We start from the raw sequence: 113297 nt of genomic DNA, 5'->3' as shown, positions 1-113297 counted from the left end.
CCGATTCGCGCATCGACGCGGTGCGCGGCACGGTCGCCGTCGAACGCGGTCCACTGGTGCTGTGTCTTGAGTCGCCGGACCTGCCGGCCGGTATGGAGATCTACGGCTTCGTGCTCGACGCGTCCGCCCCGCCGCAGCCCGCGAACGACGGGGCCTCGGTGCGACTGCTGCCGCGACCCGGGCGCGACGCGTCCGGCGGGCGCCTGCCGTTCGGTCCGTGCGAAGACCCGGCGGACGGCACGCCAGCGCAGCGACCGGACGCCCCGGGCGGGCAACCTGCGGAGGGCGGCCTCGAGGTGCGCCTGATCCCCTACTACCGGTGGGCCGAGCGTGGCCCGTCGACGATGCGGGTGTTCCTGCCCGCGTCCACCTAATTCCCCCGCGAGGGGGAGTCGAACGCGGCGGCCGCGGATTCAGCGCGGCCGCCACGCGCCGCCGTCGTACCCGACGGCGGTTCATCACGAGTGAGACAGAGAGGTACACGAGATGATGCAGCACACGCACCATCGTCGCCGGTTCCGGCGAGCGGCCGCGGCGGCAACCGCGGTGGCGCTCGGCGCCGGGGCGATCTCCGCATCCGCGACGGCGGCTTCCGCCGCACCACCGGAACCGGTCATCCACTACACCATGGACGACGTCGGCGACGGGGTCGTCCCGGACAGCTCGGGCAACGGGCTGGACGGGACGATTTCCGGAGCGACGGAAAGCGTCGACGCGCCGGACGGGCCGGCCCTCGGGCTCACCGGCGGCCACGTTACCATCCCCGCCGGCGCGCTCGAGGACGCCGCCGACCTCACCGTCTCGACGCGGGTGAAGTGGGACGGGACGGGCGGGGCCTGGCAGTGGCTCTTCGCACTCGGCGAGGACACCGACCGGTACCTCTTCGCGACCCCGTCCAACGGGGACGGCAACCTGCGCGCGGCCGTCACGCAGGCCGCCGCAGGCGGCGAGGCGACGGTCACGGGCGCGGGCCCGCTGCACACCGACGAGTGGGCCACGCTCACCGTGACGCTCGACGACGACGCCGACACCGTGACGACGTACCTCAACGGGGTGCCCGTCGGCTCGGCCGCAAGCGACGTCGCGGCCGCCGACCTCTGGGGCGACGGAGCCGAGAGCACCGGATTCATCGGCAAGTCGTTCTATCCCGACCCGGCCTTCGCCGGCGCGGTCGACGACTTCCGGCTCTACGACGCCGCGCTGACGCCGGAGCAGGTCGCCGACCTGGTGCCCGGCGACGTGCCGACCCGGGAGTCCGTCACGGACCGGATCGAGGTCGACACCGTCACCGGCGCGGCCCCCGAGCTGCCCGCGACCGTCCTCGCCGACTACTCCGACGGCTACCAGCGCGGCGTGCCCGTGGCCTGGGAAGACGTGGCGCCCGAGCAGTACGCCTCCTCCGGCGAGTTCACCGTGACCGGCGACGCCGACGGGACGGAGGTCGCCGCCGTCGTCACCGTGCGCGGCAACGACGTGAGCATCGACCTCGGCGCGACGACCGGGCCCGTGCACGGCGGGGCCTCGGGCGTGCTCTACGGCCTCTACGGCGAGGGCATGCCCACGGACAACCTGATCGAGGGCATGGACGTGCGCTCGGTCGCGACCAAGGCCCAGGACGGGTCCCAGCACCCCGGATCGGACGCGCTGGAGGTCCTGCCCACGCTGAGCGAGACCACCGGCGGCGACGTGTACCTGCGCGTGACCGACTGGTACCGCGGCTTCCCATACCAGTGGCCGGGGGACACCCCGCAGGAGAAGCTCGCCGACTACCGCGAGGTCCTCGACGCGCAGCTGGAGATGATCGAGCAGATCCCAGCAGAGCAGCGCGAGAATCTCGTCATCGAGCCCTTCAACGAGCCCGAGGGCAACATGTTCGGCACCGGGCAGTGGAGCCTGGACGGCACCAGCTGGCTCGATGACCCGGCGGACTACTTCGCCGCCTGGGACTCGACGTACCGGCGCATCAAGGAGGCCTTCCCCGCCATGCGCGTCGCCGGCCCCGGCACGAGCATCCTCTTCGATCAGAACGAGGGCTTCATGGAGCACGCCGTCGCGGAGGGCACCGTCCCCGACATCGTCACGTGGCACGAGCTGACCCACCCGCAGGCCATTCGCGACTCGGTAGCGAAGTACCGGGGCTGGGAGGCCGCGACCTTCGCCGGCACCGAGTACGAGGGTACCGAGCTGCCCCTGAACATCAACGAGTACGCGTTCAACTACCACACCTCTGTTCCCGGCCAGATGATCCAGTGGATCTCCGCGATCGAGGACACCAAGGTCGACGCGATGATCGCGTTCTGGAACATCAACGGAAACCTCTCCGACTCGGCCGTGCAGGTCAACCGCGGCAACGGGCAGTGGTGGCTCTACAACGCCTACTCGAAGCTCAGCGGCGAGACCGTCGAGGTCGCTCCGCCGTTCCCGGGGCAGAACTACTCGCTGCAGGGCGTCGCTTCGCTCGACGAGACCAAGCAGACCGCCCGGGCGATCCTCGGCGGCACGGATGGTAAGGCGCCCGTGACGTTCGAGAACATCCCGGCGGACACCTTCGGGGACACCGTGCGCGTCTGGCTGCACGAGATCGGCTGGACGGGCCAGCTCGGCGACTCGGCGCAGCCGGCCGAGCTCGCGGAGCTGGTTCTACCCGTCGAGGACGGCCGCGTCACGGTCGACTTCGACGGCGAGACGCTGCCGCAGCTCTCCGAGGCCTCCGCCTACGAGCTGGTCATGACCCCGGCGGGCGCCGGCGTGGAGAGCACGGTCGACTCCACCTGGAGCGCCTCCTACGAGGCGGAGGACGCTGACTACACCGGAGACGGCTACAGCCGCAACGGCCCCGAGGGCTCGCCGGCCGACGTCGGAAAGTTCTACACCTCCGGCGGCTTCAACGTCGGGGGCCTGCGCACCGGATCCGACGGCGCCCTCGACTTCACGGTCGATGTGCCCCAGGACGGAGAGTACGATCTCTCGGTCTTCGCGAATAGCCTCAACACCTACCCGTTGATTGAGGAGCAGGGCCCCACCAACGTGTTCCTGCGGGTCGATGGGGAGGCCGAGCAGGAGCTCTTCCTGCCGCTGGGCTACAAGTGGGTGGTCTGGGACCACGCGGACACCACCGTCGAACTCACGGCCGGCACCCACACCATCACGCTGGCGGCGCAGAGTCTCGACGGATCCGGCGCCACGGTCGGTGACGCGCTGATCGACCGGATCACGCTGAGCCAGCCACGTGACTCGGGGGACGTCTACGAGGCCGAGATCGCCGTGCACGACGGCGGGTTCGCCGAGCACGACAAGCCCGACGACGGTTCCGGTTCCGGCGGTGCCAAGCTCGCCGACGGGCAGTCCGCAACCTTCTGGGTCTACGGGGAGCACGACGGCGAGGCGCAACTTGCGCTGGAGGCCTTCGGTTCCGGGGCCGGCACGCTGAGCGTGAACGACCGCGAGGTCGCGCAGGTCGGCCGCGGGGTCGAGCTCTCCGCCCACCTGCAGGGCGGGGTCAACAAGATCGTCGTCACCGCAGAGGGCCGGAAGGGGCTGAAGGTCGACCGTCTGGTCGTCGACGCTTCCGCGGGCCAGCTGGCGGCGGTCGAGTACCAGGCGGAGGACGCGGAGGCGGCGGGCGACGCCCGCACCACCGCGCTCTCGCTCGCCGAGGGCGGCACCGCCGTCGAGGGCATCGGCGGCGAGCCCGGCAACGCCAACACCCTCACGTTCGAGGTGGAGGCCCAGACCGCGGGCGAGCACGCCGTCGTCGTCCGCTACTCCAACCCCGAGCAGGTGCCGGCGACGCACTACAACCCCAACCCGATGGCTCGCCACGCGGACTTCTCGGTCAACGGGGGTGACGCCCAACGGGTCCTGTTCGCGCCGTCGTTCCACGCGAACAACTTCTTCGAGCGGACCATCTACCTCGAGCTCGAAGAGGGTGCGAACACGGTGACGGTCTCGGCGGAGGAGGAGCCGAACTTCGACGGTGAAACCTACGCGGAGCAGAACTGGCCGGGCATCCCGCTGCGGGCGGCGGAGGCGCCGATCATCGACCGGATCACGGTCTCGCCGCTGCGCGGCTGACAGTCGGCTCTCCGGCGGTCACGCGCCGCCGGAGAGCTGCTCGACCAGCTCGCCGGTGAATGCCTCGAGATCGCCGGGGTTCCGGGACGTGATGAGCGGGAATCCGGCCGAAGTATCCAGCACGACCTGCTGGTCGACCCACGTCGCCCCGGCGTTCTCCAGGTCGATGCCGAGGCTCGAGTAGGAGGTGAGCTTCTTCCCGGAGGCCAGCCCGGCGTCGATGAGCAGCCACGGGCCGTGGCAGATCGCGGCGACGGGCTTCCCGGCCTGCGCGAAATCCGCGATGATCTTGCGCGCGTTGCCGTCGGCGCGCAACTGGTCGGCGTTGAGCGTCCCGCCGGGGACCACCAGGGCGTCGTAGTCCGCGGCCTCGGCCACGGCGAGGGTGGTGTCGACGGGGACCTCGGGCCCGGGGTCCTTGTCGGCCACGAGCGTGCGCACCGGCCGGTTCTCGACGGCGGCCACGGTGACCTGGGCTCCCGCGGAGCGCAGGGTCTCGATCGGCTGGGTGAGCTCGTCGCTTTCGGTGCCGTAGTTGGTGCTGATGACGAGAACCTCGCGTCCGTCCAGCGTGGTCCCGGTGGTGTTCGATGCGGATGCCATGGGTGTGCTTCCTTTCGACGGGTGGGCGCCTTCACGAGTGCTGGCGGGGCGGGTGCCCCGCGGGCGCCTCTCATCCATGGCTATCACAGCGGCGGCCGCCCTTCGAAGGCCTGCGGGCTTGGAGGTTGCTGGGAAGATCAGAAGCGCTCGAGAACACCGGCTATCCGGGCAGAGTGCACTGGAGTGCGAGCTCCGCGTAGGCCCTCACCCCTGCGCGCCGTTCGGCACCCGTCAGGGACAGTCCGAGCTGGGGGTAGAGGTCGTAGGCGTCCTCGAGGGCCACGAGGTTCCGGGCGATGAGGCCGACGTCGTGCTGCGGAGCGAAGTCCTCGGATTCGGTTCCGACCTCGAGCAGGGAGCGGTAGAGCGTCACCTGTCGTTCGACCACCTGGCAGTGCATGCGCCGGGTTTCCGGGCGGGTGCGCGCGGTGCCAATGCTCTCGTAGACGCTGCGCAGCTCGTCGCCGACATCGTCGGGGACGCCGAGGTGAATCATCTCCGCCAGTTTCTCGACCGGGCGGCGCCCCCCGGCGACGACTTTGAGCCGCCGGTCGTGGAAGCGGTCCATAACGGCTTCGAGGGCGCGGTCGACGAGATCGTCGACGCCGTCGTAGTAGTAGAGGACGCTGCCGGGGCTAACTGAGGCCTCCTCCGCGATCGCGCGTACGCTGGCCCCGCTGGCCCCTTCGCGGATCACGACGCGGACGGCCGCCTGCAGCAGCGCGTCGCGTCGGGCGTCCCCGGCCCCGCCGGGTCGCGGAGAGTGCGCGGCGCGTCTGGCCCTAGTCCGCTTGTCGCTCAACGGGCTTCTCCGTCCGCCCCAGTGCCGCCCACAGTGCCGGACGCCGCGTTTTGAGGATTCGCTCGTAGATCATCCCGGCAATGAACAGGAGAGGCGTGGGGAGAATGAGAACCCAATTGATCGCTCCGTTCATACCGGTGGTGAGATCAAAGTGTATGACGATCAGGGTCACCGCGGCGATGAGGCCCGCGGCACCGAGAACGGGCGCCACGACCACCCGCCACGGTGAATGACCGCGTCGATCGCGCGCGAAGAAGGCCACAACGGCGACGGCGGCGAGAGCCTGACCGAAGACGAGGCCGAGCACTCCGGTGGCGTAGGTCCAGACGGCGAGCCCGAGGTATGCGTCCGTGACGAACACGGCGGCGATCCCGATGCCGGCGATCCCGATGCCGGCGATGCAGGCCGCCGACAGGGCCAGGCTCGCCGTGGCGGGGGCCTTGTGGACGCGGTGCGTTCGGCCCAGGGTGGAGGGCAGGATGCCTTCGCGGCCGAGGGAGAACAGGTAGCGGGTGCAGGCGTTGTGGAAGGCCAGGATGCAGGCGAAGAAGCTCGTGACGATCAGAACCTGGACGACTCCGGCGGCCAGCGGGCCCACGAACTGTGTGGTTGCGGCGAAGACCATAGATTCGAAGTTGTCTCCGGCGGCGAAGGCGAGCACGCCTTCGACTCCGAAGGCCAGGGTCAGGATCCAGAACGTGAACGCGTAGAACGCGGCGAGCAGCGCGACCACGAGGTACGTGGCCCGGGGGATGGTGCGTCCCGGTCGCTTGGCCTCCTCCGCGTAGATCGCCGTGCCCTCGAATCCGAGGAAGGCGCCGAAACCGATGACCAGCAGCATGCCGATGCCGCCGCCGGCGAGGATGTTGCGCGGGTCGAAACCCGCCGCCGACGGGGCCTCGGGGCCGCCGATGATGAGCACGGCGACAGCGATGACCAGCAGGATGGCCACTTCCGCGGTGACGAGGACGGCGAGCACTTTGGCACCGACGTCGACTTGGCGCATCCCGAGCAGCGCGACGGCGGCCGCTGAGGCCAGCGCGATGACCCACCACGACGGTGCCGATCCGAACCACTCGGTGAGGACAAGCTCGCCGAAAAACCCGATGAAGGCGTAGAAGCAGAAGCACAGGAAGGCGTAGGCGTACGCAGTGACGAACGCCAGCCCCACGCCGGCCGATTTTCCGAGCCCGTGCAGCGCGTATGCGTAGAACGCTCCGGCATTGGGCACGTGGGTGCTCATGGCAGTGAAGCCGGCTGCGAACAGCGCCAAGATGGCCCCGCAGAGCAGCATGGCGCCAGGTGCCCCGATTCCGCCGAGCCGGAAGGCCATCGGCGCCGCCGAAACGACCACGGTCAGTGGGGCGGCGGCGGAGGCTACGAGGAAGACGATTCCCCAGATGCCGAGGCGGCCGGTGGAGAGGGAGTTGCGTTCGGCGGTTGGTGCGGTTCTGGTTCCCGACATGGTGGTCCTTGCGTTGAAGGGGATGTGTCATGGATCATGTTTGAACACTGATTCAAATATGTGGGCGTGCTGCAGTCAAGGGTTTTGCCTGTTAAATCTGGAAGAACGGGATAAATGTGAACACCCAATCAAATTCAAGAGTTCGTGCTCGGGACCTGGGCATCAGGCTCGACGGCACTCCCGGCGCTGCGAACGCGATCACTGACGTGCCCGGCATCGAGGTCGGATACGTCACGCTGCGGCCGGAGGATCGCACTGCCTGCACGGGCGTCACGGCGATCCTGCCGCGTGGTCGCGCCGGTGTGGGAGACCCATGCGCGGCCGGGACGTTTAGTCTCAACGGCAACGGAGAGATGACGGGGCGGACGTGGATTGAGGAGTCGGGCCAGTTCGCGACGCCGATCCTGCTCACCAACAGCCATGCCGTGGGTGCGGCGCACGCCGGCGTGGACGCGTGGATGGCCGACGTCGCCCCCGACGTCGCCCGCCGGTGGATGCTCCCCGTGGTCGCCGAGACGTGGGACGGCTACCTCAACAACATCAACGAACCGCACGTCACGCCCGAGACCGCCCGGCGGGCCCTCGACGCCGCCACCGGCGGCCCCTTGGCCGAGGGATCCGTCGGAGGTGGCACCGGCATGAACTGCTACGGGTTCAAAGGCGGTACCGGCACGGCATCGCGGCGGGTGGCGTTCGGCGCGGGCGAGTACACCGTCGGCGTGCTGACGCAGGCAAACTTCGGCTCTCGGCACGAGCTGCGCATCGACGGGCGGCCCGTGGGACGCGCTTCCGCCGCGCCATGCCCGCTCGAGGAGACGAACTGGCTGCAGGAGGAAGTCGACGCCGCGCGGGTCCCCGGAGGGGCCGGGTCGGTCATCGTCATCGTGGCCACCGATGCGCCGCTTCTACCCGGACAGCTGAAAGCGCTGGCCCGCCGCGTCCCGTTGGGCTTGGCGCGCACCGGGACCACGGGCGGGCACTTCTCAGGAGACATCTTTCTCGCGTTCTCCACCGGGAACGACGGCGGCCTACGCTCGGACTTCCCGGTTCCCGGGCGTCAGCAGGAGTTGGAGAGCATCGAGCACGTTCCGTGGGGCGGCATCGACCCGTTCTTCGAAGCCACCGTGCAGGCCGTCGAGGAATCGGTCCTCAACGCGCTCGTGAACAACGAGGATGTCGAGGGGCGCGACGGCCATGTCAGCCCCGCGCTGCCGCACCACGAGGTACTGGGAGCCGCCTGACCGGGGCGGTTCCTCAGCCCGCGCTGCGCAGGATGAGCTGCGCGCGCAGGCGCTGCAGCTGCGGGACGATCCCGTAGATCACGATCGGCACCGCGACCGTCGCGAGGACGAAGGTGCGCAGCACGGGGTGCAGCAGCTCGAGCCACGAACCCAAGGCCAGGTTGATGACGGTCAGCGTGGGAAAGACGGCGAGCCAGATCATGAGCGCGAGCTGGCGCTTGCTCGGCGGGGGCACGGCCGGGCCCGGAGCGGGAGTCGTGGACATTGCTCCATGATCTCACCGCGGCGCGGGTGCGCAGGTAGGATCCGGACCATGAGCGCAGCAACGGAAAACGCCAAGTCCCACACCGTCGTCGACGAGTCCGCCCGCGCCGTCTTCCTCGACGTGGACGGCACCTACGCCGACCACGGCGTCGTGCCCGACGGACACGTCCGGGCAGTGCGCGCGGCACGGGCCGCCGGCCACAAGGTGCTGCTGTGCACGGGTCGGCCCCTCTCGATGCTCGACGACGAAATACTCGGCGCCGGGTTCGACGGCGTCGTCGCCAGCGCCGGTGCCCACGTGAAGATCGGCGGCGAGGTCCTGCTTGACCGCCGTTTCCCGGCCGGGCTCGCCGCCCGCACGGTCGAGGTCCTCGACGTGCACGACGCCGTCTACATCCTCGAGGCGCAGGAGGCCCTGCACGCGCCGCCGGCCGCCATGGAGCGCCTGCGGGAGATCATCGAGGAGCACTTCCGTCATTCGCCGACGGGGGCCGCGGCGATCCTGGGCGCCCTGCGGCCCGCCGCCGACCTCGCCGCCGTGCCGTTCGCGAAGGTCTCGGTCTTCGCGTCCCCGGTGCCGATGTCCCGGCTCCTCGCCGAGATCGGCGAGGGCGTCGCCGTCGTCGAGAACTCGATCGCCGCCGAGGGCCGCCACTCCGGCGAGCTCTACCTGCACGGGATCAGCAAGGCCGACGGCCTCGCGGCGGCGATCGAGCACCTGAACATCCCGCGGGAGCACTCGATTGCCGTGGGCGACGGGGAGAACGACCTCGAGATGGTGGCGTACGCCGGAATCGGCGTGGCGATCGAGGGCTCCTCCCCGCAGCTGACGGCGCTCGCCGACCGCACGGCCGCGCCACCGCGCGAGGAGGGCCTCGTGGCGGCCTTCGCGGAGCTCGGGCTCAGCTGACGACGTGCGCGTCGGCCAGTGCCAGCGCCTCGTCGATGATCGCCAGGCCGCGACGCGCGTCCTCCTCGCTGATGTTCAGCGGCGGAACCACGTGGATGCGGTTGTAGTTGGCGAACGGCAGCATCCCGGCGGCCTTCAGCGCGCCGACGAGCTCGTTCATCTCGGGTGAGGAGCCGCCGTAGGCGGCCATCGGCTCGCGCGTCTCCCGGTTCTTCACGAGCTCGATCGCCCAGAAGCAGCCGGCGCCGCGGACCTCGCCGATCGACGGGTGGCGCTCGGCCATCGCCCGCAGCTCGGGGCCGAACACGTTCTCGCCGAGGGCGGCCGCGTGCTCGATCATGCCCTCCTCGCGCATCGCAGTGATGGCCGCGACCGCCGCCGCGCAGGCCAGCGGGTGGCCCGAGTACGTCAGCCCGCCCGGGTAGGGGCGCTGCGCGAAGGTCTGGTAGATCGCCTCGCTCATCGCGACGCCGCCGAGCGGCACGTACCCGGAGTTCACGCCCTTTGCGAAGGTGATGATGTCCGGGGTGACGTTCCAGTGCTCGACCGCGAACCACTTGCCTGAACGGCCGAAGCCGGCCATGACCTCGTCCGCGATGTAGACGATCCCGTACTTGGCGGTCAGCTCCCGCACGCCCTCGATGTACCCGGGCGGCGGCACGTAGATGCCCGCGGTGCCCGGAATCGATTCGAGGATCAGGGCCGCGATGTTGGCCGGCCCCTCCAGGACGATCACGTCCTCCAGGTGCTTCAGGGCCCGCTCGGTCTCCTCCTCGGGGGTGGCCGAGTCGAAGTAGGAACGGTAGGGGTAGGCGGGGAAGAAGTGCACGGCACCGGAGTCGCCGTCGTCGTTCGGAACGCGCCGCGCATCCCCGGTGACGTTGATGGCCAGGTGCGTGCCGCCGTGGTAGCTGCGGTACGCGGAGAGGACCTTGCGCCGGCCCGTATGCAGGCGCGCCATGCGGATCGCATGTTCGACGGCGTCCGCGCCGCCGTTCGTGAAGAAGATCCGGTTCAGATCACCCGGGGTGAGCTCAGCGATGAGGCGTGCCGCCTCGGAGCGCGCCGCGTTGGCGTGCTGCGGGGCGACCGTGCACAGCTCGGCGGCCTGGGCGGCGATCGCCGCGACGACCTTCGGGTGCTGGTGCCCGATGTTGGTGTTCACCAGCTGCGAGGAGAAGTCCAGGTACCGCTTGCCGTCGGCGTCCCAGACGTGCACGCCCTCGGCCTTGACGATGCTCATCGGGTCGAGCGTCTCCTGCGCCGACCAGGAGTGGAAGACGTGCGCCCGGTCCAGCTCGTAGGCGCGGCGCCCGGCCGCCAGCTGCGCGTCGGTGGGGCCGCCGGCCGTCGTCGTGGTGGTGTCCGTCATGCTCAAACTCCTTAAGAGTGGGTCGGGAAACCGAGGTTCAGGCCACCGTGGCTGGGGTCCAGCCAGCGCTTGGTGACGACCTTGCCGCGGGTGAAGAAGTGTACGCCTTCGGCGCCGTGGGCGTGAGTGTCGCCGAACAGCGAGGCCTTCCAGCCGCCGAACGAGTAGTAGGCCATCGGGACCGGGATGGGGACGTTGACGCCGACCATGCCGACCTCGACCTCGTTCTCGAAGCGGCGGGCGGCGCCGCCGTCGTTCGTGAAGATCGCCGTGCCGTTGCCGTACGGGCTGTCGTTGATGAGCTCGAGGCCGTCGTCGTAGCTGTCGACGCGGACCGTGGAGAGGACCGGGCCGAAGATCTCGTCCGTGTAGATGGACATGTCCGTGGTGACGCGGTCGAACAGCGTCGGGTTCAGGAAGAAGCCCTCGCCGTCGGCGTCCGGGGAGACCTGCCGGCCGTCGAGCACGAGCTCGGCCCCGGCGGCCTCACCGGCGTCGATGTAGGAGGCGACCTTGTCGCGGTGGGCGGCCGTGACGAGCGGGCCCATGTCGCAGCCGCGCGTGCCGTCGCCGATGCGCAGGGTGCGCGTGCGCTCGGCGATCTTCGCGACGAGCTCGTCGGCGATGGACTCGACGGCGACGACGACGGAGATCGCCATGCAGCGCTCGCCCGCCGCGCCGAAACCGGCGTTGACCGCGGCGTCGGCAGCGAGGTCGAGGTCGGCGTCGGGCAGCACGAGCATGTGGTTCTTGGCGCCGCCGAGGGCCTGCACGCGCTTGCCGGCGGCCGTGCCGCGCTCGTAGACGTACTGGGCGATCGGGGTGGAACCGACGAAGGAGACGGAGGAGACGTCGCGGTGGTCCAGCAGCGCGTCGACCGACTCCTTGTCGCCGTGCACGACGTTGAAGACGCCGTCCGGCAGGCCGGCTTCCTTCCACAGCTCGGCCATCCAGTTCGCGGCCGTCGGGGTCTTCTCGCTGGGCTTGACGATCACGGTGTTGCCGGCGGCGATGGCGACCGGGAAGAACCACATCGGCACCATGGCCGGGAAGTTGAAGGGGGCGATGATCGCGGCCACGCCCAGCGGTTGGCGGACGGAGTGCACGTCGACCTTGGTCGAGGCGTTCTCGGTGTGGCCGCCCTTGATCAGGTGGGCGATGCCGCACGCGACCTCGACGACTTCCTGGCCGCGGGAGATCTCGCCGAGGGCGTCGTCGAGGACCTTGCCGTGCTCGGCCGTGATGATCTCGGCGAGCTCGCCCTTGCGGGCGTTGAGCAGCTCGCGGAAGGCGAAGAGGACCGTGGTGCGCTTGGCCAGCGAGGTGTCGCGCCAGAGCGGGAATGCGGCCTTCGCGGCGGCGACGGCCCGGTCGACGGTCGCGGTGGAGGCCAGCGCGACGCTGCCGGTGACCTGGCCCGTCGCCGGGTTGGTGATGTCGGCGGTGCGGGTGCCGGGCTCGGCGACGGTGGCGCCGTCGATCCAGTGGGCGGTGGTGCGGAGGGAGACGGTCTGCATGTGGTGCCCTTCAAACGGTGGAATCGGTGTGCTGCATCCAGCATGCGCGCCGTTCGCGGCCGATGTAAGTGACAAGGTGTATCGAGGGTCGGCCGTGGACGATACGATCTGTCAATGGATGTGAACCCCGACGTTGCTCCCGCCCCCGGCCGCCTGACCGTGGCGGCCGTCCTGGAGCAGGAGGAGATCCGCACCGGGTCGCCCGAGGTGCTGGCCGGCGGCAACCGGCTCTCGGAGGAGGTGCGCTGGGTGCACGTCGCCGACTCCGCGGCGGTCGGCGGGCTGCTCGAGGGCGGTGAGCTCGTGCTGACCACGGGGCAGGCGTTCCGCCATTCCGCGGAGGCGACCGGACGCTTCCTGGACGACGTGACCGCAGCCGGAGCGGCCGGCGTCGTCATCGAGCTCGTGGACGAGCGGTCGGAGCCGGCGACGGGGGCGATCGCTCACCTGCGCGCCGCCGTCGTCGGCCGGGACTTGCCGGTGGTGCTGCTGACGCGGAAGGTGCGGTTCGTCCGGGTCACGCAGGTCGCGCACCGGGTGCTCGTCGGCGAGCAGCTCGCCCGCGTCGAGCGCGCCCGCCACGTGCACGAGGTCTTCACCCAGCTCTCCCTCGAGTCCGCGAGCGAGCAGCGGATCGTGGACCGGACGGCGATCCTGCTCGACTCGCCCGTGGTGCTCGAGGACGTGGCGCACCGGGTGCTCGCGTTCCACGGGGAGGACTCCGTCGGCCTGCTGCGCGACTGGGTCCAGCGGGCGCGCGGGGTCGGATACCTCGAGGCCACGGGCCGTCGCGGCGGGCCGGAGGACTGGCTGCAGACGCCCGTCGGCGTGCGCGGGCGCCGGTGGGGACGGCTCGTAGTGCCGGGCCCGCTGGTGGACGACGACGAAGCCAGCCAGGTGCTCGAACGCGCCGGGCAGGCCCTGACTCTTGCCCGGATGGCCGGCCGCGACGAACGCGAGCTGCTCTACCAGGCGCAGTCCGGCCTGATCCACGAGCTGCGGCACTCGCACACCCTCGGCGAGGGCGAGGCGCGCACGCGGGCTGCGGCGCTGGGGCTCGCGGAGGCCCCCTACTACCTGCCCGTCGTGTTCCGACTGGACCGGCACCCGGACGAGGACCCGACCGGGCTGCAGCTGCGAGAGCGCGCCCTGCTCGAGGAGCTGACGCGGGTCGTGGGGCGGGCGCGGCGCTCCGCGCTGGTGGCCGGAATGAATTCCGGGTCGCTCGGCGTGCTGCTGCCCGTGCCGGCGCGGCAGCTCGAGGACGGCCTGGTGGAGGACCTGTGCGCGCGGCTCACCGCGGCGAGGCGCGGCGAGCAGGAGCCGGACTGGTCGGTGGGTGTCGCGCCCAGCCGGCCGGGGCTTGTGGAGGCGGCGGCCGGGCTCGACGAGGCCGTGCAGGTCGCCGAGATCGCTGGCACGCTCGAGACCCGCCGGCAGCCGTTCTTCCGCTTCGGCGACCTGCGGCTGCGCGGGCTGCTGTCGAACCTGCGCGCTGATCCGCGTGTGGCCACATTCGCCGCGGCGGAGCTAGCGCCCCTGCTCGAGTACGACGACGACGCGGGGCTCGACCTGCTCGAGCGCTTCCTCGCGCACGGCGGCAACAAGTCGGCGCTCGCGCGCACCGGCTACCTTAGCCGGCCGGCGCTCTACGCGCGGCTGGCGAAGCTGCAGGACAAGCTGGGGGTCTCGCTCGACGACGCGGAATCGCGCACGGCGCTGCACGTGGCCGTGCTCTGCCACCGGCTGCAGGAGTAATGGCGGGCGCTCGCGTTCACGTTGGAGATGATGATTCGTGTTGCGTGAAGTCGGTAGCACGGGCCTCGTCCGCCCGGCGCTCCGGGATCTCAACGCCAGAATCGCCGAGTTCGAGGAATCGCTGCCGAGGCGCGGCAGTCGAATTCAGGCCTCGAAGCAGGGCAGTGCTCGCATCAGTTCAGGAACGGCTGCGCGGATCGTGCACGTCGAGGCCGAGCTCTTCCGCGACGGCCAACATCTGCTGATCATGGCTGGCCAGGGTCACGGTGGAACCGAGTAGCGAGCAGGTCGCCAGGTGGATGGCGTCCAGGGATTTGATGTGGGGCTCGATGGCGGCAGCGAACCGGAGGACGCCGCCGTCGATGCCGAAGAACGAGGCGTTGTTCAGCACGTGATCCGCGGAGTGAAGGGCCAGGTTCTCCCGGCGCAGGACACGGGTAGCTTCGAGTTTCAACAGCGACGAGGAAGCGAACTCGTCACCCCCTGTCAGATTGGACTTCATCCACGAGGCCGAGCGGCCAAGCGGGCGCAGCACCACGTCAAGCGCCACGGAGGAATCGAGGTACCAGCGCATCAGTGCTCGCCCTTCGCCCAGTCGAGAAGAACGTCAACTTCTGCCTGCGTGTAGTCGCCCGGATTTTCGGTCGGCCATGGTGTTTCGACTGTCTTTGGGCTCGAAAGGCGGCCCTCGGCGCGCAGCTTGTCCCACAGGTCGGTGTGGCCGTCAACGGGTTCGATCCGCCACCGCGGCTTCCCTCGTTCCGTGACGAGAACGGGCTCGTCCTCCGCGGAGATCCGGTCGAGCACCTCTGCGGTCTTCTGGTTCAAGTCTCTCTTGCTGATCGACTTCATCACTCCATTGTAGTACCTATGTCTGACATTGAGCCAGGCCCTCAAGGGATCGCGCGGGATGAGCGTCATGCGGACAGGCTATGCCCGGTCGCCTCAAGGCAGCTGTGAGGAAGGCACGGCTGTGGACTGACGTCGCGGTGGACCGCAATGTAGATGACGAGTCGGGAGTGGGAGAACCATCTATTGGAACAGCGCGCCCGCCATCGCGATCATGCCCTCCTGCGGGCTCGACGCGTGCGCCAGCGAGCGCTTCGGGATCCGGCCCGCCCCGCGCGCCAGGCGGCCCGCCTCGACGGCGAGCTTCATCGCCCGGCCCATCGCGACGGCGTCGTGCGCGCGCGTCACGGCGCTCGCGAGCAGCACCGCCTCGCAGCCGAGCTCCATCGCAAGCGTCGCGTCCGAGGCCGTGCCGACGCCCGCGTCGAGGATGATCGGCACGTTCGCGCGGGAGACGATCGTCTCGATGTTGAACGGGTTCAGCACGCCGAGGCCGGTTCCGATCGGTGCGCCGGCCGGCATCACGGCACTCACGCCGACGTCCTCGAGCCGCTTGGCGGTTACCGGGTCGTCGTTCGTGTAGGCGAAGACCTTGAACCCGTCCGCGACCAGGGTCTCGGCGGCGTCGACGGTCTCGGTCGGCTCGGGCAGCAGCGTGTCTTCGTCGGCGATGACCTCCAGCTTGACCCAGTCCGTCTCGAGCGCCTCGCGCGCCATCTTCGCCGTCAGCACGGCGTCGCGCGCCGTGTAGCAGCCGGCCGTGTTCGGCAGCGGGCGCACGCCGAGGCGCTCGAGCATTGCGAACACGCTCGAGCCCGTCTCCGCCGAGTAGCGGCGCATGGCCACGGTGGTGACCTCGGTGCCGGAGGAGATCAGCGCCTCTTCTAGGGTGGCCAGGCTCGTCGCGCCGCCCGTGCCCATGATGAGCCGGCTGGTCAGCTCGACCCCGTCGATGATCAGCTTGTCCTGCTCCATGTCAGCCTCCCTGTGTTGCGGTCACGAGTTCGACGACGGCGCCCGCCGCGATCGGCGTCGCCGCCCACGCGGAGCGCGGGACGACCTCGCCGTCCAGCGCCGCAGCGACCCCGGTGCCCCGGCCGTCGGCCAGGCGCCCGTCGTCGCCGATGGACTTGCCGGTCTCCTGCACGACGACGTCGCGCAGGCTGGTCTCGCCGCGCACGATGCGCTCAGCGCCGTTGAGGGTGAAGGCGACGTCGGTCGCCTGGGCTGGGTGGGTCATGCGTCGCTCCTGGGGTGTGCGGGGCCGGCGGTGCCGACCGGGTCGTTCGGGGCGGGGGAGGCGAACCGGTCCGGGTGGACCGAGGCGAACAGCGCCGCCGTGTCGTTGGGGTCGTTCGGGTCGGGCTGCGGGGCCGGCTCCGCGACGATCTTGGCGGTGAGGCGGGCGCCGAAAGGTGTGAGCAGGACGCCGTGGCGCGAGTATCCGGTGGAGACCACCAGGCCGGGGTCCAGGCGGCCGATGAGCGGGATGTCGTCCGGGGTGCCGGGGCGTGCGCGGGCGGTGGTCTCGAGCAGGGTCGAGTCGAGCACCCCGGGCAGGATGCGGCGGGCGGATTCGAGCAGCGCGTGCACGCCCTCGGTGCTGACGCCGGGCTCGGAGTCCTCGCGGCTCGTCGCACCGAGCACCACCGTCCCGTCGTCGCGCGGGACCGCGTAGACCGGCCGCCCGTTGACGATCGCCCGCACGATTCGGGTGATGAGCGGGCGGTTGCGCTCGGGCAGCCGCAGGCGGAGGATGTCGCCGTGGATCGGGCGCAGCGGCAGGTCGAGCAGTTCCGTCGCGGCCAGGCCCGTGGCGACGACGGTCTGGTCGGCGCCGAGGCGGCGGCCGTCGTCGAGCACGACGCCGGTGGTGCTCCCGGCGGATCCGGTCAGCCCGGTCACGCGGGAGCGGACGAACTCGACGCGCGGATCGAGGACGAGGCGCTCCATCATCGCGGTGGTGAGCCGGCGCGGATCGATCTGGTGGTCCGCGGGCAGGTGCACGCCGCCGGCGATCGAGGGGGCCAGCGCGGGTTCCAGCGCGCGCAGCTGCCGGCTCGTGACCTTCTCGACGGGCACGCCGGCGGCGCGCTGCAGCCCGACGAGTTCCTCGAGTGCCGTGCGGTCCGCGGCGTCGGCGCCGACGACGACGGTCCCGGTCCGGAGGTAGCCGACGCACATGTCGTGGACGCCGCCGACGGGCAGGCGGTCCTCGAGGAGCCGCTCGAGGAACCTGCGGTACATCCGGCCGGAGACGGTCATCATGCTGAGCAGCGGGACCTGGCCCCAGGCCATCTCCGCGCCCGGCGCGAGCATGCCGGCGGCCGCGTAGCTGGCGCCGGAGGCGGGTGCGGGGTCGCAGATGGTCACGTCCCAGCCGCGGGTGGTCAGCTCGAAGGCGGTGGCCAGGCCGATGATTCCGGCCCCGGCGACGATCGCGCGTGGCATGTTCTCTCCCTACGGCGGCATGATCCGCATCAGGTCTGGTGGTCGGCGCCTACCTGCCTCGGCGCCCTCTCAGCCCTGTGCGGGCTCCCACGGATTGGCCCCTATTGTAGACACATGACCCACTCCGAAGACGCACCCGTGACAGCAGATGCGGCCCTCTGGGCCACCGGTACGACGACGCCGCTGACGCGCGCCGAGCGCCTCGAGCTGCTGGATGCCACGCGGCTGTACGTCTGCACGAACGCCCGGGAGGAGCGTGGTGACTTGCGTGAATTCCTGGCAGCCGCGTACGCCGGGGGCGTCGGGATCGTGCAGCTGCGGGACAAGGGGATGGAGGCCGGTGCGGAGATCGAGCGCGTCATGGTCCTGGCGGACGTGGCCCGCGAGCAGGGGATGATGTTTTCTGTTAACGACCGCGCCGATGTCGCCGCGCTCACCGGCGCCGACGTGCTGCACCTGGGGCAGGGGGACTTGTCCACCAGTCAGGCGCGCGCCCTGCTCGGACCGGAGGTGCTCATCGGGCGCAGCACGCGCTCGCTGTCGCAGATCAACGAGGCGAACCAGGATCCCGGCATCGACTACTTCTGCGTCGGGCCCGTGTGGGAGACGCCGACCAAACCGGGGCGGGCCGCCGTCGGGCTGGACCTGCTCGGGTACGCGGCCGCGGTCGCGAAGAAGCCGTGGTTCGCGATCGGCGGCATCGACGCGCAGCGCCTGCCCCAGGTGGTCGAGGCCGGCGCCGAGCGCGTCGTCGTCGTGCGGGCCGTGACCGAGGCCGAGGATCCGGCCGCGGCGGCGCGGGAACTGCTCGCCGGCTTCTAACGCCGGGTCAGCTCGGCGGCGTAGGTGTCGAGGATGCCCAGGATCCCGCCGTGCTGCCAGACGCGATTGCGTTTCAATCCGCTGCGCTCGCTGAGCACGCCGGCCTCGGTCAGCTGGGCGAGCGCGCGCTGCGCCGTCGTTCCGGAGGTACCGAGCAGGCGGGAGACGAGGTGCGCGTTGATCACCGGGTGGGCTACGAGATGCGGGAGTACCCTCCACGCGGCAGCTTGCGGGCGCAGCGACGACATGCTGCGCCGGGCGGCGTCGAGCTGGTCTTCCAGCGAATCGACGAGGTCTTCACCCGTCCGCGCCGCGAAGCGGGCGGCCCCCGCGAACTCGGCGACGATGGGGGCCGCGTCTCCCGATCTGTAGGCGGTCAGAGCCTCGAAGTAGGACTCGGTGCGGCGGAGCAGCCCGGCGGAGACCGGGGCGGTGGTCTGCGTCAGGATGTTCTTGGCGCGCAGCAGCGCGTGGACAAGGGCGCGGCCGGTCCGGCCGTTGCCGTCGACAAAGGGATGGATGGTCTCGAACTGCGCGTGCGCGATGGCTGTCTGCACGAGAACGGGGAGGTCGTCCCGGCGCATGAACTCCGTCAGGTCGGCGAGAGCGGCGGGAACGAGTTCGGGTTGCGGGGCGATGAACGAGGCGCCGCGAGGGCTGACAGCCGAACGCCCCACCCAGACAAGCCGCTCTCGCAGACGTCCGGCATGTACTTCCCAACCCCGTTGGCCGGCCATCAGCTCGGCGTGCATCGTGAGGATCGCGTTGAGATCGAGGGCGTCCGCGAGGCGTAGGGCCGCCTCCATGGCACGCACGTTGGCGACCACGACCCGAGCGTTGTCGCTGGTGGACTGGTCGAGCTCCGCCAGTGCCAGTTGGCGTGCGCCGACCGTGAGATTCTCGATCTGGGATGAGGAGGTGGATTCGGTGCGCAGGAGAACCGCTGACATGGGGCCCAGGGTCGTCGACTGGCTTCCGAGTCGCGAGGACGCGTAGCGGTCGAACGATGCCAACGCCGCGACGGCTTCTTCCGAATCGGCGCTCATGCTCCCGTCCAGATGGACGGACAGCTGTGAGATCGGCGGGACGACCGCCGAGCGGTAGGGTCCGGAACCAGCGGCGAGGGCGGCGCGTGACGACATCCCGTCCGACTCGGCGATCCACGTGTGGTCTTCGTAGCCGAGAGGCGTGACGGGCAGCGAAAGTGTTCCTCCCGGGTTCCCCATAGTTACAGTTTAGGCGAAACTGTAACTATGGGGAACCGCTTGGGTACGGTTTCGCCGGTTACGGGACGACGTACCCGGCCGCGCGGACCAGCTCGTACCACTCGGCGCGGGTGAGCGGGATGTCGGAGCCCTGCGCGGCCGCGGTGATGCGCTCCGGCGTCGTCGTCCCGAGGACCACCTGCATCTGCGCCGGGTGTCGGGTGATCCACGCGGTCGCGATCGCCGTGGGTGGCACGTCGTACTTCTCCGCCAGGCGGTCGATCACGGCGTTGAGCTCCGGGTACTTGTCCGAGCCGAGGAACGGCCCATCGAAGAATCCTGCCTGGTAGGGCGACCACGCCTGGATCGTGATGTCGTTCAGGCGGCAGTAGTCGACGATTCCACTATCGCGGGAGACGGACTGGTCCAGCCCGCTCATGTTCGCGGCGATGCCCTGGGCGATCATCGGTGCGTGCGTGATGGAGAGCTGCAGCTGGTTGGCGACGATCGGCTGCTTGACGAACTTCTTCAGCAGCTCGATCTGGCCCGGCGTGTGGTTGGAGACGCCGAACGCCCGCACCTTTCCGGAGGCGTGCAGCTCGTCGAACGCGCGGGCGACCTCCTCGGGCTCCACGAGGGCGTCGGGGCGGTGCAGCAGCAGGATGTCGATGTAGTCGGTCTCAAGCGCCTTCAGCGACCCCTCGACCGAACTCGTCAGGTGCTCGTAGGAGAAGTCGAAGAACGGCCCCGGGGTCCTGATGCCGGCCTTGGTCTGGATCGTGTACTGCTCGCGCTCGGAGGCGCTCAACTGCATTGCCTCGGCGAACCGGCGCTCGCACCCGTGCTTCGGGGTGCCGTAGACGTCGGCGTGGTCGAAGAATGTGATGCCGGCGTCGCGGGCGGTGCGCACGATGGTGCGGACCTCGTCGTCGGACTTGTCCTGGATGCGCATGAGCCCCTGCACCACGTTGGGTGCGGGCAGTGCGACGTCGGGCATGGGGAAGGTTTTCATGTGGTCCTCGAGTTTCAGGCCGCGCTGAGGCGGGTGATCTGGCGGTCGGTCAGGGTGAGGTTTGCGGCCAGGACCGAGTCTTGGACGCTGGCGGCTCGCGAAGCGCCGGGAATCGGGACGACGACGGGCGCGAGCGCAAGCTCCCACGCGAGCGTGACCTGATAGACGCTGACGCCGAGTTCGGCAGCGACCTCCCCGAACGCGGCGTGGTTCGCGGCGAGCTCGCCGGCGTTGGCAATGCCGCCGAGCGGGCTCCACGGCAGGAACGCGATGCCCTGCTCGGCGCAGTGGCGCAGCTCCGCCTCGGAAGAGCGGAAACGCGGGCTGAACTGGTTCTGCACCGAGGCCAAGCGGCCGCCGAGGATCTCGTTGGCGGTCTCGATCTGCTCGATGTTCGCGTTGGAGATGCCGGCCAGGGCGATCACGCCCTCGTCCAGCAGGTCGCGGATCGCGCCGAGGGAGTCCTCGTAAGGTACGTCCGGGTCGGGGCGGTGGAACTGGTAGAGGCCGATCGCCTCGACGCCGAGTCGCTGCGCCGAGGCCTTGGCGGCCTCCTTGAGGTATTCGGGACGGCCGTCCTTGGTCCACGACCCGTCGCCCGGGCGCAGGTGGCCGCCTTTGGTGGCGACCAGGACATCATCGGCCCCGGGGCCGTACTCGCGCAGGGCGCGGGCGATGAGCTCCTCGTTGTGGCCGACCTCGTCGGCGTCGCGGTGGTACGCGTCGGCGGTGTCGATGAGGGTGACGCCGGCGTCGAGGGCCGCGTGGATCGTCGCGATGGACTGCTCGGCGCTGGGGCGGCCCTCGATCGACATGGGCATGGCGCCCAGGCCGATCGCGGAGACGGAGCGGCCGCCGATCGTGCGGGTCGGGAGTGTGGTGCTGGTCTGCATTGAGGCTCCTTGGTGGTGGATGACCGTGCCGTGTGTCACTCTAGGAACGGTTAATTCAGAAGTCCAACAGTTCTCAGAACTGACAACAAGAAGCTGGAGCGATCAATGGATCTGCGGCAGATGGAATACCTCGTCGCGTTGGCCGAGGAGCGCCATTTCACCCGCGCCGCGGAGCTGACGCGCATCTCCCAGTCGGGCTTCTCCGCGGCCATCCGGAGCCTGGAGGAGGAGCTCGGCACGCAGCTCTTCTTGCGGACGACCCGCCGCGTCGAGCCGACCGACGCCGGCCTGGCGCTGCTGCCGTACGCGCGCGCCATGCTGGAGCAGGCGGCGGGCGCGCGCGACGCCGTCGTGCAGGCCAGCCGGGCCGTGTCCGGCACGCTGCGGATCGGATCCGAGCAGTGCCTCGGCATCGTGGACATCAACCCGCTGCTCGAGCGGTTCCACCGGCGGCATCCTGCCGTCGAAACCCACTTCGCGCAGGCGGGCACCCAGGACCTGCTCGCGATGCTGCGGGCCGGGGACCTCGACGTCGCGTTCGTCGCGACGAACCGCCAGTTCGGCTCCCTGGCCCACCGCGAGCTGGGCCGCGAGCCGCTGGTCTTCCTGGCGGCTCCCGGGCACCCGCTCGTGGCCGGCGCCAAGTCGCTGCCGGCCGGGCCGGGCCAGGGCGCGCTGCCGCGTGATGGGCGTGGCGTGCGATGGGCCGACCTGGGCGAGCAGGACTTCGTGGACTTCGGCGAATCGTGGGCGATCCGCGAGCTGAACGACGCGGCGTTCGGGTTCAACGGGGTGCACCGGCGGGTGCGCTGCACGGTGAACGACGTGCACACGTTGCTGGATCTGGTGGCGCGGCGGCTCGGTGTGGCGGTGGTGCCGCGGCACGTGGCGGCGAAGCCGCAGGCGCAGGGTCTGCTGATGCTGCCGCTGCCGGCCGCGGGCACGCCGGAGTGGACGGTCTCGGTGGTCTGGAGCGGGCGGGAGCGCGCCGAGGCTCCCGCGACCCATCTGCTCGAGCTGCTGGACGATGCGCCGGCGTGCGGCGTGGACGCCGCCTGACATCGGCCCGCTGACATCAGTTGCGGGGAATGGAAATGACGACAGCCGAGGATATTCTCGGAGGCAATAGTCGGGGGAATGTTTCCTTATCGTTGCGAAATGCGCGGTGTCAACAATGGCCTGCTTGCCCAGCGTCTGTTGCTCGCGAAATTCGTTGACACCCCACTGCGCGGGGTCTAACATCACTGATATGTCAGGCGTCAGATTCTCAGTCCCAGCGCGATCTGCGCGTGCACTTGGAGAGCTGACCCCTGCCCGTGCCATGCACCGCCAGTCGCCCCCGACCGGTACCGCCCCGTTGGCGACCGTCGGCTATGCGAACGATTCCTGGGACGGCGTGGCCATCGGCTGGTCTGGCCGGGAGCCTTAACTCCCGCTCTTCTTCTCCTTGTATAGAGGTCCGCGCTGCGTGAGGCGGGGCTTCTCTTCGTCGCATCTTCACGCTGTGTGACTTGCCTCGTGAGCAGTTTTCAGACTGCTTAAAACAATCACTCTTCCCTCATGGGCGAAAGGTAATTCGTCATGCCCGAAAATGGTAGTAAACGCGATTCTGTTCGACGAAAGATAGAAGCTGAGGCGAGGCGCGCTGGTCGTCGTGCCGGAAAGTCTCTCGGACGATTGGATTACCGGCTTCCGAAGTATCCGCACGATACGCATCCTGTGCTGGTCCCGGGAATTTCCATCGACGAACAACGTCGTCGATACCGGTTCAGTCTGCCCATCTTCGTGACCGCCGGAAGCCTCACCGTCGCCTTCGTTATCTGGGGTGTCGTGGATTCCGCGAGCGTCGCCTCAGTCGCCCAAGGCGCTTTCGACTGGACGACGTCGAACCTCGGTTGGCTCTTCAATGTCGTTGCGATCGTCCTGCTCGTCGCGCTCATCGGGATGGCGCTGTCACCCTACGGCAAGATCCCTCTCGGCAAGGATGGTGAGACGCCGGAGTTCAGCACATTTTCGTGGGTCGCCATGCTCTTCGCCGCCGGCATCGGCATCGGTGTCCTCTTCTTCGGACCGTCGGAACCACTGTCCCACTACCTGTCGCCACCACCGCTGACCAGCGAGCCGGAGAGCATCGAAGCGATGCACGGTGCGATGGCCCAGACCTATTTCCACTGGGGTTTCCACGCTTGGGCGATGTACGCGCTGGTGGGCGGTGCCATCGCCTACGCCGCGTATCGGCGCGGCCGGTCGCTCCTGATGTCCTCCATCTTCCGCACGCTCTTCGGCAAGCGGCAGACCGAAGGCTTCGCCGGGCAGATCGTCGACATCTTCGCGATCATCGCCACGCTGTTCGGTACGGCCGCTGCGCTGGGCATCGCCGCCATGCAGATCGGAACGGGTGTCAGCATAGTCACCGATGCGGGCCCGCTGACGAATAACATGCTCGTCGTCGTCATCCTCGTCCTCACCTTGGGGTTCGTGGTGTCCGCAGTCTCCGGAGTGGCCCGGGGCATCCGCTACCTCTCCAGCATCAACATCGTTCTGACGCTGGGCATTGTCGGGCTGGTCCTGTTCCTCGGTCCGACGCTCTTCCTCCTGAACCTGCTCCCGTCGTCGCTGATGTCCTACCTGGGTTCCCTGTTCGACATGATGGGGCGCTCGTTGTCCTGGGGGGCGGAGACCGAGACCTTCCAATCCGGTTGGACGGTCTACTACTGGGCGTGGTGGATCTCCTGGTCGCCTTTCGTCGGCACGTTCATCGCCCGCATTTCCCGTGGCCGGACCATCCGCCAGTTCGTGCTGGGCACGATCCTCATCCCGTCCTCCTTCCTGTTCCTCGCCTATGGCGTCATGGGCGGAACGGCCATTTGGATGTACCGGGAGGGGCGCGAGGGATTCTCGGCGGACATGGCGCCGCCCCAGGTCTTCTTCACCATCGTGGACAACCTCCCGTACGCGGAATGGGTACCCGCCGTCGCCATCGTGGTGCTCGCGATCTTCTTCATCACCTCGGCCGACTCCGCCTCGGTTGTGATGGGCATGCTCACCACGCAGGGGAACCCGACGCCACGCCGCTGGGTCGTGGTCTTCTGGGGCCTGGTGATGTCAGGCATCGCGATCGTGATGCTGCTCCTGGGGGAGTCGTCGGCGCTGGCTGGCCTGCAGCAGCTGGTCATCGTCACGGCCGCTCCGTTCGCCCTCGTCATGATCATGATCGTCGTGGCCTGGTTCCGTGAACTGCGGACCGACCCCTACGCGCTGCGGCACCAGTACGCCGAGACGGCGGTCAACAACGCGGTCATGAGCGGCGTCGACCAGTACGGAGACGATTTCGCCCTGCAGGTCGTTGAGAGCGAGCCGGGGGCGGGCGCGGGAGCGGACGTCGATTCGGCCCACGACGACTACACCGATTGGTACCAGCGCACCAATGAGGACGGTGAGCCCGTCGGCTACCGCTACGACACCGGCGAATGGGCAGACGGCTGGGACCCCGTGACCGGCGAGATCCCCGCGGCGTTCCGAGAGCAGCAGCCGAAGGACGAGGCCGGTGGCTAGGGCGCCTGCGGCCGGGTCGCCGTCACGCGGTCGCGGAGCTCAGTGCGATCCGGAAACCCGTGTGGCCCAGCGAGGTCTCCGTCGTGGCACCGATCCGGGCGGACGTGCGGTAGCGCCTACAGTACGAGGCGTGGCACATGTAGGAACCGCCGCGCAGCGTCTTCTCCGTGCTTTCGGGGTCGAACAAGCTCGCGGTCCACTCCCACACGTTACCGGTCATGTTGTGCAGTCCGTAGTCGTTGGACGGAAAGGAGCCGGCGGGCATGGTTCCAACCGGTTCAGTGGGCGCGTCGGGGAATTCACCCGTGAACGTGTTCATCCGCCGTTTGCCGCCCGGCGCAAAGTCCGATCCCCAGGGGTACGGCTGCTGATCCAGGCCGCCGCGGGCGGCGTACTCCCACTCGGTTTCGGTCGGGAGTCGTCCGCCCACCCACTTTGCGTAGGCCTCGGCGTCGGTCCAGGAAACGTGTGTGACCGGGTGGTCGGACCGCCCTGCTGCTGTGGATCCGGGACCCTCGGGACGGTGCCAGCAGGCACCGTCGACTTGGATCCACCACGGGGTCGCTTCGACGGCCGGCGAGACGGCGCGCAGTTCGGGGGTGAGGCGGCCCGCGAAGACCAGGGAGTCGCCGTGCGCCTCGGCTTCCGTCCGGTATCCGGTGCTCAGGACGAACGCCGCGAACTCCGCCACCGTGACGGTGGTGGCGGCGAGTGCGAAAGGAGCGACGGAGACGGTCCGGACCGGGCCCTCGCCATCGCCCGGATACGACTCGGGCGCCTCGCTGCCCATCCGGAAAGTCCCGCCGGGGAGGCCGACCAGCTTTAGCTCGGAGGGAGCGCCTCCAGCGAGCAGCTGCAGCAGCTCATGACCGGCGGACGAGGAGGCCCCTGGCTCCCCAGATCCCCTCCCCGTCGGGCCCGCAGTGGCGTCTCGATCGGGACCACAGCATGAACTCATCTCAGAACCTCTCCACGGAATCAACGAAAGGTAGCGCAGTACACATGCAAGCACCAAACATCGTCGTCATCCAGGCGGATCAGATGGCGGCGCAGGCCCTGGGGGCCTACGGCGACACCGCGGCGAAGACGCCCAACATCGACAGCCTCGCCGAGAACGGCGCCGTCTTCGACCGCGCCTACTGCAACACTCCGCTCTGCGCCCCGTCCCGGGCGTCGATGATGACCGGTCGGATGCCGTCCGACGTCGGCTGCTACGACAACGGAGACGACTTCGCAGCGTCCGTGCCGACGTTCGCCCACCGTCTGCGGCGCCTCGGCTATCACACCGCGTTGATCGGCCGGATGCACTTCATCGGTCCCGACCAGCAGCATGGGTTCGAAGAACGACTGACCACGGATGTGTATCCGGCGGACCTGGACATGGTCCCGGACTGGAAGCGGCCCATGGACGAGCGGCTGCAGTGGTACCACGACGCGGACGCCGTCTTCACGGCCGGTGCCGCGACTGCCAACGTGCAGCAGGACTTCGACGACGAGGTCTCGTTCCGGACACTGCGCCACCTCAACGACCGTGTCCGGGCCAACCAGGCGGCCGGCGTGGAGCGCCCATTCCTCATGGTGACGTCCTTCATCCACCCCCACGACCCCTACGAGCCGCCGCGCGAGCACTGGGACCGGTTCGCGGATGTCGAGATCCCCGATCCCGCGCACCCGGACGTGCCAGAACTCGCCCAGGATCCGCACTCGCACCGCCTCCGGACCATGAGCGGTTTCGACCAGCGCGACCCCAGCCTCGAGGAGGTCCGGCGCGCCCGGCGCTCCTACTATGCGGCGGTGAGCTACATCGACGACCAGATCGGGATGATCCGCGAGCGTCTCGAGCGTCTGGGGCTGGCGGACAACACCGTTATCGTCGTCACCAGCGACCATGGAGACATGCTGGGGGAGAAGGGCCTCTGGTACAAGATGTCGCCCTACGAGCAGTCCTCGCGGGTCCCGCTGATCATGGACGGCCCCGAGTCCCTGGTACCCCGCGGTCGGTTCGCAAACCCGGTCTGCCTGCTCGACCTCATGCCGACGTTGCTGGACCTCGCCGGCGCCCCGGATCCGGAGGCGGACGGCGTGTCCCTGCTGGAGACCGCCCGCAAGGAGCGGCAGGGCGAGGCGGGTCCGCAGGACCGCGACATCGTCATCGAGTACCTGGCCGAGGGCACCCTCCGCCCGCAGCTGACGATCGTGCGGGGCCAGTACAAGTACGTCATCTGCCCGGGAGACCCCGACCAGCTCTTCGACCTCGTCGAGGACCCGGACGAGCTGGCCAACCGCGCCGCGGATCGCGCGTATACCGAGATCGTCGCGCAGCTTCGAGCCGAGCTGGAGTCCCGCTACGATCTCGCTGATCTGGAGGTGCGGATCCTGGGGAGCCAGGCGACGCGCCGGCTCGTGGCCGAGTCGCTGCAGCAGGGCAAGGTCCGGCACTGGGACTTCAATCCGGAGCCGGAGCAGCGCTACGTCCGGGGCGATTTCTGGGGCGCGCTCGAGTACGGGAAGATCCCGGACCCGTCCCGTTGATCCGGAGCCGCCGTTCCGACCGGAAGCCGCAAGGCGGCCGGTCGGAACGGCGGCCCGAGCTCGTCGCCGGGCGCGACGACGGCGAATCCAGCGCAGGGACTGCTCATGGTGCCGCTGCTGGACGATGCGCCGGCGTGCGGCGTGGACGCCGTCTGAACAAGGAGTGGTCACAGCGAGTCTCAATATCGAGACACTGCCACTTGCGGTCACTTAAAAGGGGTTGACTTATAGCGATCCGCCTCGAGCGAGCCCCCGGGTCAACGCGTGATACGTTGGGTTGGTAATTGGTACATCGTACGAAAGCTTGGGGGTCACGTATGAAGTGGGGTCCACCTGTCGGCGGGCGAAAGCCGATTAAGAAGGCCGTGTTGGCTGGTTCGTTGGCGTCGGCCGTCGCCATTTCTTCCCTTGCGCTAACTGCCGCGCCGGCGACTGCTGCTATGCCAGTCGACATTCAGATATCGTCAGAGGACTACGGCAGCAGCGAGCAAGTCAAGGATTTTGAAGCGGGTCTGGAGTACATCATGTCCATTCCCGACGACGTGCTTCTGCGAGGCGATGTGGCTACTGCGGAGTGGGCCAAGGGGCACCTGCGCACCAACGTCGAAGGAGTTCCGTCTGCTGCGACAGGCGGCGAAGCGGCTCCCGTTGGGATCATGTATGCGAGCGTCTTGGGGTGTTCGGCTGCTATCGGAACCGTGATCGCGACAACCGCAATTCCGGTGGCGAAGCTTCTGAAGATTAAGCGCCTCGTGAAGGCCGTCGGCGGTGTAAAAGAGACGGTGAAGCTCATGTGGGGAGCATCATTTTCTTACGAGAAGATCTCAGCCCTCGGTGGATCGATTGGGGTCCTGGCGGCCGAGTTTATTGGGGTCACCTCGATTAGGGAGAAGTGTTTCAACTAATGCGCAATGGGATAATCAAGGCCACTATTATCGTACTCTTGGTCATTGCTAGCGTGTTTCTCTTCCTGAGCGAGGAGAAGTTTCTGGCGATGGCGCCAGCTGTCCTTGCGGTTGTGATTGCATTTACTGGCCCTTCTGTTCTTGGAAACGCCGGTCGAGCAGCGAAGCTCCCAGAAGGAATCACGCCAGCGGATGTCAAAGAGTATCGCCGGTCACACCCGGGCGTAAGCATAACCGACGCAGTCCAAGCTCTGAGTCGTCCGTAGTCTCTGAGCACTACCGGCTTGTGCGGGAGCTTCACTACGAGGTCGCCGCGACGTGCAACTTGTCCAGTTCGGTGTTGCTTGGCCACGGGCGAAAGTGCCGGGCGGGGCGTGCACCATTTCCGACCCCGCACCACTACCGGGCCCTGCGCCAACACCGGCGACTAAGCTGTGGGGATGAGCGCGACGCCGACCATCGAGCCCGAACCCGTGCAGCAGACGGCGTCCGGTGCACCCGGCAGCCGGGCGGCGGTGATCGCGACATTGCTCTCGCACGTCTTCTCTCCGGCACTGATCGGCACTCTGGTGCTGCTGAGCATCCCCTTGCGCCACCCGGTGGCGACGTGGTCTTCCGCGCTGCTGGCGACCGCCTTCACGATCGCCATCCCGTGGGTGGCGCTCGTCGCGATGCGCTGGTCCGGCCATGTCAGCGACATCCACGTCACCCGGCGCGAGCAGCGCTGGCCGCTGCTGCTGATCACGCTCGTTTCGATCCTGACCGGGCTCGGGATCCTCGCCGTGACGGGGGCTCCGGCCGTCGTCGTCGGTGAGGTCGGCCTCTTCCTGCTCGGCCTGCTCATCGTCGGTGCCGTCAATCTCTTCTGGAAGCTCTCGATCCATGCGGCCGTCGCCGCGTTCGCCGCACTGTACTGCCTGCTCGCGCTGCCGCTCGGGCCGCACCTCGCGGTGCTCGTGGTCGCGCTCGTCGGCTGGAGCCGGGTGCGCATCGCCCACCACACGCCCAGCCAGGTGTTGGCCGGAACGGTGGTGGGCGTGCTCGTCAGCCTCGGCGGGCTGCTGCCGGTCTTCGGCGTTTAGCCCTCGAGCATGCTGCGCATCTTGGCGATCTCGGAGTTCTGCGCGTCGATGATCTCCTGAGCCAGCCCGCGCGCTTCGGCGTCCTGCCCCTCGGCGATCACGGTCTGCGCCATGGCGACGGCGCCCTCGTGATGGACGATCATCTGCTCGAGGAACATCCGGGCCGCTTCATCGCCGCTGGCCTCGCGGAGGGCCTCGAGGTCGTCCTCGCTCATCATGCCCATGTCCCCGTGGTCCATGCCCTGGTGGGCGTCATGCGCGCCCCACTGCCCGAGCATCTTCTCCATCTGCCCGATCTCCGGGCCCTGGGCCGCCTTGATCTCCTCGGCCAGCTCGGCGGTCTCGCGGCCCAGCGCGGTCTCGCGCAGCCCCTCGGCGCCCAGGACCATCCCAGACATCTCGATCGCCTGCTGGTGGTGGACGATCATCCCGGTGGCGAACTCGACGTCCGCCTCGTTGGCGGCGCCGGTCTGCTCGCCGTCGCCCTGCTCGGCACCCGCTGAGGTGGGGGCCTGGCTGGCGGGCGCGGTGTCGGCGTCGTCGTTCGGGGTTGAGCATCCGGCGAGGCCGAGCGCGGCGATCGCGAGCACGGCGGCGGAACGGGTCAGGTTTGTCTTCTTCATGTCTACTCCTAGTGGTCGGTGAGGTGTGCGGTCGAAGCCGCGATTCACGTCCGACTGATGCAGAGCATGGTTAGGTCCGGAGGCCGGGGCGTCGCGGACCGAAACACGGAGAAGGAGGTCGACAGCCGCCGGCGAGAGGGCGCGGCCAGCCGGAAGACTCGCGGCGGCGCCAGCCACAGCGCGGCCGCGAGCAGGGCGAGCAGGCAGGCCGCCGCCGTCGTCGCGTGGGTCTGCGCGCAGTCGGCGCAGCCCTCGGCGCCTGGCGCCGGATGGGAGGACGACGACGCCGCGCCCGGTTCCGCGTGCGCGGCACCGGTGAGGAGGTGGGCCGAGGGATCTGAGGGGTGGCTGAGCGTGGAGTGCGAGACCGCGGCCGGGGCCTGCTGCGCGGCGTGGGTCCCGTGCTGGGCGAGGGCGTGCATGCCCAGCAGGCCCAGGACGAGGCAGCATGCGCCGATCCACGCGGCGATTCTCGCACGCACTCGTTCGTCCTCCCGCAACTGATCTGGTCTGCGCGGGCGCTCGGGCACCCGCCTCCAGCAGTTTACGAGCCGAAGCTGAGAGGCCGGTGGGCGGGGCCGGACGCAGAGGTGCCCCGGACCGAGGGGTCCGGGGCACCGGTGTCTGGTGGTGCGTGCCGCGCCGCGGGGGACGGGGCGGCAGGCGCGGGTGTCAGGCCAGCTTGGCGAGCACGCCCTGACGCTTGCCGAAGAGGGCGGCGTCGAGCGAGATGCGGCCGGGGCCGACCAGGAACAGGGCGAGCGTCGCCGCGCCGAGGGCGAGGACCAGCTCGTAGCCGCCGTCGGCGACGAACACGCCAGCCGGGGCGTGCACCAGGACGAGGGCGACGGCCATGTTGATCGTCAGCAGGATCGCGACCGGGCGGGTCAGCAGGCCGACGATGAGCAAGGCACCGCCGACAAGCTCGAGCGTCGCGACGATGGGGGCGACGACTTCGGCGGCCGGGACGCCCATTCCGGCGAAGGCGCCGACGGTGCCCGGGATCGTGAACTCGTTGAACTTCTGCCAGCCGTGGGCCAGGAAGAGGAAGCCGAAGACGACCCGGACGATCAGTCGGGCGGCGGTCGATGCGGGGGAAACTGTGGTGTCCATATATCCAGTGCACCACGCATTGGTTTAAGCTTCAATGGATCGTGACGATTCTTGTCATGTCATCTCCGCCACATCGACCCGCCATCTGACTAGGACGTGCGCACGACCATCTTGCCCGTGTTGGCGCCGCGCATCAGCCCGAGGAACGCGTCGACGGCGTTCTCGATCCCGTCGACCACGGTCTCGTCGTACTGAATCTCGCCGTCGGCGAACCACTCGCTCATCTTCTCGTTGTACTCGCCCGCCTTGTCCAGGTGGTTCCCGAGTGTGAAGCCGCGCATCGACAGGCTGCCCTTGATGAACTTGACCATGTTGTCCGGGCCCTCAGCCGTATCGGTGGTGTTGTACTGCGAGATCGCCCCGCACAGCGCCAGGCGCCCGTGGTCGTTCATGACGTCGATCGCGGCCTCGAGGTGGTCGCCGCCGACGTTGTCGAAGAACACGTCCACTCCGCCCGGGGCCAGCTCGGCCAGCTGCTCGCGAACCGGTGCAGTCTTGTAGTTCAGGGCGGCGTCGAACCCGTACTTCTCCTTCAGGAGCGCGACCTTCTCGTCCGAGCCGGCCGAACCGATGACCCGGCCCGCACCTAGCAGGCGGGCGATCTGCCCGACGGCGGTGCCCACGGCGCCCGCCGCGCCGGAAACAAACACGGTCTCGCCCGGCGCCAGGTGGGCGATCTCGGTCAGGCCCACGTACGCGGTCAGTCCGGTCATGCCCAGGATGCCCAGGTAGAGCGAGGGCGAAGCGCCCGGCAGGTCCGCCACGGCACGGAACGCGCCGGCGTCGGCCTGGGCGACGTCGCGCCAGCCGAGCTGGTGCAGCACCAGCGTCCCGACCGGCAGATCCGCGGACCGGGAGGCGACGACGCGGCCGACCGCGCCGCCGTCCATGGTCTCGCCGAGGACGAACGGCGGGATGTAGCTCTTTGCGTCGGACATGCGCCCGCGCATGTAGGGGTCCACGGACATGAACTCGTTGGCGACGCGCACCTGGTTCTCGCCGAGGTCGTCGAGCTGGACGGTGACGGTGCGGAAGTCCTCCGCCGTCGGCCAGCCGTCGGGGCGGGAGACGAGCTGGACCTGGGTGCTGGTTGCGTGGGTGTTCTCAGTCAAGGTGATGCTGCTTTCTGCTGTGGTTTTTAGAGGAAGGAGAGGGCCAGTACGACGACGGCCGCGGCCGGGACGAGCCCCTGCTTGGCGGCCGCGGAGCGCTTCTCCGGCGAGCTGATCGCCAGCACGGCGGCTGCGGCGGCCATCGACCCGAGGCCCGCGAAGAGCAGGGTCATTCCGACCGTGGCGGCACCGGTGGCGGTGGCGATGATGCCAACGACGGCCAGGATCGCGAGGAAGAGGTTGTAGAAGCCCTGGTTGAAGGCGAGCTCCCGCGTGGCGATCGCGGACTCCTCGTCGGAGCCGAAGACGGCCCGGGCGCGCGGCGACGTCCAGGCCACGGACTCGAGGTAGAAGATGAAGACGTGGACTGCGGCGGCGAGGGCGGCGAGGATGAGGCCGGCGATGATCATGGGGATCCTTGGCTCGAAGGGGAAATTTCTGTACTGACCGTTCTAATATATACTGGAACGACCATTACGCAAATATCAAGTTCGGGAGGCCCGTATGGGGCGAGTGCAGACGTTCGAGACCGAGGTGGCCGTCCGGGCCGCCCGCGAGGTCTTCTGGCGCCGCGGCTACGAGGAGGCCTCCATCCCGGAGCTCGAGGCCGCGACCAGCCTGCGCCGCTCCAGCCTGTACAACACGTTCGGGAGCAAGCGCGGGCTCTTCGACGCCGCCGTGCGCAGCTACCTCGACGAAGTCGTCACGCCCCGCCTGCGGCCCATGACGGGCGAAACCGTTGACCCCGGCGCCGTCGTGGACTACCTGCGCGGGGTCAGGTCCGGGCTGCTGGACGCGCAGACGGTCGCGTCGCAGCACGGGTGCCTGCTCATGAACGCGGCCGGCGCGCCCGTCTCCCAAGAACACGCGGTCGGCGCGGCCGTTGCCGACTATCGCGAGGAGTTGCGCAGCGCGCTCGCGTCGGGACTTGCCGCGCGGCGGCCGGACGCCGGCGCCGACGAGTTGCGGCGCACGGCTGAAGCGGTGACCGCGCTGGTCACCTCGGCGCTGGCCCTGACCCGCGTGGACAACGCGGCGGCGCTGCGCAGCCTGGACACCGCGCTGGAGCTCGTCGCCTGAGTCCGGAACGCATTTCGAGGTTCCGGGTCATTACAGTGGTGGGATGACCGACCCGAAGAGCCCCCGTCTGCCCTCGTTTGCCGATCTCGCACCCTCCGCCCACGCGGACCTCACGGCTCTGCCCGTCGACGGTCGCGTGGAGGACGCCGCGTTCGTCGAGGATCTTGCCGCCGGCGCCGACCTGGAGGACACGGTCTTCACGGGCTGCAGCTTTCACCGCGTGGGCCTCTCCGACGCCGATCTGAACCGGGCGAGCTTCGGGGACTGCCGCTTTACCGAGCTCAACGCCCCGGTGTTCCGCGCACCGGACAGTTCGTGGTTCAACACGCGCCTCGCGCAGACGCGCTTGGGCTCGGCGGAGCTCTACGGGGCGTCGCTGCGCTCGGTCCGGTTCGACGGCGGCAAGCTCGGGTTCGTGAACCTGCGCCAGGCGAAGCTGCGCGACGTCGCGTTCCACGATGTGGTCTTCGACGAGCTCGACCTCGGCGCCGCTTCGCTTGACCGCGTGTCCTTCACGGACTGCCGCGTCGACACGCTCACGCTCGACGGGGCGAAGCTCAAAGACGTGGACCTGCGCGGCGTGCGATTCCGGGCGATCTCCGGCCTGGCGGGCTTGCGGGGCGCCACGATCGACGCGTTCCAGCTCGCGGACCTCGCCCCGGCGCTCGCGGCCCACGTGGGTCTCGTCGTCGCCGACTGAGGCGGTGCGAAGGCGCAGCCGAGCCGACCCCGCTAGAAGTCCACGCCGCAGCGCAGGATCGCGTTGGCGTACGGGGTTGCCTCGCCCGTGCGGACGATCAGTTTGGCGTGCGGCAGCTGCTGCTTGAGCCGCTCGTGGGAGACGCTCTGCACGGGTGCATCGGACAGCGCCTCGGCGACCAGACGCTCGGGCGCGGTGCCGCGGGCCTCGTCGGCGATCGTCACCGACTCGACGACGATCGCCTCACCCACGGCCCGCAGCACCTGCTCGAACGTCGGGACCCCGCGCACCAGAGTCAGGTCCACGACCCGCGCCCCGGCCGGCAGCGGAAGCCCGCAGTCGGCGATGACCACCGTGTCGGTGTGGCCGAGCCGGGCGAGGCCATCAAGCAGGTCTGGGTTCAGGATGCCGGTCTTGAGCAACGGGGAGGTCTCCTCGGGAGGTCGTTGGGTGCGTGCTGCGGAGCGGGAGAGCTCCGCAGCACGGACGGTGGTGCGGGGTGCGGCCGGGGCGGCTCAGGCGCCGGGCAGCTCGTCGAGCGTGCGCGGGTAGGACGCCTGCGCGCCCGGTTTGGCGACCGACGCTGCGGAGAACCGCGCGGCGAACCCGGCGGCCGCGATGAGCTCGTCGCCGGCGGCCAGGCGCGCGGCCAGGGCGCCCGTGTAGGCGTCGCCGGCCCCGGTCGTGTCCACGGCCTCGGCGCGGATCGCGTCCACGCGGCTCAGGCGCGCGCCGTCGTCGTGCGGCTCTGCGACGAGCGAGCCCGCCGCCCCGAGCGTGATGACCACGCTGCGCACCCCGTGCCCGAGCAGCGCGCGGGCCGCGTCCTCGGGTGCGGCGGGGCCGTCGCCGCCGAACTGCTCGAGCACCAGGGCGGCCTCGTGCTCGTTGACGACCAGCGGGTCCGCTGCCCGGATCACGTCCAGGTCCACGGCGATGACCGGCGCCAGATTCAGCACCACGCGCTCGGCCGCCGCGGCCGCCTGCTCGACGGCGGCGGCCGGGATCTCGCCCTGGAGCACGACGACGCCGCGCACCTCGCCGAGCTCGGCCACCACGTCCGCGGTGACGGTCGCGTTGGCGCCCGGCACGACAGCGATCGAGTTCTCGGCGGCGGCGTCGATGGAGATCAGCGCGACGCCCGTGGGCTCGTCGACGCGGCGCACGCGGGAGAGTTCCACGCCGGCCTCGGCCAGCATGCCGAGGGCGACGTCGGCGTTCGCGTCGCGCCCGACGGCACCGATGAACTCGGTCTCGGCGCCGGCGAGGCGGGCCGCGAGGGCCTGGTTGGCCCCCTTGCCGCCGGGGGTCGTGATGAAGGAGTGGGCCAGCACCGTCTCGCCCGGGCCGGGCAGGCGGTCCATGGTGACGGCGAGGTCCGCGTTGCTGGACCCGATGATGGTGACGGTTCGGTGCTGGCTCATGGGTTCTCTCCTGGGCTTCCGGTTTATTCGGTGAAGTCGGCGACGTTGTCGGCCGTGACGGTGTCGACGGCGACGTTCTGCAGGGCCTCGACCTCTTCGCCGGCGAGGACCTTGACCATGACCTCGATCGACTGGCGGCCGAGCTCGGTGGGGTTCTGCGCGATCGTGGCGTGCAGGGTGCCGTCGGCGACGGCCGCGAAGCCGTCCGCCGTGCCGTCGAAGCCGACGACCATGACGTCGTCGCCGGCGCGCGAGCCCAGGGCCTGGATCGCGCCGAGGGCCATCTCGTCGTTCATGGCGAGCACGCCCGTGACGTCCGGGTGGCTCTGCAGGAGGTTGGTCGTGACGTCGAGGGCGGTCGCGCGGTCGTACTTCGCCGTCTGCGAAGCCACGGACTCGATGCCGTCGAACTCGGCCAGGCCCTTCTCGAAGCCTTCGCCGCGCTCGTTGGTCGACGAGGCGCCGGGCACGCCTTCGAGGATGATGATCTTGCCTTCGCCGCCGAGCGCCTCGGCGAGGGCCTGCGCGGCCTGCTCGCCGCCGGCGACGTTGTCGCTGGCCACGAGCGAGGCCACCTCCGCACCTTCGACGGCGCGGTCGACGGCGACGACGGGGATCTCGGCGCCGGTCACGGACGCGAGGCCCGCGCCGGCCGCCGCCGAGTCGACGGCGTTGATGACGACGCCGGCCGAGCCGTCCGTCGCGGCCGTCGCCAGCTGGTTGGCCTGGGTGGCGGAGTCGTTCTGCGCGTCGACGACCGAGAGCTCGAGGCCGAGCTCCGCGGCCTCGGCCTCGGCGCCGTCGCGCAGGTCGACGAAGAAGGGGTTGTTCAGGGTGGACACGGCCAGCGTGACCTGCTCGCCGGCGGGGTCCTCGCCGCGGTTGCAGGCGGATAGCCCGGCGGCCATCGCCAGGCTCAGGGTGATCGCGGCGATCCGGGGAGCGACGTTGCTCTTCATGGTGTTCTCCTTGCGTAGGCGTTGCGTTGCGGTGGTGGGAAGGGGTGGGTGGATCAGTGGCGGACGTTCTTGCGGCGCAGGACGTCGAATCCGACGGCGAGGGCGATCACGACGCCGATCACGACCTGCTGCCAGAACGAGGACACGGAGAGCAGGTTCAGTCCGTTGCGGATGACGGCGAGCACGAGGGCGCCGATGAGCGTGCCGGTGATACGGCCGACGCCGCCGGCGAGGGACGCGCCGCCGATGACGGTGGCCGCGATCGCGTCGAGCTCGTAGCCGGTGGCGAGGGTCGGCTGGGCCGACTCGAGGCGGCCGGCGAGCAGCATGCCCGCGAGGCCGGCGAAGAGCCCGGAGATGACGAACACGGTCACGAGGACGCGCTTGACGGGGATGCCCGAGAGCCGGGCGGCCTCGATGTTGCCACCGACGGCGAACGCGTTCTTGCCGACGACGGTCCGGTTCAGGACGAAGGCCGCGATCAGGCCGGTGACGACCATGACGACGATCGGCATCGGCACGGGCCCGAGGCTGGAGCCGAGGAACGCCACCGAGTCGGAGGTCGGGATCGGGCGGCCGTCGGAGATCACCAGGGTCAGTCCGCGGACGATCGTCAGCATCGCCAGCGAGGCGATGAAGGTGGGCAGTTTCCCGTACGCGCTCATGACGCCGGTGACGAGGCCGCACAGGGCGCCGACGGCGAGACCGACCACGATGCTCCAGGCACCGGGCAGGGCGAGATCGCCGACCCAGTAGGCGGAGACCATCGCGGACAGCGCCGCGACGGAACCGACCGAGAGGTCGATGCCGGCGGCGACGATCACGAACGTCAACCCGAAGGCCATGACCGCGATCGTGGAGACCTGGATGCCGACATTGAGCAGGTTCGGTCCCGTGAGGAAGCGCGGGGTCGCCGCCCACAGGGCCAGGCACAGGACGACGAGGCCCACGAGGGCGCCGTTGTTGGCGAGGAAGGACTTGATATCGAGACGTCGGCGCGTCGTTGCGGCGCTCATGCGGTCGCTCCTTGGGGGTTGGCTGGTTCTTCGTCGCGGTTCACGTTGGAGACCGCCAATTGCATGATCGAATCCTGGGTGGCCGACTCGGCCGGCAGCTCGCCGGCGATCCGGCCCTGGCTCATGACGAGGATCCGGTCCGCCATGCCCAGGACCTCGGGCAGGTCGGACGAGGCCATGAGCACGCAGCCGCCGTCGGCGGTGATCTCGTTGATCAACTCGTAGATCTCGACCTTCGCCCCGACGTCGACGCCGCGCGTCGGCTCGTCGAGGAGCAGGACCTTCGACCCCGCCGTGAACCAGCGGCCGAACACGGCCTTCTGCTGGTTGCCGCCGGAGAGCGAGCGGATGGGCTGGTCGATCGAATCCATGCGGATGCGCAGGCGCTCAGCGACGGCGCTCGCGCGCCGGCGCTGGCCCTTGCGGTCAACGAGGCCGAAGCGCGAGGTCGAGCGGACGGTCGCATAGCCGATGTTCTCCGCGACGGAGGCGTCGAGCACGAGCCCCTGCATCTTGCGGTCCTCCGGCACGTGGCCGACGCCGGCAGCGGTGGCGGCGGCGACGTCGTACGGTGCCAGCCGTTCGCCGCGGACCTCGACCCGGCCGGACGTGTACGCGTCGGCGCCGGCGAGGCAGCGCAGCAGCTCGGTCCGTCCGGCACCCATGAGCCCGGCCAGGGCCACGACCTCGCCGGGCCGGACCTGCAGGCTGATCGGTCCGAGCCCCGGCGCCTCGAGCGCGGAGACGTCGAGCTGCACGGGCGCGCCCGCCGGTGCTGGGGAGGGTTCGCGCGGGAACTGCTTGTCGATGCTGCGGCCCACCATGAGGCGGATGAGCTCGTCCTCGTGCGTGTCGGCGGGGACCCGGGCGACGAATTCGCCGTCGCGCAGGACGTTCACGTCGTCGCCGATCTCGGCGATCTCGTCGAGGTGGTGGCTGATGAAGACCATGCCGACACCGCGGGCCTTGAGGTCGCGGACGACGTCGAACAGCGCCTTGATCTCGGAGGTGGTCAGCGCCGCGGTGGGCTCGTCGAGGATCAGAATCCGCGCGTCGAGGGAGAGTGCCTTGGCGATCTCGACGAGTTGCTGGCGGGCGATGCCGAGGTCGCCGACGGGGGTGTCGACGTCAACGTCGAGGCCGATCGTGGCGAGGGCCTCGCGGGCGATGGCGCGCATCCTGCGCCGGTTGATGACGCCGAAGCGGCGCGGCGTGCGGCCGAGCGTGATGTTCTCCGCGACCGTCATCGACGGCACCAGGTTGAGCTCCTGGTGGATCGTCGCGATGCCGAGGGCCTCGGACGCCTTGGTGTCGGGGATGCGCACCTCGGCGCCGTCGACGAGGATCCGGCCGCCGCTCGGGGCGTGCACACCGGCGATCATCTTGATGAGCGTCGACTTGCCCGCGCCGTTCTCGCCGAGGAGGACGGTGACGCGGCCGGGGTGGACGTCGACCGTGACGTCGTGGATGACTTGGACGTGGCCGAAGGACTTGGAGATCTTCTCCAGTCTCAGCAGGGGGTTCGCTTGCATGCGGGGCTCCATTCGGCGGTGAACGGCGGGCGGCGGGAAGGTCAGGTGCGGGCGGGGCCGATGGAGGCCCCGCCCGTGAAGGTGCTGGTCAGGACGGTGTGGCCGGTGGGATCGCCGGCCATGAGCGTGGCGAGGGCGTCGACGGCGCCGCGGCCCATCGCGGTGAGGTCGTGGCTGATGGTCGCCAGCGGTGGGTCGTGCAGCGCGAACGCCTCGATGTCGTCGAACGTGATGACGCTGAGGTCGACGCCGATGCGCACGCCGGCCTCCCGCCACACGGCGAGGGCGCCGATCGCCATGGGGGAGTCGGCGACGACGACGGCGGTGGGCCGGTCGTCGAGCCCGAGCAGCCAGCGCGCCCCCTCGGCACCTGAGGCGGTCCGGAAGTCGCCGTGGAAGTGCAGCGCCTCGTCCGCGTCGAGGCCGTGGTCCGCGAGCGCGGCACGGAAGCAGCCGTAGCGCTCGGCGGCGGTGGAGGTGTGCTCAGGCCCGCCGATGAACGCGATGCGGCGGTGGCCGTTCGCGGCCAGGGACGCGACGGCGTCGTGCACCGCGGCGGCCGATTCAGCCGTGACGTGCGGGGCTGCGGCGGCGGGCAGCGTCCGGTCGACGAGGACGGTCGGGATGTCCCGGGACAGGAGGCGCTCGACGGCAGGGCTCACCTGAGCGCCGCCGCCGCCTGCCAGGCCCTGGGGGACCAGGAGGACGCCGTCGACGCGGCGGGACATCATGGCGTCGAGGAACTCGTCCTGCTGAGCCGGGTCCTCGTTCGCGTTGCCGATGAAGGTCACGAGCCCGCGGGCGCGGGCGGCCTGCTCGACGGCGTGGGCGAGGTCGGCGAAGTAGGGGTTGCGCACGTCGGAGATCAGCAGGGCGATGCTGTCGGTGCGCGTCGAGCGCAGGGAGCGGGCCTGCGCGTTGGGGGAGAAGCCGAGCTCGGCGGCCGCGGCGGTGACGCGCTCGCGGGAGGCGGCGCTCGTGGCGGGGTTGCCGGAGAGGACGCGGGAGGCGGTGGCCGAGGACACGCCGGCGGCGCGGGCGACGTCGCGGATGGTCACCGGCTGCATCCTGAGCTCCTTCGATCATGGTCGTGTAATCGATTCCATGGAATCGATTACACGAGTGTGCCACGTCACGCGGGCGTCGTCAATCGGTGGAACGGGGAAGCGGCGGTCGCCGCATCGCCGGCCGCTTCTAGCGGGGCAGCAGCAGGGCCTGGAGCGCCTCGACGAGCTTGTCGATCATGAGCCAGGAACGGTCCTCGTCAGGATCGGAGAAGTGCTGGATGCTGATGCCGTCGATCCCGGCCACGGCGAAGCGCGCGGCGACCATCGTGTCCGTCGCCGGTTCCACGCCCGAGGTCTCCGCGCCGGCGTCGAAGATCGAAGCGGTGGAGCGGATCCACGCGTCGTACATCTGCCGGTTGACCTGCTGGGCCTGGTCGCGCTCGCGCGGGTTCGTCAGTCGCTGTCCGCGCAGGAGTAGCTCGAACGTCGTGATCTGCTCGTGGGGGGACGCGGCCATGCGCCGCCAGATCCGCCGCATGTGCAGGTCCACCACTTCGGCAAGACCAGCGTGCTCGGGTAGGGGGTCGAGCTGCCGGGCGTAGTCGCGGCTGAGGTGGTGGTAGACCTCCAGCAGCAGGTCCTCCTTGCTGCGGAAGCAGTAGTGCAGGGCGGCGAGCGGGGCGTCGGCCTCCTGGGCGATCCTCCGGGTGGTCGCCGCGGTGACGCCCTCCTGGGCGATCACGCGCGCGGCGGCTTCAACGAACTGCTGGCTGCGGTCTGCAGCGGAAACCCTGCCCACGACGTCCTCCTTGGATCCTGCTGATCCATAGTATGCGGCGCCGCATCGGCGGGCCGCCGGCACCCTGTTCTGGGTGCCTGGGTCCTGTGATCTTTAAAATCTTCTCACAAAAGCTGGTCAAGTGACTTAGTCATGCGACATACTCTTGAGTGTGGCGGCAGTCACAGACGCATCGACGGCGAGGAGGCCAGCATGAACACACCGGAACCCGACCTGGTGATCACGGGCGGCACTGTTCCCGTGCTCCCCGTCCCCGGAGCAGCCGCCGGCTTCGGCGCGGCGACACAGCACGACGACATCGCGGACGCCACCGCGGTCGCGATCACCGGCTGCCGAATTACCGCGGTCGGCGGCGACGAGCTCGCTGACCTCGCCGGCCGTGGAACCGAGGTGGTCGACGCCGCCGGCGGGGCCATCCTGCCGGGCTTCAACGACGCCCACCTGCACTTCGTCGCCAGCGCCTACGCCCGCTACTGCCTCGCCCCGCTGGGCGCGGCGCGGGACTGGGACGGCGTCGTCGCACTCCTGGACGCGCTCGAGCCGGGCCCCGACGGCTGGATCAGGGCGCACGGCTGGGACGGCGCGGTCCTCGGCGACGGCGGCGCCGAACGCCTCGCGCACGTCCGACCCGACGCCCCCGTCGTGGCCTACGACCAGACCGGCCACCAGCTGCTGCTCAACCGCGCCGCGATGGACCGGCTCGGCCTGCACGCCGCCGAGGACGTCGCCGGCGGCACGGTCTCCCGGGCCGCCGACGGGACACCCACGGGCCACTTCGCCGACGCGGCGATGGGGCTCGCGGGGGCCGGCATCCCCGAACTGCCCCACGAGAGGCTGCGCGACGCCGTTATGCGCCACCAGGCGGACCTGCACGCGCTCGGCATCACCTCGCTCACCGAGCCCGGGCTCGGCCCCGGCGGAGCGAGCCTGCTCAGCGGCGCCTGCACGGCCTCCGCGCTCGAGCTCCTCGCCGATCTCGCGGTCTCCGGCGACCTGACGCTGCGCATCACCGCGCTGATGCTCTTCAGCGGGACGGGCGGAGCGACCGCCGCGGCCACCCGGCGCGGGCTCGCGTCGGAGCTGCCGCGGCTGCTCGAGGGCCGCGGCATCGATCCGCTGCAGCTGCGCATCGGGGGCGTCAAGGTTTTCGCGGACGGCACGCCGCGCTCCGGCAGCGCGTGGATGAGCGACACCTATCGGACTCCGTGCGGACACCACCACGGCCACCTCGTCATCGCCGGCGACACCGATGCGGAGCGCGTCGAGGCGTTGAACGGCATCATCGCGGCGATCCACGAGGCCGGGCTGCAGGCCGGGGTGCACGCGACCGGGGACGCGGCCACCGCCGCCGTCGTCGACGCGATCGCCGCGGCCAACGCGGCCGCCCCGCGCGATGCCCGCCACTACATCATCCACGGGGCGTTTGCGGACGACGACGCCCTGCGGCGCCTCGGCGAGCACCGCATCGGCTACAGCACCAACCCGGCCATCCGGTCCGCCGCGGGCCGGCTCATGCTCGACGTGCTCGGCGGCGAGCGTTTCGCCCGCCACCAGCCGCTCGCGAGCGCGCTGGCCGCGGGCGTCCCGGCCAACATCGCCTCCGACGCCCCCGTGACCTCACCCGACTGGCGTCACAGCGTCATCGCAGCGGCCACGCGCGACACCACCGCTGGCCCGGGCGGCAACGACGACGAACGGCTCCCCCTCCGCACGGCCCTGGCCCTCATGACCGGGACGCCGGCCTGGCAGGACCACGCCGAGCGCGACAAGGGCCGCGTGGCGCCGGGGCAGCTCGCCGACCTCTGCGTGCTGGCCGGGCCGCTGCCCGAGGACCCGCGTCGGCTGCTGCAGATTCCGACGGCCCTCACGGTGTCCGGCGGACGGATCGTCCACCGGCGCTGACCCGAACTCACCAACCCACCATCCCACCGCACACCCTCACCCACCTGGAGAACATCATGAACAAGCGCATCCTGGCCCTCGGCTCGGCCCTCGTGCTCGGCGCGGCCCTCACCGGCTGCGGAGCCGACGGCGGCACCGGCGAGGGCGAGACCACCAAGCTCACGGTCGGCACGGTCGGCATCGCCTCCGACGCGGCGATCGCGCTCGGCGTCGAGCAGGGCTTCTTCGCCGACGAGGGCCTCGAGATCGAGACCAGCGTCGTCGCCAACCCGCCCGCCGGCATCGCCGCCGCGCAGAGCGGCCAGCTCGACATCACCTACACCCCGTCGATCCCGCTGCTCAACGGCCTCTCCCAGGGCGTCGACCTGCAGATCCTCGCCGCTGCCGACGGCTACCCGGACGGCACCTCGGAACTCGAGGATCCGAGCCAGGTGGACGACACGGGCCTCTTCGCCGCGGCCGGCAACGGCATCGAGTCCCCGGCCGAACTCGAGGGCAAGTCGGTCTCCGTGCCGGCGCGCAACGCCCAGCTCGAGGTCACGATCGCCAAGGCGATCCTGGACGACGGCGGCGACCCGGCCACCGTGAACTGGATGGTTCTCGACCCGGCCTCGGCGCTCCAGTCCCTCGAACAGGGGCGCATCGACGCCGCCGGGCTCGTGTCCCCGTTCTCCAGCACCGCGGCCGAGAACGGCCACACCCACCTCGCCGCGCCGGGCGCCCAGTTCTTCGGCGACGGAGCGATCGGCCTCTGGGTCGCCTCGGGCGCGTTCGCCGAGGAGAACCCCGAAGCGGCGGCCGGCTTCGTCCGCGCGATCTACCAGTCCAACGCGTACGCCAACGAGAACCTCGACGAAGCTGTCGACAAGGCCGCGGAACTCACCCAGGTGGACCGGGCCGTGCTCGAGAGCGGCGCGGACAGCTTCTGGCCGGGCGAGGTCGACCCGGCGGACATCGACGCCGTCAACACCGCGCTCGTCGAGCTCGGCTACCTGGAGTCGGAGGTGGAACTCGATGACGATCTCGTCTACACCGCGCAGTAGCACTGCCGGGCGACGGCTCGACGTCGACGCCCCCGCCGCGAAGGTTGTGTTCGGCGCGGTCGGCGCCATCATCCTGCTGGGCGCGTGGCAGCTCGCCGCCGCCTCCGGCTCCTTCGGTTCCGGCCTGCCGACCGTGACGGCAACGCTCACCGAGCTGGCCCGTCTGCTCACCACGCCGGCGTTCTGGGCCGACACGGGCGTGACCGTCGCCAGCGCCGCGGCCGGGCTCGCGCTCGCCGTGACCGGGGGCGTGATCCTGGGCGTGCTGATCGGCATGTTCGAACCCGTGTGGGCGGCGACGCTCGCGATCACCGAGTTCCTCAAGCCCATCCCGCCGATCGTGATCCTGCCGCTCGCCGTCATGGTGTTCGGCCCGACCTCGAAGATGGCGCTATTCCTCGTGGTCGCCGGCTGCCTGCTGACCGTCTCGATCCAGGCGATCGCCGGCGTCCGCGACGCCGACCCGGTGGCCCTGGCCACGGCCCGCTCCTACGGGATGGGCCGTGCCGAGACCTTGTGGCGCGTGGTCCTGCCCGGCGCGACGGCGTTCATCGGCACGGCCGTGCGCGTCTCCGCCCCGGCCTCGCTCGTGATCGTGGTGGTCGCCGGCCTGCTCGGCGGCGCCCCCGGCCTCGGGCGCAGCATCTATCAGGCGCAGGCCGGCGGGCTCTACCCGACGCTTTACGCGCTCGTGGTGGTCCTCGGCGTCCTCGGCGTGGCCTCGCAGTGGGCCAGTTCCGCCGTCGAACGCCGCGTCCTGCACTGGCACCCGTCGTTCCGGAAGGAGACGCCGTGAAACGCCGCACCCTGAACCTCGCCCTCGGCATCGGCACCCCCGTGGCGGTCATCGCCGCCTGGTGGGTCCTGTCCGCGAACTCGACCAACGCCTTCTTCCCGCCGTTGGCGCGGATCATGGACCGCTTCCAGGCGCTCTGGCTGTTCGACCGGTTCGCCTCCGACGTGCTGCTGAGCCTGGGCAACCTGGCCATCGGCTACACGATCTCGGTGGTCGCCGGCGTCGTGCTCGGATTCGTGATCGCCACCGTGCCCGTGCTGCGGGCCATGTTCGAACCCGCCCTGCACTTCATCCGCGGCATCCCGCCAGTGGCGCTCATTCCGATCCTCATCACGCTCATCGGCTTCGGCCAGGAGATGCGCGTGACGTCGATCGTGTTGGCCGCCACCTTCCCGACCATGATCTCCACGATCGACGGCATCCGCGCGGTCGACACCGGGCTGCGCGACGTGTGCTCGGTGTACCGGCTGCGCCGGCACGAGCGTCTGCTGCGGGTCTACCTGCCCGCGGCCGGCCCGCAGATCGCCGCCGGCATGCAGGTCAGCCTGCAGATCGGCTTCATCGTCATGATCGCCTCGGAGATGCTCGGCTCCGCGCAGGGCATCGGCGCCATGACGCTGCTGGCGCAGCAGAGCTTCCTCACCGCCGACATGTGGGCCGGCATCCTGCTGCTCGGCTTCCTCGGCTTCGCCGCGAACATCCTCTTCGAGGCCGCCCGCTCCCGCGTCCTGGCCTGGTACATCGGATCCAAACGACAGGAGCGCGCAGCATGAGCACCGTGTACGCCGGCTCGGGCAACGCCGAGCACACCACCCGCCAACCGTCCCTCCGGGAGGACACCGTGACACACACCGAACCGCGCCTGCGCGTGGAACATCTGGCCAAGTCCTACGGGCGCGGCGATCAGGAGAAGCAGATCATCGGAGACCTGACGTTCTCCGTGGACAAAGGCGAGGTCGCCTGCATCGTCGGCCCGTCCGGCGTCGGCAAGACGACCCTGCTCAAATGCCTCGCCGGCCTGCACCCCTCGACGGGCGGTGCCATGTACATCGACGGCAAGCCGCTGCACGGGCCGCCCGCCGAGATGGCCCTGGTCTTCCAGGACTACTCGCGCTCGCTCATGCCGTGGCTGACCGTGGAGAAGAACGTGCGGCTGCCACTGCGGCACATGCGCCTCCCCGCGGCGGAGACGGCGAGCAGGATCGAGGACGCGCTGGCCGCCGTCGGGCTCTCCCACGCGGCCAAGCAGTACCCGTGGCAGCTCTCCGGAGGCATGCAGCAGCGCGTGGCGATCGCCCGCGCGCTCGCCTATCGGCCGGAGGTCCTGGTCATGGACGAGCCGTTCGCGTCCGTGGACGCGCAGACCCGGTTCGAGCTCGAGGACCTGTGCCTGTCGATCCGCGAGAAGCTGGGCATGACGATCGTGGTCGTCACCCACGACATCGACGAGGCCGTCTACCTCTCCGACCGGATCATCGCGATCGGCGGCAAACCGGCAAGCGTCCTCGAGATCATCGAGGTGGACCTGCCCGCCCAGCGAGACCAGATCACCACACGCGCGCTGCCGGCGTTCGCCGAACTGCGCTCGCGCACCCTGTCCCTGATCCGGCAGGCCCAGAAGTGAGCCGGCCCGACGGCGCGGAGCGGCCCAACATCCTGCTCGTCGTCGCCGACCAGCTGCGCGCCGATCACCTGGGTTTCGGCGGCGACGACACCGTGAACACGCCGAACCTCGACGCGCTCGCCGAGCGCGGCACCGTGTTCGACGAGGCCCACGTGGCCAGCCCCACATGCATGCCGAACCGGGCCAGTCTGCTCGCCGGCCGCTGGCCCTCGGCCCACGGCACCCGCTGCAACGGCATCCCGCTGGACCCGGACACGAGCACGTTCGTCCGGCAGCTGGCCGAGTCCGGCTACACGACGGCGGCGGTCGGCAAGATGCACCACCAGAACATGGGCTGGGAGTTCGAGCCGGATCAGATCGAGCAGATCCGCGAGACCTCGCCGCTGCTCGCGGACGAGGCGGCACCGGACGCCGTCGTGCGGGAACGGACACCAGGCTGGGACCGTCACGAGGACCGCGCCCGGCACGACGCCGAATACCTGCCCCTGCCGGACGATTACTACGGCTACGGCGAGGTCGACCTCGTGATCGGCCACGGGGACTCCCCGGGCGGGCACTGGCGGCACTGGGCCCGCGAGCGCGGGGTCGATCCCGCGCTGGGCGGCCCGGCTGCGAGCACGCGCTGCTCAGACGCGTGGGAGCAGGTCTACACGTCGGCGATCCCGGCCTCGGCGCACCCCACCGAGTACGTGGGGGAGCGGGCGGAGGCGCGTGTGCGGGCCGCTGCGGAGGACGAGGACCCGTTCTTCCTCTTCGTCTCCTTCCCCGACCCCCACCACCCGTTCGCCCCGCCGGCGGAGTACGCCGACCGGCACCGACCCGAGGACGTGCGGATGCCGGTCGGCTTCGACCAGGACCACGCGCGCTCGCCGGAGCACATCCGGCGGATGGCGGCCCGGCGCGGAACACCGGATCCGGACCCGACCATGACGTTCGCGGTCGACGAGCAGCAGTACCGCGAGGCACTGGCCGCGCAGTACGGGTTGATCGAGTTCATCGACGACCAGATCGGCCGGCTGCTGCGCGCGCTCGAGGAGACCGGGCAGGCGGAGAACACGCTCATCGTGTTCACCGCAGACCACGGCGACTTGTTCGGCGACCACGGTTTGATGCTCAAACACTTCGTGCACTACCGGGCCGTGACGCGCGTCCCGCTCGTGGTAGCCGGCCCGGGTGTGGCCGCCGGGCGCGCGGCCGAGCTGGTCTCGACGGCGGATCTGGCGCCGACGTTCATCGAGCTGTCGGGGGCCCGGGCGTTCCGCGGGATCCAGGGGCGCAGCCTGGCGCCGCTTCTGGGGCGCGACGACGACGGCGCCGCCGCGGTGCACCCGTGGCGGGAGGCGCTGCTCGTAGAGGAGGAGCAGCCGTTCTCCCCGGAGGGGCTGCCCGCGCCGATCACGATCCGGACGGTGCTCACACCGCGCGGACGGATGACCCGGTACTTCGGCTCACTCGAGGTCGAGGTCTACGATCACGGTGCCGACCCGGACGAACTCGTGAACGTCGCGGCGGACCCGGAGGCGGCCGGGCTGCGCTCCCACCTGGAGGGCGCGATGCTCGAGGTCATGGCCTCGGTCGCGGAGACCGGGATCGCGCCGACGGCGTCGGCTTAGCCGGACGGCGCGGCGGAGGTCAGGCGGTCAAGCTCGCCGCGGCCGTTGCCGGTTCGGAGGTCGTGGCGGCGCTGGTGGTGTCCATCAGCGCCGTCACGGTCATCGGTCCCGGCTCGGTGCCGGTGAAGTTCGCGGTCAGCTGGTGGCCCCAGGCGAGGGGACCCGTTGAGGTCAGTGTGAACGAGGTCGAGTCCGTGCCCGCTGAAGGCGAGAACGACCAGCCGGCCGGCACGGTGTCGAGTCGCACCGGGGAGGAGAACATCAGCGTCAGGATCATGACACCCTCCGGCGGGGACGGCAGATCCGCAGTGGAGCGGAAGGCGATCTGCGTTGAGAAGTTCACGCGCAGATCGGACGCCGCTGGGTCCAGGCCGACCCACATGCCCTGGGATTCGCCGGCCCAGTAGTAGTTCGCGTCGGCGTTCGTGACCTGAACACTGGCGGCAGCGGCGGGGGCGGCGACGGCTACGGCGATCGTGGGGACGGTCCACGCGGCGGCCTTGACGACACTGCGGCGACCGGCGCTTTCGGGGTTAGGAGTGCGGCTGTCCATCCAACCTACTGTACGGTAACTTCGGCGCCGCGCCCCCTGCCGGAGGCCCGAAGCGACCCGGATCACGCGTGCGGGATGTGTCACTTTCCGACGTCGTCGGGTGGTGAATCCGTGCCGGCGCGCGCGACGCGCAGGAATTCGCGGGCGGCCCGCGAGTGCTCGGCGGCTTCCGTCCAGATGGCCCGGAACTCGCGTCGCAGCGGCCCGCCGGCGACGGGGACCTCGACGATGCGCCCGCTGGCCAGCTCTCCGGCCGCGGCGAGCCGGCTGAGTACGGCCGGCCCCAGCCCGGCGATGACCGAGTGGCACACCGCGGCGATGCTGTTCAGCTCGAGCACGGGCGCCGGGCGATGCTCGCCGATCAGGTGGTCGAGCGCGGCCCGCGTGCCGGAGCCGGCCTCGCGTTCGACGAGCGGGGTGCGAGCGAGCTCGGCCGCGTCGATCGGCCGCCCGTCCGCCGCCCAGGGATGCGCCGGGTCGACGACGACGACGAGCTCGTCCGCGTACACCGTCTCCTCGCGCAGGCCCTCGAGCCGGTCGGGGGACTCGACGAACCCCAGCAGCACCTCGCCGGCGGACACGGCCGCGACGACGTCGCGTGAGTTCGCGATCCGCAGTGTCGCCGTCGCGCGCGGCATCGCGGTCCGGAACGCTCCGAGCCACGTCGGCGCCAGGTATTCGGCGATCGTCATGCTGCAGCCGACCGCCAGCTCGTCCTCGTCGCCGGCGGCCAGCGCGGCCGTCCCCGCCGAGAGCCGTTCGGCCGCGGCGAGCACCTCGCGCGCCCACCCGGCCGTCAGCGTACCCTCCGACGTCAGGCGCGACCCGCGCGTCGACCGGTGCACGAGCGTGTAGCCGAGCCGCCGCTCGAGCGTCTTCAGCGAGCGCGTCGCGTTCGACTGCGCCATCCCGGCCGCCCGAGCCGCCGCGCTCAGGCTGCCGTGGTCGGCGATGCCGACGAGCAGGCGCAGCACGGGCAGCTGCAGCCAGTTCTCCACGGGTGGTCGCGGCTCGGTCATATCACCATCATATGGTCGCGGTGCCCGCGCGGGGTCTACCGCGGCACGACGGCGGGGCGGAGCATGGTGGTATGCCCTCGCCCACCCGCCGCACGACTCGCCCGCAGCACCCCCGCGGGCGGGACGTGGCACCTGCCCGCGCCGCCGCCGTCGTTCTGGATCTGGCCCCCGGGGCCGCCGTCTGCCTGGGGGCGGCCGCGCTCGCGTGGCTCGCCGGGCGGGCGCTGCCGCAGGTCAGCCCGCTGCTCATCGCGATCCTCGCTGGGGCGCTGTGGCGCAATCTGGCGCCGGTGCCCGCGGCGCTCGCGCCCGGAGTGGCGTTCGCGTCGCGCCCGCTGCTGCGGGCGGGGATCGTGCTGCTGGGGTTGCAGCTGCCGCTCGCCGCGCTGGCGGGGCTGGGGCCGGGCGTGCTGCTGGTCGCGGCCGGCACGGTGGCGATCACGTTCGCCGCGACCCTGTGGCTGGGCCGGATGCTCGGGATCGAGCCGGGGCAGCGGTTGCTCATCGCGGCCGGATTCTCGATCTGCGGGGCGGCGGCCATCGCGGCCGCCGAGCAGCCCGCGCGGGCCCGGCAGGACCAGGTCGCCGCGGCGGTCGCGCTCGTGGTGCTCTTCGGTACGGCGATGATCCCGCTGGTGCCGTTCCTCGGCGCGCTGCTGGGACTCGGGCCGGCGGAGATCGGGATGTGGATCGGGGCGTCGACGCACGAGGTCGCGCAGGTCGTCGCCGCCGGCGGGGCCGTGGGCGGCTCCGCGCTCGCGGTGGCCGTGACGGTCAAGCTCGCGCGCGTGGCGATGCTCGCGCCCGTCGTCGCCGGGATCTCCCTGTACATGCGCCGCCGCCACGCGCCGGGGACGGGGAAGCGCCCGCCGATCGTGCCGCTGTTCGTGGCTGGATTCCTGGCCGCCGTGCTGCTGCGAAGCACGGGGATCGTGCCGGAGCCGGCGCTCGCGGTGGCCGCGGGCCTCCAGTCACTGCTGTTGGCGGCGGCGATGTTCGCGCTCGGGCTCGGCGTGCACCTGCCGAGCCTGCTGCGCGTCGGGGGCCGGCCCGTCCTGCTGGCGACGTGCTCGACGGCGGTCGTGCTCGCGGTCTCGCTCGCCGGCGTCGTCTTCTTCCCGCCCGCGTAGGCGGGCACCGGCCGACCTGCTCCCGCACGCCCGAGGGCACCGTCCGCGTGCGGACGGTGCCCTCGGGAGGGTCGAGTGATGCCGGCAGGTCAGGGCGTCGGGACGCCCTCTTCGGCGGCGGGCTCGACCTTCTCCAGGTCGGTGGTGAGTCCCGCGTAGACCTCCGGCCGGCGCCGGCGCAGGTAGTAGGCGTAGCCCACGCCGCCGATAAGCGCGACGACGAGCAGCAGCGGCAGCATGCCCACGATGGCGGCGTCCGAGCCGGCGAGGATCGGGAAGTTCGCGATGGCCATGCCCACGATCCACACGAGCCCGAGCAGGCCGAGCCCCGGCGCGACGAACGTGCTCATCCAGCGCGGATCCCTGGCCTTGCGGAAGTGCGCGACGATCGAGAAGGCCGCGAGCAGCTGCAGCACCAGGATGCAGAGGGTGCCGAAGCCGATCATCGTGGGCACCAGGGAGGTGATCGGGTCGAGCCCGGAGAGTGCGAACAGCCCGGCGACCACGGCGGCGAAGATCGCGTTCGCGAGGGCGGCGTTCTGCGGGACGCCGTTCTCCAACGTGCTGCCGAGCGTGGCGGGCAGGACGCGGGCGCGGCCGAGCGCGAAGAGGTAGCGGGTTGCGGCGTTGTGGAAGGCCAGCAGCGCGGCGAAGAGGCTCACGAGCAGCAGGACGAGCATCACGGTGGTCATGAACCCGCCGAGGTACTCCTGCGAGAGTGCCATGAGCAGGTCGCCGCCTGCGAGGTGCTCGAGCGCCGTGTCCTGGGCCTGGGCGACGCCGAGGGCGCTGACGACGGCCCACGTGGTGACGGCGTGGATGAGGCCGATCGCGGCGATCGCCAGGTAAGTGGCCCGCGGGATCGTCTTGAGCGGGTTGCGCGCCTCCTCGCCGAAGAGTGCGGTGGCCTCGAAACCGAGGAAGCCGGTGGCCGCGAGCAGGAGGCCGACGCCGATGGATCCGGTGGTGATGGCCTCCATGGAGAACGCCTCGATCGCGTAGCCGGTGCGGAAGAGCACCGCGATGTCGAAGATCAACAGGATGAGGATCTCGAGGACCAGGGCGATGCCCAGGAGCTTGGCGCTGAAGTCGATGCCGCGCCGGGCGAAGAAGAACGCGGCGGCGATCGAGAGCAGACCCCAGACGTACCAGTGCACGTTCAGCCCGATCAGGTCCGCGAGCACGATCTGGAAGAAGAACCCGCTCGTGCCGATCGCGCCGGCGACGAAGAAGTTGTAGCCCATGGTCGCGATGAAGCCGGCCACGAGTCCGCCGGTCGGGCCGAGGCCGCGCACCACGAACGCGTAGAAGCCGCCGGCGTTCACGAGCTTGCGGGACATCTGCGCGTAGCCGACCGCGAAGAGCAGCAGGACGACGGCGACGATCGCGTACGACGCCGCCATGCCGCCGCCGTTTCCGAGCGCGATCGCCAGTGAGGTCACGACGATCGCTCCCGTCAGCGGGGCGACGGCGGCGAGGACGAGGAAGACGATGCCGGGCACGCCGAGCGCGTTGCGGCGCAGCCCGGTGTGGACGACGGGTGTCGATGCTTCGGCCATGGGGGACTCCAGGGTTCGCGGGTGAGTGATCTACACCACACGATGACACGTGGGGAGCCCGCGTGACTTGCCAATCAGGGCAGTCTCCTTGCCATCGCGCGCCGTCGAGTTCTGCACGCGAGAAGGCCCCGATTGCCTGAGGCGGCAACCGGGGCCTCTGTTCATCACTCGCACCTACGATGAGGTGACTACGACGCTACCGACCGCGTCTGTGTGCGGGCTGAGTCGCGGGGAGGAATTGGCTGGTGATCAGGGTGATCAGGTCGCCGCGAGGACTAGCCCGTACGTCACGCTGCTGCTCATGATGCCGCCGAAGATGAGCGGGGCGAAGAGCAAGAGCGCCCAGCCGACGATCACCGCGTAGCCGATGATCAGGCCCGCCAGGGCGAGCCCGTCGCCTGCCTCGCCCGTGCGGCGGATCTGCGCGCGGGCCAGGTGGCCGAAGACCACGCCGAGAATCGCGACGAAGAAGCTGAAGATCAAGGCGAGGATGGCAAACGTGTTGGTCGGCCGCACCTGCGGCGCCGGGTAGAGCGGCCGGCCGTCGGGCGTGTGCCCGATGGGTTCGTGGGGCGAAACCAGCACGACGTCGTCGGGCTGCGGCTCGCGGCGGACGATCACGAACAGCACCACGACGATCAGGACCAGCGCCCCGAGCGCGAGGCCGATCATGATCAGCCACTCCCAGCCTTGAATTCCCATCACAGTGTTTCCCCTCAGTCTCCGATTTATTCGAAGGCTATCCCGCCCCTTGTCGCGACGGCAAGGTGGTTAGACGCCGATGAACAGGAGTGGCAGGAACATCAGGAAGAACATCAGCACCCAGAAGCCGATCGAGACGTAGCCGATGATGAGTCCGGCGATCGCGAGGCCGTCGCCCGCCTCACCGGTTTCGCGGATCTGCTTGCGCGCGAGGTGGCCGAAGATCACGCCGACCAGGCCGATGAAGAAGCTGGAGACCAGAGAGACGATGGCGTACGTGTTGGTCGGGCGCCCCACCTGGGCGGGGTATCCGGGCTGGGCGTAGGGCGACGGGGCGCCGGCCTGACCGGGCGCCTGCTGGTACGGGCCGGGCTGGGCCTGATTGTTGCCGTAGGGGTTGGGTGACTGCTGCGGAGTGCTCATATGTCAATTCTATAGAACACGGACCTCGGCGACGGGTCACGCCCGGCCGGTGATCACGTCCGCGAGGTGGGCCACGGGTGATGTCTTGGTGCGGCTGGCGAGCTCGGTTCGGTCTGCGAAGCCATAGGCGGCGTAGAGTCCCTTCGTGGCCAGCCAGCGCAGCGGCTCCGGCTCCCACGGGCGGACCTTCCGGTTGACCCAGGGCAGCCGGGTGAGTTCGGTGTCCCGGCCGAGAATGAGGTCCGTCAAGGTTCGCCCGCTCAGGTTGGTGGCCGTGACGCCGGTGCCGACGTATCCGCCACCCCAGCCCACTCCCGTCGCCGGGTCAAGACCGACCGTCGCGGACCAGTCGCGCGGAACCCCCAGCACGCCAGACCAGGCGTGATCGATGCGTGCGCCCCGGGTCCCGGGGAAGAAGCGGTTCATGATGGCCTCGAGGGTGCGGACCGTGACGTCGGGCGTGACGCCGTCGAGGTCGGTGCGCGACCCGTACTTGTAGGGCACGCCCCGGCCGCCGATGGCGATCCGGTCGTCGGCCGTTCGTTGGGCGTACATGTACACGTGTGCGTAATCCCCGAGCACCTCACCGTTGCGCCAGCCGATCTCCTCCCACACCGCGGCGTCCAGGGGTTCCGTCGCGATCATAGACGAGTTCATCGGCAGCCACGCGCGCCGCATGCCGGCCAGTTGCGAGGTGAATCCCTCCGTTGCCCGCACGATGAACTCGGCGGCCACCGTGCCGTGCGTCGTCTCCACCAGATGTGGTCGGATCGCCTCGACGCGCGTCTGCTCGTAGATTTCGACGCCGAGCCGCTCCGCCGCCTCGGCCAACCCGACCACCAGCTTGGCCGGCTGAATGCGGGCGCAATGCGGGTGCCAGGAAGCGACGCGGGTGCCGGCGACAATGATGCGTTCAGTGGCTCGCGCGCCCTCCAGGAGCTCGACGTCGGTGTGCTTCCATTCCCGTTCGGCGGCGACCTGGGCCCGCAGTCGCGCCTCCTGCGCGGGGGTGTAGGCGACCTCTACTTCGCCACCCTTGCGGATGTCCGCGTCGATTCCCTCCGACAGGGCCACCCGGATGACCTCGTCCACGGTCCGGTTCATGGCGAGCTGGAATTCTTCGGCCTGCTCCCTGCCGTGGGACTTCGCGTATTGATCGCGGCCACCGGTGATGGAGTTCGTCAGCCACCCGCCGTTCCGCCCGGAAGCGCCGTAGCCGACGTGGCGCTGCTCAATGACGACGACGCGCAGGTCCGGCCGTTCGCGCTTGAGATAGTAGGCCGTCCACAACCCGGTGAACCCGGCGCCCACGATGGCGACGTCGGCATGCAGGTATCCGGGCAGGGCAGGCCTCGGCGCGGGTAGTCCAATCTGTTCCCACCAGTGTGAAACGTTGCCGTTGATCATCGAGGCTCCTCGGGGTTGTTGCTGCTGCGTTGAAGCGGTTGTGTGGTCAGTGCGAAGCACCGGTTCGACACCTTCATAGGATTCCCGACAACCCGTGTAGTCGTCGAGGGCAACCTTGTGGATAAGTTTTCCGCGGCACCACGCCGATTGGTAGCCTCGAATGGGCCAAGTCTTGGCTGTAATGAGGAGGCGGAAAATGCAGGGTTCAAAGATGTTGCGCGGCGCGCTCGCGACGCTGGGCGTCGCCAGCCTTCTGGCGCTGAGCGCCTGCGCAGGTGATGACGGCACGACGACGGAGCCGTCTGCATCCACGCCTTCCTCTTCCGCGGCACCCAGCAGCAGCACTCCGCCCGAGCCCAAGAAAGCGACCCCCGAGGGCCCTGCGCAGAACCTCGTCCCACCGGAACTCCCGGAAGAGGCCGAGGAGTTCAGCGAGGAGGGCTTCAAGGCCTTCATCGAGTACTGGTATGAGGCGGCGAGCTACGGAATTGCAACGGGTGACGACTCGTACGTCAGTCAGGTTTCGGATGAAGGATGTTCGGGCTGTACGAGAATTCTCAACATGATCGAGAACATTGGACAGGGTGGGAGCGAACAATGGATTGTCGGCGGTGAGATGCAGGCGACCGACATCATTGCCAAGCTCCACGGAGGTCAGGGCGAGAATCAGACAGCTTACTTTACGCTCCGAAAGTTTGCTGGTGACGCTTACGGTAAGGATGGGCTTCTCGACGGCGGCGACAATGTTCTTAAGGACGGAGTCGTTAAATTTGAGTTTGACGCTTCCTATGAGAATGGTGCATGGCTGGCGACACGAACGGCGGCCCGGAATTAGATGTCCGCATATTTCCAAAGGGCGACCAGATTACTGGTAGCGATTGTGATCGCCGGATTCTTGATCTCGTCTGCGCCGTGGAACGCTCAAGCTGCGGCAGCGGATCCACGGTCGGAGACTTCATCGGAGGCGAATGGTTCCGGAATAGATCTTTGGGGTCTTGAAAAAGATGATAGTACCTATGTGGCTCCGGAAGCGGATAATCAGGTTCCTCCGACAGTTACGGCTCCCGACGTGACCCCTGTCCCAGAAACGGTTGCGGATAATCGAGGCAGTGTCCCCTACTGCACGGACGAGACGAGTGGAGAAGTCGACGCCGAGTGCGTCGGTGGTACCGCCGACGTCTGCGATGAGGATGAGTTTTTGGCGGCGCAGTCCGAGGCCGCTGACGCTGGCTCTGGGGAAGTGCCAGACGTAGTAGTCAGTCCGTGTGCTCCCATCAACGTCGAGAGGCCGATCCTCACCGCGACGGGGCCTGCCGAGGATGTTGATCCCGTGGATCGTCCAGATCTTGTTGCTCAGGAGTTTCGGCGGGTCGAGATCCCGCGGCCAACTCTTGTGATGGCTGGCGAGATCGAGGACGAGCAGGTTCCGGGAAAGATGTGGGGCGCCGCGCTGCGCGGGACCCACCTGAACATGTGGGCGGACGCGGCAGACCATACGTTGGGCACGACGTTGCTGGGCGTAGAAGTGACGATTCGGGCGACACCACTCAACTACACCTGGGACTACGGGGACGGTCAGGCCAAGACAAGCGCGTATGCCGGGGGACCGGTGACAGCAGGTGCGGCGGCGAGGGCCGCCGATTCGGGGACAGCTACGAGTCATCAGTACGAGGCAACCGGGTTCTATCCCGTGTCCGTCACCACGACGTACGCAGGTCAGTTCAAGACTCCGACGTCTGATTGGATCCCGATCCCCGGCGTTGCCACGGTGACGAGTCCGGCCAAGACGGCGACGATCTGGAAGTCGGAGACACGACTGGTCTCCGGTGACTGCACGGAGAACCCGAAGTCCTGGGGCTGCGAGCGCGTTCCGTTCCCATGGGAAGGCGGGCCGCAGACGTCCGAGGAGTACAAGGCAGCCCGCGAACAGCTCGACGCCCAACAGCGCAACGCACGCTGACTTAGACCACGTTGAGGTGTTCGAGATCGCGTGGTCGCAGGAGTCTCATCACTGGTCTTGGTTGGCCCAGGAGATGAAATCCTCAGGGCGCGGCAGCAACTGAACGACCTCTTCCCAAACCGCCCAGGTAGGGACCGCCGTGACTGTGTGGCGCGGCATGAACCGCATGCCCGACTTCCGGTGCAGCAGTACGCCGTCCGGAGTGTCCACGAACATCAGTGGGCCCTGGCGGAGGCCCTGGGTGCCATTCCATTCCGAGAAGAGCGAGACGTATCGGCCTTCGCCTCCGGACAGGCGGTCGGCGATGCCGGGGTGCAGTTCACGCACCGCCTCGCCGAGTGAGCGTTGTGCCTCGGCTACTGCCTCGGCTCCGTCTGCGCTGCCGGCGGCCGCAGCGAGGATCTTCTTGTCGATCCGGACGTCGGAACCGTCGTCGAGGGGGCTGGCGCGCGCCTGGAGGCCGAGGGCGTCGATGACGACCGTGTAGAGGTCGGTGGCCGGCGCGGCCCTGAGGACGAATGCGTCGTCACCCTGGCTTTGGGCGGAGATGATCCCGTCGCGGCCGGACCAGATCCACGTCTCGGACGGCTGCTCCGTGCCGCTGCCACCCTCCGCGTAGAACGTGCCGCGGCTGCCAGTGATGAGTTGGACGAGCCGGGACGCCTCGGGCGTCACGGATTTGTCGCGCACGACGGGAATGCCCGAGGTATCGGTGAGGTCGCGGCAGGTAGTGGTAACGCCGTCGTGCTGCGCATTGATGAGATCGCGGAAGTCCTGATCCGCGAGGTGAATAGTAGTCAGAGAGGTGGACATCAGACGGCCCGCCACTCGAGGCGCTTGGCGATGATCCAGCTCCCGCTGGCCCAGTGCGGTAGGTCGGGGGTGGCGAACGTGACGGTCATGGCGACCTCTTTGCCGCCGGTACGAGCCACCCACTGGTGCATCATGACGGGGGTGCCGTCGTCGTTCGTGTAGGACGCTGAGCGCTTAGCGCCCTGAACGGCGGGCGAGCCGAATCGCTCACGGTCTAGGTGGAGAAGACGGTAGTCGGCTAGGGTGCGCCGCATGACCTCCTCGGCATCGCGCTGGTCGGCGAGCGTCGCTTCGGGCGTCTCCGGGTGCTCGCCGAGGTCTACCTGGGTCACCACGATGTTGGGGCGGAACCCTGCCGTCCACGGCTTCTGCGACGTCGCGATGAGCAGCCCGTCGTCCAGGCCACTGGCGTCGACGTCCCACTCCGGCGGCGCGGTCAGAGTGAAAACGGCGCGGGGATCCGCGAAGTGCGTCTCAGTAGTCTCAGTCGCCACTTGTGCCCGTCTCAGGTGTTCCGTCTTGCGCCGCCTTGCGGTCGGCACGACGCTGTCGTCTGGCCTCACGATCGGCCTTGCGCCGATCTCGAACCCACTTAGGTGTCATGAACGGCGGCATAGGTACGCCGAGCATGGCTATGAATCCAATGGCCGTGAGAGCGGTGAACAGCATCGTGAGAACACCAAAGAATAAATATATTCCTTCGAGCCCCAGCTGATCGGCAATGTAGGCCCAGCATGCTGAACCGAGAAGTGCGAATCCAGGGGGAAGAGATAGAGGTTCGTGTATTCACTAAAGTGTCCGTACCAGTGGGCATCGGTGATGCGCCGCGGATGGACGACGAAGTGTATCGAAAGGAGAGGAAGAACGATCGCGCCAATGACAACTAGAGTGATAATCACCGTGTAGACCTTTCGAATAGTCCCGCGCCCCAGCGGTAGGCGTCACTGGTGAGGTCCTTTAGGAATCTGTCGGCAGCGCTCGCAGCGAAACCAGCCGCAACTCCACCGATGATTCCACCGACCACTGCTCCGGCGGCCGTACCCGGTCCCGGACCGAGGAAGGTTCCGATGGTCGCGCCGAGAACTGCGCCAGCCTTGGCACCCCCGATGGCCGCTGCGGTCGTCGCGCCGGTGACCACGGCCGTGCGTGCCCCTTTCTCTCCCTCGCTCATTTCGGGGTGCTTCAGCGAATCTTCCTGCCAGCTCGCGACGGCGGTGAAACCAGCGCCGACCGCGCCGCCGGCACGTCCTGCCCACTTGCCGACGTTGCGCCAGAGGTCACGTGACGCGTCCAGACCCTCTTTGGGGATGAGATTCTCGGGATTCATGAACGCGAGACCACGTTGGACGAATTTCCTCCCAGCGTCGGCGACGCCGGCGGGTTTATGGAAGGGATGGCGGGAGTCGTTGATGTCCAAGACCGTATCGGGGGCGACGCCGTGGGTTGGAGTCCAGTCAAGGACCTTTTCGGTGAAGCGTCCGACGAGGCGGTTCGTTGAGGCGAGCTGGGCGAGGTCCTTGGGGACCCAGTCGGCGCGGAGCCCGTTCTTCCCCACGAGTTCTTTGGTCAGATTGTGCGTGAAGTAGTTCGAGCCAGCGCCCAGGGCGGTGCCGTAGTGTTCGGCCGCCCATTTGAGGGTGTCGAGGCCGTCGTCGAACGAGTCGCCCGGGATGACACCGGCGTTACGGGCGACCTGGACCGCTGTTCCGGGCGTCGGATCGTGGATGTCATCTGACTCGGCGGCCGTCGGGACGCGCTTCGGTCGGGCGCTGTCCTGGGCGATGTTGGTGCTCAGCCCGCGCAGCGCCTGAACGCAGCGGTTCTGGGCGTCGTCCTTCGACTGGGCCAGATTGTGGCAGCGGTCCCGCAGGCGGAAGATCGCCTCGTCGCGGGCTGGCAGGTCGTCGATGCCGGGGCCGCTGGCGTTGAACGTCGCGATGTCATCGAGGAGGGTGCTGCGCCGGGTGGCGAGGTTGTCGAGCTCGTCCGCGTATTTCGCCAGGGCCGTGCGTGCGCTGTCGGCAACGTCGTCGAGCTGTTCGGCCAGATATGCCGGGCGGTTCATCGCCGAAGCCACGGTGAACGCTTCGACGGCGTTGTAGTGCTGGTCGATCGTCTGCCAGTGGTTTCGCGCGTTCTCCGCGGAGGTTCGCACGGTGGACGCGGCTTCCGCGTAGGCGGCTGCGCGGTCGCGGATGGCGGCGGGGTCATCGAGGAGGACGACCTCGAACAGCTGGGCGCTCACGTCGGCTTCTCCGGCCAGCGCGGGGACGAGGCCTGGGCTTCGGACTGACTGGCGTTGTCGGCCATCTCCTGGTCGCCCGCGGCGTACTCGCTCAGGGCGACACGCGTCCAGATGATCGCCGCGTCGGCGCTCTCCTGCAGGGCCTGCTCGGTGGGTGCCACGACGTAGTTGGAGAGCTCCTCCAGTGCGGCTCGGACCGCATCGCTCTGGGGCAGGGCCTCACGCAACGCCCGGTCGCTGGCGTCGACCGCGGTGAGGTGTTCCCGGATCTCGGTGAGGTTGGACGCGGCGACGCGGGTGGTCTGCTGGGCGGCGTCGTGCCGGATGTCGAACTTCACGCCGTGCCACCCTCCTGTCCCGCCGCGGCCCGCGGGTCCCGCGTGCGCTCATCACTGCCGCATAAATCTTTCCATTCATGCTAATGCACGCGGGGCAGCGCCTCTGGAGTTATCCACAGGGCGCCGCATCGGAGCGTCGCAGCCGCTGCTAGCGGCCGAAGAGGCTGGCGAAGAAGCCCTTCTTCTCCTGCCGCTCATGGCCGCCGCACCACTGGCCGGCCGGGACGGTGGCCTTGACGGATGCGACGTGCTGGCCGCAGCCGGCCCACGTGGTCTTGTTGCAGGTCTTACAGGTGGTTGCTCGGCACATAGTTCTCTCCTTGGTTCTGGCGGTGTGCAGGTGGGTGAAGGGGTACTCAGGACAGGCGCATGAAGAGCTGCTCGAGCTCGTCGATGGTCATTCGGTCGTCGTCGCCGTCCTCCGGCGCGCCGCCTTCGGCGTCGGCGACCACGCACTCGCGCATGGCGGTGGAGACGATCGCGAAGCCGGCCCGGTCCAGCGCGCTCGTCACAGCGGACAGTTGGGTCACGACGTCGCGGCACGACTTCTGCTCCTCGACCGCCGAGATCACGGCGTCGAGCTGGCCGCGCGCCCGCTTGAGCCGGTTGAGGATCTTGCGCTGGGTGGCCTCGTCGTGGGAGATCATGCCGCCGCCCCTTCCGGCACGGCCAGCAGATTGCGCACGTCGTCGCCGTACCAGGCGCGCAGCGTGAGCATGCCGCCGGAGAGCGTCGCGACGTCGAGCCGGATTCCCTCCGCCGCGGCTGCCTGGACGATGATGCGGTAAGCGGCCGCCGAGCGCACGCCCGACGCGCACAGGATGCGGACCGGCCGGGCGCCGTCGTTCCCCGCCGCGGCGAACACCTCGCCGAGCCGGTCGCGCAGCTCGTTCACCGGGATCAGGAGCGCGCCGGGCAGGGTGCCCGTGGCGACCTCGTCCGGGTTGCGCACGTCGAGCACCACGGCGCCGTCGAGGTCGGCGGCCTCCGCGGCGTGCCAGAGCCGCACGAGTCCGCTCGTCACGTTCTCGCCGAGCATGCCGGCGAAGTTCACCGGGTCCTTCGCGGATCCGTAGGGCGGCGCGTACGCGAGGTCGAGGTCGATCAGGTCGGCCACGTCCAGTCCGCCGCGCATGGCGGTGGCGATGACGTCGATCCGCTTGTCGACGCCGTCGCGCCCCACCGCCTGCGCCCCGAGGAGCCGGCCGTCGGGGCCGATGTGCACCACCAGGTGGATCTGCTCGGCCCCGGGGAAGTACCCGGCGTGCTGCAGCGGGTGCAGGTGCAGCGTCTGATATTCGGTCCCCGCGGCGTCGAGCTCCGCCCGGTTGGCGCCGGTCATCGCGGCGGTCAGCGAGCCGACGCGAACGACGGCGGTGCCCTGCGCGGGCGGCAGCGGCCGGGCGTTCTCGCCGAGCATCGCGTCCGCGACGAGGCGCCCGGCCCGGTTCGCTGGGCCGGCGAGGGCCGTGGAGCGGGTGGCGCCCGTGACGGCGGTGGGCCGGGCGGTCGCGTCGCCGACGGCCCAGACGTGCTCCACGCTGGTGCGGCCGTGCTCGTCGGTCAGGATCGCCCCGGCGTCGCACTCGACGCCGGCCGCGGCGAACACCTCCGTATCCGGGGTGATGCCGGTGGCGATCACGGTCGCATCGGCGCCCAGCTCGGTGCCGTCATCGAGCACGACGACGTCGCCGCCGTCCGCGCCCGGGCGGTAGGCGCGCAGCTGGCGTCCGGTCAGCACGCGGATGCCGAGCCGGGCGGCCTCCTCGGCGACGAGGTGCGCGAGCTCGCGCTCGAGCGGCGACAGGATCTGGCCGGAGCGCTGGATCAGGGAGACCTCGAGCCCGGCGGCGGCGAGGGCCTCGGCGGCCTCGAGGCCGATGAATCCGGCCCCGACGACGACGGCGGTGCTCGCCCGCGCGGCGAGGATGTCGGTGCGCAGCCCGGTGGCGTCGTCGACCGTGCGCAGCGTGCGCACCCGGCCGGACGCGAAGCCGGCGGCGAGGCCTTCGACATCGGGCACGATGGTGCGGCCGCCGGGGGAGAGGAGCAGCTCGTCGTAGGCGATGGTTTCGGTGCGGGGGCCGCCGTCGCCGGAGATTTCGACGGTGACGGTGCGTGCGTGCGGGTCGAGCGCGACGACGTCGTGCCCGGTGCGCACGTCGATCCCGGAGGGCCGGAACGATTCGGGGGTGCGCAGGGTCAGGGCCGATTCCTCGGCGATCTCGCCGTCGAGGTGGTACGGCAGGCCGCAGTTCGCGAAGGAGACGTGGCGGCCGCGGTCCAGGACGGTGATGACGGCGGATTCGTCCAGTCGGCGGGCGCGGGCGGCGAAGCTCATGCCGCCGGCGACGCCGCCGACCACGACGATGCGCCGGGCGGTCTGCGAGGTGGTGTTCATAGTGACCAGAATACCCCTGGGGGTATTTAAGTCAAGCGGCTGAGCGCGTACCGGGTGGAGCTAGAGCTGTTCCACCAGTGCGGTGGCGATTCGCTTGAGGTATCCGATGGCCACCAGCAGCAGCCCGGGCACGACTCCGGCGAAGGCTGATGGCGAGTCGCCGGCGAGCCCGGTGATCACTCCGATCGCGATGGATAGCACACATACGGTCCCTCCGACGCCGATCAGGGCATCTCCGGCGGACACCACCCGTGCGCGCCGTTTCTTCCGAGCCTTCTCGGCGGTGGCTGTCGAATTCTCTACACTCATACTTCCCCGATGGTCGAACTGTCGTTTGCATTCAGCGCTGGCACGCCGGACCTGAGCAGATGATCCGGCCAGCCCGGTCTCTAGCGGGCGGCGGCGAGGAATTCCTTCACCAGCGGGCCAGCCGTGCGGGAACCGCCGTCGCCCTCCTCCACGAACACCGCCACCGCGAGGTCGCCCTGCGCGGCGATCGCCCAGGCGTGGGCGTTCTGCTCGGAGTCGTACTCCGCGGTGCCGCTCTTGCCGATGACCGTGCCGCCCGTGAGGTCCTTGAGGTCCACGAGAGTACCGTGGTCGACGACGTCGGCCATCATGCGGGCCAGGGCCTCGGACTCCTCCGTGGTCAGCTTGCTCGCCGGCTCGGCGGGTGCCTCCTGCTCGGGGGAGAGCACAAACCGCGGCTGCACGGTCTCGCCCGCGGAGACCGACGCCGCGACCGTCGCTATGCCTAGCGTGGAGGCCTGCACCACGCCCTGGCCGATCATGTTGGCGGCCAGTTCGGTGCCGGCCGAGTCGTCCGGCACGGCCCCCAGGAACGGGCCGGCCCCCGTGCCGTCCTCACCGGTGAGGCCCAGCGCGGCCGCCGCCTCCGCGAGTGGCGCGGAACCGACGTCGTCCCCGGCGTTCACGAAGACCGTGTTGCAGGACTGGGCGAGGGCCTCGGAGAGCGGGATGGACCCGAGCGCGGAGGAGGGGTAGGCGTCGAAGTTTTTGAACGACTTCCCGTCCACCGTGGTGGTGGGCGTGCAGTCGACGGTGGTGTTCTCGGTCGCGCCGCCGCGCAGCATCGCGAGCGCGCTGACGACCTTGAACGTCGAGCCCGGCGCGTAGCGGCCCAGCAGTGCGGTGTTGTACCCCTCGCCGCCGGGGCCGGACGCGGCGGCCAGCACGGCGCCGTCGGACGGGCGGATCGCGACGATCGCCGACGCCGGTTCGACGTCGGCCAGCACGGCCTCCGCGGCCGTCTGCAGGTCCTCTTCGAGGGTGAGTTCCAGGTCCTGTCCGTCGGTCTGTTCGCTGGCGAAGATCTCGGCGACGGGCTCGTCCTCCGCCGAGTTGCGCGTGACGGTCACGCCTTTGGTGCCGGACAAGTCGGCGTCGTACGCCGCCTGCAGCCCGGAGGGGCCGACCCGATCGCCCGCCTCGATCCGCCCCTCCGACGCCTCGATGATCTCCGCCGTCGCTTGCCCCACGGTGCCCAGGATCGGCCGCGCGAACTCGCGGGTGGGTGCCAGCGGGATGTCGTCCGGCTGCGCGATCGCCCCGGGGATCTCGTAGATCTGCTCGTCGGTGACGTCGCGGTCGTCGTCGCGCAGGACGATCGCCTCCACCCACGCCTTCTCGCCGGCGGCCTCCACGCGCGCGGCGTAGGAGTCCGCGTCGATCTCGACCAGTTCGGCCAGCTCCCGCGCCGAGTCCTCCCACTCGCTTGATTCGGCCCGCGTCTTGTCGATCCCCACGCGCACCACGGGACGGTCCGTCACGATCGCCTCGCCGTCCGCGCCGAGGATCTCGCCGCGTTCGCCGGAGGTGGACTTCGCGACCAGGGACTCGCCCTCGCCGAGTTCAGGCGCCAGGATCTCGGGGGTGAAGCGCAGTTTCCAGCGCTCGTTCTCGGCATCGAGTTCCCACACCGCTTGCGTCTCGTAGGTGAAGTCGTTGTCCGTCTCGTCGACGTCCCACGTGGTCTGCAGGGTGGCGGATGCGGTCTTCACGCCGTCCTGCTCCTCGTCGTCCACGGCCACCTGCGTGACCGTGTGGGTGCGCGGGATCTCGCCCATGCCGGCGTACGCCAGTTCGACGGCGTCTGCCGCCTCCTCCGCGGTGGTCCCGGACAGCGGCACGGCGGAGAAGTCGCCGGCCTCCAGTGCGGAGGCCAGGGCCTCGGCGGCGGGATCGGGCTCCGGGATGGCGGGCCCGCACGCGGCGAGCGAGGCGGCGACGAGACCCGCCAGGGAAAGTCCGGCGAGGAGACGAAGGGGAGGGCGCATGGGGCGAGTCTATGCGCGGCGCCCGGCGGTAACAACGCCGGGATGCCGAAAGTCGCGTGAAGTATGCTCGCCCCATGAGTCGACACTCCCGCTCCCTCACCTGGCCCGCCGTTGCGGGTGCCGCGCGCCCTGGCCGGCCGCGCCTTCAGGCGAGGATCAGCGCGACCGCGCTCGCCGCCGTCGTGCTGATCGCGGCCCTGTCCGGGTGCGGACAGCCGGCTGAGCCCGAGGTCGCCGCGCGGTTCGCCCTGACACAGGCCGACGTGGACGTTCCCGATCCGGAGGCGGGGTATCCCGTGAGCATGGTCTTGCTGGACGCGGCGGATTCGCCGGTCTGGACCGACGTCGCCTCGGTGGTCCTCAGCGGTGAGGACGGTCAGGAGGTCGACGTGCTGGAGTACTCGGTCGAGCGGGGCGACACCACCGATCACGGCATGCTGGGCAGTCTGTTGCTGACGGTCGCGCCGGAGCGGGAGACCACGGTGGAGACGCTGACGCTGAACTATTCTGACGGCGAGAGCACCACGCACCGGATCGGGTCTTGGCACTTTACGGCCGGTACGGGGGAGGGACCCCCGGTGCTGGAGGCCGCCGACGGGTACGCGGCGGTCTATTCGGGTGTCGACCGGATGACGGCGCCGCTGACCAACGTCAGCGACGCGGACGTTACTGTCGGCGTCCCGGCTCTGGAGGCGAGGGTGGACGCCGTCCGCATCGACGGGGAACCCGCCGAGCGCGGGGACACGGTGCGGCTCGCGCCCGGCGAGCAGGTCGAGTTCGAGTTCGAGCTGGCGGCTGCCAACGCCGACTTCCTGGTGGTGACCCCGCGGGTCCCGGTGCGGCGGGACGACGGGACGGAGGCGTGGGTGGCTCTGCCCTCGGCCCAGCTGGGCCTCCTCAACATCACCGACGAGCAGGTGGAGGCCATCGCCCTCCGTTAGGCTGGTGGGCACCGGCGGGCTGCGTGTTCTTCAGCCCTTGTGGAGAACCGGCACACCACGGCACTGATTCGAGGATCATGACAGACGAGCGCAAGACGCCCATCAAACGCCTGGCCGTGATCATCACGGCGCTCGCGCTGTGCGCGGCGCTGGTCGGCACCGGCCTCGCCGGCGTCGCGCTGCTGGTGAGCTAGGCGCGCGTTCGGTCGGTTCGCCGCTCAGTTGGCGTGATGCTGCCGCTGCTGATCGACGGCCCGCTTCTGCACCGCCGCCAACCTTCGCGCGCGGCCAACGGGCAGTGCGACTGCGCCGATGACGATCAAACTAACCAGCATGATGCTCTGATCGCCGAGCGCTTGCGGGTCGCCGATCGCGTTGCGGAGGAGCAGCATCAGGGCGAAGACAAGTGCTCCCCACATGGCTCCGATCGCAGCGTGCAGAGCGTGGGGTTTCATGCAGCCTTCCGGGTACGCAGGGTGAGAGCTCAGTCAGCATGACTCAGCGTGTTCAAGTTCTTTGAACGCTATCCACGCGGGGCCTGCGATGTAAATCGCGTAGCCGCGTCCATGCCGGCGAAAGTGCTTCACATCACAATATGGTCACGGTCCCGCAAACTGGCCGCAGACCCTTGTGGAATTTTTGTTAGTACAGTTAACTAACGTTTCATGACCGCTTCACGAGGCCCCTTCCGCACCATGACGACGGGTACCGCCGCACTGCCGTCGCATGGACGGGTACACAACTTGGCGCTGGTACTCCAAACCCTCCACTCCGCTGGCCCGATGAGCCGTGCAGATCTGTCGCGGGCCTTGGGGCTGACCCGGGTCACCGTGTCGGACCTCGTGGCCGAACTGCTCGAGCGCAGTCACGTCGTCGAATTGGGCCAGTCCGAGAAAGTGCGGCCGGGAAAGCCCGCCATCCTGGTGGACGTCAACCGCCGCGGACTCCAGATCATCGGCCTGGACCTGGCGGAGAATTCCGTACTTCGGGGCGCAGTCCTGGACCTCGACGGCAACATCCTGCATCGAACGGAGATCGTCACCTCCCACGAGAAGGGGGAGGAGGTCACGCAGCTGGTGCTCGACCTGGTCCGCAAAACCATCGACGCAGCCACTGCTCCCTTGTTGGGCATCGGCGTCGGCACCCCGGGCATTGTGGACGGTGACGGGCAGGTGCTCACAGCACCGAACCTCGAGTGGAGCAACGTCCCGCTGCGCGAGCTGCTGGAGTCGATGACTGGCTTGCCCACTCTGGTTTCCAACGACGCTGATGCCGCGGTCCTTGCGGAGTACACCTTCGGCGGCGGCGCGGACGACATAATCTTGGTCAAAGTCGGACGCGGTGTCGGTTCCGGCCTCATGGTCAACGGGCAACGCGCCCGCGGTGTGCACTCGGCCGCCGGAGAAATTGGCCATGTGGTTGTCGGTACGGACGGCGGCAGCGACTGCACTTGTGGCAAAAAGGGCTGCCTCGAAACTTGGCTCTCAGTGCCTTCTCTCGAGCGGGGGTTGGCGGCAGCTGCGTCGTCCCCCGCTCCGGACGCCGCTGCAGATCAGGTCCTGCAGACGGCCGGCGAGCGACTCGCTGTTGCGCTGGCTCCGATTATCGGCGCGTTGGACTTGGCCGAAGTTGTGCTCAGCGGGCCGACGCACCTCTTGGATGGCAGTCTCCGCAGCAGTGTTGAGAAGACACTCACGGCTCGGATGCTCCCGCAAAGACCACCCCGGATAGCAATCCGGCTTGCCCAAGAACCACAGGACGTCGTGCTCCGCGGGACCGCCGTCATGGTTCTTTGGAACCAACTCGGGGTCGCCTGACCTCTTCCCTCTCCCCAACCCGGCATTCCGGGCCCTCCCGCGGCCAACCGCGGTAGGCCCTTCCACCCTCCGAAAGGATCTCCAATGAAGAAGTACCTTGGGCTGGCAACACTCACCACCGTCGCCGCGCTTGTCTTAACTGCCTGCGGTGGCGGCTCGACGGCTTCCACCGATTCCAGCGCCACCATCGATCCGGCCGCCAACGCCGACAAATCGATCACCTTGTGGCTTGCTGGCGGGGACACTCCCGATGAACTGCGCACCTACCTGACGGACACCTTCAAGGACCAGACGGGCGCCACCTTGAAGATCGAAGAGCAAGGCTGGGGTGATCTCGTTACCAAGATGACCACCGCGCTCCCGGATCCGAACAACACCCCCGACGTCGTGGAAATGGGCAACACGCAGTCACCGACGTTTACCAACATCGGTGCTTTCGCCGACATTTCGGACATGTACGAGGAGCTCGGCGGCGCCAAGCTCATTCCCTCGTTCGTCGAGGCGGGTGCCGTCGACGGCAAGAACTACACGCTCCCGTACTACGCCGGATCGCGCTACATGTTCCAGCGTGCCGACGTATGGGAGGAAGCCGGCGTTGACACTCCCGCCACGCTGGAGGAGTTCAACACGGCCGTGAAGACCATCACCGAGGAGAACCCGCGCGACATCAAGAATTTCTCGGGGTTCTTCCTGGGCGGTCAGGACTGGCGCAACAGTGTCTCCTGGATCTTCGCCAACAACGGCGACTTGGCGAAAAAGGAAGGCGACACGTGGGTTTCGACGCTGTCTGACCCGAACACTCTCAAGGGCCTCGCCCAGATTCAAGACTTGTACCGCAACGCTTCCAAGGCTCCTTCCGATGCGAAGGATGCCACCCCGTGGCTCTACATCAACGACACTGACCAGATCCTCGACGACGAGGGTGAAGCAACCGGCAAGACGTCCTTGGCAGCAGCCACGATCATGGCGCCAGGCTGGGCGCACTGGTCCATCGGCGACCTCGCCAAGCAAGACGGCAAAGACGTTCGCGAGTGGAACGACGAGAAATTCTCCGCATTCGTCCTGCCAGGAAACGACGGAAACCCGGCACCAGTGCTCGCCGGCGGCTCCAACATCGGCATTTCCGCGCAGTCCCAGAATCCGGACCTGGCGAAAGAGCTGATGCGCATCATCTTCTCCGCCGAGTACCAGAACCTCCTCGGAGAGAACGGGCTCGGCCCGGCCAATGCGGACCACAACGCCGCGTTGGGAGACGACCAGTTCGCTCAGGCGGCCGTCGCCTCTGCGTCGAACTCGAAGCTGACGCCCGCAGCGCCCGGGTGGGCCGCCGTCGAGTCCTCGATGATCCTCGAAGAGTTCTTCGGCAAGATTCGAGACGCCGATGATCTGAAAGCGCTGGCGGAAGAATACGACGCCAAGATCGACCCGCTGCTGAACCTGAAGTAGGACGGGGTGGCGCCGGGGCGATGCCTCGCCCCGGCTTTCCCTCGTGGTCATGCACCCCGCGGTCGGCTTCCGCACAGATGAAAGGCCAGAGATTTCCATGTCAACCCATGCCCCGGTGCCCCCGGCACGACCGGAGACGCCTGCGAGTCCCGGGCCTAGCGACGGCCCGTCTCTCGCGGTGAAGGAACGCAGGTCCAAGGCCCCACTGATCCTCGTGCTGCCCACGTTGATCATCGTGGTCGCCGCGTTGGGCTACCCCGTGGGGTGGCAGATCCTGACGAGCTTTCAGAAATTCGGCCTCATGCAACAGTTCGGGGCCGCACCGGAATTCGTTGGCCTGGGGAACTACGCGGCTCTGCTCGCTGACGCCAATTTCTGGGTGGTGCTGGGGCGATCGCTGCTCTTCTGCCTGCTGGCGGCCGGTCTGACGGTGGTCATCGGATTCCTCCTGGCTGTCCTGATGAAGCGGGTCGGCACAGCAGCCCGCCTCATTTTGCAGGTTTCAATGCTGCTCGCGTGGGCCATGCCCTTGGTCGCCGCCATGACCGTTTGGGTGTGGCTGGTCGACTGGCGTCGGGGTGTCCTCAACTGGATTCTGACACGCCTCGGGTTCGAGGCTGAGGGCCACAACTGGCTCGCCGAACCGACGACGTTCTTCGCCGTCGCGCTCATCATCGTGGTGTGGATGTCGGTCCCGTTCGTGGCCCTGAGCATCTATGCGGGCCTGACGCAGATCTCCGAGGAAGTCCTGGAAGCTGCGGCGATGGACGGTGCAAGTGGCATCCAACGTATTCGCTTTATCATCATGCCGCTGATCGCGCCGGTCCTGTCGATCGTGCTGCTCCTGCAGATCATCTGGGATCTGCGGGTCTTCACTCAGATCAAGTTGCTTCAAGACGCCGGCGGCGTCGCCAACGAAACCAACCTGCTGGGCACCTACATCTATCAAATGGGCGTCGGTTCGGGTGATTTCGGTGCAGCCAGCGCCGTCTCGATCCTGATGCTCATCATCACCGTCGCCATCAGCTGGTACTACGTCCGCTCGCTGATGAAGGAAGAGAACTAACATGCGGCTCCATTCCATTTCGCGTGCCCTCTGGACGGTTGTCGCCGTGGCGATCGCGCTGCTCTGGGCCTTCCCGGTCTACTGGATGTTCAACTCCTCATTCCTGCCGAACGCCGTGTTGCAGTCGACCACGCCCACGTTCTTGCCGTTCGGCGGTTCTCTGGACAACTTCGCAGCGGTGTTCGCCGACGGCAGCTTCGCGTCGGCTTTGGGAATTTCACTCACGGTGACTCTCACGACGGTGGTGGTCTCGCTCTTTGTCGCCTTCCTCGCCGCTTTGGCGATCTCGCGATTCAAGTTCAAAGGTCGCCGCTCCTTCATCCTGGCCATGTTGCTGATCCAGATGCTGCCCGCTGAGGGGATGTTCATTGCCCAATACAAAATGATGAGCTCGGTGGGATTGCTGAACAACGTGGTCGGCGTGAGCGTGCTCTATATTGCCGCCGTCGTCCCCTTCACCATCTGGATGCTGCGCGGATTCGTCGCTGGCGTGCCCGCTGAGCTCGAGGAGGCCGGCATGGTGGACGGGCTGTCCCGCACGATGGCCTTCATGCGCATCACCCTCCCATTGCTGGCTCCCGGCTTCGTGGCCTCGGGCGTTTACGCGTTCCTGCAGGCGTGGAACGAATTCACCGTTGCTCTGGTGATCATGACAGAAGACCAGATGAAGACGCTGCCGCTGTGGTTGCGCGGATTCGTTCAAGCCTCAGCCACTCGAGAAACCGACTGGGGGATGGTCATGGCCGCTTCCATGATGGTGGCCGTGCCGGTGATCATCTTCTTCATGCTGGTGCAGTCCAAAATGTCGAGCGGCTTGGTCAGCGGGGCGGTCAAGGGATGAGGAACAACGCCCCTACCAGCGCTCGGGTTCAGCCTGCGCAAACGACATCGGACGACGAGGTTCAGTTGCGCACCCTGGCGGCGGGAACGTTGATGCCCGGGTTCAGGGGGACACGTGTGCCCGACTGGATTATCTCCGCCCTGGATTCCGGGCTCGCATCGGTCTGCATCTACGGCCCCAACATCGCATCCCCCGAACAGCTGACGGGCCTCATGCGTCAACTGCGCGCCGCTTCGCCGTCAGCGCTCCTGACACTTGACGAGGAAGGCGGGGACGTCACGCGATTGCACTATCTGACCGGATCCGATCAGCCGGGAAACGCCGTGCTCGGCCGCCTCGACGACGAGTCCGTCACGACTGCTGCGGCCGCACAGATCGCGGACGAACTCAACGCGTTGGGCTTCAATCTCAACTTGGCCCCAGACGCCGACGTGAACTCCACCGCGAGCAACCCCGTGATCGGGGTGCGTAGCTTTGGCGCGGAGGCGCCGCTCGTCGCGCAACACACGGCCGCCTGGGTCAGGGGACTGCAGCGCTCCGGCGTCGCAGCGTGTGCCAAACATTTCCCCGGCCATGGGGACACCGCCACCGATTCCCATCTGGCCCTGCCAACCATCGAGGTGGATCGCGAGACCCTCGCAGAACGAGAACTGGCCCCGTTCGCGGCAGCCATCGCGGCCGGCGTCGCCAGCATCATGACGAGCCACATCATGGTTCCGGCGCTCGATGCGGAGAACCCGGCAACATTCTCTCCGGGCATCCTCCATGATCTGTTGCGGCGTGACATGGGCTTTTCGGGCGCGATCGTCACCGACGCGCTGGACATGGCCGGGGCGAGCGCCGTCACCGGTATCGAGGCCGCTGCAGTCCACGCGCTGGCTGCGGGTGCTGACTTGTTGTGCCTGGGCTCAGAGACCTCGCCTGAACGATTCGAAGCAATCATCGATGCAATCGTTGTCGCCGTTCGCGTTGGCAAACTTCCCCTGGCTCGGCTCCAAGACGCCGTCCGCCGCACGGCCCTGTTGGCCGCGGACTATCCGGCGACAGGACCTACCGCTGCCGGACGAACGCCGGACAGGCACTCGATCACCGGAGCCTTCGAACTCAGCGACGCTGCACGGCGCTGGCTGGCCTTGCCAGCTGAGCCGGCTCTGGTGCAAATCGATTCGGAGGCCAACATGGCCGTCGGCGGCGTGCCCTGGGGGCCGGCCGCGGTCCAGGCGACAACTCGACCAGCTGACCTGAGCGCGCAGGCCAAGGTCGCGCTCATCGGGCGAAATCTGGAGGCCGGCCACAGCATCTTTCAGGTGGCTGACTCCCTCCGCGCTGACGGCCGCGAGGTGATCGTCGTCGAATGCGGCTGGCCGCGCGGTGGTGCAGACATCGTGACGTTCGGGGCCTCACGCGCGGTCTCCGCAGCGCTCGTCGGCCTGCTCGCCCCCGGCTGAAGGTCGCCGAAGACGTTGCGGAGGAAGAATGTCACGAAGAAGTTCAACGCACCACGCTCGTGACGTTCGCCGAATGCTCACGCCGATGGCCGCGGCCGAGGTGATGCACGACGACGTCGACGCCGATCCGGGTACGGCTGGTCTGCGTTCGCGGGGACTTCTTGTGAGTCTCGTCGACCTCTAGGCAAGTGGTCGGCGTCACGCTACGATGAACCCAATTACTGAACGTTCGGTAGGCAATCGGGTCGCGTGTGCGGGACCGCGTGATCGACTGGTAGGAGTGAACGCGTTGAAGACGACAGTGCAGCAGGCTCTACAGGAGTGGCGCCAAACCGAAATCGGCAGCGTCGAGGACCCGTGGGGGCAGGCCGTCGCCCGGGCGCGGCAGGCGGCCGAGGCTGCAAATGTTTTCATCTCGGTGTCGGAGCATGGGCCGACAGGCGCGGGTGCGGCTTCTGGCGAGCTGGCCGGTGTCCCGTTTGCGGTCAAGGACAACATCGATGTGCGTGGCCTGCCGACCACGGCGGGCAGTGCACTGTTCGAGTCGAACTATCCCCGTCACGACGCGAGCGTCGTCAGCATCCTTCGCGAAGCCGGCGCTCGGGTGGTCGGAAAAACCAATATGCACGAACTGGCGTTGGGGACGACGAGCAATAACGGACGCTTCGGGCCCGTGCGTAACCCCGTTGATTACTCCCGCACCGCAGGGGGTTCCAGTGGCGGGAGTGCGGCGGCCGTGGCGAGCGGCGTCGTGCCGTTCAGCCTCGGGACCGACACTGGCGCGTCGGTGACGCTGCCGGCGTCGTTCTGCGGCGTGGTCGGATTCCGGCCGACGACGGGCCGCTACCCGGGCGACGGGCTCGTCGGGATCTCGTGGACGAGGGACACCGTCGGCGTCCACGCCAACAACGTCGAGGACGTTCAGCTCGTCGACTCGATCATCACGCGGGAGCCGCGTGCACAGGCCGCGACGTTGCCGGGCAGGCGCGTTGGCGTGCTGATTGATCGGTTTGATGACCTGGCGCCGGAGGTCGAAGCCGTTGCGCGGCAGGCGCTGACGCGGTTGGGTGCGTCCGGAGTTGAGCTGGTGGACGTTTCGGTTGCGGACGACTACCGCTTGGCCGGGGAAGGCGGAATGACCGCCGTCCTCTACGAGGCAGCGCTGCTTATTGAAGAGCAGTACGCGGCGGTTCACATGGAAGGGCCGCGGACCGGGCTCGCGGACCTCGTGAGTCACGTGGCATCTCCCGATGTCGCTGGGCTCTTGCGACATCTTGCGGAAAGCCCGGTGAGTGCAGACCAGTACGAGGAGGCGCGCGGGCTGATCTGGCGCCTTCGCCAAAACTATGAGTCGACGTTTAGGGAAGAGGGCGTTGACGCGCTGATTGCTCCTACCGCCGTGGCCCTCCCACTTGAGCTGGGCCACGACGTGACGTTCCGGTGTTCGATACGTTGATCCGCAACACCAATCCGGGAACTTCCGTCGGGGTGCCCATGATCTCCATTCCGGCCGGGACGGCCGATAGCGGGCTGCCGGTCGGAATGCTGTTGGAAGGTCCCCGATTCCGCGACACCGAGCTGCTCAGCCTCGCCGCCGCCGTTGAGGAGGCATTCAGGAACTGACTGTGGGGCCCCGTCTTCCTCGACCCGACTGGCGGACCGGTCGGTGGCATTTCGATTCGAGGGCGACCTCGACTGCTGCGTGTTCGAATCGCAAGTCGCAGTCAGTCCTACAGCACCCGTCCGGCGATGAACTGGGACATCCAACGGATGTCGATGGCGATGATCCGCTACTCGGTTCGGTGTGGAGGAATTCTCGGAACCGGGGCGGCGGCGAAGGCGCCCTTGCCGTCCAGCATCACGGCCACATGGCGGGTGCAGTCGCGTTTGGGCTCTTGCCGATTGTGGTGTTTGACGGCGTTCGGATAGCTGCGCGCGCCAGCGGGAACATAGGCAATCTGACGCATATCAAACGACGAGAGTGAACTACTACTACTTTGAATGTTTCAGCCTGAGAGATACAATTCAAGTATGAAGTCGGGCGACGCGCTGAGAGTGCTTGCTGACGTCACCGGTTCACAGTGGGGGATGGTGACGTCAGCGCAGGCGAGCGCGCTTGGGGTGACGCGGCTCAATCTCTCGCGCCTCACGGAAGCCGGGCATCTCGAACGGCTGGCCCACGGTGTCTACAAGGATGTAGGCGCTCCCGGTGATGAGTTTGAGGATCTGCGCGCCGCCTGGCTCAGTACCGACCCGAAGGTTCTCGCGGAGAATCGGATGCAAGACCTGACTGGCGGAATCGTGGTTGCCAGCTCGTCGGCGGCAGCGCTACACGAAATAAGTGACCTGTGGTCTGATCGGCATGAGTTCGTTTCGGCAGTGCGTCGTCAGAGTCAGCGATCGGAGATTCGCTATCGACAGAGAGCGCTTGACCCGTCCGACGTGACTCTTGTGCGGGGGCTTCCGACCATGACTATCGAGCGCACGATTGCCGATCTCGTCGCTGAGGTGGGTGATATCAGTCTGGTTGCCGATGTGCTTGGCCGTGCAGCCAGGAAACGACCTCTGCAACTCGACCGGCTCCGAGACCTCCTCGCGCCACTGGCTGAACGTAATGGTTTCAAGCGCTCTGATGGGCAGGGGATGCTGGACAGGCTGCTGGAGCAAGCTGGCCTTGATCGAGATTCGCTGGCCGCGGGGATCGCTGCATACCCGCAGCTCGCTGCACGCGTCGTCGGGAATTATCTCGCTGAGCTCGATCTCTCTCCGCTCGAAGACGCGCTCTCAACGCCAGTGGCTCAACAGGCAATGAGTTCTGCCGTGAGATCTCTGGCGCAGTACCTTGAGACTGCACCGGTCCCAGGCCCGGAAGCCGTGACCGTGGATCTTTCGCATGCGCTTGCGAAGCTGGTGGCAATTGGATTACTTGACGAGATGAGCCGTCCGGTTGCCGGTGAGGCTTTGGCTTCAGCCCTGGCGATAGCGCCTGCGGATCGGGAAGGGGCTGTTGGTGCTCCTAACCTGTGTGAGGGGCCGCGCAGTCTCTCTTCGACTGGTCGCTGATCTTCCGGATCGGCGGCGCCGAGAGAAGTCGGGGAGGTTAGGTAGTGGCGGATCACAAGAGGCTCCCGCACGTCGACAAGCTGCGGGCACTGTCGGCCAGCGGCCTGACGTATGCGCAAATTTCCGAACTGTACGATGCCGGTGAGGACACTATTCGGCAGTTGCTCGAAGGGCGTGTGCAGCAAGGTGAGAGGTATAGGTTCCGGGAGCTGGTGCCGTGGGAGGTCGAAGCGCGCCATCGTAACACTCGGCCTTTGTGGCAGCTGCTGACGATCAATCGGAAGCGCAACGGCCGCGGGGTCACCGACGACGAGCAGCGTCGCCTTGATGAATGGATCGAGCACTTGATCGAGATGGACGTCGTCCTTGACTATGACCCCAGGCGCCGCCGAATGAGGCTTGCAGCAAGGGCGGCTTTTTCTTCGTCCCGCGCGAACCCGATGATCAGTGGATTGTTCGCCAGCCGCCTGGTAGCTGAGCACGGGCGGTGAATTCGTAAGGGCGACGCCGCGGTGGAACGAGCTCGATTCGTGCACGTTCGTGCGTCGACGGTCAGTCGGGGCGGTAATAGACATCGTTGTTCTCCCGACGATGTGCATGTCGTCCGCGCGGGGTCCCTGGCGCCGGTCGTTCGAGCCGGTGCACAGGACGCTACGTAGAGGGAACTTGCATTCTGATTGCGGCTGAGTCCTGTAGATGCGGACAGGGCGTAACAGCACGTGGGGTCCGAGCACGACGGTGCTTGGGCAATTAGGCTCTCGGTACCGGCTCGAGCGTCATCGGTTCGAGCCCTGAAGTTGGGGAACGACATGAGCGTGCAGACGTTGTTCGACAAGATTCTGGTGGCGGAATCGGAAGTGAACATTGGTGAGGCCAAGGCCATCCGGTACTTGGACGAGTACTTCGGAGTCCGACCCAATGGGCGTCCCCTGTATTCCGGATCCCACTTCGAGACGTTCGGTGGCGGAGGGCGTAGCAACCCGCACGAGTTCACCGCGGCGGACCTTTTGTCGACTTCGCTCCTGTCCAAGCCGGTCACTGGGCAGGCAGCCGTCGGAATCTTGGGTCCGATGGCGACGGAGTTGTCGCGGTGCCTGTCTGAGCTGCCGTTCGACGCCGCGTTCGAGACGTTGACGAAGTATGAATTCGAGGCGCTCCTGGGGAATCCGGAGAGTCCGGGGCAGCGCGTGTGGGACCTCCTGAGGCAGCACGACGACAAGTGGGACCTCGGCCCGGTCACTGCCAGCAAGCTATTGGCCCGGAAACGACCTCATCTGATTCCGATTTACGATTCTTTCGTCGAGGCGGAAGTCGGCCTCGGTGGCAGTGGTCAGCAGTGGATCACGTGGAACGCGGCATTCCAGCGCGGTGATTTCGTGCAGGCGCTACGCAGAATCCGTCATGCGAGCGTGGCGGTCCACCTGTCCCTGTTGAGGACGCTTGACATCGTGCTTTGGATGCACCATGCGAAAACCGCTGGCACCACCGAAGAATCGGGACTCTCGGCGCCGCCTATTGTGGTAGACAAGAGCCGCGCGGGTGGACAAGAGTCGCCGTCGCCGGAGAACGCCGACGACAGGCGCTCTGGATCGCTTGTCGTGTGGAGCCAACCGGTCACGGACAAGGATCGCGCGAGGAGCAACCTCAGGATCCCGGCCGCGTCGAAGCACGTCTTTCCGGCTGAGCCTGAGCAGGTCCTCGTCGATCTCGACGGGGTGCTGCGTCCCGTCAATTGGCGGCCAAACGGCGCGCGCTCAGGAACGCTTGGCCTCGGCGTCGAGACAATGCGTTCGCTCCGGGAGCGGAACGAACGCATTCGCATTGAACCGATCGGCGAGAGGTTCATAGTGCATCGTCGCTTGTGATGCGGCACTGGTTCCGAATGGTCCACCCGTCAGCTGCCTGCGTCCCTGATTTCTAGTTGGCGATGAATCTTCCATCCTCAGTCGCCCAGCGCCAGGGCAAGTCGTCGAAGACATCAACGTCGCACTTTTGGTAACGCGTCGGGTTTGGATGGTTACTTCAGATTCTGTGGAGAGCATCTGGCCGCATCGATGCGGGGCCGCCCGGACGGGCTGAGGCGACGGGATAGCTAGTGTTCGGACGGGACGACTATTACCTTGCCGTTCGTCTGCACGACGGCGGTATTGGACGGAACACTGTGGACGTTCACGTCGGGGTCGCTGTCCCGGCATTGAAGCAAGTGCGACCCAGATAACCGGGGAGGAATTCGTGAGGCGCTCGCGAGGAGTTACTGGATTCGATGGATGCGGCGCCATCACGCGTATCCGCGACGGTCAACATCCATTCTGTCATGTCCGGATGGCGGAATCGGGCCCGGCATCCAGGCGGTTAGCCTCGATATCACCGGAGAGCACGCACGTGACCGATCGAGGGTAGGTTGCGTGCCGTGAGCGGTTCTAGACAGCGTCCGGAATCTCTCGTTGACTAGGCCTGAGGCGTCTCCCCTTGGGGTCCACCGCGTTAGGTAATCACATCAGTGTGCGAATCGAAAATCAATCTCCGATTGAACGATTCGAAGGAGTATTTGTGTGGCATACTGGGGCTATGAGTAATCCACTGACGCAGGGGCAAACTGTTTTCATGTACGTCAACGAGCGACTGGCAGTTCTGGAGGGGGCGATGTCTTTCCCAATTGGTACTAGGGTTGAGATTGGACGCCAAGATTACATTGTCGATAATATCCGCGTGGGTATCCGCGATATCGACTTCGATATATACTACGGCTGCCACCTCGCAGAATCGACGGGGACGAAGCCGCCAATTCGATAATATGAATCAGTGATCACTGCTAGTTTGAAGTTGAATTTATGCTAGATTGGCCGATTGGGGCTCTAGGTCTGTCAACTGTCAGATCGAACTGATTCCTGCTTCCGGCTACCTCCAACTCTTCGCTGACCGGCAAGGGCTTGGTGTCACCGGGTAAGAATATTGCACATGGTCGGGTCCCCAGGCAGGAGTCCAGTGGCTTTGTGTTCTTCGCATCCGATGATGGACGCAGGAGGAAATTCACGAATCATGGAACGTAGACGTACCCCTGATCAGGTTATCTCGAAGGTGTGCCAGGGTCAGAATATGCTGAACGACGGCCATCCAATGGTCGAGGTCGTCAAGGAACTCCAGGTCATCGCGGCGACCTAATAGCGGCGACGGAACCAGTATGGTTCCGAGAAGACCGCCTAGGCCTCGAAGCGGGCTAGGGAGTTGGAGAAGGATAACGCTCAACTGAAGAAGTTGCTGGCCGATCAGCCCCTCGCCTCAGACGCTCCGACCCTCTCGAAGTTTTGGAGCGTATCCAGACGGTGCTACCGCGGGCCAAGCCGAATTCAGTCTTCCGTCACACTTTGAAGTACAAACTACTGAGCTTCGGGGCGCGCACCAGATTTGTCAGCGGTAGAAGCCTAAGTCGGAGAAACAAGACAATGTGAACGTTCGCTCCTCATATGCCCTATCGAGCAGTAGGTTGATAGCATATGGTCGATATTTCTGATTACGAATTGGGGAAGTGTTTTGTATGGTTGACGAGAAATTTTGGTTGGATTTACCGACGACTGGTCACGTTGACTTTTCCGAATGCGCTGCTGTAACCGCTCCTGCAACGATGCAGGAATATAATGGACGGCTCAGGCTCTCCATATTTTGGGACCAGGAACTCGGTAATAAGATCCAATCATGGTTTACGCATCCGCAATACGGTGTTGAGGCTGAGGGGCACATGTTCTCGCTGCCGGACACTCTCGTGTTTCACAGTACTCATGGTTCAGCGATACTTATTGGCTGCAGAGAAGATGGCTATCAGATTGGTGGCTCTATGGCGCGCGGCGTCGGGCATGTATTCTTCCAGCGAGCAGTGGAAGGGTCTGCACGTGGAATCGATTTCGACAAAGTTCACGAGCTGGTGGCGACAATACCAGGTGGGGCCAACTGGGTCGATCTTAGGTGCCCGGTATTGGACGAACGCGACAGTCGAGATGGCTTAACGCAAAGCGTTGACCTGGATTTGCCCTTGCTCTCGTCAGTAAGGTTGGCGGACCTGAACTGCGAACTGAGGACCATTTGGGTGATGACGTATAGTCATGGCAAATTTTCCGGGGAGTCCATATTAGAGGTTCGCTCGTGGGCCGACGTCCCTGTTTCATGGAATACGCATCTACAAAAAATCCACAAAGTTGCTGCGCTAATGGAACTCAATGCATCGAGAAGCGTGCCGGTGGAAATTCAAACCATATTAAATCATGATGATCCAGGGGAAGGGCGCGGTTCCCACGGGGAGGCTCTTGCGGTTGGGCCTCGCAGGTCTGCGATTCAGGCTTGGAGCTCAGAGGCGGAAGGCTACGCAAGGCCGGCAGTTGAATTGGTAATGTTTGAAGACCTTGGATCGGAAGGCCTAATTCGCTGGATCCGTTTATATGAGAAATATAAAAGGGCTCTTACTTCGCTTCTCGGTATGTCTGTCTGGTCGTCGGGCATTCCTGCCGAGACGACGCTGGTCCATGCTGGAGCAGGTCTAGACGCACTAGGCCTCGCAATCCTGCGCCACAAAGATCAGAAGTCGTCGAAGTCTGCTGATTCGACTCCGGTTGAATTAAAGTTGATGAGAATTGTCGATGATTGCTTGGATTCTCTTCCCTATAGCGAGGAAGTGGCGAAAGACTGGGTTCGGGACATGAGTTCTGCATACAATTCTCTAAAGCACTCACTGAGGGTGATGCCAGAACATGAAGTCATGGTTAATGTCAATCGCAAGTGTAATATTATAGTCCGCGCATGGGTGGCTAAAGAGCTTGGAATTTCTCCGGAGCATATTAAATTTAGTCTCAGAAATGATTCATTCTATGGTGATGTTGTAGTGCTCGATTAGTGATTCCAGGGGCGTAATTTTCTATTGAGTCGATGACGCATTGCCTCGGAGCATTTGGTGCCGGATAACCGAATTTTTCGGCCCCTTTGCGCGGCTGCCATCGACTTGGGCCTCGTCGTCCTGAGTACTCAATTGCGCGATCGCTGGGCGACGGTTGGCCCTTACACCCCCCTGCGGGCGCCCAGAGGCGCATCCATTGACCATATGTCTGCCAACGTCACGATTCTGGTGGCGGGTAGGCCGACGCACCTTTCGCTGGCGCGGAATTCTGAATCGCGAGGCCTGAGGTGAGGACTACGCCAAAGCGATGAACGACGCTGCCATGAGCGCCGCAGCTTGCGGTGTGCGGTTGACGCAAATGATGTCGTACGCGTGCATCTGTTCCTCACTCCGACGTTGGAAGCTGTGCGTCAAGATTACGGAAACCCTCGGGAGACGTGAGCTGGCGGCACCGCGGTAGCTGCCGGGCGACGGGGGACACGGAAGAGCGGTCCACGATAGCGTGTCGTGGACCGCTCAACCTTGTGTAGCGAGAAGTAGGACCTACCTGTCAGCTGATCTGCGTTGGAGGCTGCTCTCCGGCGAGCACGGCCAGCGCGTTGTCGGCCGCGAGCGTCGCCATGGCGGTGCGCGTCTCCACCGTTGCCGAACCCAGGTGCGGAACGAGCGCCACGTTCTCCAGTTCCAGCAGATCCGGGTGGACCGTCGGCTCCTTCTCGAAGACGTCCAGACCCGCACCGGCGATCAGCCCGGCGCGGAGCGCGGCCGCGAGGGCGGCCTCGTCGACGATCGGCCCGCGCGCTGTGTTCACCAGGTACGCGGTCTCCTTCATGGCGGCCAGCTGCTCGTCGCCGATCAGGTGGTGCGTGGCCGGGCCGTAGGGGCAGTGCACCGAGACGACGTCGGAGATCTCCAGCAGCTCGTCGAGGTCGACGCGGCGGGCGCCCAGCTCCGCGGCGATCGCCGGGTCGATCTCACTGCGCGACTGGTAGACGACCTCCATGCCGAAGGCCTTGGCCCGGCTCGCGGTCGCCTGGCCGATGCCGCCCATGCCGACGATCCCGAGGGTCTTGCCCTGCAGGCCGCTGCCGAGCAGGAAGAACATGCCCCACTTCCAGGCCGCGCCCGAGCGGATCAGGCGCTCGCCCTCGCCGAGACGGCGCGTGGCCATCAGGATGAGGCCGAACGCGATGTCGGCCGTGGCCTCCGTGAGCACGCCCGGCGTGTTCGTCGCGATAACGCCGCGCTCCCGGCACGCCGGGACGTCGATGTTGTCGTAGCCGACCGCCACGTTGGCGACGACCTTCAGCTGCGGGCCCGCGGCGTCGAGCAGCTCGCCGTCGATCCGCTCGGTCAGTAGGCTCACGACGGCGTCCGCACCGGCCACGCGCGCGAGCAGCTCATCGCGGCCGATTGATTCGGAGCCGTCCCACGCGTCGACGTCGTGCTCCGCCCGGAGCAGTTCCAGCGCGGCCTCGGGGATGCGCCCCGTCACTACCACCTTGCTCATGATGCCTCGATCCAGTCGCGCAGACGGCCGAGGCCCTCGCGGATTGCCTCCGTCTCGATGCCCGAGTAGGCCAGACGGATGTACTGCCGATCCTCGCCGGGCAGGCGCCGGCCGAAGTGCTCGCGCGTGCAGAAGGACACGCCCGTGTTCTCCAGCGCCGCGGTGGCGAAGTCGCCGACGTTGACGAAGCCCATGCGGTCCATGACCTCGGTGACATCGGGGAACAGGTAGAACGTCGACTGCGGAACAGCGACCGACATGCCCGGGATCGAGTTGACGATCTCGCACGTCACGTCGCGGCGCTCCTTGAGCGTCTCCAGCATCTCCTTGACCGGTTCCTGCGTGCCGCGCAGGGCGGCGATGCCGGCGTACTGCACGTAGTGCGTGGTGCAGGACTCGTCGTTGGTGTTGAGCTTGCTCAGGACGCTCGCGATCTCCAGCGGGGCGACGGCGCAGCCCAGGCGCGAACCGGTCATCGCGAACTTCTTGCTGAACGTGTAGAGGATGACCGTGCGCTCTGCCATGCCCGGCAGCGCGGCGATCGAGCTCGAAGTGCCCTCGTAGCGGGTCTCGAAGTAGGCCTCGTCGGAGAGGACCCACAAGTTGTGCTCGATCGCGAGCTGCGCGACCGCCTCCCGCTCCTCGGCGGTCGACTCCGCCGAGATGGGGTTCTGCAGGTCGTTGTAGATGATCGCCGTGGTGTTCTCGGTGATCGAGGCGCGGACCTGCTCGATGTCGATCGCGAACCCGGACTCGGTGGGTACGTAGGCGTAGGGGACGGCCGTGCCGCCGAGGTATTCGATCTGCGACTCGTAGATCGGGAAGCCGGGGTTGGGGTAGAGCACTTCCTGGCCCGGGTTCATCACGGTCTGCAGGAACTTGGTGATGACGGGCTTGCCGCCGGTCATGACGACGACGTTGTCGGCGCTGAACTCCATGCCGCGGCGCGACCCGATGTCCTCGGCGAGGGCCTCGCGCAGCGCCGGGATGCCCGGACCGGGACAGTAGCCCGTGTAGCCGTCGGCGATCGCCTGGTTCATCGCCTCGACGATGTGCGGGGCGGTCGGGATGTTGATGTCGCCGAGGTGGAAGGGGTACACAGCGTTCCCCTTCGCCTTCCAGGCGGCGGCGGCCTGGGCGACGCTGAAGGCGGTTTCAGTGCCTAGACGTTCGAGCCGGTGCGCAAGCTGCGGCATACGGATCCACTCCTCATCGATCGGACCTCGGGCTGGCCAAGGGCTGGTGCTGGATTGATATCTCGGGCGCCGGCCCCTCATCGGACGACGGCGGCCGGGTGCGCCGGACGCAATCCGCCTCATGGTTGACTGGCCCGAACCTGTGAAATATCTTACAAATATATCTCATATATCAGTTGCCGACGCAACCCTTTTCTCTGGAAGTAGACCCCTCCATGACTGACGCCGCGCCGACCAGAATCCGCCCGAGAAACACCAGAACCCGCAGCCTCCCGCGCGCCCTCACTTTCGCCGGGGCCATCATCGCCTTCCTCATCGGATCCGGCTTCGCCACCGGGCAGGAGATCCTGCAGTACTTCACGTCCTACGGTTACGCGGGGCTCTTCGGCACGGGGTTGCTGGTCCTCGTGCTGATGACGTACGTGTGCGTCGAATGCCTCACCGCCGGCCAGTCGGAGAAGTTCGATCGCCCCTCGCGCATCTTCCACTACTACTGCGGCCGGCACCTGGGCGCGTTCTTCGACTACTTCTCGATCCTCTTCGTCTTCCTCAGCTTCACCGTCATGGTCGCCGGCGCCGGGGCCGTCTTCCAGGAGCACTACGGGCTCTCGAAGTACCTCGGCGGCATCGGTCTGGCCGTCGCCGTCGGCCTCACCGTGTGGTTCGGGCTGCGCGGACTGGTCGACGTCATCGGCAAGATCGGGCCACTGATCGTCGTCATCGCCGTCGCCCTCGGCGTCCTCGGACTGATCCGCGGCGCGGACGGCGTCGCGGGCGGCAACGCCCTGCTGCCCGCGCTGGAGCTGACGCAGGCCTCCAGCAACTGGTACCTCTCCGGGCTGTCCTACGTGGGGTTCTGCATGCTGTGGCTGGCGGCCTTCCTCACCGCGCTGGGCGCGACGGCGCGCAGCCGCCGCGAGGCATCCACGGGCGGCCTCGTCGGCGGCATCGCGTTCTCGCTCGCCTGCATCGTCGTCGGGCTGGGCCTGCTGGCCAGCATCTCAAAGGTCAACGGCACCGAGATCCCGATGCTGGTCCTTGCGTCAGATTTCAGCCCGCTGCTGGCCTCGGGCTTCTCGGTCATCATCCTCGCCGGCATCTACACGACGGCGGTGCCGCTGCTGTGGACCGTCTCCTCGCGGTTCCTGACCGAGAAGACGCGCGCCTACAAGGCCGCGACCCTTGGGCTGGCCGCCGCCGGCACGCTGATCGGACTCGTGCTGCCGTTCTCCCAGATGGTCAACATCGTCTACGTCGTCAACGGCTACGTCGGCATCGTGCTGCTGGTGCTCATGCTCGTAAAGACGGCGGCCCGGCTGATTCGTCACCAGCCCGCGTAGTTGAGTCGCGTCTGTCGGGCAGCCGTGGGGTCAGGCCTTGAAACGAACGGCGAAAAGGTGCCGGAACCTCTCGCGGGGTTCCGGTACCGCGGGATCCGCAAGGTGCGTGTATCACCGGCGATGCACTGCAACGTGGTGATCGCTGCTGAGGACCAGCACATCTCCATCAGCCGCTACCCTTTGGAACGGCTCGCCTCCATCAGCTGGTCCTTTTCGTAGGACGGAATCTCGCGTTCAAAGGGCTCTCGTGGGTTGCCGGTCCTGTTCCCAGTCCGCCGCAACGGGTGTGGACTGGTAGAGCCACACTTGAACGTCTGGAGGTTCCAGTCATGAATCAGCCTCGATCGAACTCCACACTTGAGTTCCTCCGTGACCCGGGCGCGCATCCGGTTGTAGCCGGTCGCGCTAGGCTGCCAAGATCACAGACGACGACATGGAGCGGGCAAACTGCCGTGGTGGTGAGACTGCCCGGCCCCAGCCTCCGGCCGAGCAGCATCATGTCATTCCACGGTGGCAGGTACTGAAGGGGCAGCGGTTGAGGGCTCGACGGCAAATCCCTGCAGATGTCGCGCCTTGATTGCTACCAGGCAGGCGATGGACGCAGTCATGAACACTACGATGTATGCTGCGATCGCCATGGATGTCCCCGTTGCCTTGTGCAGTCCTTCGGCGATTGCCGGCGCGAATCCGCCCCCGAGTATGCCGCCGATTGCGTACGGTAGTGATGCTGCCGTGTACCGGATTCTGGGCGGGAAGAGAGCGGCGAAGAGCGAGCTTTGTGGTCCGTAGGAAACGCCCAGTCCGATGGCGAGTACGAACACGGCAAGGGCGAAGGCGACCAGCGATCGTGAATCAATCAGCAGGAACATTGGAACGGCCCACAGTGCGAGGAGGACGTATCCGCCGATCATAGCTTTTCGGGCGCCGAACCGGTCAGCCAGAACTCCGCCCCACAACGTGCTGCCGATCCAGACGATTGACGCGAACATCAAGATAAGCAGTACGGGGCCGGCTTCCATTTTGAGCCCTGACGTGGTGTAGGGCAGAAAGTACCCGATGAGGAGAAGACCGGCGAGGATGTTGGCCATGAATGCTCCCGCTGCCAGGGCCATGTGGACGGAATAGCCCTTGAAGGCTTCCTTGAGTGGGATCCTCGCTTCGATGTGTTCTCTCTTCACCTCAGCGAAGGCAGGCGTTTCCTCTATCGAAGTTCTGATCTTGATCCCCACGAGTACAAGGGCGACGCTGATGAAGAAGGGGATGCGCCATCCAAAGGAGGCGAACTGTTCTGCAGTAGTGAGCGACTGGACGAGGAAAAAGCTGCCTGTTGCCAGGACGAATCCTGCCGGAGTGCCGATTTGGGAGAACACGCCGTAGAAGCCGCGCTTCTTTTCGGGGGCGTACTCAACGGCCATCAGTGCCGCGCCTCCCCATTCTCCGCCCGTGCTGAGGCCCTGGACAAAGCGCAGGATGACCAGGATCACTGGTGCCGCCATGCCGATTTGTTCATAGGTTGGCAGTACGCCAATTCCGAGGCTGGCGACGCCCATGACGCAGAGCGTTCCGATCAAAGTCGCTTTTCGCCCGTAACGGTCTCCGAAGTGACCGGCGATTATCCCACCCAGAGGGCTGGCGATGAAGCTGGCGGCTACGGATCCGAGTGAGACGATAAGCGCGTCCGGGCCCAAGGCACCGAAGTATTGCTGGCTGAAGATCAGTCCGGCGGCCGAGATGTAAGCGAAAGATAGGTACCACTCGATGGTGGAACCGATACCGCTTGCCAGGCGAACGTTGCGTAGCTGGGCACGGCTGGGGGGTTTGTGTCCGGGGGCTGATGTTGTAGTCATGGGTGATCCTTCTGGTCTACTGAGGAGGAAAAGCGATACAGCGCTGGGGATAATTCGCTGGGAAGGGATGAATGACTCAGAGCTCGTGACCAGAGTCGGGATCGTCGCCGGTGTCTGACGGCGAAAGAATTTCCTGCCCACTGGAAAACCCGGTCTGGGTTCCGCGGCGGACTTGGAAGGCCGTGCCGGGAAGCGGGCACGCCGATCACATGTATGGCGGATCAGGTGGAGAAGACAGGAGCCCTGGATGGGCGTTTTCTGTGCAAGTGCTGCGTGAAATTCGTCAGGGATATTGATGTGCCACAGGCTGGCCCGGTCTCCCCGCCAACGCTTAGGACCGGTTATCGCCCTGTCGCGCCCTGACTTGGTGCAGGAAGGTCGGTCGCGGCCGGACTGTCATGCTTAGGCGGCGGGAAATCCTGCTCGCGGCCCTTGTCGGGGGCGTCATCGGAAGTGACCGGTGTTGCGGGTGTGGCGTTGAAGAGCAGCCGAAGGACGTCGGGACGGGCGTAGTGTCCGGCAGGATCGAGGGTATTTTTGGCGAGATCGATACTGGAAAGATCAATGTCTGCGTAGACGATGCCCTCCTGGGTTGGTGGCAGCGGTTCGGTAACCAATCCGGAGTTAGGCCCGTAAACGCGGGCGAAACCTCCACCGCCTGTATAGACCGGAGTGGGACCGCCGCTGGCATCAGGGAAGGCTCGGGCGCCGTCATCACTCATAATTTGTGATGAAGTGATGACGAAAACGCCTCCTTCCAAGGCGTAAGTTTGGGACGCCGCCATAATGGACTCAGGGCTTAACGCTGGCTCCCTGCCTAGGATGCCCAAGCAGGGCCACGCCGCGACGTGAATTTGTTCGTTTTGCGAGTACATGGCGTACTTCGTGAGTGGTTGTAAATGCTCGGCGCAGTTCAACGCTCCCAACCTGCCCAACGCCGTGTCGACAACCTTGATTCCGCTGCCGTCGCTTTCCCCGAACAAGGCGCGTTCGACGTGGGTTGGTTTGAGCTTGCGGCGATGCAGCAAGATGCGTCCATCCGGGCCGATGATGGATTGGGCCATATACAGGGATCCGCCGGATTTCTCGCTGTACCCCAGGACGACCGTGATCGAATGTTCGGCGGCAGCCTCCCTGATGCGCGCCATTTGTTCGCCGCTTACCGTGAGGGAGTTGGCGTGGTATCGGGCTACAAACTCCTGCTGGAGGTAGACCGGGTAACTCCACAAAAATACGGGGTAGCCCGGAATCCAAGTCTCCGGGAACGCCAGGAGATCCGCTCCACCTGCGGCAGCCTCAGCAATGAGAGCGATTGTTTTCTCCACAGTGGCTTTGGCATCCAGCCACACCGGCTCGGCTTGAACAGCTGCTACGCGGATGCTCATGTTTTCTCCTGGATAGTGGGAAGAAGGTACACTCCACGGCTTTGGCTGGGAGGGTCGCTGGATACGACTTTACCGGCGACCCTAGAATCGAGCCACTAAATGTTTTCTGGGTGCCCTATAGAGGTTCTTTATAAGAAGACGGTCCACCCGGTTATTCGCTTCTGCGGCTGTCTGTTCTCCACTCTGGAGTAGGAAGTCTCGTCAAAGTTCCATCTCGGACTACGACGGCCTTTCCCCTGCATCGCGTTCACTTCAACGCGTCGGCGATCATTTCTCGGAACCAGGTTCGGCCCGGCGCTACGGGGGCTGCCCCGTTCCAGTAGAGCGAGACATTGAATGCTGGCATTTGGAACGGCAGTTCGTGAAAATTCACGGGCTGCTGGGAAGCGAAAAGTTCGGCGACGTGCAAGGGAACGATAGCGGCATAATCGTTGCTCGCCACGATTTGGGGGAGCACGGAGAAGTGGTGGAGGCGGAGTACAACGCGGCGCTTGATCTGCATGGATTCAAGCACGCGGTCGACTTGGTAGTGTCCGGAGGATCGGTCGATTGCGATGTGGGGCAGGGCTGCAAATTCGCTCAAGGTCAACGATTCGGATGAGCTTGTGTAGCTTTGGGGTAGAACGCAGACGTATCGGTCCTCAAAAAGAATCTCATGGTGTTCGGCTCCTTCGATGGGCACGCTGGCGACTGCAGCGTCGATGTCCCCCCGCATCAGCCATTCGGATACCGAGTCGATCTTCATAGGGATGATTTCCAGCGTGGCGTTGGGGGCCTCACTTCCAAAAGCACGAAGGATGGGTGGCAGGAATGTAAGTTCGCCAAGGTCGCTCAGGCACAATCGGAACTCGTGCCGTGTGGAGGCAGGGTCAAAGTTCCGTCCGGTTTCCACCGTCGCGTCAATGACGGCTATTGCCGGCTTGATTGTTTCGAAGAGTTCCGTTGCTCGCCGCGTCGGGGTCATCCCGTCGGCGGAGCGGATAAACAAGGGGTCGCTCAGTTGCTTGCGCAATCTTCCCAGGGCATAGCTAACGGACGGCTGCGTCACGGACAGCACACTCGCCGCTCGGGTCAGGCTTCCGGTTTCGTAGATCGTCATGAACGCGCGGAGGAGGTTGAGATCCATGCCTGTCATGTCCTCAGCATAATCCGTATCTATCCAGTCTGGCTTCCTGATAGAGAATGTGAATCCCACCAGTATTCGTGTCAGTTGCTTTCGTCGGCGTTATTCTGCGGACCAACACTTAGGTGTCTGCTGGTAGTGGTGATCTTCTCCTCGCGAGCAAGTAGTTCGAGATCCACGAGGGGAAGAGTCCGCCCTTCGCCGCCGCTGCCCTTCCCTTCACCTAAACGTCTGCAAGCTACCCGCTGCCTAAATAGCGCTGCGAAAGTCTTGAAGTGCCTGCGCTGCCGCGGCTTCGACTGATGTGGCGGCCTGCGTCAGTCCCTCTTTCTCAGTTTCCGAGACCGGCCCCAGCGCCGAGACCATCCGACCCTGCTCAAACCGTGTCGGGAGGGAGATGAAGCTGTCGGGCAGACTCTCGACACTGCCGGTCCAGATAGTCGCCGGGTGAATCTCTCCCGTGGCCATGGCTTTTACCACTTGGGCGACCCCAAGGGGCGTCGTCCAGCCGCTGCTGCGGCCGGGCTTGAGGGCTGACCATCGGGAGAACCAACCCGTGATGTCCGTGATGATCCGGACCCGCTCGGCCGTGCCGAGATCCACGGCCTTTCCGTCAAGGGTGAGACCGCTGAAGAGCGGGACCTGCCCGTCCCCGTGTTCCCCTAGGACCAAACCGGCAATGCGCTCCGGTGATACACCGAGTTCACGGCCTACCGCTGCGCGGAAGCGGATGGAATCGTTCAGGCTGTAGCCGACAATGCGATCGGGGCTGATTCCGGATAGCTGTCTCAGTGCTTCGGCAAGGACATCGACCGGGTTGGAGAGGAGCATGACTGCGCCGTGTTCTCCGGCCAGGTTTTCGATGTCTGGAAGGAGGAGCTGCAACAGTTTGAGATTAGCCCGAAGAAAGTCCCGGCGGTCTCCGTCAGGAGTTTCAGGCGCTGACGCTGCCACGATGACGAGGTCAACAGGGGACCCGTCTGCGGGTGGTCCCACCACGAGCCTGGTGCGGGTGTTCCCACCCAGAATCTGTGCTTCGGTGATGTCGATAGCGTGCGCGTGCAGGACGTTGTCCCGCAGGTCGGTCATGTACACCGTGTCGGTGATCGTTTCCATGGCAAGACGTTCGACGACGCCGGCACCGATGAGGCCGGCGGCGCCGATGACGGCAACGCTTGTGGGCCAGGTGGGACTGTGTGCGGCCGTCTCGCCGCGGTTATGTTCAGTCATGATGCTTTCCTATGGGTCGAAGGACGACTGGCGGGGGAGTGGGCTATCGCGCCGGGGTGCGGATAGCTAAGGTCGGGCGGGGGAGTGCTTGCGGCAGTGTGGCTGTCTCCCCGACACCGCAAGGCATGTGGCCGGTGGTGATCCTGTTCAGTTCGTGCGGATTACGACGTTTCGGATGTCGCTGGGCGCGGCGACTTGTGCGATCACTGGTTCGATTGCTGTTACGAGGGCCAGAAGATCGTTGTCCTCATCAGACGCGGAAGAGAATTCCATTCCCACCGGCAGACGCGAAAGAGTTCCCGTACCGACCGGGACGGAAACGCCGGGTAAGCCGAGGACTCCACCGAGATCAGAGTGCCGGATAAGAGTGGGAAATGTCGGAACCATTCTTCCGTTGAGTTCCGTCCGCTCTTCTTGCTCGGCCAAGGGTGCCACGACCGGAACGGTGGGGAACATCAGGGCCTTCACATCGGAGGCGTCCAATCGGCGCTGCAGGTCCTCGCGGAGCCGCTGCCGGGTCTGGAGTGCAGCCTGATATTCGCCCTGGTTAACGGAGTCCAGACCCGCCACCAGAAGGTTCCTGACATCAGTACTGGCGACGGTTTGGACCAGTTCCTGCAAAGTCGGACCCTTGCGGAGGCGGAGATATTCTGCGAGATTCTCCGCTGCTTCGCCCCAGAGGATGATGGTCGCGATCTCTGCAGCTTCTTTGACGATGTCGTCGACGTCGACATCGACGAACAGGAATCCTTGTGCCTCCAGCCTTGCTTGGACTTGCCGGTATTTTTCCGCCACGTCCGGGTGGAGGTCGGTGCTGTGGCATGGGCTGAGGCCGAGCCGCGCAGATTGCACTGTACCGGTGGCCGTGATGACGGGCCGCGCAGCCAGTACGGAATCGACGAGTAGCAGGTCCTGCAGGCTTCGGGTCATTGGGCCGGCTGTGTCCCTGGTCGGCGTCAGGGACAACATTCCGCCCTCGGGGTATCGCCCAGGCGAGGGGCGGAAGCCGAACAGCCCGCACAGTGCCGCCGGCATGCGGACCGATCCGCCGGTATCCGTTCCGATTCCGACCGGAGCCAGGCCCAGTGCGACAGCGGCGGCCGTTCCGCCGCTGCTGCCGCCACAGATCCTGTGTGGGTCCCACGGGTTTTTCGGGAGCCCGTGCACGGGATTGTTTGACGTAGCTCCCAATGCGAGTTCGTGCATCACATTCTTGCCCGTGATCACCGCCCCGGCACGAGTGAGCCGGTCAACTAGGGGAGCGTTTCGTTCCGCGATGTTGTCCGACAAGGAGGGTGTGCCTGCGGTCGTGGGCACTCCTGCGACGTCGATGTTGTCCTTCACCACGACGGGGACTCCGCTCAAAGTCCCGGGCACCAGGGGCGATGGCAGGGCCGGGAGGGGCAGGATCATGGCCTTGTACCCGGCCAGCTGCTGTGACAGTTGCTGCAGATCAATAAGGTGTTGCCCGGGATCCAAGGACCCTTCGGCCACTGCAGCGGCAGTGGCTGAGGCTGTGAGGTCACGGCCCTCGGGCTGCGCCCGTTGCTGAGTCTCAGCTGACTCTATGAACGACATCGAGGGTCATCTCCGTTTCGGTTTCTTGCTTTCTAGACGGGGTACTGGCGTGGCGTGTGCTGGATGCTGATCCAGTGATCCGTGGTGAATTCCCGGATGCCCCATTCGCCGTTGAACCGTCCCAGCCCGGAGTTCTTCTCGCCGCCGAAGGCTGTGTGGGGTTCATCGTTGACAGGGATGTCGTTCACGTGAGTCATGCCTGCACGGATCCCTTGCGCGAACTTGACGCCGCGTTCGGCACTTCCGGTAAACACGGCGCTGGCGAGGCCGTAGTGGCTGTCGTTGGCCATCTCCAATGCGTGGTCTTCGTCCTGGCAGCGGAGAATGCCGACCAGCGGGCCAAAGATTTCTTCGCGGGCCAGTTCCATGTCAGGGGTGACGTCGGCGAAGACGTGCGGTGGGATTACCTGGCCAATGATCTCGGAGCCGAGGACCAGCCGGGCTCCTTCTTCGGTGGCGAGGCTGATCTTCTTCTGCAGCCCTTCAAGCTGCTGGCTGTTGATAACCGGCCCGACGAATGTCTTGGGGTCTGCAGGGTCTCCGAAGTTCAGTGTCCGTACGTGATCGGTGAAACGGGTAACGAACTCGTCGTAGACGGAGTCCTCGACAATGATCCTGTTGATGGCCATGCAGATCTGGCCCTGGTGCAGGAACTTGCCCATGGCCGCAGCTCGAACGGCCTGGTCCAGGTCAGCATCCGCCAGCACAACGAAGGGGCTGTTTCCGCCCAGTTCCAGGGCGACGTGCTTGAGATGTTTGCCGCTGGCGGCGATGCGACCGACGTTCTGTCCTACGGCTGTGGAACCGGTGAAGGAGATGAGCGAGGGGATTTCGTGTTCAACGAAGGCGTCACCGATTTCACTTCCGGCCCCGGCGACAACGTTGAGTACGCCGGCTGGGAGGCCCGCCTCCTCGAAGATTTTGCCGATCAGAAGCCCACCGGTGACTGCCGTGTCACTGGCCGGTTTGAGTACGACTGCGTTTCCGAGTGCAAGCGCCGGGGCTACGGACCGCTGGGAGAGATGGAGGGGAAAGTTCCAAGGGCTGATGACGCCGACAACGCCCAGGGGGACGCGGTAGACACGGTTTTCTTTGCCCTGCACATCCGACTCCAAGATCCGACCGTGCACGCGGTACGGAAAGGATGCCGCTTCCAGGGTAATGGCACGGGCTGCGGAAACCTCGATATTGGCCTTGAGCACGGTGCTGCCGGACTCAGCCACAAGCCAGGAGACGATGTCGTCACGGCGTTCCTGCAGGATTTCCGCGGCGCGGAGGAGAACGCCCTGGCGGACGGCCGGGGGCTGGGCTGCCCATTCTTTTTGTGCTGTGGCAGCAGCGGTGTAGGCGTCGTTGAGGTCCTCGATGGTTGCCTGGCGCACCGAGCCGAGGAACTGCTGGTTGTAGGGGTTGGTGAGGGTGAGGGTGCGTTCGGAACGCCCCTGACGCCAAGTACCACCGATGAATTGCCGGTTGGGAATCCATCCGGCGAGCAAATCCGCGGTGTTTTCGAGATCAACGGTCATGTCGTGGTCCTTAATGGTTGTTGATCCGTCCGGGAATCGTCAGTGATGCCGAGAACGGATCAGAACGGGCTGATGGTTGTGGTCATGATTTCGATGAGTGTCGGCTCCTCGGCTTCGAGCGCCGTCGTCAGCTTTTGTTTCAAGTCGTTGAGCTCGGTGACCTTGGCGGCTTGGACGCCGTATCCGTTGGCGAGAGCACAGAAGTCGATGCCGGGAACGGAAAGTCCCGGCACGTTTTCGGCCTTTAGCTTGGTGGCGAACGCTTGAAGCGCGCCGTAGGTCCCGTTGTTGAGGATCACGAAAACAACCGGGATCTTCTCCTGAGCGGCTGTCCACAGTGCGGTGATCCCGTAGTTTGCCGAGCCGTCTCCGATGATGCCAATGACGCGGCGGTTCGGGTTGGCCAGCTGGACACCGACGGCGGCCGGCATGCCGAAGCCCAGTCCGCCGGACGCCGGAAAGTAGTAGCTTCCGGGGTGGGTCATGTCGAGTCGGTCCCACAACGCCCCGACAGTCGACGTCGCTTCATTGACGTAGACGGCATCCCGGGGGGCAACTTCGTTGATCAGCTCGAAGACCGCCTCGGGTGCGAGCACGGTTCCACCGGCCCTGGGCGGGGGAGCAACAATCCGGGCGGCCGGCAGGGGGCGGTCGGACTCGGGTACGCCTTCGGTGAGGGCCTGAAGGGCTTCACTCACGTCTGCTACCAGGGCCGCGCCCATTGGCGCTCTGGCCGCTTCGCCCGGGTCGCCGGTGATATGCAGCAAAGTGGTCTCGGCTGGGAGGAACTCGCCTGGTTCGAACTGGTGGTAGCGGAAGACCGGCGCTCCCACGACCAGGACTACGTCATGTTCCTTGAACAGGGCAGAGATTCCGGAAATCGAAGCCGGCAGGACCCCGCGGAAGCTGGGATGGGTCGTCGGGAAGGGGCAGCGGGGTGCAGACGGGGCGACCCACACCGGCATCTTGAGCTTGTCGGCCAAGGCAACGGCCTGATGATTGGCGCGGGCGGCGTCGACGTCGGGTCCCAGAACCAACACAGGGTTGGCCGCTGACGCCAAGGCACCGATGAAAGGTTCCAGCTGTTGGCGTGAGGGCGTGCCTGCTGCCTGAACGCTCCGGCCGGCAAGGTTTACGCTCACTTCGCCTGCGTCTGCATCCCAGTCGTCGTACGGGACGGAAATGTACACCGGGCCTTTGGGATCCTGGGTGGCGATGTGGATCGCATGGCTGAGGGAGCGGGGCACGTCCTCGGCGCAGGCAGGTTCGGAGCTGGCCTTGACCAACGGGCGGGGCAAAGTTGTCGCGTCCACGTTCGAGAGCATGGATTCCATGCCGATCGAAGGTCTGACCTGTTGTCCGGCGGAGATCACGAGTGGTGTGTGGGAGTACCAGGCGTTGGTCAGGGCGCCCATCGCGTTGCCGGTGCCGGAGGCCGCATGGAGGTTGACGAAGGCGGCCTTGCCTGTCGCTTGAGCGAATCCATCGGCCATGCCCATCACCACGCCCTCGTGGAGGCCGAGAATGTACCGGAAGTCTTCGGGCATGGCCCCAAGGAATGGCAGCTCGTTGGAACCAGGATTGCCGAAAATGGTGGTGATTCCATTGGCCCTGAGTAGTTCATAGCTGGCCTGTTTGACGGTCGTCATTGGTTCGCCCTTTTGCATAATTTGACCATATCCAAGCCTTGATAATTGATCAACTAGATATTTTTGTTGACGGTTATAGATATGGTCTATAGCTGATTAGCTCGATCACTTCGAATCCCGGGGGCAGTGTTGTCCCACTCGACCCGGGTCCGGACTGGGATCTGGGATATCAGGAGTGCCCCGGGCTTGGTGTGTGAATGGCCGCGAGGGTGAGAAGGTCGCCGTGTCCACTGTCCGCCGGCTCATGCGCGAGGCCGGGTTGCGGGGCGTCTCGCGGCGCAAGGGCCCGCGGACGACGAAGCCGGCGCCGGAGACGAGTAGGCCGTTGGACCTGGTGAACCGGGAGTTTCTCGCGTCGCGGCCGGACGAACTCCAGGTAGCGGACATCACCTACTGCGCACGTTCTCGGGCTGGGTGTATATCTATCGCGCTTGACGCGGTCGCGTCGGTCGGTTCGAAGGGCGACAGCTTATGACAACGCGATGGCCGAAGCGTTCAACCAGCGCCGCCTCCATGGCGAGATCGGACACGTCCCGCCAGCAGAGTTCGAAGCAACCTACCGCACCGCCGAGCCCCAGCTCTCAGCGACCGAAACCGGATAAATCAGCCGCTATCGAACTCGACGCTTGACAGCAAACAACGGTCGGGGCCGGTACATCTAGTGCCCGGAAGCGGAAGAACCAGCCGGCGCCGCCGAATTCCTCGTTGCTCTGGTGCCGGTCGCACCCTCGGCCGGCGCGGCTTCACCTGAGGTGGGCGGACCGCCGTCGTTCGGCCTCGTTGGCCCGCCGTGTTGTGACGGGCGCGGGAGCGTGATCCGCGAGCCCTGCAGCGACGCCGCAGCCACCGCGATGACCGAGATCAGGATGAGAGAAGCGGCCGGGGCCGCCGTCGTCCATGGCGCGCGTTCGACGTAGTCGATGCCCTCCGCGAGCAGCCGCCCCCATTCCGGAGCCGGCGGCTGCGCGCCGAGGCCCAGGAAGCCCAGCGAGGCGAGCGCCAGGGCCACGCCCGGCAGGCGCAGCATCCCGTGCCGCGCGAGCGCCGGCGCCACGACCGGCACGACGTGCCGGGCCATGACCTCGAACGGGCGCACGCCCGCCAGCGGCAGCCACTTCACGTGCGGCATCGCCTTCGCCTCCTCGACGAGCGCCACCGCGTGCGAGGCCAGCGGCGGCCAGCTCACCCAGAGCACGGCCGCGGCCGCGCCGCCCATCGTCGGGCCGGCCAGCGCCGCGATCACCACACCCGCGATGATCGGCGGGGTCGCGTTGGCGACCTCGATCGGTCCGCGCACCGCGTTCGGGATGAACGCCAGCACCAGGCCGATCGCGATCGCCGCGAGCACGATCCCCAGCGCCGGCACCAGCGTGCCGAGCGCCCCGTGCGCCACGCGGGCCAGCAGGTCCCGGCCGCTCGCGTCCGCGCCGAACGGCAGCTCCCACGAGGGCGCGGCCAGGCGCGCGTGCGCGACCTCGAACGGGTCCCGCGGCAGCCCGGCCACCAGCAGCAACACCAGCAGTGCGCACCCGATCCCGAACGTCCACTGCGCCATCCGGTCTCCGTGCGGCCGCTCCGGCGGCGGCGACACCGCGCCCGCCGGCAGTGGCCCGCCCAGCAGCCACAGCCGCGTGGCCGAGGCGAACACGCCGATGACGAGGGCGGCCGCCGCCATCGCGAGCACGCCGGCCTGCAGCGCCGGCAGGTCCTGCGCGTTGGCCCCGCCCAGCAGGTAGCGGCCGAGCCCCGGGATCGCGAAGATCTGCTCCACGGCGACCGCGCCGCCGAGTACGCCGATGACGATGAGCCCCAGCTGGTCCACCACGGAGGCCGCGGCCCGGCGCAGCACCGCCGGGAGGATGACCCGCCGGCGCGCCCCGGCCAGGCGCCAGACCTGCACCCACGCCTCGCGGGAGGAGCCGGCCAGCGCGTCGCCGAGCAGGCGCCCGAAGAGGCCGCCGCCGGGGATGCCCAGAGCCAGGGCCGGCAGGATCGCGGTGTCCAGGCCGGTCCAGCCGTAGGGCGGCAGCCAGCGCAGCTGCACCGCCACGATCACCAGGAACCCGCTGGCCAGCAGGAACTCCGGCAGAGCGGTTAGCGCGACGCCGAGCGGGCCCGAGCCGCGCACCGGGCGGTCGCGGGCGATCGCGATCAGCACGGGCGCGACCAGGGCCGCGGCGACAAGCGCCGTGACAAGCATCGCGAACAGCGTCAGCGTCGCGGAGACGCCCACCGCCTGCGAGACGCCCGGGGCGATCGGCCCGCCGGAGACCCACGAGACGCCCAGGTCCCCGCGCAGCACGTCGGCCCACCAGCGGGCGCTGATGGCGATCGGGCCGCCGTCGAGCCCGAGCTCCGCGCGGATGGAGGCGAGCGCCTCCGGCGTGGGCTCGAGCTCCGCGTAGCGGGCCCGCAGCACCGAGTGCGCCGGGTCCCGCTGCGAGAGCCACGGCAGCGCCCCGACGACGGTGAGCAGCGCCAGCCCCGCGAGAACTCGCGAGGCCAACGCGATGCGGCTAGCCCTGTGGATCAACGCGCGTCTCCGCGGTCACCAGAAGGCGCTCGCGCGGGTCGCGCGCGGCGTCCTGCACACCCGCGACTTCACCCTGGATGACGCGCTCGTGCAGCAGCGGGATCGCCGCGTCGGTCGCGAGGATCTGCGCCTCCGCGGTCATGATGGCCTCGCGGCGCTCGTCGCCGGCGTCGATGCGGGCGGCGGCCTTGATGGCCGCATCCGCGTCCTCGGAGCAGAGCTGGGCGAGGTTGAAGCCGCCCGAGCACGTGAAGTCGGCGGCGAAGTAGGCCACGGGGTCACCGGAGTCCAGCACGGTCGCGCGGGAGAGGATGAACGCGTCGAACGCCCCGTCCAGGGCGTCGGACTCGATGAACTGGTACTCGCGCACATCCTGCTCGACGACGAACCCGACTGCCTCCAGCTGCTGCTCGATGAGCACGGCGACCTCCGGCAGCTCGGCGCGGTCGGTGAAGGTGCCGAGCGTGATCTTCACGCCGTCGACCTCGGCCGGCTCGGCGCGCTGGCCCAGGATCTCCTGGTAGTCGGCGTCCTGGCGCGCGTCCACGCTCCACGGCAGGGCCGGGCCGAGCAGGCCGGCGGCCTCGTCGGCGCGATCCTCGTAGGCGGAGGCGATGATCGCGGCGCGGTCGATCGCCTCGCGGGCCGCTGCCCGCACCGCCGGGTCCTCGAACGGTCCGGACTCCGAGTTGAGGTAGAGGGTGTTGGTGCGCGGCATCGGCACCTCGGTGATGAGCTCCTCGTCGATCGAGGCGGCCTGGCCAGCCGGCACGGCCTCCACGATGTCCGCGGTGCCCGTGCGCAGGGCAGCCGCGCGGGCCGTCCCGTCCGGAACGAAGTCGACGTCGATGCCCGCGGCCGCCGCGGCCTCGCCCCAGTAGCCGTCGAAGCGCTCGAGCGTCGCGCCCGAGGTCCCGTCGACCGCCGTGAGCTCGAACGGGCCCGTGCCGGTGCCGACCGGGTCCACCGTGTCGCCCTCGTAGGCGGCCTCGGAGAGGATCGAGAGTTGCGGGCTCGAGAGGCGGTTGGGCAGCAGCGGGTCCGTGTCTGCCGTCGTCAACACCACCTGGTCGCCGTCGACGTCGACCTGCAGGTCGACGCCGTCGAGGATGCGCGGCACGGGGCTCGCCTCGACCGCGGCGCGCAGCGAGTTCGCGGCGGCCTCGGCGGTCAGCTCGCTGCCGTCGTGAAAGGAGACGCCCTCGCGGATGGAGAAGCGCCACGTCAGATCGTCCGTCTGCTCCCACTCGGTCGCGAGGCCGGGCAGCGGGTCGCCGGCCTCGTCGAGCACCACGAGGGTCTCGGCGGTGCTCCAACGCGAGAGTTTGAACGCGTCGTCGCTCAGCGGGCTCAGGCCCGAGCGCGGTGGCTGCAGCATGGCGAGCGACACGCGCGCGTCGGCCTCGTCCCCGCCGGAAGACTCGGCGGAGCTCGCGGAGAAGCAGCCGGAGAGGGCCAGGGTGAGCGAGAGGGCGCCGGCGGCGAGGGCACCCGTGCGGAGGCGGTGGGTCATGAGGTTCGTTCCTTTTCCAGGGTGGAGCCGGCGGTGGCCGGCGGGCAGTTCGAGTGGTGGATCAGTTCGTGGGCCGGGCGCAGGGCGTACCAGGCGACCGGCAGCATCGCGGCCGGGAGCGCGGCGGCCAGCGGCCATGCGGCCAGGGTGCCGGACGCGCCGGCGACCGCGCCGGTGGCGGTGGTGGTCAAGAAGGCGACGATCCCGCCGGCGGTCGGCAGGAACGCCAGGCGCGTGGCCCGCCAGCGGCTGGAGCCGCCGGCGATGAGCGATTGCGCGTTCGGCGTGCCGAGCATCAAGGACACGCCCACGAGCACGGCGACGGCGCAGAACATCCCGGGTAGCGCGGCCGGCGGCAGGAACAGCTGACCGGCGAACGCGGTCGCGCACGCCGCCGCGGAGACGTAGAGCGCGAGCATGACGGCGGTGCACCGGCCGAGCCGCTCGGCGAGCCGGGAGAGCGGCCACTGCAGTGCGAGCGTCGCCGCCGACAGGGCCGCGGCCACCGCGCCCATTCGCCCGGCGTCGATCCCGTGCTCGGCGAGGGCCAGCGGCACTGTGGAGAAGAGCTGCGTGTAGACGGCCAGCAGGGCCGAGCAGGCGATCGCCAGCGGCACCACGCGCACGGGGTCCACGGGGGCCGGAGCCGCGGGGGTCGTGTCCACGGGTGCCGGGTCCGCGGCTGCGGGGCCACCGGGCGCGACGGCTACGGGGCCGCCCGTGCGCTCGGACGGAACCCGGGGGCCGACGACGTCGCCGCGCGGGACGAGCCGGTGCACCGCGGCCGCCGCGCCGAGGAAGACCGCCGCCGAGATCGCGGCGAGGACGGCCGAGTGATCGGGCATGAAGCGTGCGGCGCCGAGGGAGGCGATGATGCCGCCGGTCTCGCCGGCGAGGGCGAGCGCCGCGAACGGGGCTGGGCCGCGGCTGGTGGCGGTGCCGCGCAGGGAGCGCCGCTCGGCGTCGATGCGCCCCACCAGGGCGTCGATGGCGGGGGAGAACAGCGCGCCGGCGAGGCCTACGAGCACGACGCCGGCGACGAATGCGGGCGCGTCCGGTGCCCACGCGATGACCCCGAAGGCGAGCGCGCGCAGCAGGCATCCGGCGACGAGGAGCAGGCGCGGTCCGAAGCGGTCGGTCAGGTAACCGCCGGCGACGAACAGGCCCTGCTGGGCGATGACCCGGGCGCCGACGAGCGCCCCGACCGCGGCCGCGTCCAGGCCGAAGCGGGACTGGCCGATCGCGGCGAAGAACGGCACCACCGAGGAGAAGCCGAGCATGAAGACCAGCTGCAGCACCAGGACGGGCCGCAGCGAGGGGGCGGCGCTCACCGGGTCTGCTCCACAGTTCCGTCGCGGACGGTGAGGATGCGGTCGCAGCGTGCGGCCAGAGCGTCGTCGTGCGTGACCAGCAGCAGGGCCCCGCCCGTGCGGGACGGCAGGGCGAGGAGGGCGTCGGCGAGGCTGGCGGAGGTGGCGGAGTCGAGGGCGCTCGTGGGTTCGTCGGCGACGATCACGTCCGGCCCGACGGCGACCGCGCGGGCGATGGCGGCGCGCTGGGCCTGGCCGCCGGAGAGCTGGCGCGGGGTGCGCTCGAGCAGTGCCGGGTCCAGGCTGGCGGTCTCAGCGGCGGCGAGGATGCGGGCCGCGTGGTCGCCGTCGACTCGGAGTTTGGTCAGAGCGCGTTCGATCGAGGCCCGCACCGGGGTGCGCGGCGGCAGCGAGGCGCCGGCGTCCTGCGGAATCCCCTGGACCAGACGGCGGTGGTCCTGATCCGGGGTGCGGCCGGCGCCGCAGAAGCGCTGGCCGTGCACCATGACGTGGCCCGTGCTGGCGGTGCGCAGGCCGAGGACGATCTCGGCGAGGGTCGATTTGCCGGCTCCCGAGCGGCCGATCACGGCCACGGACTCGCCCGCCAGCAGCGTGAAGTCGGTGGGGTGAAGCGCGGTGACGGGGCGCCGTCGCGTGCCGTAGGAGGCACCGATGCCACACGCCTGCAGGACTGCGGCGCTCATGCCGCGGCCTCGTGTGCCGCGGGAACGGTCGGTGCGGGTGCGCCCGCCGCCGGCGCCGCGGGCGCGGCGAGGGTGCCGGCGTCGACCGTCACCCGGCCGGACTCGACGCGGATCAGCGCGGCGTCCAGGGCGGGCCGGACGAGCGGATCGTGGGTGGCGACGACGAGGGCGCTGCCGGTCGTGTCGGAGAGGGCGCGCAGCATGGCCAGGGTCTCGTCGCGGGAGGCGTTGTCGAGGGCGCTCGTCGGCTCGTCGGCGATGACGAGCGCGGGGGAGCCGAGGAACGCGAGTGAGATCGCCGCGCGCTGCAGCTGGCCCCCGGAGAGCTCTGCCGGGCGCCGGCCGGCCAGTGCGCCCGCGTCCAGCCCGACGGCGGCGAGCACCTCGGCGACGCGCGCCGGCGTCGTGCCCGTGACGGAGCGCAGCTGGCGGCCGATCGGCAGCAGCGGGTGCAGGGCCTCGGCCCCGCGCTGCGGAACGAATCCGATGCGCAGGTCGGGGGCGGCGGTCCGCGTGCCGGCCAGGGTGACGGCGCCGGGCAGGCGGCCCGTGAGCGCGGAGAGCAGCATGGACTTGCCGGCACCGGAGGGGCCCATGACCACGGTGCGCGAGCCCGGCGCGATGGCCAGGGCCGGGACCGCGAGCAGGCGATCGCCCGAGCGGCGGGTCGTGACCACGGCGTCGTCGAGGGTGATCAGCGCCGAGATTGGCGCGGAGGAGACCGTCATGGGGCGGGAGTCCTTGCTGAGGCGGAAGACCGATGGGAGGCGCATCGAACTTGATGCGAATGATTCTGATTAAATCAGATCGTCCGGCCTGCCGGGAAATTCTGCGACGGCACGTGGTCGCGCCACGTCCGGTCCCCGCCGGACTCGCCGCCCACCGCCGACAGACAGAGCAAGGGATGGACGCCGGGTGATCCCGGCCTCCATCCCTTGCTTTTGTCAGGTCAACTGCCGTCGAAGGCGACGGCGGAGTCGAACCTAGCCGCAGCTACACGGGTTGACGGTGCCGCTGATCTCGGCCGTGGAAGAGCCCGAGGTGTGCACGTCGACCGTGAAGTCGCCGTTGTTCAGCGCAGCGACCTGCTCCGAGGTCAGCTTGAAGCTCCCGGCTGCGCCGCCGCTCGTCCCGCCCGTGGCGGCCAGCTCGAAGCTGGCGTCGCCGCTGTGCAGCTCGGCGCCTGTCGCGTCCGAGGCCAGACCGGCGTACAGGCAGCTGACCGTGAACGTGTCGCCGTTCAGCGTGCCCTTGCACTGGCCCATGCCGTCAGTGCCGGCCGCTCCGGAGAGGAGTGCCGAGAACTCGGTCGTGCCTTCGGCCGGCGGGGTCGTCGGCGTTCCCGGCGACGGGAGGACCGGCAGGAGGCCCAGCAGGCCACCGGCATCGTCGCCGCCGACAGGCAGGCCGTCGATCAGGCCGCCGCCGTCTTCGCCGGCGCCGGGCAGGCCGTCCAGCAGGCCACCGGTGCCGTCGCCGCCGATGATCGGCAGGGTCTCGATCAGGCCGCCGTCTTCGCCGCCGCCGACGGGCAGGCCGTCGAGGAGGCCGCCACCATCGCCGCCGCCGATGATGGGCAGGCCGCCGAGGAGGCCACCGCCGCCTTCACCGCCGTCGGGCAGTTCATCGCCGGGCAGCTCGGGGAGCTCGACGCCGGGCAGCTCGGGCAGTTCGCCGCCGGGCAGGCCGCCGACGAGTCCGCCGTCCTCGCCGCCGACAATGCCGAACACCGACTCGATGGTCTTGATGTTGTCCGTGATCTGGAGGACCTCCAGGATTCCCGTCGGGTTGCCGCTGGAGACATCCTCCAGAGCCGTCTCCCAGAGCAGGCGCCACGTGTCGAGGTGGTCGCCGGCGAAGCCCGTGTACTCCTCCATGTTGGTCAGCGCCTCGGGCGTGACCCGGTCCAAGATCGCGGAGGCGTCAGTCGTCTGCCACAGGTAGTCGGGACTTGTGAGCATCTCCGGCGACGGCAGGCCCGGCATGATCAGGTCCGAGGTGTCGGCGAGGTCCTCGACCGACGGGACGTTCAGGGTCGTCAGGTCGTTGCTGTCGAGCGGGATGCCGATTCCGCCGCACGACGTGAGCAGGGTGACGTAGTCGGTGCCGTGGCCCTTGACGTGCGAGGGGTTGAAAATCGGGATCCAACCGAGGGGGCCGCCGTAGATGTCGACGACGGGCATTTCCGAGTTGCCGATGGCCCCGCTGGCCAGCGAAAGGACGAGGTTCTCGTACTCGGGGTCCGTGTGGTACTCGTTGACGTGGGCGAAGCTGCCGAGCAGCGGGATGCCGTCTTCGTTGGCCCACATGTGCTCCAGGAAGAACGTGCAGGCGTCGCCGCCTTCGTGCCCGCCGTGTTCACCGTCATGCTCTTCGGCGGCGTAGCCGGCCGGCGCAGCAGCGATTCCTCCACCGAGGACGAGCGCCGAGGTAGCCGCCGCGGCCACCAGCCATTTCCGGCCGAACCGTGCGAATTTGTTAGACATCTTTGCTGGCCTTTCATCTGATATTGCCGGACCGACGAAAACGATCCTGATGTCCCCCAACGCAGTGCACACGCTACTGAAATGACATGCCGGGCTCAAGGGTGATTCTGCGGAACTTTAAACGAACTACCCAGTAACTTGACGGAACCTCGACGTTGAATCTTTAAGTGCTATCGAACGCGAAAAGTGCGACGGCGCATTGCGGTTCTGAGTTGGGCGGTTGCTTCTTCAGCCGGTCCGACAGTGCGATTCATGTCGGCTTATCGCGGGGAGATTCTCGGCTGCGCTGTCGCCGCGGCCCGAGCTGATCGGGGTGGGTGCGTGCCGTGAAAATTAGTTGATGATTTAACCAGGGGCTGAGTTTCATTGTTCGCCGCGGCGGGAGCAAGCGTTTTCAATGCAGCCGTTCCGCGTCGTCACCTGAACTCCTGCGGGAGAACGTGCCGGTCGGTGTTACCGAGTTTGTCAACATAGTCATGCGCCGTCTTGTCACAACAACGTGGGGTGGCCCGTTCGCGTCGCATTAACGACTTGTGACCGTCCGCGTCCACTACGCCCCGACAACGACACGGCAGACCCGCCGACCGGAGCGACCGAGCGAGGGGCGGGCGCCGTTGTCGTACTGTGACCGGCTCGATAGACCGTCCCGGGCGACGGGCGTAGTGTCTTTGCAGGTGAGCACCCTTACCCCTGCCGCGCCGGGATGGCGCATGTGGCTGATCTGGACCGTCGGTGTCGCCGCCTACGTCCTGGCGATCGTGAACCGGACCTCCCTGTCCGCCGTCGGCGTGGACGCCGCCCAGAGGTTCGACGCCGACGCCTCCATGCTCTCGATGCTCGCCGTGCTGCAGCTCGTCGTCTACGCGTCCATGCAGATCCCCGTCGGGCTCATGCTGGACCGCTACGGCGCGCGGCCCATGATGACGATCGGCATGATCCTCATGGCGGTGGGGCAGCTCGCGATCGCGTTCGCGCCGACCGTTGGGATCGCCGTCGTGGCACGCATGCTCCTCGGCGCCGGCGATGCGGCCGTCTTCCCCTCCGTGCTGCGGCTGATCGCCACGTGGTTCCCCGCCCAGCGTGCGCCCGTCATGAACCAGGTGACCGGCATCGTCGGGCAGATGGGGCAGATCGTCGCACTCATCCCGCTCGCGCACCTCGTGCACTCGACGTCGTGGACGATCGCCTTCGGCTCGGTCGCCGGGCTGGCCGTCCTGTTCGCCGTGCTGATCTTCGCGCTCATCCGCAACCACCCACCCGGTTACAAGGGAGACGTGTCCGTCAATACGGACACCGGCGCGATTGAGATCGTCAAGAGCTCCGTCGACACGAGCGTCGGCATCCGCGCCGCGTGGGCCCACCCGGGCACGCGCCTGGCCTTCTGGACGCACTTCACGACGCCGTTCGCCGGCACCGCGTTCGTCATCCTGTGGGGCGTGCCGTTCCTGACGGTCGGCCAGGGCTTGACGATGGGCCAGGCGTCCGCCGTGGCCAGCACGCTGGTGGTCGTCGGCGTCGTGTTCGGTCCCATGCTCGGGGCGTTGTCCGCGAAGGTGCCGAACCTGCGCTCGAGGCTGCTGGTATTGCCGACCGTAGCGATCCAGCTGGCCGCGTGGCTCGTGGTGATCCTCTGGCCGGGGCGGGCCCCGCTGTGGATGCTGTTCGTGTTGGCGGTCGCGCTCGCCGTGGGCGGGCCGGCGTCGATGATCGCGTTCGACCACGCCCGCACGCACAACCCGAGCCACCGGCTCAGCACCGCCACGGGCATCACCAACGTGGGCGGATTCCTCGCGGCGCTGCTGGCGTTGTTCTTCATCGGCGTCGCCATGGACCTGCAGGGTGCGAGCCGGCCGGAGGACTACACGCTGGACGCGTTCAAGATCGCGTTCCTGACGCAGGTGCCGCTGTGGCTGCTGGGCGCGGTCTTCATCGCGATCGAGCGCAAGCGCACCCGGCGGCACATCGGGCTCGACAAGCCGCGGAAGAAGCGGAAAGGCGGGCGCGAGGGAGCCGAGTCGTAGACTGACCGGGAACTTCCGGGCGATGGCGGGTTGGACGAGGGGCATCTCATGACGGCATGGGCGGTTAGAGCGGGCAAACACGGCGAACGCGAACAGTGGTGCCTCCAGGAGGGATATGCCGGCGGTGGCTGGGACGAGGTCAAGGATCTGAGCCTCGTCGATAGCCGCGATGGTGTCAGAGCCCTGGTCGAAGAGGCCTATCCTCACGATGCCGCCGGCCGCACGGCGAATTATGCGGCGCAGCTCTGGGGGCTTCGTTGCATCCGAGAAGGGGATCTTGTTGTTCTCCCGCTCAAGACGACCTCGCAAGTCGCGATCGGGATATGCGCTGGCGAATACGAGTACAAACCGGATGCCCCGTTGAAGCACGTGGTCCGGGTCAACTGGCAGCGCGACGATGTTCCCCGTTCGGCGATCAAAGACGACCTGCTCTACACCCTCGGTGCCTTCCTGACAGTCTTCCGCGCTACCAGGAATCAGGCTGAGGCACGCCTCCGGGTCGTCATGTCGGGTGGAACGGATCCAGGGTCCTACGGTCTGAGTGATCCCGCGCCGGTGGCCGTGCCCGCAGCGGACGACGAGCTCGAGAGCTTCGTGGTGCCGACGCTGGAGACCATCCGGGATCGCGTGCAGAGCTTCGTCTCGGAGAACTTCAAAGGCCATGCGCTCACCGAACTCGTTGCCGAGATCCTCCGCGTCAGGGGGTTCGTCTGTGATGTCTCACCTCCGGGAGCGGACCAAGGTGTCGACATTCTCGCCGGTTCCGGCGCACTCGGTCTCGACTCGCCGACCCTCATCGTCGAGGTCAAATCCGAGGATTCCCAAGTCAAAGCGCCGATCGTCCGCGGTCTTCAGGGGGCCATGCTCCAGAACCGTTCCGATCAGGGCCTCCTGGTCGCGTGGGGAGGGATCACTAGAGAAGCGGAACGTGAAATCCGGACCGATCGCCTGACGATGCGCGTCTGGAGTGCCAAGGAACTGCTGGATCAGCTCTTCGAAACCTATGCGCAACTGCCTGAGGACATGCGCCGAAGGATACCGCTCAAGCAGGCCTGGGTACTTGACGACGAACCAGGCTAGAGCCAGGGCGCGGCTATCGGCATAGCGGTGCAGCCAGCTGTGTCCTTCCATGGCGTCGACTCGATATTCGAGTCCTAGTCCGGGATCGGCGCAGCCCCGCAGACGTGCTGTTCCGTCCGCCGGGCGAGGCGTAGCGCGCCCGGATGCGGGCGGCGTCTGATTGGATAGTGGGGACGCTGTTGCCGCCGAGGCCGGCGGATCGAGGCACGAGGAGTAGACATGGAATTCGAAGGGGCCCTGGCCGGGCCGTCCAGGCGCGACGTCGCCGGCATGAAAGCCGCGTTCGGCGCGATCGAGGCGGGGGTGCCGGCCACCGCGCTCATCCGCGATGAACGCCACGGCTCCTACCTGCTCAGCGGAGTCCCGCACTTCACGGCGCTCGACGACGTCGTCATCGGCGGCGTGATTGTCGCCGGCAAGGCTGCCGGTGAGCGCCGCGACGACGAGGACGTGGCCATCCGCAAACCTGAGCGCGACGTCCGCCAGTTCCCGGCCGAGCCCGTCGCCGAGATGAGCGGCGACGCCGTGGACGCCGTCGACGTCGAGCACGGCGACCTCGTCGTCGCGGCGTTCGAGCAGCACCCCTACGGCCGTTTCGTCATCGCCGGCGTCGCGACGGCCGCCTCCTACGACGAGCCGTTCGTGACGGTCGGCCCCTGGATCCTGCACTCCGCCGGGGAAGTGGGCGAGCGCTGCCTCGAGGTCACACGGATCTCCGCGAACGGCGAGCACACGCTCAAGGTCCCCGCGCGCCACCAGCTCGTGCTCGACGACGGGCAGACCGCCGCCTGAGGCGCCGTCCTATCAGCCGCGGTCCGGCGAAAAGACCGTGCCGGGTGCCGCGGGTACCGTCGCGGCGGCCACGAGGCGCGTGACGAGGTCCTCGTAGCCCACGCCGGCGGCCGCGAACATCCGGGGCACCTGGGACTCGGCGGTCATGCCCGGCATCGTATTGATCTCATTGAGAACCGGACCGTTCTGTGTGAGGAAGAAATCCAGCCGGGCTACTCCGGCGCAGCCGAGCGCGTCGAAGAGGGCCAGCGCCGCCCGCGTCAGCGCGCCGCAGTCCGTCTCGGTCAGGTCGGCCGGGACGACGAACCGCGCGGATCCGTCGTACTTCGTGGCGGTATCGAACAGGCCCTGCGCATGGATCTCGAGCGGCGGCGGCGCCCACCTTCGCCCGTCGGCCTCGCGCAGGACGGCGACGTCGATCTCGCGCCCCACGACGACGTCCTCGACGAGGATCCGGTCGTCGTAGCGCCTCGCCTCGGCCAGCGCCGCCCGGAATTGGGCCGCGTCCTCGGCCAGCCCCACGCCGTAACTGGATCCGGCCGACGCCGGCTTGACGACGACCGGGCGTTCGAAGTCGACGTCCTCCACCGCCTCGGCAGTGATGAGCCGGCCCGGCGCCGTGCGGATGCCCAGCGCCTGCGCCGCCGCCTTCGTCGCCCACTTGTCCATCCCGATCGCTCCGGCCCGTAGCCCGGATCCAACCACGGGCTTGTGGAGCAGTGCGCACAGGGCCGCCAGAGTGCCGTCCTCGCCGCCCACGCCGTGGATGGCTGGAAAGACGACGTCGGCCCCTTCGATGAGTGGCAGCGCCGCCGCGAGAGAATCGGACGGCGTAGCGCCGAGCGGAGCCGCATCCTGTGACCAGCGGCCGTCGCGGCCGATCGTGACGGAGGTGACGGTGAATCCGCTGGCGCTCAGGGCGTGCTCGACGGCGGCGGCCGTTCCCAGGGAGACCTCGTGTTCGGCGGTGCTGCCTCCACCGATCACTACTACGTGGCGACTCATGCGATGCTCCTTCTGACGCGGGCTCCGATGCCCGTGACGATTGTGTGGGCGATGGACCCGGACCAGCGGGCCCAATCGTGAATGGTGGGGGCAGTAGTGCCACCGGGGCCGAAGACCGTGGCGGTGGTGCCGCGAGCGTATCGTCGGGGGCCGGTGTCGACGACGATCTGATCCATGGAGACCCGGCCGACGATGCGGTGAGTGAGGCCCTCGATCTCCACAAACGCGTCCCGGGAGATCTCCCGGGGGATCCCGTCCGCGTAGCCGAGCGGCAGGACGCTCAGATGCGTCTCCGCGGTGGTCACGTGCGAGCCGTCGTAGCCGATCGCCGTGCCGACCGCGACAGCGCGGCTGTGCACCACGGGGGCCGTCAGTCTGGAAGCGCCGGTCAACGCGGTCCGCCCTGAGGGATCGATGCCCACCAGTCCGGCACCCACGCGCACCATGTCGAGGTGCGTGGCCGGATCCGTGAGAGTTCCCGACGTCGCTGCGAGATGCGCGAGCAGCGGGCCGAACCCCGCGCGGACGACGGCGGCTCTTGCCCGGCGCATGCGCTCGACGGCCGGCGCGTTGGCGGCGGGATCACCGCGGTCGGCGGAGGGGAGATGGCCCATGAGACCGCGAACCTCGATCCTGCCGTCCACGTGTGCGGCGCGCGCCCGCGCGATCAGCGTTTCCCACTCGCGTTCCGGGCAGCCCTCCCGAGCCATGCCGGCGTCGACATGCAGGTGCACGCGAACGGCAGCGGGGGCGCGCTGCAGCAGCAGGGTCTCGAGCTCGTCGACGGAGCCCACGGCCACATCGATCGCGTGCGCCGCGGACGCCTCGGCGTCGATACCAGAGGGGTTGAGCCAGGTCAGGATCGGGGTCCGCAGGCCGGCGGCCCGGATCGCGACGGCGTCGCCCACGTCCGTGGTGCCGAGCCACGAGGCGCCGGCGGCGACGGCGGCCCGGGCCACGGGCGCGGCCCCGTGGCCGTACGCGTCCGCCTTGACGACAGCCATGAGTCGGGCGCGGGTCCGGCTCCGCGCACGAACGACGTTCGCCGCGATCGGGTCCGGGAGGGTCTGCAAGGTGGGCGGGGTCAGCGCGGCGGTCACGACTGCATCCTCGGGTCGTGGGTGGGATCCGGGTACATCTGCGGGCAGCCGGTGCGCACGGCCTCGGGGACGAGCTCGTAGTGCCACGACTCGTTGGCGTAGATCTGGCAGAGGCCGTAGGCGGCGCCGCGCTGGGCCAACCAGTCCGTGGCCGCCATCGGTCCCAGGTCGATGGCATCGCCGGCGACGTGGGCGGAGGTGGTCTCCGTGGCCACCCAGCGGGCGGCCTCGGCCTCCGAGCCGTAGTCCGCCACGGCCTCCCGGAGCAGGCGGTTCTGATAGGCCGCCGAGCGCCAGCCGCTGTTCACCGTGAATTCGACGCCGTCGCGGGCGGCGTCCTCGGCCGCCCGGCGGATCGCTGCGAGCAACTCCGGGTCGAGTTTCGACACCGCCGGATAGCGGTCGTCGAAGACGCTGACGCCAGGCGGCACGACGCCGTCGTCCTTTGCGGGCGCGGGGGCGGGGGCGGCCGGCGATGAGAGCAGGTGGATCGCCAAGAAGACGCTCAGAGACACGGCGACGGTCAGGATCAGCAGCCGGCGGTTCGGCCCGACGGTGATCTGTTCGGGTGCACGGTTTGTCATGGAGCCAGTCAAGGCGGGGTCGTGTTGCCGGGGCGTATGCAGTTTTAGATACGCGGACGATATACCCCCGCCCGTAGTATCGGAGCATGCGAGTGCTGATCGTCGAGGACGAACCCCAGCTGGCGGAGGCCGTGCGTGACGGCCTGCGGCTGGAGGCGATCGCGGCAGACATCGCAGGTGACGGCGCGACGGCGCTCGAGCTGCTGGGTGTCAACACCTACGACATCGCCGTGTTGGACCGGGACATCCCGGGGCCGAACGGGGACGAGATCGCCCGGCGCATCGTCGCCTCGGGCAGCGGGATGCCGATCCTCATGCTCACCGCGGCCGACCGCCTGGACGACAAGGCGTCCGGATTCGAGCTCGGCGCGGACGACTACCTGACCAAGCCGTTCGAGTTCAAGGAGCTGGTCCTCCGGCTCCGTGCCCTGGACCGCCGCCGGTCGCATCACCGGCCGCCCGTCCGCGAACTTGCCGGGCTGCGAGTCGACCCGTTCCGGCGCGAGGTCTACCGCGAGGGCCGGTACGTGGCGCTGACCCGCAAACAGTTCGCGGTGCTCGAGGTCCTCGTGGCCGCCGAGGGCGGGGTGGTCAGCGCCGAGGCCCTCCTGGAGCAGGCGTGGGACGAGAACGCCGACCCCTTCACCAACGCCGTGCGGATCACCGTCTCGGCGCTGCGCAAGCGGCTCGGCGAGCCGGGCCTCATCGCCACGGTGCCCGGCGTCGGCTACCGCATCGAGGCGGCCGGTGTCGGCGACGGGGCGCGCCATGCCTAGCCGGCCGCAGATTCGCCGGGCGCCGGGCGTCAGCGTCCGCCTCAAACTCACGTTCAGCTATGCCGGGTTCCTGATGCTCTCCGGAGCGCTGCTCCTGGGCGTGGTCTGGGTGTTCCTGCTGCGCTACGTGCCCGACGGCGCGATCCCGGTGCTCGGAGGGTTCGTGCCCAATCGCTCCGATCTTTGGCGGGCCTTCGCGCCGGCGGCGGCCTTTGCCATGCTCTTCCTCCTCGGTATCAGCTTGTTGGGTGGTTGGATCCTTGCCGGCCGGATGCTGCGGCCCCTGAATCGGATCACGGGCGCGGCCCGTAAGGCTGCTCTGGGGTCGCTCTCACACCGGATCGCTCTCGAAGGGAGGCGGGACGAGTTCCGTGACCTGGCGGACGCCTTCGATACGATGCTGGCCCGAGTGGAGGCCCACGTTGAAGAGCAGCAGCGATTCGCCGCGAACGCCTCGCACGAGTTGCGCACCCCGCTGACGATTTCACAGACGCTCCTCGAGGTGGCTCGCAACGATCCTGAGCGGGACATCGACGCCGTGCTGGAGCGCCTCCATTCCGTCAACGCGCGGGCCATCGACCTCACCGAGGCACTGCTCCTGCTCAGCCGGGCCGACCAGGGAATCCTGGCGCGCGAGGCGGTTGACCTGTCCCTGCTGGCGGAGGAAGCGACTGAGACGCTGCTGCCGCTGGCCGAGAAGCGCGGCATCGACGTCCGCGTCACCGGCGACGTCGCCCGCACGGTCGGATCACGCGCCCTGCTGATGCAGATGGTGACGAACCTGCTCCACAACGCCCTCGTGCACAATCTGCCGAGCCGCGGAGTCGTCACGGTCAGGACCGCGGCGGGACCCGACGCCGTCGTCCTGATCGTGGAGAACACCGGGGAGCGGCTCTCCGCGGAGCTGGTATCCACGCTCACCGAACCGTTCAGGCGAGGTGCCGAGCGTGTGCGCAGCCATGACTCGGGCGTCGGGCTGGGCCTGGCGATCGTCGAGCGCATCGTCCGGGCGCACGGCGGGCAGTTGCGCCTTGAGCCGCGGGAGTCCGGCGGACTGCGGGTCAGCGTGGAACTTGGCGCCTGCGCCGAGGCCCACGCGCCCCGCTAACCGGTCGACGGTGCGGGCGGCGGCAGGGCGCCGTCGTCGTGCGTTCAGCCCTTCGGGGCGAGTGCGGCGATGCCGCGCACGGCGCGGGCCGCCTCGGCGCCCTTCTTGACGAAGTGCTCGAAGTAGAACGTCTGGTGTTCCTCGGTGGGCTGGAAGTGGTGCGGGGTCAGGCTCACGGAGAAGGTCGGCACGTCGGTGTCGAGCTGGACGCGCATGAGACCGTCGACGACGGCCTGCGCGACGAAGTCGTGGCGGTAGATGCCGCCGTCGACGACGAGGGCCGCGGCGACGATCGCGTCGTACTTCCCGGTGGCGGCGAGGCGCATGGCCTGCAGCGGCATCTCGAAGGCGCCGGGCACGTCGACGACGTCGAGCGCGCAGGCGGCGCCGGAGGCCTCCATGTCCTCGGTGAACCCGGTCAGGGCCTGGGAGACGATGTCCCCGTGCCATCCGGCCTTGATGAAGGCCACGTTCAACTGCTCGCTCATGATGATCCTCGCTCCGGTGCGTGTGGGCAGGCCGTCCGCCTTGGCGAACATCCTAGGTCTCCGGCGCGGCCGGCGCGAACAGCAGTCATCGCGACGGGCGGAACCGCGCCGGAACGTCCCGTTCGCCGGTGGCCAGGCCGGCCGCGAGCGTGCCGAGCAGTGGGGCGAACTTGCCGCCGTGACCCGAGCACGCCGAGACCACGGTGATGCTCTCATGCGTGTCGATCACGAAGTCCTCGTCCGGGGTGTTCGTGAACAGGCACGTGGTCTCCGCGTAGGGCTCGGGCACGAGCCCCGGCAGGAACGTGCCCACGTAGTCGACGATCCGCTGCCGATGCTCCGAGGTGATCCTGCCGTCCTGCCGCGAGGCGTCGCCGATGACGGGGCCCCCGTTGAATTCGGCGACCTTCTGGCCGCGGTAGCCGGCGTCACGCCCGCCGGGCAGCGTGTAGACGATCATCCCCTCGATCATGTGGATGCTCGTCGGCCACGGCTCCGCCGGCTCCTCGCGGTAGGGGAAGTGGAACGCGGACTCCTGTCGCACCTCGAACGCCGGCAGCGCCCGGGTGAACGACGTCGGCAGCCCCAGCCCGCCCAGCAGCCGCGGCAGCCAGCCGCCCGCGGCGACGACGACGTGGCGCACCGACAGTGCGCGCCCGTCGGCCGCGGTGATCAGGTACCCGGCTCCCCGCCGGGTCACGGACGCGACCTCCCAGCCGGTCAGCAGCGTCGCGGAGTGTTCGACGGCGGCGCGCACCATCGCGTGCACGGTCGACTGAGCGTCGAGCACGCCCGCGCGGGGGTGCCAGAGTGCCTCGGTACCGAAGGCGAACCGGTCGCCGAACCGGGATGCGGCCTCCTCGGGTGAGAAGAGTGTGTGCTCGACCCCGGTCTCGGTGAAGACTTCGGCGAGCCGGGTGGTGTCGTGCCCCTCGCCGGCGTCGACGCAGCCGGTGCGCGTGATCAAGGGTGAGCCGTGGGCGGTCTCGAGCTCGGCCCAGCCGGTCTCCGCCTCGGCGAGGAGGCGGGCGTACAGGGGGTCCGCGTAGCCGTAGCGCAGGATCCGGGCGGACCCGTGCGACGAGCCGGCGGCGCTGGCCGGTTCGTCGCGGTCGAGCAGCGCAACGGAGTGGCCAGCCTGGGCGAGTCGCCAGGCGGTCGACGCGCCGGCGATCCCGGCCCCGATGACCGCGAAGTCGATCGCGTCGGAGGTGTTCGTGGTGCCGTGTCCGTTCTTCACGCGAACATCATTCCACGGGGTCCCGGCGTGCTGTGGCGGGATGACGTCGTTCTACGGATCGGACGTGACGGGCGAGTCGTTGATCTCCAGCTCCACCGAGCCGAACGGGACGAAATACGCGAAGTCGTCGCCGGGGGCCCAGTCGTTGACGCGGACGAGCATGAACG

The 113297-nt window shown here is 67.9% G+C and carries 107 protein-coding genes and 1 pseudogene (2 of these 108 only partly in view); 44 read left to right on the top strand and 64 right to left on the bottom strand.

The window, feature by feature from the left end:
• Both EV380_RS11655 and EV380_RS11650 read left to right on the top strand, forming a co-directional pair.
• A protein-coding gene (locus EV380_RS11655) for a glycoside hydrolase family 127 protein (RefSeq protein WP_130451284.1) crosses the window boundary here: on the top strand, positions 1–374 show its end. It extends 1669 nt beyond the left edge of the window; 374 of the gene's 2043 nt are visible here — the last part of the coding sequence; the start codon falls outside the window, past its left edge; the stop codon is at positions 372–374.
• A 112-nt stretch (positions 375–486) separates the two neighbouring features.
• A complete protein-coding gene (locus tag EV380_RS11650) occupies positions 487–4074 on the top strand; it encodes a LamG-like jellyroll fold domain-containing protein (protein WP_242607600.1) in 3588 nt (1195 codons plus the stop codon).
• Between the two features lie 18 nt (positions 4075–4092).
• On the opposite strand, the gene EV380_RS11645 is transcribed toward EV380_RS11650, so the two are convergent.
• The 3 genes from EV380_RS11645 to EV380_RS11635 all read right to left on the bottom strand — a co-directional run bounded on the left by EV380_RS11645 (position 4093) and on the right by EV380_RS11635 (position 6944).
• Positions 4093–4677, bottom strand: coding sequence for a type 1 glutamine amidotransferase domain-containing protein (locus EV380_RS11645; RefSeq protein WP_130451283.1), 585 nt, complete (start codon positions 4675–4677; stop codon positions 4093–4095).
• 160 nt (positions 4678–4837) lie between these two features.
• Positions 4838–5479, bottom strand: a complete 642-nt coding sequence (locus EV380_RS11640; protein WP_130451282.1) for a TetR/AcrR family transcriptional regulator — start codon at positions 5477–5479, stop codon at positions 4838–4840.
• Positions 5460–6944 (bottom strand): APC family permease, encoded by a 1485-nt coding sequence (locus tag EV380_RS11635; protein ID WP_130451281.1) that lies wholly within the window; start codon positions 6942–6944, stop codon positions 5460–5462. The genes EV380_RS11640 and EV380_RS11635 overlap by 20 nt, the downstream gene beginning before the upstream one ends.
• A gap of 116 nt (positions 6945–7060) precedes the next feature.
• On the opposite strand from EV380_RS11635, the gene EV380_RS11630 reads away from it, so the two are divergent.
• A complete protein-coding gene (locus EV380_RS11630) occupies positions 7061–8185 on the top strand; it encodes a DmpA family aminopeptidase (RefSeq protein ID WP_242607599.1) in 1125 nt (374 codons plus the stop codon).
• Between the two features lie 13 nt (positions 8186–8198).
• Here EV380_RS11630 and EV380_RS11625 read toward each other — a convergent pair whose 3' ends face one another.
• Complete coding sequence (locus tag EV380_RS11625) at positions 8199–8450, bottom strand: putative antibiotic biosynthesis monooxygenase (RefSeq protein ID WP_130451279.1); 252 nt, start codon at positions 8448–8450, stop codon at positions 8199–8201.
• A 48-nt stretch (positions 8451–8498) separates the two neighbouring features.
• On the opposite strand from EV380_RS11625, the gene EV380_RS11620 reads away from it, so the two are divergent.
• The gene (locus tag EV380_RS11620) at positions 8499–9359 is read left to right on the top strand and encodes an HAD-IIB family hydrolase (RefSeq protein WP_130451278.1); all 861 of its coding nucleotides are present in this window, start codon (positions 8499–8501) and stop codon (positions 9357–9359) included.
• Here the strand turns inward: EV380_RS11620 and EV380_RS11615 are convergent.
• Together EV380_RS11615 and EV380_RS11610 are read right to left on the bottom strand one after the other, a co-directional pair.
• Entirely contained in the window at positions 9352–10731 is a 1380-nt protein-coding gene (locus tag EV380_RS11615) for an aspartate aminotransferase family protein (protein ID WP_130451277.1), read from the bottom strand. The two genes, EV380_RS11620 and EV380_RS11615, sit on opposite strands and share 8 nt — an antisense overlap.
• A gap of 11 nt (positions 10732–10742) precedes the next feature.
• Complete coding sequence (locus EV380_RS11610) at positions 10743–12248, bottom strand: CoA-acylating methylmalonate-semialdehyde dehydrogenase (protein ID WP_130451276.1); 1506 nt, start codon at positions 12246–12248, stop codon at positions 10743–10745.
• A 114-nt stretch (positions 12249–12362) separates the two neighbouring features.
• On the opposite strand from EV380_RS11610, the gene EV380_RS11605 reads away from it, so the two are divergent.
• Positions 12363–14006 carry a PucR family transcriptional regulator gene (locus EV380_RS11605; protein ID WP_130451275.1) on the top strand — a complete coding sequence of 548 codons (1644 nt, stop codon included), beginning with the start codon at positions 12363–12365 and terminating at the stop codon, positions 14004–14006.
• Positions 14007–14184: 178 nt separating this feature from the next.
• Here the strand turns inward: EV380_RS11605 and EV380_RS11600 are convergent, their stop codons facing one another.
• From EV380_RS11600 to thiO, 5 genes are all read right to left on the bottom strand, one after another.
• The gene (locus EV380_RS11600) at positions 14185–14580 is read right to left on the bottom strand and encodes a type II toxin-antitoxin system VapC family toxin (RefSeq protein ID WP_130451274.1); all 396 of its coding nucleotides are present in this window, start codon (positions 14578–14580) and stop codon (positions 14185–14187) included.
• Positions 14580–14927 (bottom strand): type II toxin-antitoxin system Phd/YefM family antitoxin, encoded by a 348-nt coding sequence (locus tag EV380_RS11595; protein ID WP_130451273.1) that lies wholly within the window; start codon positions 14925–14927, stop codon positions 14580–14582. Before EV380_RS11595 ends, EV380_RS11600 begins: the two co-directional genes overlap by 1 nt.
• A 111-nt stretch (positions 14928–15038) precedes the next feature.
• Positions 15039–15830 (bottom strand): thiazole synthase, encoded by a 792-nt coding sequence (locus EV380_RS11590; protein ID WP_130451272.1) that lies wholly within the window; start codon positions 15828–15830, stop codon positions 15039–15041.
• Position 15831: 1 nt separating this feature from the next.
• Positions 15832–16095, bottom strand: a complete 264-nt coding sequence (thiS, locus tag EV380_RS11585) for a sulfur carrier protein ThiS (RefSeq protein WP_130451271.1) — start codon at positions 16093–16095, stop codon at positions 15832–15834.
• Entirely contained in the window at positions 16092–17306 is a 1215-nt protein-coding gene (thiO, locus tag EV380_RS11580; RefSeq protein WP_130451270.1) for a glycine oxidase ThiO, read from the bottom strand. Before thiO ends, thiS begins: the two co-directional genes overlap by 4 nt.
• Before the next feature lie 114 nt (positions 17307–17420).
• Here thiO and thiE point away from each other — a divergent pair, with 114 nt between their 5' ends.
• Entirely contained in the window at positions 17421–18128 is a 708-nt protein-coding gene (gene thiE, locus EV380_RS11575; RefSeq protein ID WP_130451269.1) for a thiamine phosphate synthase, read from the top strand.
• Here thiE and EV380_RS11570 read toward each other — a convergent pair.
• The 3 genes from EV380_RS11570 to EV380_RS11560 are packed head-to-tail and all read right to left on the bottom strand — an operon-like array spanning position 18125 to position 21238.
• Complete coding sequence (locus EV380_RS11570; protein ID WP_130451268.1) at positions 18125–19354, bottom strand: Fic family protein; 1230 nt, start codon at positions 19352–19354, stop codon at positions 18125–18127. The genes thiE and EV380_RS11570 overlap by 4 nt on opposite strands.
• Positions 19355–19412: 58 nt before the next feature.
• Positions 19413–20345, bottom strand: coding sequence for an aldo/keto reductase (locus EV380_RS11565; RefSeq protein ID WP_130451267.1), 933 nt, complete (start codon positions 20343–20345; stop codon positions 19413–19415).
• Between the two features lie 14 nt (positions 20346–20359).
• Positions 20360–21238 (bottom strand): aldo/keto reductase, encoded by an 879-nt coding sequence (locus EV380_RS11560; RefSeq protein ID WP_130451266.1) that lies wholly within the window; start codon positions 21236–21238, stop codon positions 20360–20362.
• A 105-nt stretch (positions 21239–21343) separates the two neighbouring features.
• Between EV380_RS11560 and EV380_RS11555 the strand changes: the two genes are divergently transcribed.
• A complete protein-coding gene (locus EV380_RS11555) occupies positions 21344–22297 on the top strand; it encodes a LysR family transcriptional regulator (protein ID WP_242607598.1) in 954 nt (317 codons plus the stop codon).
• A 522-nt stretch (positions 22298–22819) separates the two neighbouring features.
• Positions 22820–24793: a BCCT family transporter gene (locus EV380_RS11550; RefSeq protein ID WP_130451265.1), complete on the top strand. Its 1974-nt coding sequence runs from the start codon at positions 22820–22822 to the stop codon at positions 24791–24793.
• Positions 24794–24815: 22 nt separating this feature from the next.
• On the opposite strand, the gene EV380_RS11545 is transcribed toward EV380_RS11550, so the two are convergent.
• Positions 24816–25751, bottom strand: a complete 936-nt coding sequence (locus EV380_RS11545; protein WP_130451264.1) for a formylglycine-generating enzyme family protein — start codon at positions 25749–25751, stop codon at positions 24816–24818.
• A 44-nt stretch (positions 25752–25795) separates the two neighbouring features.
• Here EV380_RS11545 and betC point away from each other — a divergent pair, with 44 nt between their 5' ends.
• The 3 genes from betC to EV380_RS11530 all read left to right on the top strand — a co-directional run bounded on the left by betC (position 25796) and on the right by EV380_RS11530 (position 29312).
• Positions 25796–27325 carry a choline-sulfatase gene (gene betC / locus EV380_RS11540; protein WP_130451263.1) on the top strand — a complete coding sequence of 510 codons (1530 nt, stop codon included), beginning with the start codon at positions 25796–25798 and terminating at the stop codon, positions 27323–27325.
• Between the two features lie 440 nt (positions 27326–27765).
• On the top strand, positions 27766–28230 hold the full coding sequence (locus EV380_RS11535; RefSeq protein ID WP_130451262.1) for a hypothetical protein: 465 nt from the start codon (positions 27766–27768) through the stop codon (positions 28228–28230).
• Positions 28231–28670: 440 nt separating this feature from the next.
• Positions 28671–29312, top strand: a complete 642-nt coding sequence (locus EV380_RS11530) for a phosphatase PAP2 family protein (RefSeq protein ID WP_130451261.1) — start codon at positions 28671–28673, stop codon at positions 29310–29312.
• On the opposite strand, the gene EV380_RS11525 is transcribed toward EV380_RS11530, so the two are convergent.
• From EV380_RS11525 to EV380_RS11505, 5 genes are all read right to left on the bottom strand, one after another.
• Complete coding sequence (locus tag EV380_RS11525) at positions 29309–29935, bottom strand: DUF305 domain-containing protein (RefSeq protein ID WP_130451260.1); 627 nt, start codon at positions 29933–29935, stop codon at positions 29309–29311. The two genes, EV380_RS11530 and EV380_RS11525, sit on opposite strands and share 4 nt — an antisense overlap.
• Positions 29936–29979: 44 nt before the next feature.
• On the bottom strand, positions 29980–30417 hold the full coding sequence (locus EV380_RS11520) for a DUF6153 family protein (protein WP_130451259.1): 438 nt from the start codon (positions 30415–30417) through the stop codon (positions 29980–29982).
• Positions 30418–30607: 190 nt separating this feature from the next.
• On the bottom strand, positions 30608–31048 hold the full coding sequence (locus EV380_RS11515) for a DoxX family protein (RefSeq protein ID WP_130451258.1): 441 nt from the start codon (positions 31046–31048) through the stop codon (positions 30608–30610).
• Between the two features lie 89 nt (positions 31049–31137).
• Entirely contained in the window at positions 31138–32160 is a 1023-nt protein-coding gene (locus EV380_RS11510; RefSeq protein WP_130451257.1) for an NADP-dependent oxidoreductase, read from the bottom strand.
• 26 nt (positions 32161–32186) lie between these two features.
• Positions 32187–32570, bottom strand: coding sequence for a DUF1304 domain-containing protein (locus EV380_RS11505; RefSeq protein WP_130451256.1), 384 nt, complete (start codon positions 32568–32570; stop codon positions 32187–32189).
• A 94-nt stretch (positions 32571–32664) separates the two neighbouring features.
• Between EV380_RS11505 and EV380_RS11500 the strand changes: the two genes are divergently transcribed.
• Together EV380_RS11500 and EV380_RS11495 are read left to right on the top strand one after the other, a co-directional pair.
• Positions 32665–33240: a TetR/AcrR family transcriptional regulator gene (locus EV380_RS11500; protein ID WP_130451255.1), complete on the top strand. Its 576-nt coding sequence runs from the start codon at positions 32665–32667 to the stop codon at positions 33238–33240.
• Between the two features lie 43 nt (positions 33241–33283).
• The gene (locus EV380_RS11495; RefSeq protein ID WP_130451254.1) at positions 33284–33940 is read left to right on the top strand and encodes a pentapeptide repeat-containing protein; all 657 of its coding nucleotides are present in this window, start codon (positions 33284–33286) and stop codon (positions 33938–33940) included.
• Between the two features lie 32 nt (positions 33941–33972).
• Here EV380_RS11495 and rbsD read toward each other — a convergent pair whose 3' ends face one another.
• From rbsD to EV380_RS11460, 7 genes are all read right to left on the bottom strand, one after another.
• Positions 33973–34362, bottom strand: a complete 390-nt coding sequence (gene rbsD, locus EV380_RS11490; RefSeq protein WP_130451253.1) for a D-ribose pyranase — start codon at positions 34360–34362, stop codon at positions 33973–33975.
• Between the two features lie 93 nt (positions 34363–34455).
• Entirely contained in the window at positions 34456–35364 is a 909-nt protein-coding gene (locus EV380_RS11485) for a ribokinase (protein ID WP_130451252.1), read from the bottom strand.
• Between the two features lie 23 nt (positions 35365–35387).
• Complete coding sequence (locus tag EV380_RS11480; RefSeq protein ID WP_130451251.1) at positions 35388–36323, bottom strand: substrate-binding domain-containing protein; 936 nt, start codon at positions 36321–36323, stop codon at positions 35388–35390.
• 53 nt (positions 36324–36376) lie between these two features.
• Positions 36377–37339: an ABC transporter permease gene (locus EV380_RS11475; RefSeq protein WP_102159454.1), complete on the bottom strand. Its 963-nt coding sequence runs from the start codon at positions 37337–37339 to the stop codon at positions 36377–36379.
• Entirely contained in the window at positions 37336–38871 is a 1536-nt protein-coding gene (locus EV380_RS11470) for a sugar ABC transporter ATP-binding protein (protein WP_130451250.1), read from the bottom strand. Before EV380_RS11470 ends, EV380_RS11475 begins: the two co-directional genes overlap by 4 nt.
• Before the next feature lie 41 nt (positions 38872–38912).
• Positions 38913–39938, bottom strand: coding sequence for a LacI family DNA-binding transcriptional regulator (locus tag EV380_RS11465; protein ID WP_130451249.1), 1026 nt, complete (start codon positions 39936–39938; stop codon positions 38913–38915).
• Positions 39939–40065: 127 nt separating this feature from the next.
• A complete protein-coding gene (locus EV380_RS11460) occupies positions 40066–40677 on the bottom strand; it encodes a TetR/AcrR family transcriptional regulator (protein WP_130451248.1) in 612 nt (203 codons plus the stop codon).
• 192 nt (positions 40678–40869) lie between these two features.
• Between EV380_RS11460 and EV380_RS11455 the strand changes: the two genes are divergently transcribed.
• From EV380_RS11455 to EV380_RS11430, 6 genes are read left to right on the top strand one after another with little or no spacing between them, the layout of a single operon-like run.
• Positions 40870–42579: an amidohydrolase gene (locus EV380_RS11455; RefSeq protein WP_130451247.1), complete on the top strand. Its 1710-nt coding sequence runs from the start codon at positions 40870–40872 to the stop codon at positions 42577–42579.
• Between the two features lie 56 nt (positions 42580–42635).
• Positions 42636–43622, top strand: coding sequence for an ABC transporter substrate-binding protein (locus EV380_RS11450; protein WP_130451246.1), 987 nt, complete (start codon positions 42636–42638; stop codon positions 43620–43622).
• The gene (locus EV380_RS11445; RefSeq protein ID WP_130451245.1) at positions 43594–44418 is read left to right on the top strand and encodes an ABC transporter permease; all 825 of its coding nucleotides are present in this window, start codon (positions 43594–43596) and stop codon (positions 44416–44418) included. Before EV380_RS11450 ends, EV380_RS11445 begins: the two co-directional genes overlap by 29 nt.
• Positions 44415–45191, top strand: coding sequence for an ABC transporter permease (locus EV380_RS11440; protein ID WP_130451244.1), 777 nt, complete (start codon positions 44415–44417; stop codon positions 45189–45191). The genes EV380_RS11445 and EV380_RS11440 overlap by 4 nt, the downstream gene beginning before the upstream one ends.
• Complete coding sequence (locus EV380_RS11435) at positions 45188–46042, top strand: ABC transporter ATP-binding protein (RefSeq protein ID WP_207219407.1); 855 nt, start codon at positions 45188–45190, stop codon at positions 46040–46042. Before EV380_RS11440 ends, EV380_RS11435 begins: the two co-directional genes overlap by 4 nt.
• Entirely contained in the window at positions 46039–47655 is a 1617-nt protein-coding gene (locus tag EV380_RS11430; RefSeq protein WP_130451243.1) for a sulfatase family protein, read from the top strand. Before EV380_RS11435 ends, EV380_RS11430 begins: the two co-directional genes overlap by 4 nt.
• Before the next feature lie 19 nt (positions 47656–47674).
• Here EV380_RS11430 and EV380_RS11425 read toward each other — a convergent pair whose 3' ends face one another.
• Positions 47675–48208 (bottom strand): hypothetical protein, encoded by a 534-nt coding sequence (locus EV380_RS11425; RefSeq protein WP_130451242.1) that lies wholly within the window; start codon positions 48206–48208, stop codon positions 47675–47677.
• Positions 48209–48288: 80 nt separating this feature from the next.
• Positions 48289–49227 carry a LysR family transcriptional regulator gene (locus tag EV380_RS11420; protein ID WP_130451241.1) on the bottom strand — a complete coding sequence of 313 codons (939 nt, stop codon included), beginning with the start codon at positions 49225–49227 and terminating at the stop codon, positions 48289–48291.
• Between the two features lie 71 nt (positions 49228–49298).
• On the opposite strand from EV380_RS11420, the gene EV380_RS11415 reads away from it, so the two are divergent.
• Positions 49299–50357 carry a YeiH family protein gene (locus EV380_RS11415; protein ID WP_130451240.1) on the top strand — a complete coding sequence of 353 codons (1059 nt, stop codon included), beginning with the start codon at positions 49299–49301 and terminating at the stop codon, positions 50355–50357.
• An 89-nt stretch (positions 50358–50446) separates the two neighbouring features.
• Here EV380_RS11415 and EV380_RS11410 read toward each other — a convergent pair whose 3' ends face one another.
• The 4 genes from EV380_RS11410 to EV380_RS11395 all read right to left on the bottom strand — a co-directional run bounded on the left by EV380_RS11410 (position 50447) and on the right by EV380_RS11395 (position 54448).
• Complete coding sequence (locus EV380_RS11410; RefSeq protein WP_130451239.1) at positions 50447–51916, bottom strand: APC family permease; 1470 nt, start codon at positions 51914–51916, stop codon at positions 50447–50449.
• A gap of 258 nt (positions 51917–52174) precedes the next feature.
• Positions 52175–52618: a DUF4190 domain-containing protein gene (locus tag EV380_RS11405; protein ID WP_242607735.1), complete on the bottom strand. Its 444-nt coding sequence runs from the start codon at positions 52616–52618 to the stop codon at positions 52175–52177.
• 69 nt (positions 52619–52687) lie between these two features.
• Positions 52688–53041, bottom strand: coding sequence for a DUF4190 domain-containing protein (locus tag EV380_RS11400; RefSeq protein ID WP_130451238.1), 354 nt, complete (start codon positions 53039–53041; stop codon positions 52688–52690).
• Between the two features lie 36 nt (positions 53042–53077).
• Positions 53078–54448, bottom strand: a complete 1371-nt coding sequence (locus EV380_RS11395; RefSeq protein WP_130451237.1) for an NAD(P)/FAD-dependent oxidoreductase — start codon at positions 54446–54448, stop codon at positions 53078–53080.
• Between the two features lie 196 nt (positions 54449–54644).
• Here EV380_RS11395 and EV380_RS11390 point away from each other — a divergent pair, with 196 nt between their 5' ends.
• Together EV380_RS11390 and EV380_RS11385 are read left to right on the top strand one after the other, a co-directional pair.
• Positions 54645–55283, top strand: a complete 639-nt coding sequence (locus EV380_RS11390) for a DUF6318 family protein (RefSeq protein ID WP_130451236.1) — start codon at positions 54645–54647, stop codon at positions 55281–55283.
• Positions 55284–55844: 561 nt separating this feature from the next.
• Positions 55845–56408: a hypothetical protein gene (locus EV380_RS11385; protein ID WP_130451235.1), complete on the top strand. Its 564-nt coding sequence runs from the start codon at positions 55845–55847 to the stop codon at positions 56406–56408.
• A 48-nt stretch (positions 56409–56456) separates the two neighbouring features.
• Here EV380_RS11385 and EV380_RS11380 read toward each other — a convergent pair whose 3' ends face one another.
• From EV380_RS11380 to EV380_RS11345, 9 genes are all read right to left on the bottom strand, one after another.
• Entirely contained in the window at positions 56457–57221 is a 765-nt protein-coding gene (locus EV380_RS11380) for a hypothetical protein (RefSeq protein WP_130451234.1), read from the bottom strand.
• Complete coding sequence (locus EV380_RS11375; RefSeq protein ID WP_130451233.1) at positions 57221–57715, bottom strand: hypothetical protein; 495 nt, start codon at positions 57713–57715, stop codon at positions 57221–57223. The genes EV380_RS11380 and EV380_RS11375 overlap by 1 nt, the downstream gene beginning before the upstream one ends.
• Positions 57716–58116: 401 nt before the next feature.
• Entirely contained in the window at positions 58117–59466 is a 1350-nt protein-coding gene (locus tag EV380_RS11365; RefSeq protein WP_130451231.1) for a hypothetical protein, read from the bottom strand.
• Positions 59463–59804: a DUF6507 family protein gene (locus EV380_RS11360; protein WP_130451230.1), complete on the bottom strand. Its 342-nt coding sequence runs from the start codon at positions 59802–59804 to the stop codon at positions 59463–59465. Before EV380_RS11360 ends, EV380_RS11365 begins: the two co-directional genes overlap by 4 nt.
• Before the next feature lie 148 nt (positions 59805–59952).
• The gene (locus EV380_RS16630; RefSeq protein WP_165391948.1) at positions 59953–60114 is read right to left on the bottom strand and encodes a hypothetical protein; all 162 of its coding nucleotides are present in this window, start codon (positions 60112–60114) and stop codon (positions 59953–59955) included.
• 46 nt (positions 60115–60160) lie between these two features.
• On the bottom strand, positions 60161–60451 hold the full coding sequence (locus tag EV380_RS11355; RefSeq protein ID WP_130451229.1) for a metal-sensitive transcriptional regulator: 291 nt from the start codon (positions 60449–60451) through the stop codon (positions 60161–60163).
• Positions 60448–62205 (bottom strand): FAD-dependent oxidoreductase, encoded by a 1758-nt coding sequence (locus EV380_RS11350; RefSeq protein WP_130451228.1) that lies wholly within the window; start codon positions 62203–62205, stop codon positions 60448–60450. The genes EV380_RS11355 and EV380_RS11350 overlap by 4 nt, the downstream gene beginning before the upstream one ends.
• A 60-nt stretch (positions 62206–62265) precedes the next feature.
• The gene (locus tag EV380_RS16625) at positions 62266–62406 is read right to left on the bottom strand and encodes a hypothetical protein (protein WP_165391947.1); all 141 of its coding nucleotides are present in this window, start codon (positions 62404–62406) and stop codon (positions 62266–62268) included.
• Positions 62407–62594: 188 nt separating this feature from the next.
• The gene (locus tag EV380_RS11345) at positions 62595–64502 is read right to left on the bottom strand and encodes a penicillin-binding transpeptidase domain-containing protein (RefSeq protein ID WP_130451227.1); all 1908 of its coding nucleotides are present in this window, start codon (positions 64500–64502) and stop codon (positions 62595–62597) included.
• 74 nt (positions 64503–64576) lie between these two features.
• Here EV380_RS11345 and EV380_RS11340 point away from each other — a divergent pair, with 74 nt between their 5' ends.
• Positions 64577–65443: a hypothetical protein gene (locus EV380_RS11340; protein ID WP_130451226.1), complete on the top strand. Its 867-nt coding sequence runs from the start codon at positions 64577–64579 to the stop codon at positions 65441–65443.
• Positions 65444–65661: 218 nt separating this feature from the next.
• Here the strand turns inward: EV380_RS11340 and EV380_RS11335 are convergent, their stop codons facing one another.
• Positions 65662–65898 (bottom strand): hypothetical protein, encoded by a 237-nt coding sequence (locus EV380_RS11335; protein ID WP_130451225.1) that lies wholly within the window; start codon positions 65896–65898, stop codon positions 65662–65664.
• Positions 65899–66225: 327 nt separating this feature from the next.
• Between EV380_RS11335 and EV380_RS11330 the strand changes: the two genes are divergently transcribed.
• The 13 genes and pseudogenes from EV380_RS11330 to EV380_RS11270 all read left to right on the top strand — a co-directional run bounded on the left by EV380_RS11330 (position 66226) and on the right by EV380_RS11270 (position 80006).
• A complete protein-coding gene (locus EV380_RS11330) occupies positions 66226–67260 on the top strand; it encodes an ROK family protein (protein ID WP_242607596.1) in 1035 nt (344 codons plus the stop codon).
• A gap of 84 nt (positions 67261–67344) precedes the next feature.
• Complete coding sequence (locus tag EV380_RS11325; protein ID WP_130451224.1) at positions 67345–68706, top strand: extracellular solute-binding protein; 1362 nt, start codon at positions 67345–67347, stop codon at positions 68704–68706.
• A gap of 178 nt (positions 68707–68884) precedes the next feature.
• Positions 68885–69772, top strand: coding sequence for a carbohydrate ABC transporter permease (locus EV380_RS11320; protein ID WP_242607595.1), 888 nt, complete (start codon positions 68885–68887; stop codon positions 69770–69772).
• 1 nt (position 69773) lies between these two features.
• Positions 69774–70613: a carbohydrate ABC transporter permease gene (locus EV380_RS11315; protein WP_130451223.1), complete on the top strand. Its 840-nt coding sequence runs from the start codon at positions 69774–69776 to the stop codon at positions 70611–70613.
• Positions 70614–70729: 116 nt separating this feature from the next.
• Entirely contained in the window at positions 70730–72061 is a 1332-nt protein-coding gene (locus EV380_RS11310) for a glycoside hydrolase family 3 N-terminal domain-containing protein (RefSeq protein ID WP_242607594.1), read from the top strand.
• Between the two features lie 289 nt (positions 72062–72350).
• A complete protein-coding gene (locus EV380_RS11305; protein WP_165391946.1) occupies positions 72351–73517 on the top strand; it encodes an amidase family protein in 1167 nt (388 codons plus the stop codon).
• A gap of 38 nt (positions 73518–73555) precedes the next feature.
• Positions 73556–73684: an amidase family protein gene (locus tag EV380_RS16960; RefSeq protein WP_278030557.1), complete on the top strand. Its 129-nt coding sequence runs from the start codon at positions 73556–73558 to the stop codon at positions 73682–73684.
• A 408-nt stretch (positions 73685–74092) separates the two neighbouring features.
• A complete protein-coding gene (locus tag EV380_RS11295; RefSeq protein ID WP_165391945.1) occupies positions 74093–75124 on the top strand; it encodes a type IV toxin-antitoxin system AbiEi family antitoxin domain-containing protein in 1032 nt (343 codons plus the stop codon).
• A 44-nt stretch (positions 75125–75168) separates the two neighbouring features.
• Positions 75169–75615 (top strand): hypothetical protein, encoded by a 447-nt coding sequence (locus tag EV380_RS11290; protein ID WP_130451218.1) that lies wholly within the window; start codon positions 75169–75171, stop codon positions 75613–75615.
• Positions 75616–75933: 318 nt separating this feature from the next.
• Positions 75934–76989, top strand: coding sequence for a DUF6308 family protein (locus EV380_RS11285; protein ID WP_130451217.1), 1056 nt, complete (start codon positions 75934–75936; stop codon positions 76987–76989).
• Between the two features lie 703 nt (positions 76990–77692).
• Positions 77693–77917: a hypothetical protein gene (locus EV380_RS11280; RefSeq protein WP_130451216.1), complete on the top strand. Its 225-nt coding sequence runs from the start codon at positions 77693–77695 to the stop codon at positions 77915–77917.
• Between the two features lie 246 nt (positions 77918–78163).
• Positions 78164–78418: pseudogene (locus tag EV380_RS11275) on the top strand (IS3 family transposase); the annotation flags it as partial.
• A 241-nt stretch (positions 78419–78659) separates the two neighbouring features.
• Positions 78660–80006, top strand: coding sequence for an ApeA N-terminal domain 1-containing protein (locus tag EV380_RS11270; protein WP_130451215.1), 1347 nt, complete (start codon positions 78660–78662; stop codon positions 80004–80006).
• A gap of 550 nt (positions 80007–80556) precedes the next feature.
• Here the strand turns inward: EV380_RS11270 and EV380_RS11265 are convergent.
• Both EV380_RS11265 and EV380_RS11260 read right to left on the bottom strand, forming a co-directional pair.
• The gene (locus EV380_RS11265) at positions 80557–81516 is read right to left on the bottom strand and encodes a 2-hydroxyacid dehydrogenase (RefSeq protein ID WP_130451214.1); all 960 of its coding nucleotides are present in this window, start codon (positions 81514–81516) and stop codon (positions 80557–80559) included.
• Complete coding sequence (locus EV380_RS11260) at positions 81513–82712, bottom strand: pyridoxal phosphate-dependent aminotransferase (protein WP_130451213.1); 1200 nt, start codon at positions 82710–82712, stop codon at positions 81513–81515. The genes EV380_RS11265 and EV380_RS11260 overlap by 4 nt, the downstream gene beginning before the upstream one ends.
• Before the next feature lie 215 nt (positions 82713–82927).
• Here EV380_RS11260 and EV380_RS11255 point away from each other — a divergent pair, with 215 nt between their 5' ends.
• Complete coding sequence (locus EV380_RS11255; protein WP_130451212.1) at positions 82928–84052, top strand: YkvI family membrane protein; 1125 nt, start codon at positions 82928–82930, stop codon at positions 84050–84052.
• A gap of 24 nt (positions 84053–84076) precedes the next feature.
• The gene (locus EV380_RS17050; RefSeq protein ID WP_423219028.1) at positions 84077–84271 is read left to right on the top strand and encodes a toxin-antitoxin system HicB family antitoxin; all 195 of its coding nucleotides are present in this window, start codon (positions 84077–84079) and stop codon (positions 84269–84271) included.
• Between the two features lie 281 nt (positions 84272–84552).
• On the opposite strand, the gene EV380_RS11245 is transcribed toward EV380_RS17050, so the two are convergent.
• The 7 genes from EV380_RS11245 to mdlC all read right to left on the bottom strand — a co-directional run bounded on the left by EV380_RS11245 (position 84553) and on the right by mdlC (position 94408).
• Positions 84553–85899, bottom strand: coding sequence for an MFS transporter (locus tag EV380_RS11245; protein WP_130451210.1), 1347 nt, complete (start codon positions 85897–85899; stop codon positions 84553–84555).
• 341 nt (positions 85900–86240) lie between these two features.
• Entirely contained in the window at positions 86241–87284 is a 1044-nt protein-coding gene (locus EV380_RS11240) for a carbon-nitrogen hydrolase family protein (RefSeq protein ID WP_130451209.1), read from the bottom strand.
• A gap of 247 nt (positions 87285–87531) precedes the next feature.
• Positions 87532–88419, bottom strand: a complete 888-nt coding sequence (locus EV380_RS11235) for a LysR family transcriptional regulator (protein ID WP_130451208.1) — start codon at positions 88417–88419, stop codon at positions 87532–87534.
• Between the two features lie 237 nt (positions 88420–88656).
• The gene (locus EV380_RS11230) at positions 88657–89637 is read right to left on the bottom strand and encodes a lactate/malate family dehydrogenase (RefSeq protein WP_130451207.1); all 981 of its coding nucleotides are present in this window, start codon (positions 89635–89637) and stop codon (positions 88657–88659) included.
• Between the two features lie 147 nt (positions 89638–89784).
• Positions 89785–91050 carry an amidase family protein gene (locus EV380_RS11225; protein WP_278030577.1) on the bottom strand — a complete coding sequence of 422 codons (1266 nt, stop codon included), beginning with the start codon at positions 91048–91050 and terminating at the stop codon, positions 89785–89787.
• A gap of 197 nt (positions 91051–91247) precedes the next feature.
• Positions 91248–92741 (bottom strand): aldehyde dehydrogenase family protein, encoded by a 1494-nt coding sequence (locus EV380_RS11220; RefSeq protein ID WP_130451205.1) that lies wholly within the window; start codon positions 92739–92741, stop codon positions 91248–91250.
• Between the two features lie 59 nt (positions 92742–92800).
• On the bottom strand, positions 92801–94408 hold the full coding sequence (mdlC, locus tag EV380_RS11215; RefSeq protein ID WP_242607593.1) for a benzoylformate decarboxylase: 1608 nt from the start codon (positions 94406–94408) through the stop codon (positions 92801–92803).
• A gap of 157 nt (positions 94409–94565) precedes the next feature.
• Here mdlC and EV380_RS17045 point away from each other — a divergent pair, with 157 nt between their 5' ends.
• Entirely contained in the window at positions 94566–94865 is a 300-nt protein-coding gene (locus EV380_RS17045; RefSeq protein WP_423219027.1) for a hypothetical protein, read from the top strand.
• Positions 94866–95048: 183 nt separating this feature from the next.
• On the opposite strand, the gene EV380_RS11205 is transcribed toward EV380_RS17045, so the two are convergent.
• From EV380_RS11205 to EV380_RS11180, 6 genes are all read right to left on the bottom strand, one after another.
• The gene (locus EV380_RS11205; protein WP_242607592.1) at positions 95049–96923 is read right to left on the bottom strand and encodes an ABC transporter permease subunit; all 1875 of its coding nucleotides are present in this window, start codon (positions 96921–96923) and stop codon (positions 95049–95051) included.
• Positions 96907–98436, bottom strand: coding sequence for an ABC transporter substrate-binding protein (locus EV380_RS11200; RefSeq protein WP_130451204.1), 1530 nt, complete (start codon positions 98434–98436; stop codon positions 96907–96909). Before EV380_RS11200 ends, EV380_RS11205 begins: the two co-directional genes overlap by 17 nt.
• Positions 98433–99767: an MFS transporter gene (locus EV380_RS11195; protein WP_130451203.1), complete on the bottom strand. Its 1335-nt coding sequence runs from the start codon at positions 99765–99767 to the stop codon at positions 98433–98435. Before EV380_RS11195 ends, EV380_RS11200 begins: the two co-directional genes overlap by 4 nt.
• Entirely contained in the window at positions 99764–100450 is a 687-nt protein-coding gene (locus tag EV380_RS11190; RefSeq protein ID WP_130451202.1) for an ATP-binding cassette domain-containing protein, read from the bottom strand. Before EV380_RS11190 ends, EV380_RS11195 begins: the two co-directional genes overlap by 4 nt.
• Positions 100447–101223 carry an ATP-binding cassette domain-containing protein gene (locus EV380_RS11185; protein ID WP_130451201.1) on the bottom strand — a complete coding sequence of 259 codons (777 nt, stop codon included), beginning with the start codon at positions 101221–101223 and terminating at the stop codon, positions 100447–100449. Before EV380_RS11185 ends, EV380_RS11190 begins: the two co-directional genes overlap by 4 nt.
• A gap of 210 nt (positions 101224–101433) precedes the next feature.
• On the bottom strand, positions 101434–102936 hold the full coding sequence (locus EV380_RS11180) for a CHRD domain-containing protein (protein WP_130451200.1): 1503 nt from the start codon (positions 102934–102936) through the stop codon (positions 101434–101436).
• Positions 102937–103646: 710 nt separating this feature from the next.
• Here EV380_RS11180 and EV380_RS11175 point away from each other — a divergent pair.
• From EV380_RS11175 to EV380_RS11165, 3 genes are all read left to right on the top strand, one after another.
• The gene (locus tag EV380_RS11175) at positions 103647–104957 is read left to right on the top strand and encodes an MFS transporter (protein WP_130452207.1); all 1311 of its coding nucleotides are present in this window, start codon (positions 103647–103649) and stop codon (positions 104955–104957) included.
• 48 nt (positions 104958–105005) lie between these two features.
• Positions 105006–106037: a restriction endonuclease gene (locus tag EV380_RS11170; protein ID WP_130451199.1), complete on the top strand. Its 1032-nt coding sequence runs from the start codon at positions 105006–105008 to the stop codon at positions 106035–106037.
• 219 nt (positions 106038–106256) lie between these two features.
• Positions 106257–106829: a hypothetical protein gene (locus EV380_RS11165; protein ID WP_130451198.1), complete on the top strand. Its 573-nt coding sequence runs from the start codon at positions 106257–106259 to the stop codon at positions 106827–106829.
• Between the two features lie 12 nt (positions 106830–106841).
• Here EV380_RS11165 and EV380_RS11160 read toward each other — a convergent pair whose 3' ends face one another.
• From EV380_RS11160 to EV380_RS11150, 3 genes are read right to left on the bottom strand one after another with little or no spacing between them, the layout of a single operon-like run.
• The gene (locus EV380_RS11160; RefSeq protein WP_130451197.1) at positions 106842–107834 is read right to left on the bottom strand and encodes a D-alanine--D-alanine ligase family protein; all 993 of its coding nucleotides are present in this window, start codon (positions 107832–107834) and stop codon (positions 106842–106844) included.
• Positions 107831–108934, bottom strand: a complete 1104-nt coding sequence (alr, locus tag EV380_RS11155; RefSeq protein WP_242607591.1) for an alanine racemase — start codon at positions 108932–108934, stop codon at positions 107831–107833. Before alr ends, EV380_RS11160 begins: the two co-directional genes overlap by 4 nt.
• Positions 108931–109518 (bottom strand): M15 family metallopeptidase, encoded by a 588-nt coding sequence (locus tag EV380_RS11150; RefSeq protein ID WP_130451196.1) that lies wholly within the window; start codon positions 109516–109518, stop codon positions 108931–108933. Before EV380_RS11150 ends, alr begins: the two co-directional genes overlap by 4 nt.
• A gap of 86 nt (positions 109519–109604) precedes the next feature.
• On the opposite strand from EV380_RS11150, the gene EV380_RS11145 reads away from it, so the two are divergent.
• Both EV380_RS11145 and EV380_RS11140 read left to right on the top strand, forming a co-directional pair.
• Positions 109605–110294 (top strand): response regulator transcription factor, encoded by a 690-nt coding sequence (locus tag EV380_RS11145; protein WP_130451195.1) that lies wholly within the window; start codon positions 109605–109607, stop codon positions 110292–110294.
• Positions 110287–111402, top strand: a complete 1116-nt coding sequence (locus EV380_RS11140) for a sensor histidine kinase (protein ID WP_278030555.1) — start codon at positions 110287–110289, stop codon at positions 111400–111402. The genes EV380_RS11145 and EV380_RS11140 overlap by 8 nt, the downstream gene beginning before the upstream one ends.
• 44 nt (positions 111403–111446) lie before the next feature.
• Here the strand turns inward: EV380_RS11140 and EV380_RS11135 are convergent, their stop codons facing one another.
• The 3 genes from EV380_RS11135 to EV380_RS11125 form a co-directional block, all read right to left on the bottom strand.
• Positions 111447–111890, bottom strand: a complete 444-nt coding sequence (locus EV380_RS11135) for a 6,7-dimethyl-8-ribityllumazine synthase (RefSeq protein ID WP_130451194.1) — start codon at positions 111888–111890, stop codon at positions 111447–111449.
• An 85-nt stretch (positions 111891–111975) separates the two neighbouring features.
• Positions 111976–113130 (bottom strand): FAD-dependent oxidoreductase, encoded by a 1155-nt coding sequence (locus tag EV380_RS11130; RefSeq protein WP_207219406.1) that lies wholly within the window; start codon positions 113128–113130, stop codon positions 111976–111978.
• A 51-nt stretch (positions 113131–113181) separates the two neighbouring features.
• Positions 113182–113297, bottom strand: partial view of a hypothetical protein gene (locus tag EV380_RS11125; protein WP_130451193.1) — the 3' portion only. It continues 397 nt past the right edge of the window; only the last 116 of its 513 coding nucleotides appear in the window; its start codon lies off the right edge, out of view — the gene reads right to left on this strand; the stop codon is at positions 113182–113184.

The organism is Zhihengliuella halotolerans, from assembly GCF_004217565.1.
GTDB lineage: Bacteria > Actinomycetota > Actinomycetes > Actinomycetales > Micrococcaceae > Zhihengliuella > Zhihengliuella halotolerans.
The sequence above is the reverse complement of the archived record's forward strand: the minus strand, read 5'-3'. Positions and strand labels throughout refer to the sequence as shown.

What these genes read in the sequence shown, in the direction of transcription:
- EV380_RS11455 (WP_130451247.1), top strand. Translation starts at nt 40,870, where the DNA reads ATGAACACACCGGAACCCGACCTGGTGATCACGGGCGGCACTGTTCCC.
- EV380_RS11330 (WP_242607596.1), top strand. Translation starts at nt 66,226, where the DNA reads ATGAGCCGTGCAGATCTGTCGCGGGCCTTGGGGCTGACCCGGGTCACC.
- EV380_RS11180 (WP_130451200.1), bottom strand. Translation starts at nt 102,936, where the DNA reads ATGTCTAACAAATTCGCACGGTTCGGCCGGAAATGGCTGGTGGCCGCG.
- EV380_RS11495 (WP_130451254.1), top strand. Translation starts at nt 33,284, where the DNA reads ATGACCGACCCGAAGAGCCCCCGTCTGCCCTCGTTTGCCGATCTCGCA.
- EV380_RS11475 (WP_102159454.1), bottom strand. Translation starts at nt 37,339, where the DNA reads ATGAGCGCCGCAACGACGCGCCGACGTCTCGATATCAAGTCCTTCCTC.
- EV380_RS11560 (WP_130451266.1), bottom strand. Translation starts at nt 21,238, where the DNA reads ATGCAGACCAGCACCACACTCCCGACCCGCACGATCGGCGGCCGCTCC.
- EV380_RS11610 (WP_130451276.1), bottom strand. Translation starts at nt 12,248, where the DNA reads ATGCAGACCGTCTCCCTCCGCACCACCGCCCACTGGATCGACGGCGCC.
- EV380_RS11390 (WP_130451236.1), top strand. Translation starts at nt 54,645, where the DNA reads ATGCAGGGTTCAAAGATGTTGCGCGGCGCGCTCGCGACGCTGGGCGTC.
- EV380_RS11535 (WP_130451262.1), top strand. Translation starts at nt 27,766, where the DNA reads ATGCCAGTCGACATTCAGATATCGTCAGAGGACTACGGCAGCAGCGAG.
- EV380_RS11605 (WP_130451275.1), top strand. Translation starts at nt 12,363, where the DNA reads ATGGATGTGAACCCCGACGTTGCTCCCGCCCCCGGCCGCCTGACCGTG.
- EV380_RS11345 (WP_130451227.1), bottom strand. Translation starts at nt 64,502, where the DNA reads ATGCGCCCTCCCCTTCGTCTCCTCGCCGGACTTTCCCTGGCGGGTCTC.
- EV380_RS11270 (WP_130451215.1), top strand. Translation starts at nt 78,660, where the DNA reads ATGGTTGACGAGAAATTTTGGTTGGATTTACCGACGACTGGTCACGTT.
- EV380_RS11590 (WP_130451272.1), bottom strand. Translation starts at nt 15,830, where the DNA reads ATGGAGCAGGACAAGCTGATCATCGACGGGGTCGAGCTGACCAGCCGG.
- EV380_RS11285 (WP_130451217.1), top strand. Translation starts at nt 75,934, where the DNA reads ATGAGCGTGCAGACGTTGTTCGACAAGATTCTGGTGGCGGAATCGGAA.
- EV380_RS11600 (WP_130451274.1), bottom strand. Translation starts at nt 14,580, where the DNA reads ATGCGCTGGTACCTCGATTCCTCCGTGGCGCTTGACGTGGTGCTGCGC.
- EV380_RS11645 (WP_130451283.1), bottom strand. Translation starts at nt 4,677, where the DNA reads ATGGCATCCGCATCGAACACCACCGGGACCACGCTGGACGGACGCGAG.
- EV380_RS11425 (WP_130451242.1), bottom strand. Translation starts at nt 48,208, where the DNA reads ATGGACAGCCGCACTCCTAACCCCGAAAGCGCCGGTCGCCGCAGTGTC.
- EV380_RS11395 (WP_130451237.1), bottom strand. Translation starts at nt 54,448, where the DNA reads ATGATCAACGGCAACGTTTCACACTGGTGGGAACAGATTGGACTACCC.
- EV380_RS11335 (WP_130451225.1), bottom strand. Translation starts at nt 65,898, where the DNA reads ATGAAACCCCACGCTCTGCACGCTGCGATCGGAGCCATGTGGGGAGCA.
- EV380_RS11465 (WP_130451249.1), bottom strand. Translation starts at nt 39,938, where the DNA reads ATGCAGCCGGTGACCATCCGCGACGTCGCCCGCGCCGCCGGCGTGTCC.
- EV380_RS11470 (WP_130451250.1), bottom strand. Translation starts at nt 38,871, where the DNA reads ATGCAAGCGAACCCCCTGCTGAGACTGGAGAAGATCTCCAAGTCCTTC.
- EV380_RS11515 (WP_130451258.1), bottom strand. Translation starts at nt 31,048, where the DNA reads ATGGACACCACAGTTTCCCCCGCATCGACCGCCGCCCGACTGATCGTC.
- EV380_RS11450 (WP_130451246.1), top strand. Translation starts at nt 42,636, where the DNA reads ATGAACAAGCGCATCCTGGCCCTCGGCTCGGCCCTCGTGCTCGGCGCG.
- EV380_RS11265 (WP_130451214.1), bottom strand. Translation starts at nt 81,516, where the DNA reads ATGAGCAAGGTGGTAGTGACGGGGCGCATCCCCGAGGCCGCGCTGGAA.
- EV380_RS11190 (WP_130451202.1), bottom strand. Translation starts at nt 100,450, where the DNA reads ATGAGCGCCGCAGTCCTGCAGGCGTGTGGCATCGGTGCCTCCTACGGC.
- EV380_RS11635 (WP_130451281.1), bottom strand. Translation starts at nt 6,944, where the DNA reads ATGTCGGGAACCAGAACCGCACCAACCGCCGAACGCAACTCCCTCTCC.
- EV380_RS11200 (WP_130451204.1), bottom strand. Translation starts at nt 98,436, where the DNA reads ATGACCCACCGCCTCCGCACGGGTGCCCTCGCCGCCGGCGCCCTCTCG.
- EV380_RS11550 (WP_130451265.1), top strand. Translation starts at nt 22,820, where the DNA reads ATGCCCGAAAATGGTAGTAAACGCGATTCTGTTCGACGAAAGATAGAA.
- EV380_RS11620 (WP_130451278.1), top strand. Translation starts at nt 8,499, where the DNA reads ATGAGCGCAGCAACGGAAAACGCCAAGTCCCACACCGTCGTCGACGAG.
- EV380_RS11530 (WP_130451261.1), top strand. Translation starts at nt 28,671, where the DNA reads ATGAGCGCGACGCCGACCATCGAGCCCGAACCCGTGCAGCAGACGGCG.
- EV380_RS11405 (WP_242607735.1), bottom strand. Translation starts at nt 52,618, where the DNA reads ATGGGAATTCAAGGCTGGGAGTGGCTGATCATGATCGGCCTCGCGCTC.
- thiE (WP_130451269.1), top strand. Translation starts at nt 17,421, where the DNA reads ATGACCCACTCCGAAGACGCACCCGTGACAGCAGATGCGGCCCTCTGG.
- EV380_RS11240 (WP_130451209.1), bottom strand. Translation starts at nt 87,284, where the DNA reads ATGAGCATCCGCGTAGCAGCTGTTCAAGCCGAGCCGGTGTGGCTGGAT.
- EV380_RS11260 (WP_130451213.1), bottom strand. Translation starts at nt 82,712, where the DNA reads ATGCCGCAGCTTGCGCACCGGCTCGAACGTCTAGGCACTGAAACCGCC.
- EV380_RS11595 (WP_130451273.1), bottom strand. Translation starts at nt 14,927, where the DNA reads ATGACGCTCATCCCGCGCGATCCCTTGAGGGCCTGGCTCAATGTCAGA.
- EV380_RS11165 (WP_130451198.1), top strand. Translation starts at nt 106,257, where the DNA reads ATGGAATTCGAAGGGGCCCTGGCCGGGCCGTCCAGGCGCGACGTCGCC.
- EV380_RS11615 (WP_130451277.1), bottom strand. Translation starts at nt 10,731, where the DNA reads ATGACGGACACCACCACGACGACGGCCGGCGGCCCCACCGACGCGCAG.
- mdlC (WP_242607593.1), bottom strand. Translation starts at nt 94,408, where the DNA reads ATGCAAAAGGGCGAACCAATGACGACCGTCAAACAGGCCAGCTATGAA.
- EV380_RS11175 (WP_130452207.1), top strand. Translation starts at nt 103,647, where the DNA reads ATGTGGCTGATCTGGACCGTCGGTGTCGCCGCCTACGTCCTGGCGATC.
- EV380_RS11140 (WP_278030555.1), top strand. Translation starts at nt 110,287, where the DNA reads ATGCCTAGCCGGCCGCAGATTCGCCGGGCGCCGGGCGTCAGCGTCCGC.
- betC (WP_130451263.1), top strand. Translation starts at nt 25,796, where the DNA reads ATGCAAGCACCAAACATCGTCGTCATCCAGGCGGATCAGATGGCGGCG.
- EV380_RS11280 (WP_130451216.1), top strand. Translation starts at nt 77,693, where the DNA reads ATGAGTAATCCACTGACGCAGGGGCAAACTGTTTTCATGTACGTCAAC.
- EV380_RS11480 (WP_130451251.1), bottom strand. Translation starts at nt 36,323, where the DNA reads ATGAAGAGCAACGTCGCTCCCCGGATCGCCGCGATCACCCTGAGCCTG.
- EV380_RS11160 (WP_130451197.1), bottom strand. Translation starts at nt 107,834, where the DNA reads ATGAGTCGCCACGTAGTAGTGATCGGTGGAGGCAGCACCGCCGAACAC.
- EV380_RS11445 (WP_130451245.1), top strand. Translation starts at nt 43,594, where the DNA reads ATGACGATCTCGTCTACACCGCGCAGTAGCACTGCCGGGCGACGGCTC.
- EV380_RS11230 (WP_130451207.1), bottom strand. Translation starts at nt 89,637, where the DNA reads ATGACTGAACATAACCGCGGCGAGACGGCCGCACACAGTCCCACCTGG.
- EV380_RS11315 (WP_130451223.1), top strand. Translation starts at nt 69,774, where the DNA reads ATGCGGCTCCATTCCATTTCGCGTGCCCTCTGGACGGTTGTCGCCGTG.
- EV380_RS11565 (WP_130451267.1), bottom strand. Translation starts at nt 20,345, where the DNA reads ATGAAAACCTTCCCCATGCCCGACGTCGCACTGCCCGCACCCAACGTG.
- EV380_RS16630 (WP_165391948.1), bottom strand. Translation starts at nt 60,114, where the DNA reads ATGTGCCGAGCAACCACCTGTAAGACCTGCAACAAGACCACGTGGGCC.
- EV380_RS11225 (WP_278030577.1), bottom strand. Translation starts at nt 91,050, where the DNA reads ATGATCCTGCCCCTCCCGGCCCTGCCATCGCCCCTGGTGCCCGGGACT.
- EV380_RS11400 (WP_130451238.1), bottom strand. Translation starts at nt 53,041, where the DNA reads ATGAGCACTCCGCAGCAGTCACCCAACCCCTACGGCAACAATCAGGCC.
- EV380_RS11625 (WP_130451279.1), bottom strand. Translation starts at nt 8,450, where the DNA reads ATGTCCACGACTCCCGCTCCGGGCCCGGCCGTGCCCCCGCCGAGCAAG.
- EV380_RS11245 (WP_130451210.1), bottom strand. Translation starts at nt 85,899, where the DNA reads ATGACTACAACATCAGCCCCCGGACACAAACCCCCCAGCCGTGCCCAG.
- EV380_RS11145 (WP_130451195.1), top strand. Translation starts at nt 109,605, where the DNA reads ATGCGAGTGCTGATCGTCGAGGACGAACCCCAGCTGGCGGAGGCCGTG.
- EV380_RS11295 (WP_165391945.1), top strand. Translation starts at nt 74,093, where the DNA reads ATGAAGTCGGGCGACGCGCTGAGAGTGCTTGCTGACGTCACCGGTTCA.
- EV380_RS11170 (WP_130451199.1), top strand. Translation starts at nt 105,006, where the DNA reads ATGACGGCATGGGCGGTTAGAGCGGGCAAACACGGCGAACGCGAACAG.
- EV380_RS11380 (WP_130451234.1), bottom strand. Translation starts at nt 57,221, where the DNA reads ATGTCCACCTCTCTGACTACTATTCACCTCGCGGATCAGGACTTCCGC.
- EV380_RS11555 (WP_242607598.1), top strand. Translation starts at nt 21,344, where the DNA reads ATGGATCTGCGGCAGATGGAATACCTCGTCGCGTTGGCCGAGGAGCGC.
- EV380_RS11415 (WP_130451240.1), top strand. Translation starts at nt 49,299, where the DNA reads ATGCCCTCGCCCACCCGCCGCACGACTCGCCCGCAGCACCCCCGCGGG.
- EV380_RS16960 (WP_278030557.1), top strand. Translation starts at nt 73,556, where the DNA reads ATGATCTCCATTCCGGCCGGGACGGCCGATAGCGGGCTGCCGGTCGGA.
- EV380_RS11340 (WP_130451226.1), top strand. Translation starts at nt 64,577, where the DNA reads ATGAGTCGACACTCCCGCTCCCTCACCTGGCCCGCCGTTGCGGGTGCC.
- EV380_RS11235 (WP_130451208.1), bottom strand. Translation starts at nt 88,419, where the DNA reads ATGACAGGCATGGATCTCAACCTCCTCCGCGCGTTCATGACGATCTAC.
- EV380_RS11220 (WP_130451205.1), bottom strand. Translation starts at nt 92,741, where the DNA reads ATGACCGTTGATCTCGAAAACACCGCGGATTTGCTCGCCGGATGGATT.
- thiS (WP_130451271.1), bottom strand. Translation starts at nt 16,095, where the DNA reads ATGACCCACCCAGCCCAGGCGACCGACGTCGCCTTCACCCTCAACGGC.
- thiO (WP_130451270.1), bottom strand. Translation starts at nt 17,306, where the DNA reads ATGCCACGCGCGATCGTCGCCGGGGCCGGAATCATCGGCCTGGCCACC.
- EV380_RS11185 (WP_130451201.1), bottom strand. Translation starts at nt 101,223, where the DNA reads ATGCGCCTCCCATCGGTCTTCCGCCTCAGCAAGGACTCCCGCCCCATG.
- EV380_RS11410 (WP_130451239.1), bottom strand. Translation starts at nt 51,916, where the DNA reads ATGGCCGAAGCATCGACACCCGTCGTCCACACCGGGCTGCGCCGCAAC.
- EV380_RS11525 (WP_130451260.1), bottom strand. Translation starts at nt 29,935, where the DNA reads ATGAAGAAGACAAACCTGACCCGTTCCGCCGCCGTGCTCGCGATCGCC.
- EV380_RS11485 (WP_130451252.1), bottom strand. Translation starts at nt 35,364, where the DNA reads ATGAGCCAGCACCGAACCGTCACCATCATCGGGTCCAGCAACGCGGAC.
- EV380_RS11150 (WP_130451196.1), bottom strand. Translation starts at nt 109,518, where the DNA reads ATGACAAACCGTGCACCCGAACAGATCACCGTCGGGCCGAACCGCCGG.
- EV380_RS11650 (WP_242607600.1), top strand. Translation starts at nt 487, where the DNA reads ATGATGCAGCACACGCACCATCGTCGCCGGTTCCGGCGAGCGGCCGCG.
- EV380_RS11570 (WP_130451268.1), bottom strand. Translation starts at nt 19,354, where the DNA reads ATGGGGAACCCGGGAGGAACACTTTCGCTGCCCGTCACGCCTCTCGGC.
- EV380_RS11420 (WP_130451241.1), bottom strand. Translation starts at nt 49,227, where the DNA reads ATGACCGAGCCGCGACCACCCGTGGAGAACTGGCTGCAGCTGCCCGTG.
- EV380_RS11545 (WP_130451264.1), bottom strand. Translation starts at nt 25,751, where the DNA reads ATGAGTTCATGCTGTGGTCCCGATCGAGACGCCACTGCGGGCCCGACG.
- EV380_RS11385 (WP_130451235.1), top strand. Translation starts at nt 55,845, where the DNA reads ATGGCTGGCGAGATCGAGGACGAGCAGGTTCCGGGAAAGATGTGGGGC.
- EV380_RS11435 (WP_207219407.1), top strand. Translation starts at nt 45,188, where the DNA reads ATGAGCACCGTGTACGCCGGCTCGGGCAACGCCGAGCACACCACCCGC.
- EV380_RS11355 (WP_130451229.1), bottom strand. Translation starts at nt 60,451, where the DNA reads ATGATCTCCCACGACGAGGCCACCCAGCGCAAGATCCTCAACCGGCTC.
- EV380_RS11350 (WP_130451228.1), bottom strand. Translation starts at nt 62,205, where the DNA reads ATGAACACCACCTCGCAGACCGCCCGGCGCATCGTCGTGGTCGGCGGC.
- EV380_RS11255 (WP_130451212.1), top strand. Translation starts at nt 82,928, where the DNA reads ATGACTGACGCCGCGCCGACCAGAATCCGCCCGAGAAACACCAGAACC.
- EV380_RS11505 (WP_130451256.1), bottom strand. Translation starts at nt 32,570, where the DNA reads ATGATCATCGCCGGCCTCATCCTCGCCGCCCTCGCCGCCGCAGTCCAC.
- EV380_RS11325 (WP_130451224.1), top strand. Translation starts at nt 67,345, where the DNA reads ATGAAGAAGTACCTTGGGCTGGCAACACTCACCACCGTCGCCGCGCTT.
- EV380_RS11500 (WP_130451255.1), top strand. Translation starts at nt 32,665, where the DNA reads ATGGGGCGAGTGCAGACGTTCGAGACCGAGGTGGCCGTCCGGGCCGCC.
- EV380_RS11135 (WP_130451194.1), bottom strand. Translation starts at nt 111,890, where the DNA reads ATGAGCGAGCAGTTGAACGTGGCCTTCATCAAGGCCGGATGGCACGGG.